Source organism: Rhizobium sp. NLR22b (assembly GCF_019685295.1).
In the GTDB taxonomy this organism is placed as follows: domain Bacteria; phylum Pseudomonadota; class Alphaproteobacteria; order Rhizobiales; family Rhizobiaceae; genus Rhizobium.
This window is the reverse complement of sequence record NZ_JABDWM010000003.1, coordinates 1-114,145: the sequence shown is the minus strand read 5'-3', so window position 1 is coordinate 114,145 and position 114,145 is coordinate 1. Positions and strand designations below refer to the sequence as shown.

The 114,145-nt window shown below is 61.4% G+C and carries 106 protein-coding genes and 1 pseudogene (1 of these 107 cut by a window edge); 43 read left to right on the top strand and 64 right to left on the bottom strand.

What is annotated here, in order from left to right; genetic code table 11:
• Positions 1 to 459: the 3' portion of a DUF992 domain-containing protein gene (locus tag HJC00_RS06695; protein WP_210629819.1), read on the top strand. The gene continues 24 nt to the left of window position 1, outside the view; the window shows 459 of its 483 coding nt (coding positions 25-483); its start codon lies off the left edge, out of view; it ends in the stop codon at positions 457 to 459.
• Between the two features lie 31 nt (positions 460 to 490).
• Here the strand turns inward: HJC00_RS06695 and HJC00_RS06690 are convergent, their stop codons facing one another.
• From HJC00_RS06690 to HJC00_RS06665, 6 genes are all read right to left on the bottom strand, one after another.
• Positions 491 to 1,885: an NAD(P)(+) transhydrogenase (Re/Si-specific) subunit beta gene (locus tag HJC00_RS06690; protein WP_210629818.1), complete on the bottom strand. Its 1,395-nt coding sequence runs from the start codon at positions 1,883 to 1,885 to the stop codon at positions 491 to 493.
• Positions 1,886 to 1,892: 7 nt separating this feature from the next.
• Positions 1,893 to 2,291 carry a proton-translocating transhydrogenase family protein gene (locus tag HJC00_RS06685; protein WP_003582338.1) on the bottom strand — a complete coding sequence of 133 codons (399 nt, stop codon included), beginning with the start codon at positions 2,289 to 2,291 and terminating at the stop codon, positions 1,893 to 1,895.
• On the bottom strand, positions 2,291 to 3,439 hold the full coding sequence (locus HJC00_RS06680; RefSeq protein WP_221163791.1) for a Re/Si-specific NAD(P)(+) transhydrogenase subunit alpha: 1,149 nt from the start codon (positions 3,437 to 3,439) through the stop codon (positions 2,291 to 2,293). Before HJC00_RS06680 ends, HJC00_RS06685 begins: the two co-directional genes overlap by 1 nt.
• Before the next feature lie 309 nt (positions 3,440 to 3,748).
• A complete protein-coding gene (locus HJC00_RS06675; protein ID WP_011426827.1) occupies positions 3,749 to 3,973 on the bottom strand; it encodes an aa3-type cytochrome c oxidase subunit IV in 225 nt (74 codons plus the stop codon).
• A 224-nt stretch (positions 3,974 to 4,197) separates the two neighbouring features.
• Positions 4,198 to 4,950, bottom strand: a complete 753-nt coding sequence (locus HJC00_RS06670; protein ID WP_210629816.1) for an N-acyl amino acid synthase FeeM domain-containing protein — start codon at positions 4,948 to 4,950, stop codon at positions 4,198 to 4,200.
• A 141-nt stretch (positions 4,951 to 5,091) separates the two neighbouring features.
• Positions 5,092 to 7,395 carry a bifunctional diguanylate cyclase/phosphodiesterase gene (locus tag HJC00_RS06665; RefSeq protein WP_221163790.1) on the bottom strand — a complete coding sequence of 768 codons (2,304 nt, stop codon included), beginning with the start codon at positions 7,393 to 7,395 and terminating at the stop codon, positions 5,092 to 5,094.
• Positions 7,396 to 7,722: 327 nt separating this feature from the next.
• Between HJC00_RS06665 and HJC00_RS06660 the strand changes: the two genes are divergently transcribed.
• Both HJC00_RS06660 and HJC00_RS06655 read left to right on the top strand, forming a co-directional pair.
• On the top strand, positions 7,723 to 8,262 hold the full coding sequence (locus HJC00_RS06660) for a TRAP transporter small permease subunit (RefSeq protein WP_221163789.1): 540 nt from the start codon (positions 7,723 to 7,725) through the stop codon (positions 8,260 to 8,262).
• Positions 8,263 to 8,282: 20 nt separating this feature from the next.
• Positions 8,283 to 9,776 (top strand): TRAP transporter large permease subunit, encoded by a 1,494-nt coding sequence (locus HJC00_RS06655; protein ID WP_221146390.1) that lies wholly within the window; start codon positions 8,283 to 8,285, stop codon positions 9,774 to 9,776.
• Between the two features lie 81 nt (positions 9,777 to 9,857).
• Here HJC00_RS06655 and HJC00_RS06650 read toward each other — a convergent pair whose 3' ends face one another.
• Positions 9,858 to 10,964, bottom strand: coding sequence for a TRAP transporter substrate-binding protein (locus HJC00_RS06650; RefSeq protein WP_210629812.1), 1,107 nt, complete (start codon positions 10,962 to 10,964; stop codon positions 9,858 to 9,860).
• 289 nt (positions 10,965 to 11,253) lie between these two features.
• On the opposite strand from HJC00_RS06650, the gene HJC00_RS06645 reads away from it, so the two are divergent.
• On the top strand, positions 11,254 to 12,033 hold the full coding sequence (locus HJC00_RS06645) for a gamma-glutamyl-gamma-aminobutyrate hydrolase family protein (protein ID WP_221163788.1): 780 nt from the start codon (positions 11,254 to 11,256) through the stop codon (positions 12,031 to 12,033).
• A gap of 92 nt (positions 12,034 to 12,125) precedes the next feature.
• Here HJC00_RS06645 and HJC00_RS06640 read toward each other — a convergent pair whose 3' ends face one another.
• From HJC00_RS06640 to HJC00_RS06630, 3 genes are all read right to left on the bottom strand, one after another.
• Positions 12,126 to 13,091 (bottom strand): 2-hydroxyacid dehydrogenase, encoded by a 966-nt coding sequence (locus HJC00_RS06640; protein ID WP_221163787.1) that lies wholly within the window; start codon positions 13,089 to 13,091, stop codon positions 12,126 to 12,128.
• Between the two features lie 27 nt (positions 13,092 to 13,118).
• Positions 13,119 to 14,141 carry a LacI family DNA-binding transcriptional regulator gene (locus HJC00_RS06635; RefSeq protein ID WP_020922290.1) on the bottom strand — a complete coding sequence of 341 codons (1,023 nt, stop codon included), beginning with the start codon at positions 14,139 to 14,141 and terminating at the stop codon, positions 13,119 to 13,121.
• Positions 14,142 to 14,260: 119 nt separating this feature from the next.
• Positions 14,261 to 14,773, bottom strand: a complete 513-nt coding sequence (locus HJC00_RS06630) for a MarR family winged helix-turn-helix transcriptional regulator (RefSeq protein WP_210629809.1) — start codon at positions 14,771 to 14,773, stop codon at positions 14,261 to 14,263.
• Between the two features lie 85 nt (positions 14,774 to 14,858).
• On the opposite strand from HJC00_RS06630, the gene HJC00_RS06625 reads away from it, so the two are divergent.
• The 4 genes from HJC00_RS06625 (at position 14,859) to cysE (ending at position 19,002) form a co-directional block, all read left to right on the top strand.
• Entirely contained in the window at positions 14,859 to 15,647 is a 789-nt protein-coding gene (locus HJC00_RS06625; protein ID WP_210629808.1) for a creatininase family protein, read from the top strand.
• 145 nt (positions 15,648 to 15,792) lie between these two features.
• Entirely contained in the window at positions 15,793 to 16,872 is a 1,080-nt protein-coding gene (locus tag HJC00_RS06620; protein ID WP_221146387.1) for a GTP-binding protein, read from the top strand.
• Positions 16,872 to 17,861, top strand: coding sequence for a WD40 repeat domain-containing protein (locus HJC00_RS06615; protein WP_221163786.1), 990 nt, complete (start codon positions 16,872 to 16,874; stop codon positions 17,859 to 17,861). Before HJC00_RS06620 ends, HJC00_RS06615 begins: the two co-directional genes overlap by 1 nt.
• 319 nt (positions 17,862 to 18,180) lie before the next feature.
• Positions 18,181 to 19,002: a serine O-acetyltransferase gene (cysE, locus tag HJC00_RS06610; RefSeq protein WP_221154516.1), complete on the top strand. Its 822-nt coding sequence runs from the start codon at positions 18,181 to 18,183 to the stop codon at positions 19,000 to 19,002.
• Positions 19,003 to 19,099: 97 nt separating this feature from the next.
• On the opposite strand, the gene HJC00_RS06605 is transcribed toward cysE, so the two are convergent.
• The 6 genes from HJC00_RS06605 to HJC00_RS06580 form a co-directional block, all read right to left on the bottom strand.
• Complete coding sequence (locus HJC00_RS06605) at positions 19,100 to 20,077, bottom strand: phosphodiester glycosidase family protein (RefSeq protein ID WP_210629804.1); 978 nt, start codon at positions 20,075 to 20,077, stop codon at positions 19,100 to 19,102.
• 141 nt (positions 20,078 to 20,218) lie between these two features.
• A complete protein-coding gene (locus tag HJC00_RS06600) occupies positions 20,219 to 21,373 on the bottom strand; it encodes a GGDEF domain-containing protein (protein WP_210629803.1) in 1,155 nt (384 codons plus the stop codon).
• Between the two features lie 110 nt (positions 21,374 to 21,483).
• Complete coding sequence (locus HJC00_RS06595) at positions 21,484 to 22,509, bottom strand: serine hydrolase (RefSeq protein ID WP_210629802.1); 1,026 nt, start codon at positions 22,507 to 22,509, stop codon at positions 21,484 to 21,486.
• A 221-nt stretch (positions 22,510 to 22,730) separates the two neighbouring features.
• On the bottom strand, positions 22,731 to 23,321 hold the full coding sequence (locus HJC00_RS06590) for a GNAT family N-acetyltransferase (protein ID WP_210629801.1): 591 nt from the start codon (positions 23,319 to 23,321) through the stop codon (positions 22,731 to 22,733).
• 96 nt (positions 23,322 to 23,417) lie between these two features.
• Positions 23,418 to 24,551, bottom strand: a complete 1,134-nt coding sequence (gene odc2 / locus HJC00_RS06585) for a type III PLP-dependent enzyme (RefSeq protein ID WP_210629800.1) — start codon at positions 24,549 to 24,551, stop codon at positions 23,418 to 23,420.
• A complete protein-coding gene (locus tag HJC00_RS06580; protein WP_210629799.1) occupies positions 24,548 to 25,057 on the bottom strand; it encodes a hypothetical protein in 510 nt (169 codons plus the stop codon). Before HJC00_RS06580 ends, odc2 begins: the two co-directional genes overlap by 4 nt.
• Positions 25,058 to 25,080: 23 nt before the next feature.
• Here HJC00_RS06580 and HJC00_RS06575 point away from each other — a divergent pair, with 23 nt between their 5' ends.
• From HJC00_RS06575 to HJC00_RS06565, 3 genes are all read left to right on the top strand, one after another.
• On the top strand, positions 25,081 to 25,974 hold the full coding sequence (locus HJC00_RS06575) for a LysR family transcriptional regulator (protein ID WP_210629798.1): 894 nt from the start codon (positions 25,081 to 25,083) through the stop codon (positions 25,972 to 25,974).
• A 130-nt stretch (positions 25,975 to 26,104) separates the two neighbouring features.
• Complete coding sequence (locus tag HJC00_RS06570) at positions 26,105 to 26,746, top strand: DUF1007 family protein (RefSeq protein ID WP_210629797.1); 642 nt, start codon at positions 26,105 to 26,107, stop codon at positions 26,744 to 26,746.
• Entirely contained in the window at positions 26,740 to 27,816 is a 1,077-nt protein-coding gene (locus HJC00_RS06565; protein WP_221154508.1) for a nickel/cobalt transporter, read from the top strand. Before HJC00_RS06570 ends, HJC00_RS06565 begins: the two co-directional genes overlap by 7 nt.
• Positions 27,817 to 27,852: 36 nt before the next feature.
• Here the strand turns inward: HJC00_RS06565 and HJC00_RS06560 are convergent, their stop codons facing one another.
• The 4 genes from HJC00_RS06560 to HJC00_RS06545 form a co-directional block, all read right to left on the bottom strand.
• Positions 27,853 to 28,062 (bottom strand): hypothetical protein, encoded by a 210-nt coding sequence (locus HJC00_RS06560; RefSeq protein WP_210629795.1) that lies wholly within the window; start codon positions 28,060 to 28,062, stop codon positions 27,853 to 27,855.
• Positions 28,059 to 28,754, bottom strand: a complete 696-nt coding sequence (locus tag HJC00_RS06555) for a GNAT family N-acetyltransferase (RefSeq protein ID WP_210629794.1) — start codon at positions 28,752 to 28,754, stop codon at positions 28,059 to 28,061. The genes HJC00_RS06560 and HJC00_RS06555 overlap by 4 nt, the downstream gene beginning before the upstream one ends.
• 117 nt (positions 28,755 to 28,871) lie before the next feature.
• Positions 28,872 to 29,591, bottom strand: coding sequence for a tellurite resistance TerB family protein (locus HJC00_RS06550; protein ID WP_221163785.1), 720 nt, complete (start codon positions 29,589 to 29,591; stop codon positions 28,872 to 28,874).
• Between the two features lie 111 nt (positions 29,592 to 29,702).
• Positions 29,703 to 30,341, bottom strand: coding sequence for a 2-dehydro-3-deoxy-phosphogluconate aldolase (locus HJC00_RS06545; protein ID WP_221154505.1), 639 nt, complete (start codon positions 30,339 to 30,341; stop codon positions 29,703 to 29,705).
• A gap of 154 nt (positions 30,342 to 30,495) precedes the next feature.
• Here HJC00_RS06545 and HJC00_RS06540 point away from each other — a divergent pair, with 154 nt between their 5' ends.
• The 3 genes from HJC00_RS06540 (at position 30,496) to HJC00_RS06530 (ending at position 32,886) form a co-directional block, all read left to right on the top strand.
• Positions 30,496 to 30,984, top strand: a complete 489-nt coding sequence (locus HJC00_RS06540; RefSeq protein ID WP_210629791.1) for a CYTH domain-containing protein — start codon at positions 30,496 to 30,498, stop codon at positions 30,982 to 30,984.
• Complete coding sequence (locus tag HJC00_RS06535; protein WP_210629790.1) at positions 30,962 to 31,870, top strand: CHAD domain-containing protein; 909 nt, start codon at positions 30,962 to 30,964, stop codon at positions 31,868 to 31,870. Before HJC00_RS06540 ends, HJC00_RS06535 begins: the two co-directional genes overlap by 23 nt.
• An 86-nt stretch (positions 31,871 to 31,956) precedes the next feature.
• A complete protein-coding gene (locus HJC00_RS06530; protein WP_221163829.1) occupies positions 31,957 to 32,886 on the top strand; it encodes a rhodanese-related sulfurtransferase in 930 nt (309 codons plus the stop codon).
• A gap of 42 nt (positions 32,887 to 32,928) precedes the next feature.
• On the opposite strand, the gene HJC00_RS06525 is transcribed toward HJC00_RS06530, so the two are convergent.
• The gene (locus tag HJC00_RS06525; RefSeq protein WP_221146372.1) at positions 32,929 to 35,142 is read right to left on the bottom strand and encodes a bifunctional diguanylate cyclase/phosphodiesterase; all 2,214 of its coding nucleotides are present in this window, start codon (positions 35,140 to 35,142) and stop codon (positions 32,929 to 32,931) included.
• A gap of 81 nt (positions 35,143 to 35,223) precedes the next feature.
• On the bottom strand, positions 35,224 to 36,618 hold the full coding sequence (locus HJC00_RS06520) for a GH1 family beta-glucosidase (RefSeq protein ID WP_221163784.1): 1,395 nt from the start codon (positions 36,616 to 36,618) through the stop codon (positions 35,224 to 35,226).
• Between the two features lie 252 nt (positions 36,619 to 36,870).
• Between HJC00_RS06520 and HJC00_RS06515 the strand changes: the two genes are divergently transcribed.
• Entirely contained in the window at positions 36,871 to 37,272 is a 402-nt protein-coding gene (locus tag HJC00_RS06515) for a DoxX family protein (RefSeq protein ID WP_221163783.1), read from the top strand.
• Between the two features lie 85 nt (positions 37,273 to 37,357).
• Here the strand turns inward: HJC00_RS06515 and HJC00_RS06510 are convergent, their stop codons facing one another.
• From HJC00_RS06510 to HJC00_RS06490, 5 genes are all read right to left on the bottom strand, one after another.
• The gene (locus tag HJC00_RS06510; RefSeq protein WP_221163782.1) at positions 37,358 to 38,545 is read right to left on the bottom strand and encodes a Gfo/Idh/MocA family protein; all 1,188 of its coding nucleotides are present in this window, start codon (positions 38,543 to 38,545) and stop codon (positions 37,358 to 37,360) included.
• Positions 38,546 to 38,735: 190 nt separating this feature from the next.
• Positions 38,736 to 39,791, bottom strand: coding sequence for a sugar phosphate isomerase/epimerase (locus tag HJC00_RS06505; protein ID WP_210629784.1), 1,056 nt, complete (start codon positions 39,789 to 39,791; stop codon positions 38,736 to 38,738).
• Positions 39,792 to 40,039: 248 nt separating this feature from the next.
• A complete protein-coding gene (locus HJC00_RS06500; protein WP_011426857.1) occupies positions 40,040 to 40,987 on the bottom strand; it encodes a substrate-binding domain-containing protein in 948 nt (315 codons plus the stop codon).
• 87 nt (positions 40,988 to 41,074) lie between these two features.
• Complete coding sequence (locus tag HJC00_RS06495; RefSeq protein WP_221146366.1) at positions 41,075 to 42,079, bottom strand: ABC transporter permease; 1,005 nt, start codon at positions 42,077 to 42,079, stop codon at positions 41,075 to 41,077.
• Positions 42,080 to 42,156: 77 nt separating this feature from the next.
• Positions 42,157 to 43,683 carry a sugar ABC transporter ATP-binding protein gene (locus tag HJC00_RS06490; RefSeq protein WP_221163781.1) on the bottom strand — a complete coding sequence of 509 codons (1,527 nt, stop codon included), beginning with the start codon at positions 43,681 to 43,683 and terminating at the stop codon, positions 42,157 to 42,159.
• A 256-nt stretch (positions 43,684 to 43,939) separates the two neighbouring features.
• On the opposite strand from HJC00_RS06490, the gene HJC00_RS06485 reads away from it, so the two are divergent.
• Positions 43,940 to 44,971: a LacI family DNA-binding transcriptional regulator gene (locus HJC00_RS06485; protein WP_097597195.1), complete on the top strand. Its 1,032-nt coding sequence runs from the start codon at positions 43,940 to 43,942 to the stop codon at positions 44,969 to 44,971.
• A gap of 61 nt (positions 44,972 to 45,032) precedes the next feature.
• Here the strand turns inward: HJC00_RS06485 and xylA are convergent, their stop codons facing one another.
• The 5 genes from xylA to HJC00_RS06460 form a co-directional block, all read right to left on the bottom strand.
• Positions 45,033 to 46,343 (bottom strand): xylose isomerase, encoded by a 1,311-nt coding sequence (xylA, locus tag HJC00_RS06480; RefSeq protein WP_210629781.1) that lies wholly within the window; start codon positions 46,341 to 46,343, stop codon positions 45,033 to 45,035.
• Between the two features lie 202 nt (positions 46,344 to 46,545).
• Complete coding sequence (xylB, locus tag HJC00_RS06475; RefSeq protein WP_221124204.1) at positions 46,546 to 48,000, bottom strand: xylulokinase; 1,455 nt, start codon at positions 47,998 to 48,000, stop codon at positions 46,546 to 46,548.
• A 20-nt stretch (positions 48,001 to 48,020) separates the two neighbouring features.
• Complete coding sequence (locus HJC00_RS06470; protein ID WP_210629779.1) at positions 48,021 to 49,043, bottom strand: LacI family DNA-binding transcriptional regulator; 1,023 nt, start codon at positions 49,041 to 49,043, stop codon at positions 48,021 to 48,023.
• Positions 49,044 to 49,244: 201 nt separating this feature from the next.
• On the bottom strand, positions 49,245 to 50,846 hold the full coding sequence (locus tag HJC00_RS06465) for a DHA2 family efflux MFS transporter permease subunit (RefSeq protein ID WP_210629778.1): 1,602 nt from the start codon (positions 50,844 to 50,846) through the stop codon (positions 49,245 to 49,247).
• Positions 50,847 to 50,890: 44 nt separating this feature from the next.
• Positions 50,891 to 52,099: an HlyD family secretion protein gene (locus HJC00_RS06460; RefSeq protein ID WP_221163780.1), complete on the bottom strand. Its 1,209-nt coding sequence runs from the start codon at positions 52,097 to 52,099 to the stop codon at positions 50,891 to 50,893.
• A gap of 152 nt (positions 52,100 to 52,251) precedes the next feature.
• On the opposite strand from HJC00_RS06460, the gene HJC00_RS06455 reads away from it, so the two are divergent.
• From HJC00_RS06455 to lysS, 5 genes are all read left to right on the top strand, one after another.
• The gene (locus HJC00_RS06455) at positions 52,252 to 52,932 is read left to right on the top strand and encodes a TetR/AcrR family transcriptional regulator (RefSeq protein WP_221124201.1); all 681 of its coding nucleotides are present in this window, start codon (positions 52,252 to 52,254) and stop codon (positions 52,930 to 52,932) included.
• Between the two features lie 107 nt (positions 52,933 to 53,039).
• Complete coding sequence (locus HJC00_RS06450) at positions 53,040 to 53,879, top strand: AraC family transcriptional regulator (RefSeq protein ID WP_221146362.1); 840 nt, start codon at positions 53,040 to 53,042, stop codon at positions 53,877 to 53,879.
• Between the two features lie 99 nt (positions 53,880 to 53,978).
• Entirely contained in the window at positions 53,979 to 54,728 is a 750-nt protein-coding gene (locus HJC00_RS06445) for a TerC family protein (RefSeq protein WP_210629774.1), read from the top strand.
• A gap of 242 nt (positions 54,729 to 54,970) precedes the next feature.
• Positions 54,971 to 56,437, top strand: a complete 1,467-nt coding sequence (gene gltX, locus HJC00_RS06440; RefSeq protein WP_221163779.1) for a glutamate--tRNA ligase — start codon at positions 54,971 to 54,973, stop codon at positions 56,435 to 56,437.
• A gap of 22 nt (positions 56,438 to 56,459) precedes the next feature.
• Positions 56,460 to 57,956 carry a lysine--tRNA ligase gene (gene lysS / locus HJC00_RS06435; RefSeq protein ID WP_210629772.1) on the top strand — a complete coding sequence of 499 codons (1,497 nt, stop codon included), beginning with the start codon at positions 56,460 to 56,462 and terminating at the stop codon, positions 57,954 to 57,956.
• Positions 57,957 to 58,023: 67 nt separating this feature from the next.
• On the opposite strand, the gene HJC00_RS06430 is transcribed toward lysS, so the two are convergent.
• The gene (locus HJC00_RS06430; protein WP_210629771.1) at positions 58,024 to 58,785 is read right to left on the bottom strand and encodes a hypothetical protein; all 762 of its coding nucleotides are present in this window, start codon (positions 58,783 to 58,785) and stop codon (positions 58,024 to 58,026) included.
• A 179-nt stretch (positions 58,786 to 58,964) separates the two neighbouring features.
• Here HJC00_RS06430 and HJC00_RS06425 point away from each other — a divergent pair, with 179 nt between their 5' ends.
• The 7 genes from HJC00_RS06425 to HJC00_RS06395 all read left to right on the top strand — a co-directional run bounded on the left by HJC00_RS06425 (position 58,965) and on the right by HJC00_RS06395 (position 65,846).
• A complete protein-coding gene (locus HJC00_RS06425; protein ID WP_210629770.1) occupies positions 58,965 to 59,873 on the top strand; it encodes a LysR family transcriptional regulator in 909 nt (302 codons plus the stop codon).
• A 118-nt stretch (positions 59,874 to 59,991) separates the two neighbouring features.
• Complete coding sequence (locus HJC00_RS06420) at positions 59,992 to 61,152, top strand: ABC transporter substrate-binding protein (protein WP_210629769.1); 1,161 nt, start codon at positions 59,992 to 59,994, stop codon at positions 61,150 to 61,152.
• A gap of 213 nt (positions 61,153 to 61,365) precedes the next feature.
• The gene (locus HJC00_RS06415) at positions 61,366 to 62,352 is read left to right on the top strand and encodes an ABC transporter ATP-binding protein (RefSeq protein WP_210629768.1); all 987 of its coding nucleotides are present in this window, start codon (positions 61,366 to 61,368) and stop codon (positions 62,350 to 62,352) included.
• Positions 62,349 to 63,311, top strand: a complete 963-nt coding sequence (locus HJC00_RS06410) for an ABC transporter permease (RefSeq protein WP_221146356.1) — start codon at positions 62,349 to 62,351, stop codon at positions 63,309 to 63,311. Before HJC00_RS06415 ends, HJC00_RS06410 begins: the two co-directional genes overlap by 4 nt.
• The gene (locus tag HJC00_RS06405; protein ID WP_221154493.1) at positions 63,301 to 64,113 is read left to right on the top strand and encodes an ABC transporter permease; all 813 of its coding nucleotides are present in this window, start codon (positions 63,301 to 63,303) and stop codon (positions 64,111 to 64,113) included. The genes HJC00_RS06410 and HJC00_RS06405 overlap by 11 nt, the downstream gene beginning before the upstream one ends.
• A gap of 13 nt (positions 64,114 to 64,126) precedes the next feature.
• On the top strand, positions 64,127 to 65,554 hold the full coding sequence (locus HJC00_RS06400) for a gamma-aminobutyraldehyde dehydrogenase (RefSeq protein ID WP_210629765.1): 1,428 nt from the start codon (positions 64,127 to 64,129) through the stop codon (positions 65,552 to 65,554).
• Between the two features lie 118 nt (positions 65,555 to 65,672).
• Positions 65,673 to 65,846: a DUF1328 domain-containing protein gene (locus HJC00_RS06395; protein ID WP_004678026.1), complete on the top strand. Its 174-nt coding sequence runs from the start codon at positions 65,673 to 65,675 to the stop codon at positions 65,844 to 65,846.
• A gap of 82 nt (positions 65,847 to 65,928) precedes the next feature.
• On the opposite strand, the gene HJC00_RS06390 is transcribed toward HJC00_RS06395, so the two are convergent.
• The 3 genes from HJC00_RS06390 to HJC00_RS06380 all read right to left on the bottom strand — a co-directional run bounded on the left by HJC00_RS06390 (position 65,929) and on the right by HJC00_RS06380 (position 67,894).
• Positions 65,929 to 66,372 (bottom strand): DoxX family protein, encoded by a 444-nt coding sequence (locus tag HJC00_RS06390; protein WP_221154488.1) that lies wholly within the window; start codon positions 66,370 to 66,372, stop codon positions 65,929 to 65,931.
• A 62-nt stretch (positions 66,373 to 66,434) separates the two neighbouring features.
• The gene (locus HJC00_RS06385) at positions 66,435 to 66,899 is read right to left on the bottom strand and encodes a tetratricopeptide repeat protein (protein WP_221146352.1); all 465 of its coding nucleotides are present in this window, start codon (positions 66,897 to 66,899) and stop codon (positions 66,435 to 66,437) included.
• A gap of 20 nt (positions 66,900 to 66,919) precedes the next feature.
• Positions 66,920 to 67,894 carry an MBL fold metallo-hydrolase gene (locus HJC00_RS06380; RefSeq protein WP_221122967.1) on the bottom strand — a complete coding sequence of 325 codons (975 nt, stop codon included), beginning with the start codon at positions 67,892 to 67,894 and terminating at the stop codon, positions 66,920 to 66,922.
• 300 nt (positions 67,895 to 68,194) lie between these two features.
• On the opposite strand from HJC00_RS06380, the gene HJC00_RS06375 reads away from it, so the two are divergent.
• Positions 68,195 to 68,938: a sigma-70 family RNA polymerase sigma factor gene (locus HJC00_RS06375; protein WP_221124197.1), complete on the top strand. Its 744-nt coding sequence runs from the start codon at positions 68,195 to 68,197 to the stop codon at positions 68,936 to 68,938.
• Positions 68,935 to 69,732, top strand: coding sequence for an anti-sigma factor (locus tag HJC00_RS06370; protein ID WP_221163778.1), 798 nt, complete (start codon positions 68,935 to 68,937; stop codon positions 69,730 to 69,732). The genes HJC00_RS06375 and HJC00_RS06370 overlap by 4 nt, the downstream gene beginning before the upstream one ends.
• Here the strand turns inward: HJC00_RS06370 and HJC00_RS06365 are convergent.
• Together HJC00_RS06365 and tal are read right to left on the bottom strand one after the other, a co-directional pair.
• Positions 69,729 to 70,403: a DUF1345 domain-containing protein gene (locus tag HJC00_RS06365; protein WP_221163777.1), complete on the bottom strand. Its 675-nt coding sequence runs from the start codon at positions 70,401 to 70,403 to the stop codon at positions 69,729 to 69,731. The two genes, HJC00_RS06370 and HJC00_RS06365, sit on opposite strands and share 4 nt — an antisense overlap.
• A gap of 92 nt (positions 70,404 to 70,495) precedes the next feature.
• Positions 70,496 to 71,461 carry a transaldolase gene (gene tal / locus HJC00_RS06360; protein ID WP_210629759.1) on the bottom strand — a complete coding sequence of 322 codons (966 nt, stop codon included), beginning with the start codon at positions 71,459 to 71,461 and terminating at the stop codon, positions 70,496 to 70,498.
• 426 nt (positions 71,462 to 71,887) lie between these two features.
• Here tal and HJC00_RS06355 point away from each other — a divergent pair, with 426 nt between their 5' ends.
• Positions 71,888 to 72,871 carry a sugar-binding transcriptional regulator gene (locus tag HJC00_RS06355; RefSeq protein ID WP_210629758.1) on the top strand — a complete coding sequence of 328 codons (984 nt, stop codon included), beginning with the start codon at positions 71,888 to 71,890 and terminating at the stop codon, positions 72,869 to 72,871.
• A gap of 65 nt (positions 72,872 to 72,936) precedes the next feature.
• Here HJC00_RS06355 and HJC00_RS06350 read toward each other — a convergent pair whose 3' ends face one another.
• Positions 72,937 to 73,809, bottom strand: coding sequence for a bifunctional helix-turn-helix domain-containing protein/methylated-DNA--[protein]-cysteine S-methyltransferase (locus HJC00_RS06350; protein WP_210629757.1), 873 nt, complete (start codon positions 73,807 to 73,809; stop codon positions 72,937 to 72,939).
• Positions 73,810 to 73,887: 78 nt separating this feature from the next.
• The gene (locus HJC00_RS06345; RefSeq protein WP_210629756.1) at positions 73,888 to 74,385 is read right to left on the bottom strand and encodes a DUF2244 domain-containing protein; all 498 of its coding nucleotides are present in this window, start codon (positions 74,383 to 74,385) and stop codon (positions 73,888 to 73,890) included.
• Between HJC00_RS06345 and nth the strand changes: the two genes are divergently transcribed.
• Complete coding sequence (nth, locus tag HJC00_RS06340; protein WP_221163776.1) at positions 74,384 to 75,181, top strand: endonuclease III; 798 nt, start codon at positions 74,384 to 74,386, stop codon at positions 75,179 to 75,181. The genes HJC00_RS06345 and nth overlap by 2 nt on opposite strands.
• On the opposite strand, the gene HJC00_RS06335 is transcribed toward nth, so the two are convergent.
• The gene (locus HJC00_RS06335; protein WP_210629754.1) at positions 75,146 to 75,724 is read right to left on the bottom strand and encodes a TetR family transcriptional regulator; all 579 of its coding nucleotides are present in this window, start codon (positions 75,722 to 75,724) and stop codon (positions 75,146 to 75,148) included. The two genes, nth and HJC00_RS06335, sit on opposite strands and share 36 nt — an antisense overlap.
• Positions 75,725 to 75,802: 78 nt before the next feature.
• On the opposite strand from HJC00_RS06335, the gene HJC00_RS06330 reads away from it, so the two are divergent.
• The gene (locus HJC00_RS06330; RefSeq protein WP_210629753.1) at positions 75,803 to 76,228 is read left to right on the top strand and encodes a VOC family protein; all 426 of its coding nucleotides are present in this window, start codon (positions 75,803 to 75,805) and stop codon (positions 76,226 to 76,228) included.
• Positions 76,229 to 76,231: 3 nt separating this feature from the next.
• Here HJC00_RS06330 and HJC00_RS06325 read toward each other — a convergent pair whose 3' ends face one another.
• Positions 76,232 to 76,945 (bottom strand): sulfate transporter family protein, encoded by a 714-nt coding sequence (locus HJC00_RS06325; protein ID WP_210629752.1) that lies wholly within the window; start codon positions 76,943 to 76,945, stop codon positions 76,232 to 76,234.
• Positions 76,946 to 77,175: 230 nt separating this feature from the next.
• Between HJC00_RS06325 and HJC00_RS06320 the strand changes: the two genes are divergently transcribed.
• Positions 77,176 to 78,030, top strand: a complete 855-nt coding sequence (locus HJC00_RS06320; protein ID WP_011426888.1) for a MurR/RpiR family transcriptional regulator — start codon at positions 77,176 to 77,178, stop codon at positions 78,028 to 78,030.
• A gap of 10 nt (positions 78,031 to 78,040) precedes the next feature.
• Here HJC00_RS06320 and HJC00_RS06315 read toward each other — a convergent pair whose 3' ends face one another.
• From HJC00_RS06315 to HJC00_RS06275, 9 genes are all read right to left on the bottom strand, one after another.
• Positions 78,041 to 79,624: an FGGY-family carbohydrate kinase gene (locus tag HJC00_RS06315; RefSeq protein WP_221146346.1), complete on the bottom strand. Its 1,584-nt coding sequence runs from the start codon at positions 79,622 to 79,624 to the stop codon at positions 78,041 to 78,043.
• Entirely contained in the window at positions 79,624 to 80,313 is a 690-nt protein-coding gene (locus tag HJC00_RS06310) for an HAD family phosphatase (protein WP_210629750.1), read from the bottom strand. Before HJC00_RS06310 ends, HJC00_RS06315 begins: the two co-directional genes overlap by 1 nt.
• A 98-nt stretch (positions 80,314 to 80,411) precedes the next feature.
• Positions 80,412 to 81,893: a mannitol dehydrogenase family protein gene (locus HJC00_RS06305; RefSeq protein ID WP_210629749.1), complete on the bottom strand. Its 1,482-nt coding sequence runs from the start codon at positions 81,891 to 81,893 to the stop codon at positions 80,412 to 80,414.
• An 82-nt stretch (positions 81,894 to 81,975) separates the two neighbouring features.
• Complete coding sequence (locus tag HJC00_RS06300; RefSeq protein ID WP_210629748.1) at positions 81,976 to 82,974, bottom strand: ABC transporter ATP-binding protein; 999 nt, start codon at positions 82,972 to 82,974, stop codon at positions 81,976 to 81,978.
• 16 nt (positions 82,975 to 82,990) lie between these two features.
• Complete coding sequence (locus HJC00_RS06295) at positions 82,991 to 83,821, bottom strand: carbohydrate ABC transporter permease (RefSeq protein ID WP_085860523.1); 831 nt, start codon at positions 83,819 to 83,821, stop codon at positions 82,991 to 82,993.
• A gap of 1 nt (position 83,822) precedes the next feature.
• Entirely contained in the window at positions 83,823 to 84,695 is an 873-nt protein-coding gene (locus HJC00_RS06290; RefSeq protein ID WP_085780200.1) for a carbohydrate ABC transporter permease, read from the bottom strand.
• 136 nt (positions 84,696 to 84,831) lie between these two features.
• Positions 84,832 to 86,142, bottom strand: coding sequence for a sugar ABC transporter substrate-binding protein (locus HJC00_RS06285; RefSeq protein WP_210629747.1), 1,311 nt, complete (start codon positions 86,140 to 86,142; stop codon positions 84,832 to 84,834).
• A gap of 145 nt (positions 86,143 to 86,287) precedes the next feature.
• Positions 86,288 to 87,241: a sugar-binding transcriptional regulator gene (locus HJC00_RS06280; protein WP_064805109.1), complete on the bottom strand. Its 954-nt coding sequence runs from the start codon at positions 87,239 to 87,241 to the stop codon at positions 86,288 to 86,290.
• A gap of 113 nt (positions 87,242 to 87,354) precedes the next feature.
• Positions 87,355 to 87,933: an exopolysaccharide biosynthesis protein gene (locus tag HJC00_RS06275; protein WP_221123019.1), complete on the bottom strand. Its 579-nt coding sequence runs from the start codon at positions 87,931 to 87,933 to the stop codon at positions 87,355 to 87,357.
• 306 nt (positions 87,934 to 88,239) lie between these two features.
• On the opposite strand from HJC00_RS06275, the gene HJC00_RS06270 reads away from it, so the two are divergent.
• The gene (locus tag HJC00_RS06270; RefSeq protein ID WP_221163775.1) at positions 88,240 to 89,157 is read left to right on the top strand and encodes an ROK family protein; all 918 of its coding nucleotides are present in this window, start codon (positions 88,240 to 88,242) and stop codon (positions 89,155 to 89,157) included.
• Here HJC00_RS06270 and HJC00_RS06265 read toward each other — a convergent pair.
• The 10 genes from HJC00_RS06265 to HJC00_RS06220 all read right to left on the bottom strand — a co-directional run bounded on the left by HJC00_RS06265 (position 89,154) and on the right by HJC00_RS06220 (position 102,243).
• Positions 89,154 to 91,064: a beta-N-acetylhexosaminidase gene (locus HJC00_RS06265; protein WP_221163774.1), complete on the bottom strand. Its 1,911-nt coding sequence runs from the start codon at positions 91,062 to 91,064 to the stop codon at positions 89,154 to 89,156. The genes HJC00_RS06270 and HJC00_RS06265 overlap by 4 nt on opposite strands.
• 181 nt (positions 91,065 to 91,245) lie before the next feature.
• Entirely contained in the window at positions 91,246 to 94,389 is a 3,144-nt protein-coding gene (locus HJC00_RS06260) for an efflux RND transporter permease subunit (RefSeq protein ID WP_210629744.1), read from the bottom strand.
• A gap of 83 nt (positions 94,390 to 94,472) precedes the next feature.
• Positions 94,473 to 95,612, bottom strand: a complete 1,140-nt coding sequence (locus HJC00_RS06255; RefSeq protein ID WP_210629743.1) for an efflux RND transporter periplasmic adaptor subunit — start codon at positions 95,610 to 95,612, stop codon at positions 94,473 to 94,475.
• 49 nt (positions 95,613 to 95,661) lie between these two features.
• A complete protein-coding gene (locus tag HJC00_RS06250) occupies positions 95,662 to 96,270 on the bottom strand; it encodes a TetR family transcriptional regulator (RefSeq protein WP_085860528.1) in 609 nt (202 codons plus the stop codon).
• A gap of 202 nt (positions 96,271 to 96,472) precedes the next feature.
• Positions 96,473 to 96,904, bottom strand: a complete 432-nt coding sequence (locus HJC00_RS06245) for an OsmC family protein (RefSeq protein ID WP_011426902.1) — start codon at positions 96,902 to 96,904, stop codon at positions 96,473 to 96,475.
• Between the two features lie 145 nt (positions 96,905 to 97,049).
• Positions 97,050 to 97,829 (bottom strand): SDR family oxidoreductase, encoded by a 780-nt coding sequence (locus tag HJC00_RS06240; protein ID WP_210629742.1) that lies wholly within the window; start codon positions 97,827 to 97,829, stop codon positions 97,050 to 97,052.
• Positions 97,830 to 98,720, bottom strand: coding sequence for an aldose 1-epimerase (locus HJC00_RS06235; protein ID WP_221163773.1), 891 nt, complete (start codon positions 98,718 to 98,720; stop codon positions 97,830 to 97,832). It lies immediately after the preceding gene.
• Entirely contained in the window at positions 98,717 to 99,667 is a 951-nt protein-coding gene (araH, locus tag HJC00_RS06230) for an L-arabinose ABC transporter permease AraH (protein WP_221122960.1), read from the bottom strand. Before araH ends, HJC00_RS06235 begins: the two co-directional genes overlap by 4 nt.
• A gap of 17 nt (positions 99,668 to 99,684) precedes the next feature.
• Positions 99,685 to 101,190 (bottom strand): L-arabinose ABC transporter ATP-binding protein AraG, encoded by a 1,506-nt coding sequence (araG, locus tag HJC00_RS06225; protein WP_221154474.1) that lies wholly within the window; start codon positions 101,188 to 101,190, stop codon positions 99,685 to 99,687.
• 69 nt (positions 101,191 to 101,259) lie between these two features.
• Complete coding sequence (locus tag HJC00_RS06220; protein ID WP_221146339.1) at positions 101,260 to 102,243, bottom strand: arabinose ABC transporter substrate-binding protein; 984 nt, start codon at positions 102,241 to 102,243, stop codon at positions 101,260 to 101,262.
• Between the two features lie 207 nt (positions 102,244 to 102,450).
• Between HJC00_RS06220 and HJC00_RS06215 the strand changes: the two genes are divergently transcribed.
• The 4 genes from HJC00_RS06215 (at position 102,451) to HJC00_RS06200 (ending at position 105,761) form a co-directional block, all read left to right on the top strand.
• A complete protein-coding gene (locus HJC00_RS06215; RefSeq protein WP_259669862.1) occupies positions 102,451 to 103,206 on the top strand; it encodes a FadR/GntR family transcriptional regulator in 756 nt (251 codons plus the stop codon).
• 64 nt (positions 103,207 to 103,270) lie between these two features.
• A complete protein-coding gene (gene dgoD, locus HJC00_RS06210) occupies positions 103,271 to 104,419 on the top strand; it encodes a galactonate dehydratase (RefSeq protein WP_210629736.1) in 1,149 nt (382 codons plus the stop codon).
• Between the two features lie 96 nt (positions 104,420 to 104,515).
• Positions 104,516 to 104,911, top strand: coding sequence for a DoxX family protein (locus HJC00_RS06205; protein ID WP_210629735.1), 396 nt, complete (start codon positions 104,516 to 104,518; stop codon positions 104,909 to 104,911).
• Between the two features lie 70 nt (positions 104,912 to 104,981).
• Positions 104,982 to 105,761, top strand: a complete 780-nt coding sequence (locus HJC00_RS06200; protein ID WP_221154468.1) for an SDR family NAD(P)-dependent oxidoreductase — start codon at positions 104,982 to 104,984, stop codon at positions 105,759 to 105,761.
• A gap of 23 nt (positions 105,762 to 105,784) precedes the next feature.
• On the opposite strand, the gene HJC00_RS06195 is transcribed toward HJC00_RS06200, so the two are convergent.
• Together HJC00_RS06195 and HJC00_RS06190 are read right to left on the bottom strand one after the other, a co-directional pair.
• Complete coding sequence (locus HJC00_RS06195; protein ID WP_221122956.1) at positions 105,785 to 107,002, bottom strand: adenylate/guanylate cyclase domain-containing protein; 1,218 nt, start codon at positions 107,000 to 107,002, stop codon at positions 105,785 to 105,787.
• 65 nt (positions 107,003 to 107,067) lie between these two features.
• Positions 107,068 to 108,093: a LacI family DNA-binding transcriptional regulator gene (locus HJC00_RS06190; protein WP_221154466.1), complete on the bottom strand. Its 1,026-nt coding sequence runs from the start codon at positions 108,091 to 108,093 to the stop codon at positions 107,068 to 107,070.
• 95 nt (positions 108,094 to 108,188) lie between these two features.
• On the opposite strand from HJC00_RS06190, the gene HJC00_RS06185 reads away from it, so the two are divergent.
• From HJC00_RS06185 to HJC00_RS06170, 4 genes are all read left to right on the top strand, one after another.
• Positions 108,189 to 109,376, top strand: a complete 1,188-nt coding sequence (locus HJC00_RS06185; protein ID WP_221163772.1) for a phytanoyl-CoA dioxygenase family protein — start codon at positions 108,189 to 108,191, stop codon at positions 109,374 to 109,376.
• Between the two features lie 199 nt (positions 109,377 to 109,575).
• On the top strand, positions 109,576 to 110,397 hold the full coding sequence (locus tag HJC00_RS06180) for an SDR family oxidoreductase (protein WP_221154455.1): 822 nt from the start codon (positions 109,576 to 109,578) through the stop codon (positions 110,395 to 110,397).
• A gap of 95 nt (positions 110,398 to 110,492) precedes the next feature.
• The gene (locus tag HJC00_RS06175) at positions 110,493 to 111,404 is read left to right on the top strand and encodes an SMP-30/gluconolactonase/LRE family protein (RefSeq protein WP_221146334.1); all 912 of its coding nucleotides are present in this window, start codon (positions 110,493 to 110,495) and stop codon (positions 111,402 to 111,404) included.
• A gap of 278 nt (positions 111,405 to 111,682) precedes the next feature.
• Positions 111,683 to 113,929, top strand: coding sequence for a glycoside hydrolase family 2 TIM barrel-domain containing protein (locus HJC00_RS06170; protein ID WP_221163771.1), 2,247 nt, complete (start codon positions 111,683 to 111,685; stop codon positions 113,927 to 113,929).
• Positions 113,930 to 113,996: 67 nt separating this feature from the next.
• Here the strand turns inward: HJC00_RS06170 and HJC00_RS06165 are convergent.
• Positions 113,997 to 114,145, bottom strand: a pseudogene (locus HJC00_RS06165) (sugar ABC transporter ATP-binding protein); the annotation flags it as partial.

The window sequence follows — 114,145 nt, the reverse complement described above, 5'->3', positions numbered from 1 at the left end:
GCCGTGGCTCTGACGGCGGCCGCCTGGGCAAGCCCGGCGAGCGCGGAAAATTATGTGACGCTTGGCCGCCTGGTCTGCGGATCGGATGGCGGTCAGGGTCTGATCGTCACCTCACAGAAGAACCTCATCTGCACCTATACGCCGGCAGCCGGCGGCGCCAAGGCAGTCTATGCCGGTAAAATCGAGAAGTTCGGCCTCGATATCGGCCAGACGGGCAAGAGCGTGATGATCTGGCAGGTCCTGGCAAAGACCGGCACCGACATGCCACAATTCGCCCTTGCCGGCGAATATTACGGTGTCGGCGCTGATGCGAGCATTGGCGCCGGCGCCGGCGCCAAAGTGATCGCCGGCGGCACCAACAAAGCTTTCATGCTGCAGCCGCTGAATGTCCAGGCCCAGGAAGGGCTGAACCTGGCGATCGGCGTAGAGAAGATGACGCTGGTGCCGGGCGAGATATGAGAAAGCCGCCCCAAAAGGGCGGTTCATCAGCTCAATGCGCGATCGCCTTGTTGATATCCTCGGTCATTTTCTTGGCGTCGCCGAGCAGCATCATCGTGCCGTCCTTGTAGAACAGGGTGTTGTCGATGCCGGCATAACCCGAACCGAGCGAGCGCTTGACGAACAGGCAGGTCTTGGCCCGATCGACGTCGAGGATCGGCATGCCGTAGATCGGCGAGGTCTTGTCGTCACGCGCTGCCGGATTGGTGACGTCATTGGCGCCGATGACATAGGCGACGTCGGCCTGGGCAAATTCCGAATTGATATCCTCGAGCTCGAAGACCTCGTCATAGGGAACATTGGCTTCGGCCAGCAGCACGTTCATATGGCCGGGCATGCGGCCGGCGACCGGGTGGATAGCATATTTCACCTCGACGCCGTTCTTCTTCAGATTGTCGGCAAGTTCGCGCAGCGCATGCTGGGCCTGGGCGACCGCCATGCCGTATCCCGGCACGATGATGACCTTCGAGGCATTCGCCATCAGATAGGCTGCATCCTCAGCCGAGCCGAGCTTGACGGTCTTGTCTGACGTATCGGCCCCACTCGACGCCGTCTCGCCACCGAAGCCGCCGAGAATGACGGAAATGAAGGAGCGGTTCATCCCTTTGCACATGATGTAGGACAGGATGGCGCCTGAGGAACCGACGAGCGCGCCGGTGATGATCAGCGCCAGATTGCCGAGCGTGAAGCCGATGCCGGCCGCAGCCCAGCCTGAATAGGAATTGAGCATCGAGACGACGACGGGCATGTCGGCCCCGCCGATCGGCACGATCAGCAGGACACCGAGCGCCAGCGACAGTGCCACGACCGCCCAGAAGTCGAAGTGGCTTTCGGTCGCGGCAAGGCCGATGATGAAGAGCACGATCAGCGCCAGCAGGGTTGCATTGATCAGGTGCCGGTAGGGCAGCAGGATCGGCTTACCGGACATGCGCCCGTCGAGCTTCAGGAAGGCGATGATCGAGCCGGTGAAAGTCAGCGCCCCAATCGCGACGCCCAGCGCCATCTCGATGCGCGCCTCGGTGTGGATATGGCCGATATCGCCGATGCCGAAGGAGGCGGGCGTATAAAGCGCGGAGGCGGCGACCAGCACGGCGGCAAGGCCGACCAGCGAATGGAAACCGGCAACGAGCTGCGGCATCGAGGTCATGGCGATGGTGCGGGCGACATAGGCGCCGACGCTGCCGCCGATGGCAAGGCCGAGGACGATCAGCACGAAGCCGGCGAAATTGGGCATCGCCAACACCAGCGTCGTCAGGATGGCGATCCCCATGCCGATCATGCCGTAGAGATTGCCCTTGCGGCTGGTGGCGGGGTGCGACAGGCCGCGCAGCGCCAGAATGAAGAGGACGCCGGAAACGAGGTAGAGGAAGGCTGCGATATTGGTCATCGGTCCCTCACCTGTCTTTCTTGCGGTACATCGAAAGCATGCGCTGCGTGACCAGGAAGCCGCCGAAGATGTTGACCGAAACCAGCACCAGGGCGACGAAGCCGAAGCCGGTCGCAAGCCCGCTTGTGGAGATGCCGACCGCCAGCAGCGCGCCGACGACGATGACCGAGGAGATCGCGTTAGTCACCGCCATCAGCGGCGTATGCAGCGCCGGCGTCACCGACCAGACGACGTAATAGCCGACGAAAATCGACAAGACGAAGATCGCCAGCTGAAAGACGAAGGGATCAATTGCCCCGCCCGTTGCCGCACTTGCCGCTTCCGGGGCATGCGCGGCTGCAGTGGCGACGGCCGTCACGGCGTCGTTCAACTGCTGCAGCGCTCTGTCCATCGCTTCGCTGGCCATCATATGTCTCCCTTCTTCGCGCCGCCGAAGGCGGGATGAACCACGTCGCCGGCATAGGTCAGCATCGTTGCCTTGACGAGCTCGTCGTCGAGGTTGACGACGACCGCCTTCATTTCCTTGTTGACCATCGTCTCGAGGAAGGTGACGAGGTTCTTGGCGTAAAGCGCCGAGGCGCTGGCCGCGACCCGGCCCGGCATATTCGCAAAGCCGATCACGCTGACGCCGTCGACGTCGGCGACCTCGCCGGCGACGACACCCTCGATATTGCCGCCGCGCTCGACCGCGAGGTCGACGGCGACCGCACCTGGCTTCATAGAGGAAAGCATGGCGCGCGAGACGAGCCGCGGCGCCGGCCGGCCGGGAATGAGAGCCGTGGTGATGACGATATCCTGCTTGGCGATATGTTCGGCGACGAGCGCCGCCTGCTTCGCCTGATAGTCTGCCGACATTTCCTTGGCATAACCGCCGGCCGTTTCCGCTGCCTTGAACTCCTCGTCCTCGACAGCGATGAATTTGGCGCCGAGCGAGGCAACCTGCTCCTTGGCCGCCGGGCGCACGTCGGTGGCCGAGACCGCAGCACCGAGGCGGCGCGCCGTCGCAATCGCCTGGAGGCCGGCAACGCCGGCGCCCATGACGAAGACCTTGGCGGCCGGCACCGTGCCTGCCGCCGTCATCATCATCGGCATGGCGCGATCATAGACCGCCGCGGCCTCGATGACGGCCTGGTAGCCGGCGAGATTGGCCTGAGAGGAGAGCACGTCCATCGACTGGGCGCGGGTGATGCGCGGCATCAGCTCCATGGCGAAAGCCGAAAGCCCGGCACTTGCGAGTGCGGCAATCGCCTCCTCATTGCCGTAGGGGTCCATGATCGCGATGACGACGGCGCCGCTCTTATAACCCCCGATTTCCGATGGGCTCGGGCGGCGCACCTTCAGCACCACGTCGGCCGAGGCGGCATCGGCAAAACTGCCGATTCTCGCGCCGACGGCCTCGAACTCGGCGTCCGGAATGCGCGACGCCGTACCGGCGCCGGCTTCGACGACGACATCGAAGCCGAAACTTTTCATCTTCTTCACGGTCTCGGCGGAAGCCGCGACTCGCGTCTCTCCGTCCGTGACTTCCTTTGCAACGAAAACAATATTGCCCAACTGCCCCCTCCTCCGGGTCAGCCAGACCGCCGCAGGCTCGCCTGCGCAGGCCAAGCACCTAGAGCAATTCCAGGAAAGTGCGAATCGGTTTTCCGTCCGGAATTGCGTAAATCCAAAATGTTAGAGCGGTTCTGCGCTTCGGTGAAAAGCTGAACCGCTCTAATTCACAAAGCTTCGGAGAAGCCTCCCCTCCCCTTAGAGCGCCGTGCGTCCCCCTCCGGACGCACAAAGACGCTCCAACTCCCTCAGTCGACACGTCGTGTTTGCTGAAAGTCAATTGCGATTTTCAGGCCGATGCGCCAGCCGCGATCAGCGGAACAGGAAGATGCCGGCGGCGAGAAGAACGATGAAGACGAAGAGGCCACCGAGAAGGCCGGCGCCGCCGAAGAAACCGGCGGTCATCGCCAGCAGGAGAACGACGAGAAGCATCGTGCCGTATTTCGTGCCGGCAATGAACATGTTGTAGGTCTGCTCATGTTCCTTGTAATCCATCGGCGCGCCGGTCTCGACCGGTCCGGTATGATGTTCGGCCATAAATATCGTCTCCCTGAAATGCTTTTGCGCTGCCTGATTCCCTCTTACGCCGAGGGAAGTCCCTGCCTGCAGGAATTACACAATGACAGGCGAAAGCGCAATGCATGAGAATGCCGCAGCCGCGGTTCCAAACCACCTTCTTCCGCAAGGAAAAAACGTGAGGGCGTCGGCTGCGGATTTTGTTACCGCTATATGACTTCTCCTCATTCGCAGAGCAGGAGAAATTACAGCGGCAGGTCGGTGCCGAATTCACCTTGCGGCACGAAGCGCGCCGTCGGGATGATGGTAAGCGGCGGCAGCGTATCGTGGGGTGTGCGCGAAAACATCATGCGCTGTTCGCTGGCGCTGGAGATGAAGAAAGGATAGCGCGTCAACAACTTGCGCCCCACCTCCACCACATTCGTCGCCATCAGCGTGACATCAACCCCGTAACTCTCCGCCAGTCGGCCGGGCACGATGGTATCGGCATAGAAGACCCGCTTGTAGAAGGCGGCATGCGGGGGCCGGACGGACTGAATAACGCGGTCAGCCCGGAAATACGCTGCCGCGACGATGGCAGGTCTCAGCGTCAGATAGGGAACCCATGGCATGTTGGCGGTGAGCTCCGGATCGGCTGCGAAACGCGCCGGGTCGATCAAGGTCAGCCCCGCGTCCAAAAGCTCATCCATCGCCTCGGGAAAGGCCTCTCCGGATCGGCTGATACGATGCTCCGGCGTCACATAATGAATTCGGATCGTACTGACCAGTTCGCCATAATAGTAGAGACCGAAGATATAAGCATGGCTGTCGAAATCGACATCGTCCAATAGGCCTTCCGGGGCAAGCGACAGCGCGCCGTGGGCCTTGTAGGCCTTGTAGCGCAGCCGCTCCACCTCCTCCATGTCTTCGCTGCTTTCGACACGGCGATATTCGACGTGATCGAGAATTTCCAAAATTTTCGTACTGAAATCACTACGCGTGAACAGTGTGTCTGACATATTTTGATCCACTCGTTAACGGATCATTAATCATATGCCCGCGAGATTTAGGCAAGGAAATCCGATAATTCGGACCATTTATAAAGTATTAAGGTTAACGGCGGGGGAGTGTGACAAGGAAAATAGGCGGCTGCCGAGTGCTCAGGCGACCTTGTTGCGGCGACGTTGGACGACGCGGCGGCCGACGCCCTGTTGCAGAAGCGGGATGTTCTGGGAAGGCACCGGCTGCGAGAAAACATAGCCCTGCACCAGATCGGTGCTGCGGTGTTTGTTGAGCAATGCGAGCTGCTCTTCGGTCTCAACCCCCTCGATGACGATCTTGAGGCCGAGTTCCCTAGCGAGGTTGACCGTGCCGCGCAAGAGCTTGAGGCGACGGGTATCCTCGACGATATTACGCACGAAAGAGCGGTCGATCTTGACGATATCGAGCGGCAGCGTGTCGAGATAGCTGAGGCTGGAGAAGCCGGTGCCGAAATCGTCGATCGCGATGGTGATGCCGCGGGCTCTGAGTTCCGCCAGGATGGCGCGCACAGCCTGCGGCTCGTCGATCAGGCAGCTTTCGGTGACTTCGAGATGCAGCCGCGCCGCGTCGAGCCCGGAATTGGCAAGCGCGTCGGCGACCACCGACAGAATGTCGGCATCGCGCAAATCCCGTGCCGAGAGGTTGACCGAGACGGCGATGTGCTCCGGCCAGGTCATGCATTCGCTGCAGGCCTTGAACAGCACGAAACGGGTGATGTCGGAGATGATGCCCATATCCTCGGCGAGCCGGATGAAGACATCAGGCGGAATTGAACCCTTCTCCGGATGCACCCAGCGCGCCAGCGCCTCGGCGCATTCGATGCGCGAGCCGTCAGACCGGAACATTGGCTGAAAGACGAGATGCAGCGCCTGCGCCGTGACCGCCTCGCGAAGGTCTGCTTTCAGCTTCTGCTGCTCGATATAGCGCCCGTCCATCTCGCGTTCGAAGCCCGATATACCGCCCCTGAAGCGCGACTTGCTCTCGAACAGCGCAAGATCCGCCTTGACGCTCCATTCGTCCATCGCAAAAGCGGAACTTTCGAGAATGGCGTAACCAGCACTGAGCGAAATGAGGAAGGTCAGTTCATCGACCTCAAAATGGCCTTGGATCGCAGCGTGCACGCGACGGATCTCGAGGTCGAGTGAGGCTGGCTCCTTCGCATGCGGGAAGAACAGGATGAACTGGTCGCCCATCAGCCGGCCGAGGATGGCGTTGCCACAGACCTGTTTGATGCGGGCGGCGATGGCGCAAAGCAGATGGTCGCCGGTGACGTGACCGCGCATGTCGTTGACATGTTTGAACTCGTCGATATCGAGCACCATAAAGCCAAGCGGCCCCGATTTCCTCGGATGTTTGGCGAGATACTCCTGCACCAGCTGGCCGAAATATTCGCGGTTCGGCAGGCCGGTCAGCGCATCGAAGCGGACCATGTGCATGATCTTCTGCTCGGCTTTCACACGGCTGGATACGTCTTCGAAGATCAGCACTGCGCCGCCGTCAGCCCTGCGGCTGGCGGAGAATTCGAGCGACAGGCTCTCGGGAAAATGAATGAGCGTGCGCGACAGGTTGCCTTCGGCCACCTGGGTGAGCTGGCGCAGAATGAGCTCCGGCTGTGAGGCGTCCATGAAGCTGTAGCGTGCGCCATAGCGCAGCACGGCGCCAAGATCGCGGTCCTTCAACCGCTCCGGCGCGCCGATTTTCAACAGTTCGCAGGCCTTGCGGTTGACGACCTGGATGCGGTTTTCGGCATCGACCATCACGAGGCCATGCGGCATGTTGTTGAGCGCCGTGTCGAAACGGTCGGCGATGATGGTGATTTCCCGGCGCGCGATAACATTCTCATACAGAAACTCGCGCACGCCGTTCGCCATCGCCCGCGTCGTCAGCCAGAACGGGATGAGAAAGATCGACAGCACGCCGCGATAGAAGTCCAGCGCCAGCAGGCTGCCGACGATCATCGGCAGGCAGCAGAAGGCCGTCTGGAGGTCGACCGCGAAACGCGAGCCGTAGTTGCGCCCGACAACGGAAACCATGGTCGCCATGGTGACGGAAATGCAGGCAAGCTCCGCAAAGGAATCGTGCACGACGAAGATAGCGTAGCCGCTGGCGATGCCGAGGAGTGCGGTGGTGCAGGATCCGGAGGCAACAAGAATCCTCTCCCAACGTTCGATCCCGGCGCGCGACAGGCTCTGCTTGTCGACACGATCGAACTGTCGGAAGATGGCCATGCGAGCGCTGAAGACCAGAAGGAAGGCGACCGACAGCAGGATGTAGATGGAGTACTGTGTCTTGGCAGCCACTGCAAGGCACGTGGCGACATGGACGATCACGCCGACAAGAAGCGTCATGCGGTTCCCGGAAAGGGAGCTCACAAACGACAAATACACATCAATAGGGACCCTGTTCGGGTTATCTGGCTTCATCCACACTTTCCCTGTGCGCGGGGATTCTAAGCCCAACCCTTTAAAAATTGATTTCAATCGAATCAAACATTTGGTCAAATTTTCTAAAACCAACGGATGAACACCACAGCTTACGCGAGATAATGCATCCTCCTGGCGAGAACTGGAAAATAATTTATCCACGCCTGGGTTGTTAAAACATCGGCGAACCATACAGACCGCCCGTTGCGACTTAGACTATGCTCTAACGCGAAGCATTTATCCTTCCAATTTCAAAAGCCGTGGTCTACACCGATTCCAAAGAGGGAAAGCTGCCGAAAAATGGCAGGACAAGAACAAGGGAAACGAATGTCGAGACTTCTGGCGGCAAGCCGGCTGATTGATTCGGTCAGTCGGATCATGGGCAAACTTTCCGAATATATGGTCCTGTTCTGCTGTCTCATCAGCGCCGGTAATGCCATCGTCCGCTACACCTTCAACTACAGTTCGAACGGTTGGCTTGAGATCCAGTGGTACCTCTTCGCCTTCGTCGTCATGCTCGGCGCCTCGCATGCGCTGCGCAACAATGAGCACGTTCGTGTTGACCTGATTTATGGCGCAGTGTCCGACAAGGCGAAGATCTGGATCGACATCGTCGGCCTCATCCTGTTCCTCATTCCCGTCTGCGTGTTCCTCACCTGGCTCTGCTGGCCTTTCTTCGCGCTTTCCTATCGGCATGGAGAAATATCGGGCAATGCCGGTGGGCTGATCCGCTGGCCCGTCAAGCTGATCCTCGTCGCCGGCTTCGCGCTGCTTTCCCTCCAGGGCGTTTCCGAGCTGATCAAACGGATCGCGGCGCTGAGCGGCCACATCAGCATCGACACCAAATACGAAAAGCCGCTGCAGTAGCGCTCCCGGGAGGAACGGATTTGTTTGATTTCGGCATCATTCCGCCGGCCATGTTCCTGGGCATGGTCATCTTCATGCTCTATGGCTTTCCGGTCGCCTTTTCACTCGCCGCCGTCGGCCTGTTCTTCGGCATCATCGGCATCGTCACCGGTCATTTCAGCGAAGCCTTTCTGCAAGCGCTGCCGCTGCGCTTTTTCGGCATCGTCTCCAACGACCTCTTGCTCGCCATTCCCTTCTTCACCTTCATGGGGGCGATATTAGAACGCTGCGGCCTTGCCGAGGATCTGCTCGAAGGCACCGGCAAGCTCTTCGGCGGCGTTCCTGGCGGCCTCGCCTATGCGGTCATCCTCGTCGGCGCCGTGCTCGGCGCCATCACCGGCACGGTAGCCGCCTCCGTCATTACCATGGGGGTGATCTCGCTGCCGATCATGCTGCGTTATGGCTACAGCCCGCGCCTTGCCACCGGCGTCATTGCCGCTTCGGGTACAATCACCCAGGTGATCCCGCCCTCGCTCGTGCTCGTCGTCCTCGCCGACCAGCTCGGCAGATCGGTCGGCGACATGTATCTCGGCGCCATCGGCCCCTCGATCCTGCAGGTGACGATTTTCGTGCTCTTCATCCTGGTGATGTCGATCATCCAGCCGAAATCGATGCCGCCGCTGCCGAAAGAGGTGCGCGGTGACTTCAACTGGGCGCTTTTAGCGAGGGTGCTGATGGGCATGGTGCCCTCGATCGTGCTGATCTTTCTCGTGCTCGGTACGATCTTCATGGGTCTTGCGACGCCGACGGAAGCCGGCGCGCTCGGCGTCGTCGGCGCCATGGCCCTGGCAGCCATGAACCGCCGTCTTACCTGGCCGCTGATCCGCGAAGCAATGACATCGACCACCCATATTACGTCGATGGTGGTGATGATCCTGATCGGCTCCACCTGCTTCAGCCTGGTCTTCCAGGGCATGGATGGTTCGCGCTGGATCGAGCACATGCTGTCGGGGATTCCCGGCGGCCCGGTCGGTTTCCTGATCTTCGTCAACATCTTCATCTTCGTGCTCGCCTTCTTTCTCGATTTCTTCGAGATTGCCTTCATCGTCATCCCGATGCTCGCCCCCGTAGCCTCCAGTCTTGGGATCGACCTGATCTGGTTCGGCGTGCTGATCTGCGTCAACATGCAGACCAGCTTCATGCATCCGCCCTTCGGCTTTGCGCTCTTCTACCTCCGCTCGATCGCCAGCAAGGACGTCAAGACCTCGGATATCTACATGGGCGCCCTTCCCTGGGTCGGCATGCAGATCATCCTCGTGGCGATCGTGATTTTCTGGCCGCAGTCGGTCACCTACTGGCTGGATCATGGCCCCAAGGTCGATCCGAACTCGATCAAGATCGAAGTCCCCGGCTTCGGCGGCCAGCTCGGCCTGCCCCCGGTGGGCGGCGGGGGCAACGGCTCGCCGCAGATTCCGGGCCTGACCCTGCCGCCGCTGAACGGCCTGCCGGGCGCCCCGCCGGCGCCAGCCAAATAGCCAAACAAAAACAAACCCCGGATCAATGATCCGGGGTTTTTCTTGCATTCGCCTAAAGCGTCGATGTCGGTCGTGGAAAGCCTAAAGCTTCCCGGCCCGCTGCTGGATCATCATGAATGTATCGAAGGTGTATTCCGAAAGCTGCATCCAGAGATAGGCGTCGCGCTTGAAGGCGGTCTGGTCCTCGTAGATCTTCTTGAAATACTGGTTGTTGGCCGAAATTTCGCCGTAGATGCCCATTGCCGCCTGGAAGCAGGCTTCCATGATCTCCTGGCTGAAGGGGCGCAACGTCGCACCCTCCGCAACGAGCTGTTTCAGCGCCGTCGGATTCTTCATGTCGTATTTCGCCAGCATGTTGGTGTTGGCGAAGGCGCAGGCGTCGGCGAGCGCTGCCTGATAGTGCTTCGGCAGGTTGCTCCACTTTTCCAGGTTGAAGAAGGCGTGCACCGTCGGGCCACCTTCCCACCAGCCCGGGTAATAGTAGTATTTCGCCACCTTGTGGAAGCCGAGCTTCAGGTCGTCATAGGGACCGACGAACTCGGCCGCATCGATCGTGCCCTTTTCGAGCGCCGGGTAGATGTCGCCGCCGGCGATCTGCTGCGGGACGACGCCGACTTTCTCCATGATGCGTCCGGCAAGGCCGGCAATGCGCATCTTCACACCCTTCAGATCGTCAAGCGTATTGATCTCCTTGCGGAACCAGCCGCCCATCTGCGCGCCGGTATTGCCGGCCGGCAGGGCATACATGCCCTGTGTGGCGTAGAACTCGTTCATCAGCGTATTGCCATTGCCCTCGTAGAACCAGGCATTGGTCAGGCGGCTGTTCAATCCAAACGGGATGGCTGTTCCGAAGGCATAGGCCGGATCCTTGCCGACGAAATAATAGGAGGTGGTGTGTGCTGCCTCGACGGTCCCTGCGGCCACCGCATCGACAGCCTGCAGGCCCGGCACGACTTCACCGGCCGCGAAAGGCTGGATCGTGAAATTACCGTCGGTGGCGGCGGCAACATGCTTGGCGATGTCTTCCGCACCGCCATAGATCGTGTCCAGGCTCTTCGGAAAGGATGACGTCATACGCCATGCGATCTTCGGATTCTCCTGCGCGATCGCAGGCGCTGCCAGCGCCGTTGCGGCAACCGCTCCGGCGCCGGCGGTTCCCGCCTTCTTGAAAAACGAACGACGATCCATCAAAAAACCTCCCGTATAGATGGCACTGCGCGGCCAATCCATCCCTACCCGCAGCGAGGGCAGAGCTAAGCATGGAGGGGGCCGCGATTCAAGCTTTAGTCTATTAGCCTTTGGCATCAGGATAGCAATAGGGAGCGCGCGCGGCGCCCATCAAAATCAGCAGCTTAGCGCGGGCGCCGGAACCGCGACGCCGTTTGCGGCGCAATTGGTCGTCGGACAAAGCCAGGCGTTGACTTCACGACCGTTCTGGCGGCAAAAACGACGAGCAGAAGATTTTACCGGTGCAAAGATGACGAAACCGATCATTGCCATTCCTGCCGATATCCGCAGCTTCGACGGCGCGACCTGGCATGCCGTACAGCATCAATATCTCAGTGCCGCATTGAATGCGGCCGGCGTCATGGCCTTCGTGATCCCCGCCTTCGAGGCAGGCTATGATCCCGACGTGGTGCTCGACCGCGTCGATGGTCTGCTGGTATCAGGCTCGGCCAGCAATGTGCATCCCTCGCTTTACGGCGCCGAGGCGACCGACCGGGACGGCCCCTTCGACCCGGCGCGCGACGCCACCAGCCTGCCGCTCATTCGCCGCGCCATCGACCGCGCCATCCCACTGCTTGCCATCTGCCGCGGCATTCAGGAACTGAACGTCGCTCTCGGCGGCTCGCTGGCAAGCGAGATCCATGAGCAGCCCGGCATCTGGGACCATCGCCGGCCGGAGGGCGTCGACCGTGACGGCATGTATGCCATCCGCCAGACCGTCCATGTCAAGGAAGGCTCCTGCATATCAGGCATTCTCGGCCCGGGCGATATCCGCGTGAATTCGCTGCATCGCCAGGCGATCGCCAGAACCGCACCGCGCCTGCAGGTGGAAGCCACCGCCGAAGACGGCACGGTGGAGGCAGTATCCGTTATCGATGCCCGGGCCTTCGCCGTCGGCGTACAATGGCATCCGGAATATTGGGCCGAAACCGACAAGGCGTCGAACAAGCTGTTTGCCGCCTTCGGCGACGCCGTCCGCAGCTACGCCGCCAGAAAACTGGCGGTTGTCGCCGCGCAGGCGATCGCCTAGCGCATCGGCCAACCGTCGGTGCCGATTTCCGGAAAGCACGAGCGTCCTTTGTGCGTCCTCAAGCACGCATGGTATCTCTGAGGCAGCCGAACTCAGTCTCGCTTCGCCTTTTGCGGTGTCTCCGGCACCGGCGTCAGCGCCGCCCCCTCCTCGAACCAGGCGACGAGATTGTCGGCGACCAGATCGGCCATTGCCATGCGCGTGGGCGCGGAGGCCGAAGCAACGTGCGGCAGCAGCACGGCATTGGCCGCTTCCAGCAGGCCGGATGGGACGCTCGGCTCTTCGTAAAAGACGTCGAGGCCGGCCGCACCGAGCGCGCCTGATGCGAGGGCGGCACTCAGCGCCTCTTCGTCAACCGTCCAGCCGCGGCCGACATTGACGAGAATTCCGTTCGGACCGAGAGCGGCCAGGATATCGGCATCGATCGTCTTATGCGTCTGCGGCGTTTTCGGAACGATGGCGATCAGCGTGTCCACCGCCTCCGCCAATCCCTTCAACGTCGGGTGATAATCATACGGTGCATCCGGATGGCGCGAACGCGTGTGATAACTGATCTTCACCTTGAACGGCTCCAGCCGTTTAGCGATCTCGACGCCGATGCGGCCAAGGCCGTAGAGCCCGACATGACGGCCCTTGAGCGAAAAGCGTGACAGCGGATAAGCCGTGCCCGGCTTCCAATTGCCCTGACGCAGCCAGGCTTCGGCCCGCGGCAGCTCGCGAATGGTGTTCAGGAGCAGGCCGATCGCCGTATCAGCAACCTCGTCGTTCAGAACGTCTGGCGTATTGGTGACGACGATACCCTTTTCCGCCGCACGCTTCACATCGATGCCGTCATAACCGACGCCGAAACTGGCGATCACCTCGACGTCAGGCAACTGGTCCATCCAGGCGCCGGGAAAAGCGCCGGAGACGGCGACGCCGCGGATGCGGCCGGCGGTGTCGCTGTCGAGCGCTAGCTTTTCCTCGCGGGTGACAGCGATGATCTCAAAACGATCCTTCAGCCTTTCGAGAACACGCTCGTGTATCTTCCCAGGAACGAGAATGGCGATGCGGGACATGGCTTTTCCTCTTGGACGGGGGCTGGTTCAGGCGCGGGGCCGATGGGGACTGGTCGACTGGCGGATGCGCATTTCCGGCTTGATGAGATGCATGCCATCCGGTTCGTGGCTGCCGGCAAGACGATCGAGAAGCGCGCGCGCAGCCAGGCGGCCGACTTCGGTCTGGCCGTTCCAGACGGTTGTCAGCGCCGGCGTGGCGATCGAGGCCTCCTCGAGATCGTCATAACCGGTAACGGAAATATCCCGGCCCGGCACCAGGCCGGCGCGGGCAATGCCGTTCATCAGACCAATCGCGACGAGGTCGTTCCAGCAGACGGCCGCCGTCGGTTTCTGCGGCAGCGAGAGGAAATGTACCGCCGCCTCGAAACCGCCCTGCTTCGAGCGGGGCCCGGGAATGCGCAGGTTCGGATCGACTTCGATGCCCGCCTTGCGCAGGGCATTGACATAGCCCTGGTAGCGGTCGCGGCCGGTGGATGTCTGGTCCGTACCGCCGATCATGGCGATTGAGCGGTGACCGAGACCGATCAGGTGGTTGGTGGCGAGCGAGATGCCATAGCTGTCGTCACCGCGATAGGTCGGCAGCTCCAGACCGTCCATCGAGCGGGCGACCAGGATCGCCGGCATGCCGTTCTCTTCCGCCAGTTGCAGATCTTCCGGCGGCGTACCGATTGCTGGAGACATGATGACGCCGTCGCCGCCGAGCTGCAGCAGCGTCTCGATGAAGGTGCGCTGCTTTTCGACATTGTCGTAATGGTTGGAAAGAATGAAGGTGTGACGGCTGCGATCGAGCTCGCTTTCGATCGCCTTCAGAATCTCCCCGTAAAATGGGTTCATGATATCGTGGACGACGACGCCGATGATGCCCGAGCGCGAGGTGCGCAGGCTGGCGGCGCGGCGATTGTAGATATAGCCGAGCGCGCGCGCCTGCTCCTTGATCTTCTCCCGCGTATTGCCGGCGACGAGCGGACTGTCGCGCAAGGCGAGCGACACGGTCGCCGTTGAGATGCCGAGCGTCTCGGCGATTGTCGAAAGCTTGATCTTCTGGACCACGTGTCCTCCTCCAGGCAGCACGCAAGGCAGCAAGAGACCACGCCGGAAACGGCGCCGCCCTTAAAATGTTTAATTAAAAGATTTAACCGGCGGAGGCAATTCGTCTTTCAGGGGAAATTTCAGTCTTCGTCCGGCTCTTCGATGGCCTGCGCTTCGGCCTGCAGATTGGCGTCGATCGCCTTCAGCAGACGAACCAGATTGCGGATTTCCTTTTCTGAAAATTCCTGCGTCGCCAGCCTGTCGCAGGCCGAGGCCGCCATCTCGATCGCCCGCACGCTGTCACGGCCCAGCGCAGTGAGATAGACCTTGGTGAGGCGTGCATCCTCGGCATCGGGCTTGCGCTCGAGAAACCCCTGCGCCTCCATGCGACCGATTGTGCGCGTCATCGTCGGCGCTTTCACGCCGAGCTTTTGCGCAAGACCGCCCGCTGTCATGCCGTCGCTCTCGGCAAGCGAGAGAATGACGCCGTCCTGGCCGGCATAGAGACCGCTTTCGAACAGGTTGCGCGAGAGCACCGTGCGCATGGAACGGGCCGCCTGGGTGAGCGCCGGAGAAAGATCGACGAGCGTGTACTCCGTCTGGTCCTTCTTCTTGGACTTGCTCTTCTTGCCGTCCTTATGCTTCTTTCCCATAGCCATCCCTTTGATCTTTAAGCCCCGACGCCACTGCGCTATGACATTGCCCATGATCTCGTCATAAACAAGAGGCAACGACCGGATGATGACGCCTTCGCCCCGTTTCGAGGACAGCGGCTCGGTCTGCGCCCCTGCCGGGCGCCATCCGATCGCCGTACTGCCGCTTGGCGCCCACGAGCAGCACGGCCCTCACTTGCCCTTCGAAACGGACACGCTGATTGCCGAAGGCATCGCCGGACGATTGAAGATGGCCCTGCCCGCCGGCCTACCCGTTACCTTCCTGCCCGCCGAATCGGTCGGATATTCCATAGAGCATATGGATGTTGAAGGAACGAAGACGCTCGCCTTCGAAGAAGCGGTCAACCGCTGGCTCGGCATTGCCGAAGGGTTGGCGAAGAGAGACATTCGCAAATTCGTGATGCTGAACGCCCATGGCGGCAATTCGCCTCTGATATCAGTCGTCGCGACCGAGGCGCGGGTCCGCTTTGCCATGCTGGCGGTAGCGACGAGCTGGACCCGCTTCGGCCTGCCGGATGGCGTGATCCCACTGGCAGAAAAGGCGATCGGCATCCATGGCGGCGATATCGAGACCTCGGTGATGCTGGCGCTTCACCCCGACAAGGTAGACATGGCAAAGGCTGAGGATTTTCCCTCGCGGCAGACGGAATTCGCCACCCGCTTCAAGCACCTGCGCGCCTACGGCCCGCATGCCTTCGGCTGGAAGATGTCGGATATCAATGAACAAGGCGTGGCGGGCAATGCCGCGGCTGCGACGGCTGAAAAGGGCGAGGCGCTGATTGCCCATGCGGTGAAGGGGTTGGTGGAATTGTTGGAGGATGTCGATGCCTTCGACGTCAGCGCACTGAGTTGAAGAGGGATCATCCGCATCGGCCGGCAACGTGATCTTATAACATATAAAATCCTTTGAACTGCCGTGCCCATGCCATTATATGAGACCAACCGTTCAAGCGGCCGATCCCTAGCCGCTCGGCCGTACGCCTAATTTAGAGGTTCTCATGACCGACGCGATCTCCACCCAGAAGCCTATTCCCGTCACTGTGCTCACCGGTTATCTCGGTGCGGGAAAGACGACCTTGCTCAACCGCATCCTCTCCGAAAACCACGGCAAGAAATACGCGGTCATCGTCAACGAGTTCGGCGAAATCGGCATCGACAACGACCTGATCGTCGAGTCGGATGAAGAAATCTACGAGATGAACAACGGCTGCGTCTGTTGCACGGTGCGCGGCGACCTGATCCGTGTCGTCGAGGGCCTGATGCGCCGCCCCGGCCGTTTCGACGGCATCATCGTCGAGACGACAGGTCTCGCCGATCCGGTACCGGTCGCCCAGACCTTCTTCATGGACGACGACGTTCGCGCCAAGACCGAGCTCGACGCCGTCATCGCCCTCGTCGACGCCAAGCACCTGCCGCTGCGCCTGAAGGACAGCCGTGAGGCCGAAGACCAGATCGCCTTCGCCGACGTCGTCGTCATCAACAAGAGCGACCTCGTTACCCCGGAAGAGCTCGATGTGATCGAAGACATCGTCCGCGCCATCAACCCGGCCGCCCGCGTCTACAAGACCAGCCGCTCCGGCGTCGATCTCGCCCGCGTGCTCGATCAGGGCGCCTTCAACCTGGAGCGCGCGCTCGAAAACGATCCGCATTTCCTGGAACACGGCCATGACGACCACGTCTGCGGCCCGGATTGCGATCATGATCACGACCACCACCATCACGATCATGGCCATGATCACGACCATCACCATCATGGTGCGATGTCGGCGATCCATGATGTGACGGTGCAGTCGGTGTCGCTGCGCGGCGGCGAGATGAATCCGGAGCGCTTCTTCCCGTGGATTCAGAAAGTCACCCAGGTGCAAGGCCCGAACATTCTTCGCCTCAAGGGCATCATCGCATTCAAGGACGATCCCCAGCGTTACGTCGTCCAGGGCGTACACATGATCATCGAGGGTGATCACCAGCGTCCGTGGAAGGATGGCGAGAAGCATGAAAGCCGTCTCGTCTTCATCGGCCGCGATCTCGACCGCGAAAAACTCGAGGCTTCCTTCAAGGCCTGCGAGGCAGCCGCCTGATGCCGACAGTTGCGCCGCTTGATCTCGACGGCCACGTTCTGGCCGTCGAATTTTTGGGTGATGTCCCCTTCTTCGCAAGCGCAAACGGTACGTTTCACCGGCTGGATGGCGGCGAGAAGGTTTCAGAGGCCCATCAGGGCATGCTCACCGCGATCCGCGATCCCTACAGCGAAAGCCTGATCTCCGGCGGCGAGGATGGCAAGGTCCTGCGCATCGCCGCCGACGGCAGCGTCAGCGAGCTCGCGACCGCGCCGCGCAAGTGGATTTCTCAGGTCGCGGCCGGCCCGCAAGGCGCCATCGCCTATTCCTACGGCAAGAGTTCGCTCGTGCGTCTTGCCGACGGCACGACCAAGGAATTCGCTGAGGAGCGCACCGTCGAAGGAATCGCCTTCGCGCCGAAGGGTCTGCGCATCGCCGCCGCCCGTTACAATGGCGTGTCGCTCCACTGGGTCGGCATGAACGCCAAACCGGTCGATCTCGAATGGAAGGGTGCGCATACCGGCGTGACCTTCTCGCCTGACGGCAATTTCCTCGTCACCTCGATGCAGGAAAACGCCTTGCATGGCTGGAAGCTCGACAGCAAACCCGGCGCGGAAGCCCGGCACATGCGCATGACCGGCTACCCCTCCAAGGTGAAATCCCTCTCCTGGTCGGTCAAGGGCAAATGGCTCGCCTCCTCGGGCGCGCCGGCGGCCATCGTCTGGCCGTTCCAGGGCAAGGACGGGCCGATGGGAAAGGCGCCGCTGGAGCTCGGCACTCGCGCCAACATCATGGCGACGTCGGTGAAGTTCCATCCGCTGGAGGATATCCTTGCCATCGGCTTCGTCGATGGGATGATCCTGGCTGTGCGCATCGCCGACAGCAAGGAAGCGCTGCTTCGCCGCCCCGGCAAGGGCGCGATCACGGCGATGAGCTGGAGCAGGGACGGCAAGCTGCTTGCGTTCGCCTCGGAAGCCGGCGATTGCGGTGTCGTCGACATTTCGGCATGAGGCTGCGTTACCCGCAATGGCCGATGCCTTGACGGAACCTAAAATCGTCGCACTTGGCGCCGACCAACTACGAGCGGCGGTAAGGATTCGGCCTGTCACTCTGTGGGAGCCGCTGCCCGCTGCAGACGCCTGGGAAAGAAGAGCCTGACGTGCTCTTTCATTCGCGCGCCGGCTTCCGAAGCCGACGCCTGCCTGAACGAACTGGCTAGAAGATCGGATGCCAAGGCTTTAGAATATCGGGCTTGCCACTGTCTTGGCCAGAGGAAACATAAAAATCCGCGCAGCGATCACCTGGGCGTGACGGACGGAGGAAACGCCAATGCCGGAGTCGACCGGCCTCGGTTTGGCCGAGCCACAGGCTCAGTCCCTCGATAGCGTATCCGCCGTCTGGGCCGTGATCCGCGCCGAGGCGAACGAGCTTGCGACGCGCGAGCCGATATTGCGGCGGCTGCTTGCCGAGCAGGTGACGGACGCTGCCGGCAGCCATGAGATCCTCGCCCGCGTGCTAGCCGCGCGGCTCGCGGTGGCGCAAGTTGAAACAGGCGATCTGTTCGATCTCATCCTGTCTGCGCTTGATGACGACATCATGCGGAAAGTCGAGGCCGATCTCGCCGCCGTACGCGAGCGCGACCCGGCCTGCACGACGTTTCTGCACGCGCTTCTGAACCTCAAAGGCTTCCATGCGCTGCAGACCCATCGCATCGCCCATGCGCTCTGGAACGGCGGCCGCCCGGAGATTGCCACCTGGCTCGCCAATCTGGCCTCGCTGGTCTTCGGCCCCGATATCCATCCGGCAGCACGGATCGGCGCCGCCATCATGCTCGACCATGGCTCGGGCATCGTCATCGGTGAAACGGCTGTCATCGAGGACGAAGTGTCGATCCTCCAGAACGTCACGCTAGGCGGCACCGGCAAAGAGACGGGCGACCGTCATCCGAAGATCCGCCACGGCGTGATGATCGGCGCCGGCGCCAAGATACTCGGCAATATCGAAATCGGCGCCTTCAGCAAAATCGCCGCCGGCAGCGTCGTGCTGAAGCCGGTTCCCGAACATTGCACGGTCGCCGGCGTGCCGGCCGCTGTCGTTCGTATCCATCGCGGCGATGAGATCCCGGCCGAGACGATGGATCAGAATATTTAGCGCAAATCCTCCGATCGATGAATCGATTGCGATGTGACGACGGAGCTCGAATGCCGGCGGAGACGACAGGTATTGTTCTTGCGGCTTTGCCCTCAAACTATCTCCGCTCGACCGTCAAAACCATCGGCATGGCCCAAGTGGCCTGAAGAATCGGCCAACGTAGCAATTTGACGTTGTCATCCTCGACCTGCGCCTCCCATCGCGCATAAAATTTCTGGCTATACCCGTTCAGCCGAACGCTGCGGTGCGCGAGGGGTCCGCCGTCAAGGTTAAGGGCGACCTTGAGATCAAGTGGCGACGCCTTGAGAAATTCCGCCAACCGATCGAGAGAAAAGAACGCCTCCTTCGTCGTGCCGATCACGATGCGATCTGAGCCATCCTTGGCGACAAAGGTTCGATTGGCCAGCCAGCGGCTTTTCACATTCACATGAGTCTGACCATCGTCGCCGATCAGGAGCGGATAAGAAACCATCGCATTCGTCGCCCCGGCGAAGGCGCTTCCCCAATCTTGATGGGTCAGGTCACGGATGTCGGCGGAGGCAGCGTCCGCGATGAAGGCGCCTGCCTTCGCATCATACTGCTGGGGACCCATCGCTACACCCTCACTGATGAAGGGCGTGTCGGGCCGGCCATGCATGTCGTAGTAGCTGCCATTGACGATCAGCACGGCCTTGGGCAAGGCATGTTCCCATTCGTCAATGCCCTTAACACCCTGTGACGCATTGTGGACGACGAAGCGGAAGCGCGCCGGATCAATTCTGCTGAGGAAAATGCGATCGACTTCACGACCATTGGCAAGCACCGGCAGCTCCGCCACCTCGAAGCCAATTTCAGGTTCTTGCCAGGCCAGCGATCCCGGCTGCACGGCCGGAACCGGGCTCTTCAACGCCAATTGCATCGAGGCCGATAGCCGCTCATCGTCAGGCTTAACGGTGATCCAGTAGGTTCCGCCACGGCGCAATATCGTGTTGAACCCATAAACGCCGGCGACCTGCCAGAGCCAACCGGCGCCGACAACAATCATAACGACAAAAGCTGCCGTCAGCCCGAATAGGAGCTTGCGAATTACTGACATCAAATTCTCTATGAGCAAATAGTCGGGTTCAGTATGCGACGCGATGGTTCGCCCTGCGCAAATGCGATTTCAAGTGAGGCTTTTCTACGACGTCCAAATACATCAAAGGCGGCACCTAGGCTTCGCCGATAAGTACGGCCCTTAGGCAGCCTGCTGATTTTCTCCGAAGGCTTCGACGCGGTTGCGACCTTCACGCTTCGAGCGATAGAGCGCCTCGTCGGCCTTGTGTACGAGCCGTTCGAATTCTCCGCCGCCTTCCCGCGTGGCGACGCCGATGCTCAGCGTCGGAAAGACGGCGAGATCCTGCCGCTGCGTGACGGCGGCGGCGAAGTCGAGACGGATGCGCTCGGCAATCGCCACCGCATCTTCCTGGGAGAGGTTTTTCAGCACCGCCAGGAACTCGTCTCCGCCTTGCCGGGAGAGCAGATCGTTTGAGCGCATGATGCCTTTACAAATGCTGGCGAAAAGCCGCAGGATCTCGTCGCCGGCGGCGTGGCCATGCCTGTCGTTCAGCTGCTTGAAATGGTCGATATCGATGATCAGCAGCGATATCGGCCGGGAAGCGAGAGCGGGCAAATGCTGGGCAAGGCCGCCCCGATTGAGTGCGCCGGTCAGTGGATCGTGATGGGCGAGTTCGGTCAGCTGATTGCGGCTGCGCTCGGCTGCCATCAGCACCATGGCCATGCTGCGCAGCATGATGAAAGCCACCGCCGATACCCCCATCCAGCTATGGACCACGCTGCCGCCGAATGGATCCGGCCCGCCGATCTCGCCGGTCGCAGCAAGGATGCTGCGGACCGCAAAGATCATGGCGGTGCAGACATAGAGGCCGATGAGCAGACCGGCGGAATAGAGCTTCTCGCGGCGGACAATGCTGATCGCCTCCCCTGCGACCGCAAGATCGCATAGGCTGCAGATGACTGAGACGTAAAGAAGCCTTGCCGAGACCGCTGCGGGATCGCTGACGATCAGCACGACGGGAACGCTGACGAGAGAGATGGCAAGCCAGAAGGTGCGCTGGTCGAGAACCCGTCCCGAAAAGACGCGCACGGCAAAAAACATCAGCATATAACCCGCGACGGTGACGATATTGCCGCCGTCGACCGAGACCGCGTAGGGAACGAAATTGCGCAGCGCCACGAGGAAGGAACCGACGCCGACGAAGAGGTTGCTCAAGCCCCACCAAAGCGGCCACCTCTCGAAGCGGCCTGTTGCATAGGCTGCAAGCTGGAGAATCCCCAGCACGAAGCAGCTTACGGCAACGATGAAATAGATCGTCCTGAGATCCAGTAGCATGGCGCTTTTCCGAAGTTCTGGTGGCGGAACCTACAGCAAGGATTTTGCGGTTTGATTGGAGCCTTCGTTAAAACTTGAACGATCGGTGGTTTTCCCTGCCGCCGCCGTGGTCAAGCGGCCCGCACCGTGCCGATGATATCGGCCAGCAGATCGTGCAGCAAATCCCGGTAGCCGTTTCGGGCCGAGGGACCGCTCTCTTCCGAGGTCATGACGACGGTCAGATCGAGCGACGGCACGATGTAGAGCATCTGGCCGCCATAACCCCAGGCGAAATGCACCTGCTCGCTGCCGATCTCACGCGTGAACCAGCCATAGCCATATTCGTCGCCGGAGAAGCGTGAATTGGTACGGCGCTGCCAGGATTGCACGATCCAGTCGGCAGGCACCACCTGCACTCCCTCCGTCGTACGCCCGCCATTGCGATAGAGCTCGCCGAAGGCAAGCAGGGACCGGGCGCTCATCGCCATCTGATTGCCGCCGAGATAGATCCCCTGCGGGTCGCGCTCCCATGCGCCGATGCGGAAACCCTCGATTGGGCCGAGCCATTCGCGCGCCAGCGCCATGGTCGACCGGCCGCTGACCTTGGTCAGAATGGCCGAAAGCAGATGCGTGGATGCGGTGGAATAGAGCATCTCCCCACCGGGCTGGTCGACGAAAGGCTGCGAAAGGGCAAAGCGCACCCAGTTGCGCGAGGAGACCCAGCGGCCATAATTCGGCCCGGACATACGGTCGAGCCCCGCCTGCATGGAGAGAAGATTGCCGATAGTGATGTCGTTGAGGCGCGGATCAGCCGATGAAGGAAGATCGGCCTTCAGGATCGGCGCGATCTTCTGGTCCGGCCCATCAAGCAGTCCTTTGCCGATCGCGATACCGACAAGCGCCGAAATGATCGATTTCGAAGCGGATTTGATATTGGTCGATTCCGACGGCGAATGACCACGGAAGGCGCGTTCGGCGAGCACGCGTCCCTCACGAGCGACGACCACCGTCTTGAGCGGTCGCAGCGCCGGATCGGTCGCCGCTTGGTCGAGACGCGGACCAAGCCCGGCGGCGGATGCCGTGCCCTGGGCAGACGCCGGGCCTGTTGCGCCAAACGGCAGGCAGAGAAAAAGGAGAAGGGAAAAAATACGGATCATGCGGCACATGATAGGATATCGCAGCGGCATCTTCGCATGCCCTATGGCACTTTTCACGCGATCGTGTCTGCTGGTGAGCCCATTATTCGCACTCCTCACCGCTCTGTCACTGAAAGACAATCCGCGCCGCAACCATCGCAGGCCCGCCTGCCTACATGGCCAAGCGGCGCGGACGTCGCCGACCAGGGAAGAGATCCCCACCTGCCCGGCGGGCGCGCAGCTCAAGCTGCGCGGCGAACCGGCGCCCTGGCCAGCATGCGTCCCGAGGGGACGATCATTCCGGCCGCGCCGTCAAGCCAGCCGTCGGTGAGCTCAAGGGCGAGAAAGCGCGAACGTTCGAACGGACCGGGCATGACAAGATGGCGAGCCTTTTCGGCGAAGAAGCCGAAACGCTCGTAATAGGCGGCATCGCCGACGAGCAGGACCGCGCCATGCCCGCGGTTCTTTGCCTCGAGGATCGCCGCGCGCATCAGGGCCGAGCCGACGCCCTTGCCGCCGTGACGGCAATCGACGGCCAGCGGACCGAGCAGCAGCGCATTGATCGGCGTGCCTTCAGCGTTGACGCCGGCCTCGACGTTCCAGAGCCGCACTGTGCCGATCAGATGGCCGTCGCGATCACGAGCGACCAGCGCAAGTCCTTCGGCCGCAATGCGGTTGCGGCGGATCTTCTCCGACGACTTCTTGCGACGGTCAATGCCCATGACGCGATCGAGCAGGTTTTCACGCGCGACGACATCCGACGGATTTTCGGCGTCGATGGTGAAAATGGAAGGCGCAAAGAATGCGCGGACAGAATCAAGAACAGCGGCCATCGTGGCCTCCCGCACTCAAAACCGCTTCAGACGGTGACTTCGGAGAATTGTGGATTTGCCGCCCCGGCTGGTGACGGGACTAGCAGAAACAAGACCTTAGATGACGTAGGCCTTCAGCGGCTCGAAGCCGTTGAAAGCGACTGCCGAGTAGGTCGTCGTATAGGCGCCGGTGCCTTCGATCAGGACCTCGTCACCGATCGTCAGGGACAGCGGCAGCGGGTAGAGGTTCTTTTCATACAGCACGTCAGCCGAGTCGCAGGTCGGGCCGGCGATCACGCAGGGCTCCATCTCGTCGCCGTCGCGTTCGGTGCGGATCGGGTAACGAATAGCCTCGTCCATGGTTTCGGCGAGACCGCCGAACTTGCCGATGTCGAGGAAGACCCAGCGCGCGTCGTCATTGTCCGACTTCTTGGAGATCAGCACGACCTCAGCCTTGATGACGCCGGCATTGCCGACCATGCCGCGGCCCGGCTCGATGATCGTCTGCGGGATCTGGTTGCCGAAATGCGTGCGCAGCGCCTGGTAGATCGACTTTCCGTAAGCTTCCGCGGACGGAACGTCACGCAGATACTTGGTCGGGAAGCCGCCGCCCATGTTGACCATCTGCAGGTGGATGCCCTGCTTGGCCAGCTGGACGAAGACACGCTTGGCATCGGCAAGAGCCGAATCCCAGGCATCGACCTTGGTCATCTGCGACCCGACATGGAAGGAGACGCCGTAGGACTGCAGGCCGAGCTGATGAGCGTAGACGAGAACGTCGACGGCCATCTGCGGAACGCAGCCGAACTTGCGCGACAGCGGCCATTCGGCGCCTTCGCCATCGGTCAGCACGCGGCAGAAGACACGGGCGCCGGGCGCGGCGCGCGCGATCTTCTCGACTTCCTCGTGGCTGTCGACAGCAAAGAGGCTGACGCCGAGCGTATGCGCGCGGGCGACATCACGTTCCTTCTTGATCGTGTTGCCATAGGAGATGCGGGCGGCGGTCGCACCGGCTTCGAGCGCCATTTCGATTTCGGCAACGGATGCGCAATCGAAATTGGAGCCGAGGCTGGCGAGCAGCTTCAGCACTTCCGGAGCCGGGTTGGCCTTGACGGCGTAGTAGATGGCGCTATCCGGCATGGCGTGGCGGAAAGCGTGGAAATTGTCGCTGATGACATCGAGGTCAACCACGAGGCAGGGACCGTCGGGACGTCGGGTTGCGAGAAAGTCGCGGATGCGCTGGGTGGTCATATCAGTTCCCTCTTCCAGTTCCAGAGCTCCGGCATGATCCGGAGGACAAAGGGCATACGAGAACTCGCATTGGAACCAGCCGGTGGAGACCCCGGAACCACAGCAAGCGCTCGATGCGCGGATAATGAACCAACGCCGCAAACGCGGTGTAAGTTCGGCTTTGTCTGCCATGGATTGGAGGGAGAGTCCCAACCGCACTTCCGGCAATGATGGTGTGCCTCTTCAGTAACCCCCGCTGATGGAAAGCAGGGAGAGAACAAAAAGGCCCGCACCGTCGTTGCTTCAGGCGTCCTCGCATTTTCCGGTTGGCCGGAATAGCGACTGGAGGGGTTAATTCCAGGTACCTTACCGATTTCCTCACCAATTCGAGGGTTCGGCGGACACCCATGGGCACGTGCGACTTTGGGCTGACTGGTGAGATAAGAATATTCGCCTTCATAATCAAGCGATTTTTTGATCTTGAGGTCAAAAAATAATTGAACAAACCGGCGCGATTTGTTCAACATTCCAAAACACCTGTGGGGATTTCATGGACACCTTGACCCGCATACGCGCCTTCATTGAAGTCGTCGAGGCCGAAGGCTTTTCCGCCGCCGCGCGGCGCACCGGCCGCTCGAAGGCGCTGCTGTCCAAATATGTGCGCGAACTGGAAGACGAACTCGGCGCGTTGCTGCTCAACCGCACGACCCGGCAGTTCTCTATGACGGAGGCCGGCCACACCTATTATCGCAGCGCCTCCGACATTTTGAAGGAGATCGACAACCTTGCCGATCTAGTGCGCGAAAACAATGCACAGCTGAAGGGACGGTTGCGCGTCTCCGTCCCCCGCACCTTCGTCGATGCCGACGTCGGCCAGTCGCTGATCGATTTCGCCGGCGAGAACCCGGACCTTTCGCTGGAGATCGCCGCCGATGACCGATTCGTCGATCTGATCGAGGAAGGCTTTGACGTGGCGATCCGGATCAGCAAGCTCGAAGATTCCGGCATGATTGCTCGCAAGATCTCCGATTTCCGCGTCCATCTCTGCGCCACCCCGGATTTTCTCGAGCGCCATCCGGATCTGGAGCATCCAAGCGACATGTCCAATCTTCCCTTCATCGTCGATACCAATTCACGCACCCAGGGGAGCATCCGCTTCCACAATCCTGACAACACAACCTTCGCCGTCGCCGTCTCCGGGCCGATCGAGGTCAACAGCCCGCACGCGACACTCCGCGCCGCCCTCGCCGGCATCGGCATCGCCCTCATTCCCGATTTCATCGCCCGCAAGCCGATCGAAAGCGGCGAACTGGTGACGCTATTCAACGATTACATACCAACCGACCGCGGCATTTATGCCGTCTACCCGCACCGGCGCTACCTGCCGGCCAAGGTGAGGATCTTTGTCGATTACCTGCACAACTGGTTCAAGAAGCATCCGTGAGATCTGCACGGCAAGACCGGTCGGGCCGGACGATGGAGCGGTGCCGATCGGGACTCACCGACAAGCCGGTCCCAATTCCGTCCCAATTTCTGGCAAGAACTCGGGTCGAGCGAACAAGGCAGCGGGACGCATGAACAAATCCATACCATTGATCACCGCGCTTCTTTCGCTGGCGCCGGCCGCCGCCTTCGCGCATCCGCACATCTTCGTGGAGGCGCGGCTCGAAGTCGTGGCCGGCGCTGACGGCAGTATCGAGGAACTGCGCAATGTCTGGCGCTTTGACGAGGTCTTCTCCTCCTCGGTCGTCATGGATTTCGACAAGAACACCGATCTGAAGCTGGAGCCGAACGAACTCGCGCAGGTCGGCAAAACGGTGAAGCAATCGCTTGCCGATTACGATTATTACATGAACCTGACGATCAACGGGAAGAGCATCACCGTCCAGCAGCCCGACATCATCCATGTCGACTATAAGAACGGCCAGCTCCTGATGTTCTTTGCGGTCAAGCCGGTGGAGAAGATGCCGCTCAAGGGCAGGCTTACCTTCGGCGTCTACGATCCGACGCTCTATACGTCGATCGATTTCCCCACAGACAACGAGCTGGCAACGGTGGGCGACGGCTTCAAGGCCTGCAAGCACCAGGTGATAAGGCCGGATGCCGACGAGGTGATCTCGCAAAACAAGCAGTCGCTGACAGACGCCTTTTTCAACGATCCCACCGGCACCAACATGTCCAAACTCTTCGCCACCCGGCTGGAGCTCACATGCTGATAAAACGCCCGTCCCTGATCCTTTCCGCGGCGCTCCTTGCGCTCCTGACCGCGGCAAGCCTCGCCCACGCGCAATCGCCGCTCGGCATCGGCACGGCCGAACCCAGTTTCCAACCGACCGGCGGGCCGCTTGCGCCACTTTTGCTCTACGTGAACTATGAACAGCAGGCTTTCTATCGGGCGCTGACCGGTGCGTTGAAGGGCATGCGCGAGGATCCGTGGCAGCTGACATCGCTGGTCGGCCTTTCCTTCGCCTACGGCGTCTTCCATGCCGCCGGCCCCGGCCATGGCAAGGCGGTCATCTCCTCCTACATGATCGCCAACGAGGTCGAGTTGAAGCGCGGCGTGGTTATTTCCTTCATTTCGGCTTTCATCCAGGGCGTCGTCGCTGTGGCGCTAGTCGGCGGCGCCTGGCTGGTGCTGCGCGGCACCGGCATTACACTGACGACAGCCACTCATGCCATGGAAATTATAAGTTTCGTCATGGTTATCCTCTTCGGCGGCTGGCTGCTGTTCCGCAAACTGCGTTTGATGGCTCGCAATCTGCCGCGCCGCCGGCTGGTGGCGACGTCGGCCGGTCCGGTGTCCATGATGCTGGATTGGAAGGATAACGCAGCCGAACGCCAGGCCTATGCCTTCAACGGCAAGGCGCAGGCCGTGAACGCCGGCCACAGCTTCGTTCCCGGCATGGCCTGCGAGACCTGCGGCAATACGCACGTGCCGGACCCGGCCCTGCTCGCCGGCGACAGGTTCAGCGCTCGAGAGGCTTGGTCGGCGATCGTAGCCGTCGGCCTTCGACCCTGCTCAGGGGCTTTGCTTGTCATGACTTTCTCGTTGCTGAACGGCCTCTATCTCGGCGGCGCGCTTTCGGTCGGCGCCATGTCGCTCGGCACGGCGATCACGGTTTCCGTGCTCGCGACGCTTGCCGTCACCGCCAAAGGTGCGGCGGTCCGTCTCTCCGGACGCGGCTCGACGGCTTCGGTCTGGGTCGGCAACGCCATCGAAATCCTCGGCGCCCTGCTCGTCATCCTGATGGGCGCCGTCCTGCTCGGAGCTTCGCTGCAAGGCTAGACACCCTCAGGGCTCCGTGCCCCGGACGCCCCTGGATTACTGTCTATCTCTGCGACGCTGGTAGCGCGCCCGCAGCCAGAAGATCGCAAAGAACGCCATGATCAGGCAGAAGCCGACGGCGATCCCCAGCGTTGGCGAGAAATTGCCGATCCATAGAACGATGGTCGGCAGAAAGTAGACGACGAGGCCGGCGCCGAGCAAGATGACAGCGGCGGCGATCGCCTGCGAGCGGCTTTCCGGGCTCACGCGAGCCTTTCCTTCTCCAGATCCGCACGAATATCCTGCAGGCGGCGGATCTGATTGCCGGCCGCGTCGAAATTTGCAGGCGAAAGCCAGGCCTCGAAAGCATCGTTGATCAGCGGCCATTCGGCGTCGATCATCGAGAACCAGGCGGTGTCGCGGTTGCGATGCTTGGAGATCATGTGCTGACGGAACACCCCTTCGAAGCTGAAACCGTAGCGCAGTGCCGTCGTCTTGCTCGCCTCGTTCTTATTATCGCATTTCCATTCGTAGCGACGATAGCCGAGATCTTCGAAAACATGTTTGGCCATCAGATAGTGCGCTTCGGTGGACAGCGGCGAACGGCTCATAGCGCGACCATGAGCCACGCCGCCGATTTCCACGACGCCGTTTGCCGGGTCGGCGCGCATGTAGTTCGCCATGCCGACAACCTTGCCGGTGGCGTTGTCGCGGAAGATATGGGTGAGCCAACCGGACTTGGTGTGGACGTTTTCCAGCCAGCTGGCGAAGTCCTCGATGCCCGAGAAATCATCCTGCGAAAAATAGAGCAGCAGCGGGTTGATGCCCATGCCGCCGAGCCCTTCCCACAGCGCTTCGAGATGCTCCTCGCGGCGATAGGGCTCGACGGTGACGAAACGGCCTTTCAGCGTAACCGGCTTTGGCGCCGGGCAGCCCTTGAAATTTGCAAGATCGCGCATGTTCACTCCCCTATTCCAGAGCCTTCCCCGATTAAATTGACGAAAGCGTCAATTTAACCGGGGAAGGCTCCGGGAGTGGATAGGCCAGTCGCCCGATAAAGGCAATCGGCCGGCATGTCACTGTGACAAGGTCGTCTTGGCGGATGACACCGTCGCCTCGATATGGTCGACCAGCTGATCAGCAAGGCCGAGCCGGCCGGCGAGCAGATCGAGATAACCGCGCTCGGCGCGCGAATCCGGATCGATGGTCAGCCGCGAGGCGGTGTAGAGCTCGACGCGCTGTTCTTCCGTGAGCGCCGCAGCAACGAGCGCGTCGATATCCGTCGGAGACGCAAGTTCTCCCTCGATGAAAGCCGCAGCCTCGCCGCTGACGTCAGCAGCCTTGATCTTGTCCATGATCAGGACGCGTTCGGCGTCGTCGATATGACCATCGGCCTTGGCGGCGGCGATCATCGCCCGGATCAGCACCAGCACGAATTCGTTGCTGCCGGCAGGCGATGCTGGTCCGAAACCGGAGTCGACGGGCGGCGGCAGGAGCACCGGATTGTTTGCCGACGGCGCATCCGAGGGGGCCGCGGGCGCTTGCCCAACCTGATAGTTCTTGTAAGCCTGATAGCCAAGGCCGGCGATAGCAGCAAGACCGCCGATCGCCAATGCATTGCCGGCAATACTGCGGCCGGTCTTGGTGCCGAGAAGCACGGCTGCGATCGCGCCGCTCTTCATCGGATTGTTCTTTGCCGTCTGTATGGCCTCGCCCGCCCTGTCGCGGACTGAACCGCCGAGACCCGGCACCTGCGAACCCAAGAACTGGTCGAGAAGCTTCTTTGCGTCGAACATTCCTCGTCGTCTCCCTGTTTGAGGCCGGAGGAGAACATAGGTTTGCGACGGCTGAAATACAAATATTGGGCGTGGGGCTGTGCCTGGCGCTCATACCCCGCTCATGCAACCTCAGGCCTTCAGAGCGGCGGCCTCAGCCGCAAGCTTGGTAACGCCGGCCCAGTCGCCGGCTGCGACCAGTTCCTTCGGCGCAACCCACGAACCGCCGACACAGACGACGTTCGGCAGCGAAAGATAATCCCTGGCGTTCTTCAGCGAAATGCTGCCGGTCGGGCAGAACAGCGTGCCGGCGAGCGGCGAAGAAAGCGCTTTAAGATAAGCGGCGCCCCCAGCCTGCTCAGCCGGAAAGAACTTCAGCACCTGATAACCTTCCTCACGCAACGCCATGACTTCGCTGGCGGTCGCAGCTCCCGGAAGCAGCGGCACGTCGGAATCGGCAGCGGCATCAAGCAGCTCCTGCGTCGTGCCCGGGCTGACGATGAACTTCGAGCCGGCCTCGACAGCCGCTTCCCAATGGGCGGCATTCAGGATGGTGCCGGCGCCGACTTCGGCGCCCTCGACCTCGGCGGCGACGGCGCGCACGGCTTCAAGTGCCGCCGGCGTGCGCATGGTGATCTCGATTGCTTTCAGGCCGCCTGCGACAAGCGCGCGGGCCAGCGGCACCGCCGACCTGGCATCGTCAACGATCAGGACCGGAACGACCGGCTGGAGTTTCAGGATGGAAAGGAGCTTCTCTGTTTTCTCGCCCATGGTCGCACGACCTCCTTGAAACGATTGAAATTTGCATCCCGAATAACGCCCTCGCCGAACCTTGTCGAGATAAAACCCGGCTGCGTGAGAAGAAGGTATGAAATGCTTGGAAATTGGTCTACCGTGCGGCATTCGTCACAAAAGGTTCACTGACATGGCGAAAGAGATCGAGCGGAAGTTTCTTGTACGCGGCGATGGATGGCGTTCCGCCGTCGAGAGCAAGTCTGTCCTGAGGCAGGGTTACATCGCCTCGATGGACGACCGTTCCGTCCGCGTTCGCACCCTCGACGGCAGGAAAGCGAAGCTGACGATCAAGATTGGCCGCAGTGCCATCACCCGTGACGAATTCGAATATGACATCCCGATTGCCGATGCCGAGGAGCTGTTGCAGAGCGCGATCGGCGTCGTCATCGAGAAGACGCGCTACCGCGTCCCGCATCAGGGCTTCGTCTGGGAAGTCGACGTCTTTGCCGGCGAGCATCTCGGGCTGGTGATTGCCGAGGTGGAGATGACGGCAGAAACCGACAAACCCGTCCTGCCTGCCTGGCTTGGTCGCGAAGTGACCGGCGATTTCCGCTATTCCAACCAGGCCCTTGCCACAGAATACGAGCACGACAGGCATGGCCTATCGCATTCGGCCTGACGCCGATTTCACCGAGGCATTCCGGAGCATCGCGACCGAGCAGCTGGAAGGTGCCATTACCTTTCTCGAAGAACGGCCGGAAGGTGCGCACGAGGCGATCCATTCCTTCCGAAAAAACCTGAAGAGATTGCGCTCGCTCTACCGGCTCGTCGCACGCGAGGTGCCTGATTTCCAGGAGCAGGAAAATGCAAGGTTGCGCGACGCCGCGCGCTCGCTTTCGGCAATCCGCGACGCTGCCGCGCTCATCGGCACCGCGCAATATCTGCAGCATTCAGCCCGCGGGAAAGAGGAAAGCGAGGCGCTCGGCCGGATCGTCATCATTCTCGAGGGGCGCCGCGACTGGATGGCGGAGGCCGAAAGCGGTCTTGAACGGCAGCTGATGGAAACCTCGGACGTGCTCAGAGAGGCGATTTCCGCTCTGGATGGAATCTCCTTCGATGGCAGCCACCGCAAGAATGCCCGCATGCTGGCGAAGAGCTGGCGCCGCACGGCGCGCAAGGCTGAGGCCGCGCTTGCCAACTGCCACGGTGATGCATCGGCCGGCGATTTCCATGATCTGCGCAAACGCACCTACGACTACCGGCTTTACCACGCTCTTCTGCGCGACGTCTGGCCGGGTGCGATGAAGGCCAAGCAGGATGCGGCCAAGGAGCTCGTCGAGGATCTCGGCCGCATCCATGACCTTGCCGTACTCTGCGAACTGGTCGAAGCCGAGCCGCAGCTCTTCACCCGCAACGACGACCTGGCGCATCTTCTTGAGGCAATCATCGTCCGCCAGCAGGAAGACCGGCGGCAGGCCCTCCTCAAGGCCGAAGCCGTCTTCGCCGATGATCCCGACGAGGAATCGGAGCGTATCGAGCTTCTCTGGCTGACGGCTGCAAGTTGAGCGATGGCAGGCGCGATCCTGGAGGCGGTCGGCCGCCTGTGCGGAAGGCAATTGCGCGACCGGTCAATTTTCTGTATTTCCGGCGCATGACCGACAGCCTGACACACACCGGCCCGTTCCTCGTAGCGGCGCTCTACCATTTCGTATCCGTGCCGCGCTTTGCCAGCTTGCAGGCCCCGCTGCAGGCGCTGTGCGAGGAAAACGGCGTCAAGGGAACGCTGCTTCTGGCGCATGAGGGCATCAACGGTACGATCGCGGGACCGGATGCCGGCATTCACGCCGTGCTCGCCTTCCTGCGCGTCCAGCCGGAATTTGCGGACCTGGAGCACAAGGAAAGCCGCGCCTCGAAAATGCCCTTCCTGCGCATGAAAGTGAAGCTGAAGAAGGAAATCGTCACCATGGGCGTCGAGGACATCGACCCCAACAAGGTGGTCGGCACCTATGTCGCGCCCAAGGACTGGAATGCGCTGATCTCCGATCCCGATACGATCGTCATCGACACCCGCAACGACTATGAGACGGCGATCGGTGCTTTTCGCGGCGCGCTCGACCCCAAGACCAAGACATTCCGCGAATTTCCGGATTGGGTGCGCCGGAATACGGGACTGCACAACAAGCCGAAAGTCGCCATGTATTGCACCGGCGGCATACGCTGCGAAAAGGCCACTGCCTTCATGAAGGCCGAGGGTTTCGACGAGGTCTATCATCTGAAGGGCGGCATCCTGAAATATCTGGAGGAAGTGCCGCAGGAAGAAAGCCTCTGGGAGGGCGCCTGCTTCGTGTTTGATGAGCGTGTATCCGTCGAACACGGGCTGAAGGAGGGTGAGCACCGGCTGTGCCACGCCTGCCGCAACCCGATCACATCAGAGGAAATTGCCTCGCCGCTTTATGAGGAAGGCGTTTCCTGCAGCCACTGCTATCCAAGACGCACAGAAGAAGACCGGCTGCGCTACCGTCAACGGCAGCATCAGATCGCGCTGGCAAAAAAACGCGGCCAACGGCATATCGGCAGCTGAGCTTGTTGCTGTTGAATGAGCTTTGCGCCCAGAATTTCGCCGTCAGGCCGCGCCGAGACGGCACGGGGTTGACTGTTCCGCAGTACGAAGCTCGTTGAGCATCTCGGTAATTCGCTCGGCCGCCGCAGGCTTTCCGAACAAATAGCCCTGCAGACAGTCGCAGCCGAACAGGCGCATGGCGACCGCCTGCCCCTCGGTTTCGATGCCTTCCGCCGTCACCGGGATATCGAGCGAGCGGGCGAGCGCCACCGTCGCCTGCAGCATTTCGCGCTGGCGCTTGTCCTCGTTGACGCCCATCACCAACGAGCGGTCGATCTTGATGCGGTCGAAGCCGAACTGCCGGAGATAGCCGATCGATGAGAAGCCGGAACCGAAGTCGTCGAGCGCCACCTTGACCCCCAGACCTTTCAGCCGCTCGATCGACTGGCGGGTACGCTGCGGATTCTGGATCATATACCCTTCGGTGATCTCGAGAGTGATGCGGCTGGCCTCGATCTCCGTCTGCTTCAACACGTAGCGCACATAGTCGGTGAAGGCTGGATTGCGGAACTGGCCGGGCGAGACATTGACAGATACGTTCAGCTCCGGCCACTGCTTGGCCGTCTCGCAGGCCTTGCGCAGCACGAACAGGCCGAGTGATTCAATGAGGCCGCTGGTCTCGGCGATCGGAATGAACACCTCTGGCGAAACCGGGCCGTGGCCCGGACGGTTCCAGCGCACCAGCGCCTCGACGCCGGTCAGCGCATGCGTGGCCGCATCGACCAGCGGCTGATAGGCAAGGGTCAGATCACCGCTTTCAATGGCGATTCTGAGATCGAGTTCCAGAGCATTGCGCTGCTGCCGGTCCGCATCCATCGACGGGTCGTAAAGCGTCATGCGCGCACGGCCCGCCTCCTTCGCCTTATACATGGCAAGGTCGGAACGGCGCACCAGTTCCTCGCGATCGATTGCGCCGGCAGGCGACATGGCGATGCCGATGCTGGCGCCGACGACGACGACACGGCGACCGATCTCCAGCGGCTCGACGAGAAAATCGAGGATCTGCTCGGCGAGCTGCAGGGCGGCGGCGTTCTCGCCATCGGAGAGAAAGGCGATCGCAAATTCATCGCCGCCGATGCGGGCTAGAACTGCGCCTTGCGGGATCAATACCTTGAGGCCGGCCGCGACCGCGCGGATCAATTGGTCACCGGTGCCGTGTCCATAGCTGTCATTGACTTCCTTGAAACCGTCGAGATCGAGATAGAGGAGCAGCACGTTGCGTTTGCTCTGGCGCGCTTCGAGGACACAACGATCGACGGCGAGCCCGAGGCCGTCGCGATTGGAAAGGCCGCTCAGCCTGTCGCGCAGCGCCTCTTCGCGCGCGCTGTTTTCCTCCGCCTTCAGGCGTCGGCCGACCAGCCAGCCGATGGCCAGAAGCACCCCGAAGAAAAGCCCAACGAGACCGAGTGCCTCGATGACCATCGGTCGTACCTGCGCGTAGGCAATATTGCCGGGTGAGCGCGAATTCCAGACGAGCTTGCCGATCGTTGCCCCCGACGGATCGGCGATAGGTACAAAATATTCTGCCTCGAAACTCGGCGGCGCCAGCCTCAGTCCGCCGATCACATAGGTCTGGCCGAGTCCGGCCACCCTGTCGTCATCGAGATGGCGTGCGAAAATGAGATACCGGTGCTGCCCGGCGGGCGCATCAAGCGCGCCGGATTTCTTCCGCACCAATGCCACGCCGACAGCGGCAATGCCGCGTTTGGTGGTGATGAATCCGACCGCCTGGGGCGAATCGGCCGGACCGGCCGCCTTGACCACGTCGAACAGCTTCCACAGCGAAGGCGCGAAGAAATCCGCGGGCGGCTCCTCCATCGGTTTGCCGTCGCGATACGCCATGATCGAGTTCTTCGCATCATCGACAACGATTGCCATGTCGAAAAGTGAGCTGTTGACCGACATCTCGCCGTAGTTGCTGACCGTCCACGCCATGCCATCCGACGCATAGACGTTGGCGGCGGCATCGTCCCAGGCGGCATAATCGTCGAGCGTCGCACCGAGCTGATCCTCGAAGGTCTTCAACGCGCCAATTGTCGTTTCGCGCGAGCGCTCGTCATCAAGGACATTGGCGTTCTCAGCCACGCGTTCGAGTGCCGTCAGCACCATGATGGTGGCGACCGCGACGATGACGGCGAAGGAGAGCAGCACGCCCGTGACGGTGACGTCACGGCCTATTCCCGATCCCCTGCCCTGCAATTTTCCGAGTATCTGCATTCCTGCTCCCTGACCAGCGGAGTTTGCCAGTCAAGGGTTCAGAAACGTTTAAGCAACCGCCTGTTGCAGCTTTCCGCTGGTCTATTTTTTCAGTTTGCTATGCTGAGCCGGCGTGTGATTGCCTTTCGGAAATTCAGCCGCGAGTGCGCGATACCATTTACCGCTCTTCTTCACCGTGCGCCGCTGCGTCTCATAATCGACATGAACGAGACCGAAGCGCATGCGATAGCCTTCCGCCCATTCAAAATTATCCATCAGGCTCCAGGCAAAATAGCCGCGCATGGGGTAGCCGTCTTTGATGAGGTCGGCCACGACATCGAGGTGACCGCCGAGATAGTCGAGGCGCATCGTATCGTCGACCTCGTCCCCGACGACACCGGTATTGTCACAGGCGCCGTTCTCGGTGATGTAGCATTCCGGCAGGTCGTAGCGGCGGTAGAGGTCCTCGACCAGGAGCTTCAATCCGGGCGCATAGATTTCCCAGCCGATATCGGTCTTGACGTCGCTTGCAGGCGGCGCTTTCACCGTCCAGGGGAAGTCGCCTTTTCGTTCGGCATCGTCGGTGACGCGCTCGGGCGTGTAATAATTCAGACCCCACCAGTCGAGCTTCTGACTGATGAGCTTCAGGTCCCCGTCATCGATCACGGGCATGCGGTCCCCGAGCGCCTCGACGAATTCGTTCGGATATTCGCCCTTGAAGACGGGATCGAAGAAGGCGCCGTTGTGGAACTGATGCGCCCGTTCGGCGGCTGCCAGATCGGCCGGGCTGTCGGAGCCCGGGATGACCGAGGCGGCGTTGAGCACGAGCCCGACCGGCACATTGGGAGCTTCCGAACGGATTGCCTCGACACCGAGGCCATGGGCGAGATTCATGTAATGCATGGCGTGAAGGGCAGCCTGCATGTTGCGCTCACCCGGAGCATGGATGCCGTAAAGGTGGCTCAGCCAGACGATGCACCAGGGCTCATTGAATGTCGCGACGGCGTCGAGACGATCGCCGAGGCGGTTCATCACAGTCTTGGCGTAGCGCTGATAGGCATAGGCGGTCGAGCGCGCCGTCCAGCCGCCGTCGCCGGCGAGCATCAGAGGCAGGTCCCAATGGTAGAGCGTCGCGAAGGTCCTGATCCCGCGCGCCTTGCAGCCATCGACCAGCCGATCGTAGAAATCGAGGCCCGCCTCGTTCACCGGGCCCGTGCCCTCCGGGACGATCCGCGGCCAGGCAATGGAAAAACGGTAGGCCTCAACGCTCATGTCCTTGATGAGATCGAGGTCTCGCTCCAGGCGGTTATAGTGGTCGCAGGCAATGTCGCCGTTGTCGCGGTTATAGACGCGGCCGGGCATGTTGCAGAAGGCGTCCCAGATCGACGGCTTGCGGCCATCGGCCTTGCTGGCGCCTTCGATCTGGAAGGCGGCGGTGGCAACGCCGAAGGTGAAATCACCGGGAAAGCGGCTTGCAAGCGTCTTGGCGTCGATCATCTGTATTCCCCGGCTCTCAGCAATGTGGGTTGCCCGTGGGCCGGATTTAGCCAAGCCGGCAAGCAAAGTACAGGTGCTGGGGAAGAAAAACTGCAACGTTGCAGGACTAGTGACAGAACGGCATCGTTCCGTCGCCTCGGTCGCCATACTTTCGGCCCCCACGCTCTCATAACGCGAATGTCAGCAGTCGTGACTTGCTGCCGAGCCCATGATCACTACACAGCGAAGACATCACAACGTGAAAGGAATCCCATGCTGTCTTCGATCCATCTGCTGCAGCCGCATCTGCTGAGCCTGCTGCGCATCGTCTCGTCGCTCGTGCTTTTCAGCTACGGAACGCAGAAGATTTTGCACTTTCCGGCCGCGGCAAGCGTGCCGCCGATGGGCTCGCTCTCCTGGATCGCCGGGCTGATCGAACTCACCCTCGGCTTCGTCGTGGTGATAGGATTCCAGACACGCATTGCAGCCTTCGTACTCTCCGGCCTGATGGCCTTCGCCTATTTCATCGGCCATGCGGGAAAGAGCTTTTATCCCGCGCAGAACGGTGGCGTCGCCGCGATCCTGTTCTGCTTCGTGTTTCTCTATTTGGTGGCGGCAGGCGCCGGCCCGCTCAGCATTGACGGCCTCATGAAGCGCGACCGCGCTGCGGCCTGAGGCCTGACGGACAAGCCGAGGCGGCCCAAGACCGCCGCGGCATTTCCTGCGACTCCGCGCCATCCGACGCACGGATCGCCAAAGATCAGAGCTTGACCCAGGCGCCGTTTTTCTTGGACGAGGCAACACAGGCCTCGACGAAGGCGACACCCTTCACGCCGTCGTCGACTGTGGGATAGACCACCGCCTTATCGACTTCCTTGCCCCTCTTGCGGGCGTTGATCGCATGCGCGGCTTCCGTATAGATCGTCGCAAAGGCTTCGAGATACCCTTCCGGATGCCCTGACGGCACGCGTGACACGCGCCCGGCAGCCGCTCCGGCGCCGGCGCCGCCGCGGGTGATCAGCCGCTTCGGCTCGCCGAAAGGCGTGTACCAGAGGTAATTCGGGTCCTTCTGGGTCCATTCCAGCCCGCCCTTGCTGCCATAGACGCGCACCATCAGGCCGTTTTCATGGCCCGGCGCCACCTGGCTGCACCAGAGCATACCCTTAGCCGGCTTCTCCACGCCCTTCGCCTTGAAGCGCAGCATGACATGGGCGTTATCGTCCAGCCGGCGGCCGGGAACGAAGCTGTCGAGGTCGGCGGCCAGGCTGTCGAGTTCCAGTCCGGTAATGAAGGAGGCAAGATTATAGGCATGTGTGCCGATATCGCCTGTAGACCCGCCGACGCCGGACTGGGCCGGATCGGTGCGCCAGGCAGCCTGCTTCTGCCCGGTCTGCTCGACCGCTTCCGTCAGCCAATCCTGCGGATATTCGGCCTGGACCACTCTTATATCGCCGAGTTCGCCGTTCGCGATCATCTCCCGCGCCTGGCGGACCATCGGATAGCCGGTGTAATTATGCGTCAGCACGAAGAGCGCGCCGCTCTCGTCGGCCACCTTCTTCAGCTTCTTCGCATCGGCGAGGTTCGATGTCAGCGGCTTGTCGCAGATGACATGAATGCCGCGTTTCAGGAATTCCTTGGCCGCGTCATAGTGCACATGGTTCGGCGTGACGATCGCCACCGCCTCGATGCCGTTCTTCAGCTTCGCCTCGCGGATCGCCATCTCGCGGTAGCTGGAATAGGTCCGCGACGGGTCGAGGCCAAGGTCGCGGCCGGACTGAACCGCCTTCTCAGGCGTCGACGACAGCGCGCCGGCGATGAGATCGTACTGATCGTCGATGCGGGCTGCGATGCGGTGCACTGCACCGATGAACGCGCCCGCGCCGCCGCCCACCATGCCAAGCCGGATGCGCGGCTCGCGGGTCTGTTCGGATGATGCTTCGATTGCCATTCTTGTCCTCCTGAAATTGAATCTGGTGCGGGTGCGCCCCTCATCCGGCTGCTGCCCCCTTCGCCCCGCAAGCGGGGCGGAGGCGATATGCCGCAGCGGCTTTTCCGCTCTCAACGTTTGGTCGGGCAAGTCCCCTCTCCCCGTTTACGGGGAGAGGGTTAGGGTGAGGGGCACCCACCAGATGCCCTGTTTAGGAAAGCCCCAGCATCCGCCGATTGGCCGCTTGGTCCGTGCCGCCGGCGGCAAAATCGTCGAAGGCCTTTTCCGTGACGCGGATGATATGGGCGGCGACGAATTCGGCCCCCTCGCGGGCGCCATCCTCCGGATGCTTCAGCGCGCATTCCCATTCGACCACGGCCCAGCCGTCGAAATTATTGGCCGTCATCTTCGAGAAGACCGCGCCGAAATCGACCTGGCCGTCGCCGAGCGAGCGGAAGCGGCCGGCGCGTTCCACCCAGCCCTGGTAACCGCCGTAAACGCCCTGGCGCCCGGTCGGATTGAACTCGGCATCCTTGACGTGAAACATCTTGATGCGGTCCTTGTAGATGTCGATGTTCTCGAGATAATCGAGGCACTGCAGGACATAATGCGAGGGATCATAGAGCATGTTGGCGCGGGAATGGTTCTTCACCCGCTCCAGGAACATCTCGAAGGTGATGCCGTCATGCAGGTCTTCACCCGGATGGATCTCGTAGCAGACGTCGATGCCGTTTTCATCCGCATGGTTGAGGATCGGCGTCCAGCGGCGGGCAAGTTCGTCGAACGCGGTCTCAACCAGGCCGGCGGGACGCTGCGGCCAGGGATAGATGAAGGGCCAGGCAAGCGCCCCGGAGAAGGTCGCATGCGCCTTGAGGCCGAGGTTTTTCGATGCGGTCAGCGCCAGCTTGACCTGCTCGACCGCCCATTCCTGGCGCGCCTTCGGGTTGCCGCGCACCTCGGGGGCCGCGAAGCCGTCGAAGGCTTCGTCATAGGCCGGGTGAACGGCGACGAGCTGGCCCTGCAGATGGGTCGAAAGTTCGGTGATTTCGATGCCGTTTTCGCGGGCCTTGCCGGCGAATTCGTCGCAATAATCCTTCGACGTCGCGGCCTTCTTCAGATCGATCAGCTGGCTTGTCCAGGTCGGCACCTGGACGCCCTTGTAACCGATGTCGGCCGCCCATTTGGTGATCGCGTCCCAGGAATTGAAAGGCGCGGTATCGCCCGCGAACTGGCCAAGAAAAAGGCCGGGGCCCTTGATCGTCTTCATGTCAGATTCCTCCCTGAACATCGACCGTAAACGTTTCTGAAAACTTGTAGCACGCATTTTGACGGGTGCAAGGCGCTTCCTTGTCCTGCCTCGCGGATTTGGCGCGAGGCCAGATGCGATATGGTTGCGAGCTAATCATGATGGGCGTTGGCGGGCAAGAGGTACGTGCAGCATTTTCAGCGCCGCGCCGCATGCGCGCATAAAAATGCGCCCGTCCTTTCGAACGGGCGCGTCTTTCGGTCGTCGGATCAGAACGGAGAATCCGGGAAGTAGAAGTTCTTGGCATTCTCCTTGGTGACGAGCGTTGCGTCGAGGATGTAATTGCCGTGAACCGGGACCTGATCGTAGAGCGCCGCCGCCGTCAGCTCCATTGCCGTGCCGACCATTGCCGGCGGATAGAGAACGTCGACCGGGATCAGCTTGTCGCCGTCCATGACCTTCTTGACCATGTCCTTGGAGCCGGCGCCGGCGACGACATATTGAATGTCGGTGCGCTTGGCCTGCTCGATCGCCTGCAGTACGCCGACGGCCATATCGTCGTCCTGGCACCAGACGACATCGATTTTCGGGTACTTCGTCAGGTAGTCCTGCATCACTTTGAAGGCGTCGTCGCGGTTCCAGTTGCCATACTGGCGGTCGAGAACCTTGACCTTGGAGCCGGCGATACCCTTGTCGAAGCCATCCTGGCGCTGCTGGTCGATCGGGATCGGCAGTCCGCGGATAACGACGACCTCGGCTTCCGGCGTCTTTTCGGCAATGTACTTGCCGGCGACTTCGCCGAGTGCCGGGTTGTTGCCGGCGACGTAAAGATCACGCACGGAATTATCGTTGTTCGACGGCGCGCGGTCGACAAGTGCTACGAACTTACCCTTGTCCTTGACTTCCTTGATGGCGTTGACGAGCGGATCCGGGTCCGACGGCAGGATGACCAGCGCGTCGATGCCCTGTGTATCGAGGTCCTGCACGGCGTTTGCCTGCGTCGCGGCATCCGGTGAAGTCTTGACGATGACGTTCAGGCCCGGATGTTCGGCCATCAGTTTCTTGGCGATACGCTCGGCATGGAACACGACGCCAGAGGTCCAGCCGTGGTCGGCGGCCGGAATGGACACACCGATCGTGTAGTTCTTGTCCTGGGCGTAGGCTGCGCCGGCAAAAGCCACCCCCGCAACAGCCAGACCCAACATGAGCTTGCGCATGCTTATCTCCTCCCAAAAATATCAGGGACTTGTCCAATTCGAGCCGGGTGCCCCGTGAAGCCCGGCCAATCCGAGAAGCTCTTTGCCTTAGGATTTGCGAACCAGCGACCGCTGCACCAGCATGGCGATGATGATGATTGCACCCTGGATCGCGCCGATGAGATACTCGCTGATGAAGTTCGAAAGCAGCATGATGTTGCCGACGAGTTCGAGAATGAAGGCGCCGCAGATGGTCCCCCAGACCCGGCCGGCGCCGCCCTTGAGCGCCGTGCCGCCGACGACGACGGCGGTGATGGCCTGCAACTCCCACAGGATACCGGTCGTTGCCGAGGTGGAACCGAGACGCGGTACATAGAGCAGCACAGCGATCGCCACGCAGAGACCCTGGATAACGAAGGCAATCGTGCGCACGCGGTTGACTGCAATGCCCGAATAGCGCGCGACGTCGCTGTTCGAACCGACAGCCACGACATGGCGGCCGTAACGGGTGCGATAGAGGATAAAGGCTGCAATCGCGGTGACGACGAGGATTACCACGATCGGCACGGGAACGCCGAGAATATTGCCGAAATAGGCTGGGCGGTAGAGCGTCTGGATTTCACTCGAGCGCAACGTGATCGCGCCGCCCTGCGACAGCCAGGTGGTCAGGCCGCGATAAATGCCCATTGTGCCGAGCGTGGCAATGAAAGGCTCGATCTTGCCGACGGTGGTGATGAGGCCGTTTGCGAGGCCGCAAAGAGCCCCCGCCATCACCGTAAAGACGACCGCTGCCGTCAGCATCAGCACCGGATCGGCAATGACGCCTGAATTAATGAGCAGGATCATCAGACTGGCGACGAAGGCGACCATCGAGCCGACGGAAAGGTCGAGGTCTCCGGACGAGATCACGAAAGTGGCGCCGACCGCGATGATGGCGATGAAAGCGCAGCGCGTCGCGACGTTGGCAAGATTGGTGATGCCGATGAAGTTCGGATTGACCAGTGCGCCGACGACGAGAAGCAAGGCCAAGGCGGCAAACGGTGCAACCGCGCGCAGATCAACGTCACGCCAGGACCTGCGCCGGATCGCCCTGGTCTCCTCGTTAATGCTCATGTCCAAAACCAACCTCCCGTCCCAGATCGTCTGGGTATCCTACTTATTGTCCGCGTCGGCGAAGTCTTGCTCCGCCCTCACGCAGCCACCTTCTTTTTGAGCCCGGCGGCGTAACGCATGATCTCCTGCTCGGAAATCTCGTCGCCCTCGAGCACGCCGACGATCCGCCCCTCGCGCATGACGGCCACTCTCGTGCAGAGGCCGATGACTTCAGGCATTTCCGACGAAACGACCATGATCGACCGGCCGTCCCGGGCGAGCGCCGAAATGAAATGATAGATCTGCTGCTTGGTGCCGACATCGATGCCGCGCGTCGGCTCGTCGATGATGATGATGTCGGGATCGGTCTCCATGACTTTGGCGAGCAGCAGCTTCTGCTGGTTTCCGCCCGACATGCGGCCCGCGACGATAGCGCTGTCGCGAACCCTGATGTCGAAACGACGTTTGGCTTTCGCCAGTGCGGCCGCCTCGCTGCTCGGGCTGAGATAGCCGTGGCGCGAATGCCGTCCGAGCGATTGCAGCGTCAGATTGGTCGCCATGCCGGAGCGCAGCAGCAGACCCTTCGACTTGCGGTCTTTGGTCATATAGGCGAGGCCGCAGCGATTGGCCGCGTGCACGTCGCCGGAGGGAACCGTTTGCCCTTTGATGACCACCTCGCCCTCGAGGCGGGGCCGCAGTCCCGCAATCGCCTCCATCAGCTCGGTACGGCCGGAGCCGATCAGGCCGGAAAACCCGATGATCTCGCCCTTGCGCACTTCGAAGCTCGCATCCCTGACATATCCCGTCGACACCGAAGAGACGCTGAGGACGATCTCCTCGTCGACATTGGGCTCGACCTTGGCCGGATAGAGGCTGGAAAGCTCGCGGCCGACCATCAGCTGCGCGATCGATTCGCCATCCAAAATGGCGGTCGGCGACGTCTTGATCCACTGGCCGTCGCGCAGCACCGTCACCCGGTCGGTCAGCTCCATCACCTCGTCGAGCTTATGGGACACGAAGACGAAGCTCGTGCCCTGGTCGCGAAGCTTGCGGACCTGCTTGAACAGCATATTGGTCTCTTCCCGCGACAACACGGCGGTTGGCTCGTCCATAAAGACGACACGGGCATCGCGACTGATCGCCTTGGCAATCTCGACCATTTGCTTGTCGGCGATGGAAAGCGTGCTGATCAAGGCATTCTCATCGACATGCGAACCGAGCACGTCGAGGACCTTGCGCGTTTCAGCCCGCATATGCCTACGGTCGAGCACGCCGAGACGCGTAACCTCGCGACCGAGGAATAGGCTCTCGGTCACGGTCAGATGGTCGGCGAGGTTGAATTCCTGATGAATGATGACGATGCCGAGCGCTTCCGCAGCGCCATTCGGCGGCAGCACCAAAGGCTTGCCGTCGAGCAGGATTTCGCCGGAACTCGGCTGTTCGAAACCCGAGAGCACCTTGACGAGGGTGGATTTGCCGGCGCCGTTTTCGCCCATGAGCGCATGGATTTCGCCGGCGCGGAGATCGAAGTTGACGCTGAAGAGGACCTGCACGCCGCTGAAGGATTTACATATGCGCCTGGCGGACAGCACCACGGGTGCGGTGTCGGCGATCTCCACGGTCATTATGCCCTCCCCTAGAGCGCCGCACCCGGCAACGCTCCGCTTTGAACTAGCGCACATTTTCCTTGTGAAAACCGCCTTGGGCTCTCAAACAGGCACGCGCATGCGGCTCCCGACCGCTTCGAGCCTTATGTAAACCTTTACATAAAGCATGTAAAGGTTTACATCGTGGATTAATACAGATGAGTTGACGCTTACCTTTGACCTCTCGACAAGTCTGTGTAGTGTCGCGGCGAAGACAGCCTTAAGGCAGAGCCCAGTGTCGAATTCCACGCCCGCAACAATCGAAGACGTCGCCCGGATCGCCGAGGTCTCTATCGCGACGGTTTCCCGGGCGATCCACACGCCGGAGAAGGTCGCCAACTCGACGCGGCTCAAGGTCAACCAGGCGATCGCCATCACCGGTTATACGACTAATGCCATGGCGCGCAGCCTGAGGCTCGGCCGCTCCAACATGATCCTCGTGGTGGCGCCCGACATCGGCGATCCCAATTTCTCCAACATTCTCGTCGGACTGGAGAACGAGGCTCGCGCCCACGGCTACGGCGTCCTGATCGGCCACACCCAGAACGATGCCCAGCGCGGCTTGGAATATCTGAAATTCTTCAACTCCAACCAGGCGGCTGGGCTCATCCTCTTCACCGGCATCCTGCCCTTCGGTCACCAGACCATGACGGCGCGCCTACCGCCGAGTGTCGGGGTCTTCGAACCGGTCTTCAACGGCGGCATTCCCTATGTCGGCGTCGACGATACCGAGGGCGCGAGAAAGGCCGTGGATCTGCTGCTGGCCGAAGGCCATCGCAAGATCGCCTTCATTGGCGATTCCCGCACTCGGCTCGCCTATACCAGGCGCCGCATGGGTTATGATGCCGGTCTCGACGCTGCCGGCGTCCCGCCCGATTTGCGGATCGTGCTCGAAGGCGACGGCACGATCGAAAGCGGACGGCATGCGGTCGAGCAGCTTTTCATGCGCGACACGCTTCCGACCGCCTTTATGTGCGTGAACGACCAGACGGCGATCGGCGTCATGATCGGACTCGGCGCGCGAGGCTATGATATTCCGCGGGATTTCTCGGTGACCGGCTTCGACGATGTGCCGCAGGCCGTCTTCATATCCCCATCGCTGACGACGATCCGTCAGCCGAGAACGGCGATCGGCAAACAGGCGATGGCGCTGCTGCTGGAGCTCCTGTCCGACGGACAGCCAGCCGAGACGGAAATCCTGCTTAGGCCGGATCTGGTGGTGCGAAACTCCGTCTCAGCGCCGTCGCGCAACTGGTTGAAGCGCTGAACGGAGATGGCATAGCCGGCTAACAAATGCGCCGGCGACCGATGGCCGCCGGCGCCTGTCATCAGACGTAACGGTTGACGACGTTTTCGAGCAGTTCCTGCTTGCCGGATTTCGGCTGCGGGTTGACGTCCTTGCTCTCGACCCAGTTCGTGATCTCATCGAGCGAATACTCGCCGCGGAAGAGCTTCTGCGCCTCGGCCGTTTCCCAACCGGCATAACGGTCGGCAAGCGGCTGCGACAGAGCCTTGTCCTCGATCATCTTGGCAGCCGCCTTCAGGCCGCGGGCGCAGCAATCCATGCCGCCGATATGACCGATCAAGAGGTCTGCCGGATCGAGCGACTGGCGGCGCAGCTTCGCATCAAAGTTGGTGCCGCCGGTCTTGAAGCCGCCGCCCGCCAGAACGTGGTAGTAGGCGAGCGCCATTTCCGGAACGTTGTTCGGGAACTGGTCGGTGTCCCAGCCGGACTGGTAGTCGTTGCGGTTCATGTCGATCGAGCCGAAGATGCCAAGCGCATTGGCAAGCGCCAGCTCGTGCTCGAATGAGTGGCCGGCAAGGATCGCATGGCCCTGCTCGATATTGACCTTCACTTCGTTTTCGAGACCGTGCTTCTTGAGGAATCCGTAGACAGTCGCAACGTCGTAATCATACTGGTGCTTGGTCGGCTCCTGCGGCTTCGGCTCGATCAGGATCGTGCCCTTGAAGCCGATCTTGTGCTTGTATTCGACGACGAGGTTGAGGAAGCGGCCGAGCTGGTCGAGCTCGCGCTTGAGATCGGTGTTGAGCAGCGTCTCGTAACCTTCGCGGCCGCCCCAGAGCACGTAGTTCTCGCCGCCGAGCTTCTGCGTAGCGTCGATGCAGGTCTTGACCGTCGCAGCTGCGAAAGCAAAGACGTCCGGATCGGGGTTGGTCGCCGCACCCGACATGTAGCGGCGGTTGGAGAAGAGGTTCGCTGTGCCCCAGAGCAGCTTGGTGCCGGTGGCTGCCTGCTTCTCGGCGAAATAATCGACGATCTCGTTGAGGTTCTTGGTGTTCTCGGCAAAGTTCTTGCCTTCAGGGCGCACGTCGGCGTCGTGGAAGCAGTAATAGGGCGCACCGAGCAGCGAGAAGAATTCGAAAGCGACGTCGGCCTTGAGCTTGGCGGCCTTCATCGTGTCTTCGAACCAGGGACGCAGGAAGGTCTGGCCGCCGAAGGGGTCGCCGCCGGGCCAGGTGAAGGTGTGCCAATAGGCCACCGCAAAACGCAGATGGTCTTCCATGCGCTTGCCGAGAACAATCTCGTCCGGCTGGTAATAGCGGAAGGCCAGCGGATTGGTGCTGTCAGGGCCTTCATATTTGATCTTCTGGATATCGCCGAAAAATCCGGTGCTCATATTGGGGTCTCCTTTGGGTTCGTATCTCTTGGCAGTTCTGAATTCTTGTCTGCGGAGGCAGCCCCTCATCCGCCTACCGGCACCTTCTCCCCGAGGGCAGAAGGGACTTGCCGCTACGTTGCAGCTCTTTCAAAGCCATTGCTGCGAACTCCCCCTCTCCCCCGGGGAGAGGGTAGGGTGAGGGGGCCGCCGGCTCGAGTTCTCAATGCGCCAGCGACTTGATCGCCGGATAGAGCGCCCGATAGCGCTTGTAAGCGTCCTCGTAAGCGCCCTTAAGCGCCGCGACCGGTTCGATCGTGCCTGCCGTCATCGGCGGCGTGCAGACGGCGATCGGATCCGCACCCGTCGCCGCGATTAGGCCGAGACGGGCCGCACCGAAAGCTGCGCCGAAATCGCCGTCGGCCGGTAGATCGACCGGAACGCCGAGCGCCGTCGCGATCGACGCCAGCCAATAATGCGAGCGCGAACCGCCGCCGATTGCCGTCACGCGGGAGATGCCGGTGCCGGCCGAACGCAGCGCTTCGAGATTGTCGCGAATGGCGAAAGCCACGCCTTCGAGCACGGCCTGGGTCAGCGCCGCGCGGCTGCTTTCATGCCCGAGCCCGATAAAGGCCCCGCGGATGACGGCATCATTGTGTGGCGTACGCTCACCGGAGAGATAGGGCAGGAAGGTGACGCCGCTCGGCGCCTTCAGTGTCTCGCCGAGTTCGCCTGTGAGATCAGCGGCCGATTTGCCGGTCACACCGGAATGCCAGTTGAGCGCATCGGTGGCCGAGAGGATGACGCCCATCTGATGCCAGGTGTTGGGCAGCGCATGGCAGAAGGCATGCACGGCGCTTTCCGGCTTCGGCAGATAGGAGCCGTTGGCGGCAAAAAGCACGCCCGAGGTGCCGAGTGAGACGAAGGCCGCGCCATCGCTGACCGTGCCCATGCCGCAGGCCGAGGCTGCATTGTCGCCCGCGCCGCCGGCAACGACGACCGAGCCTGATATGCCCCACTGGGCCGCGAGTTCGGACCGCAGTCTGCCGGCCTGATCGGTCCCTTCGACAAGCGCCGGCATCTGCTCCCTCGAAAGGCCGGTGGCGGCAAGCAGTTCCGACGACCAGCCGCGCTTGCCGGTATCGAGCCAGGAGGTGCCTGCCGAATCCGACATTTCGGAGATATATTCGCCGGTCAGCCAGAGACGCAGATAATCCTTCGGCAACAATACCTTGGCGACCTTCGCGAAAGTCTCAGGCTCATGCTTCCTGATCCAGGCGAGCTTGGGCGCCGTAAAGCCGGGAAACACGATATTGCCGGTCAGCGCCCGGAAACGCGGGTCGGCGTCGAGTGCGGCGGCTTCGACGTGACTGCGTGTATCGTTCCAGAGAATGCAGGGCCGCAATACCTTGTCGCTCGCGTCGATCAGCGTGGCGCCGTGCATCTGGCCCGAAAGGCCGATGCCCGTGACTGCGGCGAACTCCTTTGGATGTTTCGCCTTGAGGCCGGCCACGGCCTCCTCGGTCGCGCGCACCCAGTGAGCCGGTTCCTGTTCCGACCAGCCGGAATGCGGGCGCGAGACGTCGAGCGCACCGTTGGCCGAACCGACGATCTTCTGGTCGCCGTCGATCAGCATCGCCTTGACGCCGGAGGTTCCGAGATCGAGACCGAGATACATGTGGCATTCTCCCTTTGCCGTTACGGCAGATTGTCCTTCAGGAATATGTCGAGGCGGATACGCTCCTGCGCTTCGATGACGGCGAGCCCGTCCGCCTTGGCCTTCAGCACGCGAATGGCGCTGCGCACCTCATGACCGGCATTCTGATTCAGGATCGCATCAATCGTGTTGTCGATGAGCGCCGTCCGCGTGTGGGCGGTCAGCTCGTGGGCAATGACCGTCAGCGTCCGATCGACGGCCTTCTCCTTCAGCGCCCGGATAAGGCCGCGATTGCCTGCCCCGAGACTATAGACGCCGATAATGTCGGCATTCCCAAGTGCCTCGGCGACGAGCATATGGGCGATCTCAGGATCGTCACGCCCTTCCAGAACCGGAAGGATCGCAAGATTGGGAAACTCCTCCGCCACGACCGAGGTGAATCCTTCCAGCCGCTCGCGATGGTCGCGCACCAGCATGGAGCCGGCGAGCACGGCGATCTCGCCCTTTCGCGGCCCGAGGAATCGGCCGAGCAGGCGGGCCGCCGTGCGGCCTGCCGCGATATTGTCGACGCCGGCGTAGTGATGGCGCAGCGATCCGGTAAGATCGGACACCAGCGTGACGATGGGAAAGCCCGCATGCACCAGCCTGTCGACGACGGCATGCACTTCAGGCGCATCGGTCGCAACCATTGCGATGCCGCAAGGTTTTTCGCGGGAAAGCCCGTCAAGCACGGCGACAAGAGCGGCCGGATCGAAGGCAGGCACCTCGATGGTGCGAATATCGGTGCGTTCGGCCGGCGAGCGAAGGATCGCCTGCCGGATTTCGGCATTGAGCCCGTGCATGAAGGAATTGTCGCTGGCCGGCAGGATGAAGACCAGCGGATAGGTGCGACCCTTGGCGAGATTGGCGGCGGCGACGTCCCTGACATAACCGAGTTCGCGGATTGCGGTCTCGACCTTCTCCCGCGTGACATGGCGCACACCAGGACGCTGGTTGAGCACCCGGTCGACAGTCGCGAGACTGACGCCCGCCGCAGCGGCGATATCGTGAACAGTTGGCCTCATCATTCCTCCTGACGAGACCATTAGCGCCAAATTTGATGTACGTAAATCAAAAAATCCAGCGGCGCGATTTCCGCATTATTTTACCGGCATTACCGCCCGTTGGCATCGATTCGATCAGCGCCCCCCTGATGACACAGAGGCCTGAAAACCGCAACAAAAAGGCCCTCCGAAGAGGGCCTTTTCAAGGGACGGGGCCGGAGGTCAGTGGCCGCCGCCACCTCCTCCGCCGCCTTGCGGCGCGGGTTTCTTGATCATGGCGACACCTAGGATCATCGCAACGAACAGCGCAGTCAGGATGAGGAACACATCGCTGAAGGAAAGGATGACCGCCTGCTTGGTGGCGAGGCCGACCATCTGCTTGATCGCGACTGAAGTGCCGTCCATGCCGTAACTGCTGAAATTGGCAGTCATGTTGTTCATCTGATCGATCGCCGCCGGATTGCCCCAGTCCATATTCTCCCGCAGCCGCTCGTAGTGCACATCCTGCCGGCTGGTGAGCACGGTATTGATGACCGCGAGACCAACGGCGCCGCCGAGGTTTCTAGTCAGGTTGAACAGGCCGGACGCGCCGCGGATGCGCGACGGCGGCATCGTGCCGAGCGCGATGTTGTTGATCGGCACCATGCACATCATCAGGCCGAACCCGCGCAGGATCTGCGGAATGAACAGTTCATAGAAATCCCAATCCGCCGTCAGGTGGATCATGATGTATGTGCCGGCGGCGAAGCTGATGAAACCGATCACCATCATCAGGCGCAGGTCCATCTTGGTCGACAGCCGCCCGGCGATCGGCGCGGTGAAGAACATCGCAAGGCCAGAGACGAACATCGTCTCGCCGATCATCAGCGAATCATAGCCGCGGATACGCCCGAGATAGACCGGGTAGATATAGGTAAGGCCGTAAAGGCCGATGCCCATGACGAAGGAAAACACCGAGCCGAAGGAGAAATTCCTGTTCGCAAAGGCCTTGAGATCGACTACGGGAAACTCCACCGTGAAGGCGCGATAGAAGAAGACGATGGCCGCGACGCCGGAAGCGACGGCAGCCAGCGCAATGGAATTGTCGTTGAACCAATCGTTCGAGTTGCCCTCTTCGAGCACATATTCCAGCGCGCCGAGGAAGACGCCCATCGAGATCAGCCCCCACCAGTCGAACTTCTTGAAGAGCGACAGTTCCGGCTTGTCGAAGTCGATGAAGTTCCAGGTAACCAGCGTGACGATGATGCCCGGAACGATATTGACGAGGAACAACCAGTGCCAGGAGAAGGCGTGGCTGAGATAGCCGCCGACGGTCGGGCCGATGGTCGGCGCCAGCGTCGCGATCAGGCCGATGATCGGCGAGACGATGCTGCGCTTCGACGGCGGAAAGATGGTGAAGGCGGCCGCGAAAACCGACGGGATCATGCCGCCGCCGATGAAGCCCTGGATGGCGCGGTAGACGATCATCTGGTCGATATTCGTCGCCGTCGCCGCAAGCGCACTCGCCATGGTGAAGCCGGCGGCCGAGATCGCGAAGAGGTAGCGCGTCGAGATGATGCGCGCCAGCGTTCCCGAAAGCGGGATCATGATCACTTCCGCGATCAGATAGGCCGTCTGCACCCAGCCGATTTCGTCGGAACCGGCCGACAGGCCGGCCTGAATTTCGGCAAGCGAAGCAGAGACGATCTGAATGTCGAGGATCGACATGAACATGCCGAGCACCATCGCGAAGAAGGCGATGAGCTTCCTCGGATCCATGCGATCTCCGGCGTGGGCAGGCACCGCCGGCATCGTTCCCGCTGTTGCTGTCGCGCTCCCGGCCATCGGACCACCTCCGCCTTTCCTTTTGCTGGAATTGCTCCGAAGGTTTACTTGTTCGGTGCCGTGCGGGTATCGACGTCGACGACGACGCTGAGGCCCGCGCGCAAACGCCCGCTGTCGAGCGCATCCTGCGGCAGCGCAATGCGCACCGGCACACGCTGAATTACCTTGGTGAAGTTGCCCGTGGCGTTTTCCGGTGGCAGCAGCGAAAAGACCGAACCGGAGGCCGGCGAGATCGATTCGACGGTACCGACGATCGGATGGTCGTCATAGGCATCAACATGGACGTTGACCTTCGAGCCTGGAACGAGATGCTGGATCTGCGTTTCCTTGAAATTGGCGTCGATATAAAGCTGGCGCACCGGAACGAGCGCCATCAGGCGCTGGCCGGGCGAGACCAGATCGCCTTCCTGGATGGAACGATTGCCGACGATGCCGTCATAGGGCGCCTTGAGCACAGTGAAGGAGAGGTCGCGGGCGGCCTTGTCGCGCTGGATTTCCAGCGTGCGGACGGAACCTTCGGCTTCCCTGCGTTGGGCTTCGAGGATGGCGATATTGGCCTGTGCCGCCACGATATTGGCGTCGCCGCCGGCAAGATTGGCCTTGGCCTGATCGAGGGCCGTATTAGCATCATCGAGATCCGCGGTGGTGCCGACCGACTTCGCCTGCAGGTCGCTCTGGCGCTTCTGCTTGATTTCCGCGCCGCGAACCGTCGCTTCGAGGGCAGTCTTCTGGGCCTGAGCCTGCACGAGGCTCGCCTTGGCGCCTTCAATCTGCGCATCAATACGGCTCAGCGAAAGCTGCTCGGTCGCGATCTGGGCATTCGCCTGATCGAGGGCATTTTGGTAGTCGCCGTTATCAAGGGTAGCGAGAACGTCGCCTGCCTTGACTTCCTGGTTGGCGACAACATTCACCTTCGCGACATAGCCGGTAACCTTCGGCGAGATGGTCGCGATATCGCCTTCGATATAGGCGTCGTCGGTCGACACCATGAACCGGCCGTTCATCCACCATTCGTATCCATACCAGCCGCCGCCCGCAAGCAGGGCAAGCACGACGATCGGCAGCACCGGGCTGCGGCGCTTCTTTGCCGAAGCAGCAACCGGGGCCTCGGTCGGCGCCGATTGCGCGGGAGCAGCCGGCTTTTCCAGGGCTTCCGCCGTCGGAGCCTCTGCAACCACCGCGACCTTTGCCTCTTCGGCCTCGGCGTTTTCGCTGACGATACGCGCGACGTTGCTTTTCTGGTTGCTCGACATGGCCACTTTACCGATCTTTGGAGTAATAATCGAACTGAACGGTTCGGTTCAGTTGACATAAACCTGTTTTATCGTCATATCAAGATGTATAGAACCAATCGGTTCGATTTCTTTTAAGGAAAATGCGAAACCGTAAACACGGTTAAGGAGACATGACGTTAAAACCCGACCACGCCGCCGTATTCAGCCCTCCCGCTGCCGGAGGCCGATTTGCTGCGGGCGAAGATCCGGCCAAGCGCCAGCAAATTCTTGCCGGCGCCAAGCGCGTGTTCATGAAAATGGGCTTCGACGCCGCCAGCATGAACGACGTGACGCGCGAGGCCGGAGTCTCCAAGGGAACGCTCTACGTCTATTTCACCAATAAGGAAGAACTGTTTTCGGCGATGATCGAGACCGAGCGCGCCGCTTTCGTGGCGGCCGTGCGCACGGCGCTTGCCGAGCATGACGACCCCGAAGCCGGCCTGTACGAGTTCGGGATAAGCTTCGTCACCCACATGACCGATGAAAAGGTCATCAGCGCGATGCGCACTGTTCTCGGCGTTCGCGACCGCATGCCCGTGCTCTGTCAACGCTTCTTCAAAGGACCGGTAAACCTGCGCACCATCATGCGCGACTTTTTGGAACAGCATGTCGCCGAAGGCCGGCTCGAGATCGACGACATCGATCTGGCCGCGGGCCAGTTTCTCGATCTTGCCAGCGGCAGCTTCTTCAAGCTCCGTCTGTTCGGCAGCATGGAAGAACCGCCGACTCGTGAGGAAATCGACCGCGTCATCCGCGGTGCGATCAAGGTCTTCATGGCAGCCTACGGCGTGCGCCGGCACGAGACTGCCTAACCCCGCACCGTTGACTGCCGCTCTCCTTCGGCCAAAACTCCGCAAGAACGATCAAACCCGGCTGCCGGCTTTTCTCTAAGGAAGAAGCCGCAACCAAGGGAGTGAGGATGAGCGCCGTCGCAAGGGCGATCTGGTTTATAGAGAGCCATTTCGAGAGCGATATATCGCTGGAAGAGATATCGGAAGCCGCCGGATTGTCACGCTATCATCTGTCACGCGTCTTCGGGCTCGTCACCGGCCACTCGATCAGCAGCTATATCAGGGGGCGGCGCCTCAGCCGCGCCGTGCCCGCGCTGGTCGGCGGCTCATCCACCATTCTCGAGGTTGCGCTTTGCGCGGGCTACGGCTCGCACGAGGCTTTCACCCGTGCCTTCCGCGACCAGTTCGGCATGACGCCGGATGCGGTGCGCAGACAGGGGCACGCCCGCAATCTTGTCTTGCTGGAGCCGATCAGAATGGACCCCGCCCACCTCAACGACCTCGAACCGCCCCGCTTCGAAAAGCGTCAACCGATGCTCCTTGCCGGCCTGCAGGAGACCTATCCCTATGGCGGTAACGCCGCCATCCCCTCTCTCTGGCAGAAATTCAACGCCCATTTCGGTCATGTTGCAGGCCAAAAAGGCAATGTCGCCTACGGCGTCTGCACCCATATCGATGGCGAAGCGGAGAAGTATCGCTATATGGCCGGCGTCGAGATCTCCGATGCCAGCGACCTTCCGCCGGATTTTACGACGCTCAGGCTTCCGGGCCAACGCTACGCTGTCTTCACCCATCGCGGCCATGTCTCCGGCATTTCCTCGACCATGAACCGAATTTTCGGCGCATGGTGGCCAACGTCTGGCCTGGAACACGGCGAGACGCCCGACATGTTCGAACGTTACGACGAACGCTTCGATCCCTATACCGGGATGGGCGTCACTGAAATCTGGCTACCTGTCAGGGAATAAAAGTCACATCGATTTCGTATATCCCCTTGCGGCGCTTGTGCAGCAGGCCGCGGACACTACATTGCGGGCGTCATCGGTGACGCAAGGGGATATAAGCTAATGCAGGAAATCATGACGCTCATTCAGGACCCGGCCGCCTGGGTGGCGCTCATCACACTGGTGGTGATGGAAGTCGTTCTCGGTATCGACAACCTGATCTTCATTTCCATTCTCACCAACAAACTGCCGTCCGAGCATCGCGAGAAAGCCCGCCGGATCGGCATCGGCCTTGCCCTGGTCATGCGCCTGGCGCTGCTCGGCACCGTAGCCTGGATCGTACAGCTGACCGAACCGCTGTTTACGGCCTTCGGGCACGGCTTCTCCTGGAAGGATCTGATCCTGATCGCCGGCGGCCTGTTCCTCGTCTGGAAAGCCACCAAGGAAATTCACCACACGGTCGACCCGGTGGATCATCAGGAGGATTTCATCGCGAAGTCCGCCACCACGGGTTTTGCATCGGCCATCGGCCAGATCCTGCTGCTTGACCTGGTCTTCTCCGTCGATAGCATCATCACCGCCGTCGGCATGACGCCGCATCTGCCGATCATGGTGATCGCCGTCATCGCCGCCGTCACCGTCATGCTGGTTGCCGCGACCCCGCTCGCCAACTTCATCGAGAAGAATCCAACGATCGTCATGCTGGCGCTCGCCTTCCTGCTGATGATCGGTACGACGCTGATCGCCGAAGGCATGGGTTTCCATGTGCCGAAGGGTTACGTCTACGCCGCCATGGCCTTCTCCGCACTGGTCGAGGTGCTGAACATGTTCGCACGCAACGCCCGCAAGCGGAAACGCGAAGGCGCGCATTGAGGCTGATACGGGAGAGCGCGCCGCAACCGGTGCACTCTCTCAGCGCCGGCAAGCCGTTGCGGACGCGGTTTTTCTTGACGCGCCCGGTTGAATATGGCCTAAGGCCAGCCGAACGGACGATCGGCGAATGGTGCGGGCGAATGCCCTTTATCGGCCGGTTTGCCGATGAAGATATCTGCATCCTTCCGGCCGAACCTTGCTTTCCCGTGAAAGCAGTCCGGCTTCATTGACGGGCACATACAATGACAAAATCCGGGACAGCTTCCGGCGTCCGCGTCCGCATCGCTCCCTCGCCGACCGGCGAGCCGCATGTCGGCACCGCTTACATCGCTCTCTTCAACTACCTCTTCGCCAAGAAGCACGGTGGCGAGTTCATCCTGCGCATCGAAGATACCGATGCGACGCGCTCGACCCCGGAATTCGAGACGAAGGTGCTCGACGCGCTGAAATGGTGCGGGCTGGACTGGAAGGAAGGCCCCGATATCGGCGGCCCCTACGGCCCCTATCGCCAGTCCGACCGCAAGCCGATGTATCAGCCCTATGCACAGGAACTGCTGGACAATGGCCATGCCTTCCGCTGTTTCTGCACGCCCGCGCGGCTGGAGCAGATGCGCGAGGCGCAGCGCGCCGCCGGAAAGCCGCCGAAATATGATGGCCACTGCCTCAATCTGACGGCGGAAGAGGTGACGTCACGCATGGCGGCGGGCGAAGCCGCGGTCATCCGCATGAAGATCCCGGCGGAGGGCTCCTGCGACTTTACCGACGGCGTCTATGGCGACGTGTCCATTCCGTGGGATTCCGTCGACATGCAGGTCCTGATCAAGGCCGACGGCATGCCGACCTATCACATGGCCAACGTCATCGACGACCATCTGATGAAGATCACCCATGTGGCGCGTGGCGAGGAATGGCTGGCTTCGGTGCCGAAGCACATCCTGCTCTATCGCTATTTCGGCTGGGAGCAGCCGGTCTTCATGCATCTGTCGCTGATGCGCAATGCCGACAAGTCGAAGCTGTCGAAGCGCAAGAACCCGACCTCGATCTCCTATTACTCCGCGCTCGGCTATATCCCCGAGGCGCTGATGAACTTCCTCGGCCTGTTCTTCATGCAGATCGCTGAAGGTGAAGAGCTGTTGACGATGGATGAGCTCTCCGAGAAGTTCGACCCCGAAAACCTTTCCAAGGCCGGCGCGATCTTCGACATCCAGAAGCTCGACTGGCTGAACGGCCGCTGGATCCGCGAGAAGCTCTCCGAAGAGGAATTCCAGGCGCGCGTGCTGACCTGGGCGATGGAGAACGACCGCCTGAAGGCTGGCCTGCGCCTGTCGCAGACCCGCATTTCCAAGCTCGGCGAGCTGCCCGATCTCGCCAGCTTCCTGCTGAAGTCCGATCTCGGCCTGCAGCCGTCCGACTTCGCCAAGATCAAGTCGCCGCCGGAGGAGATCCTCGAGATCCTCAACACCGTTCAGCCGGATCTCGAAAAGATCCTGGAATGGAATGTGGAGACGATCGAAGCGGAATTGCGCGCCATCTCCGATCGCATGGGCAAGAAGCTGAAGGTCGTGGTCTCGCCGCTCTTCGTCGCCGTCTCCGGCTCGTCGCGTTCCCTGCCGCTCTTCGATTCCATGGCCATCCTCGGCCGCTCCGTCGTGCGCCAGCGCCTCAAACTCGCCGCCCAGGCAGTCGCCGCCCTCGTCGGCTCGAAGTAAGAATAGTCAGAGGATTTCGACAGTGGCTGACAACAAGACCGAAAACACCCTCTCCTCCGACGCGACCGAAGTGCGCGCCCAGAAGCTGAAGCTGCTGCGCGAGCAGATCGGCGAGGTCTATCCGGCGCATTTCCACCGGACGCTGACCAATGCCGAGCTTGGCGCCAAGTATGAATCTCTGGAACCGGACGTCGAGACGCAGGATGTCGTCACCGTCGCCGGCCGCGTCTATTCCTCGCGCAACTCCGGCATGTTCATGGATATCCGCGACGCTTCCGGCAAGATCCAGATCTTCAGCCACAAGGACACGACGCCGGAAGAGGCCCGCGACCTGCTGCCGATGATCGACATCGGCGACATCATCGGCGTCACCGGCATCGTGCGCCGCACCAAGCGCGGCGAACTGACGATCAACGCCCAGAAGATCGAAATGCTGACCAAGTCGCTGCTGCCGATGCCCGAGAAGTGGCACGGCCTCTCCGACATCGAGCTGCGCTATCGCAAGCGCCATCTCGACATCATGACCAATGAGGATTCGAAGCTGCGCTTCCAGCAGCGCTCGAAGATCGTCTCCGGCATCCGCCGTTTCATGGAAAATGACGGCTTCATGGAAGTCGAGACGCCGATGCTGCATTCCGTCTATGGCGGCGCCACCGCCGAGCCGTTCAAGACGCATCACAACACGCTGAAGCTCGACATGTACCTGCGCATCGCGCCGGAATTGTTTCTGAAGCGCACTCTGGTTTCAGGCCTCACCGACAAGGTCTTCGAGATCAACCGCAACTTCCGCAACGAAGGCGTTTCCACTCGGCACAATCCCGAATTCACCATGATGGAGTGTTATTGGGCCTATGCCGATTACGAGGACATGATGGATCTCGTCGAGCGGCTGTTCGAGACCCTGGCGCTCTCGATCCACGGCACCACGGAATTCGACTTCGTCGACAAGCGCCTCTCCTTCAAGGGACCGTTCAAGCGCGTGCCGATGCCGGATGCCGTCAAGAAAGCGACCGGCATCGATTTCCTCGCCATCAAGACCGATGAGGAAGCCCGCGCCGCCGCCAAGGCTGCCGGCTTTGCGGTCGAGAAGGACTGGACCTGGGGCGAATGCCTCGCCTTCATCTTCGAGGAAAAGGTGGAAGCGACACTGATTCAGCCGGCTCACGTCACGCATTTCCCAAAGGACATCTCGCCTTTCGCCAAGGAAGTGCCGGGCGAGCCGCGGCTTGTCGAACGCTTCGAGACCTATTGCAACGCCTGGGAACTCGGCAACGCCTTCTCCGAGCTCAACGATCCCGAAGAGCAGCGCCGCCGCATGGTCGAGCAACTGGAACAGGCGCTCGCTCGCGGCGAGAAGGAAAAACAGCTGGACGACGAATTCCTCGACGCGATCGACCAGGGCATGCCACCTGCCGGCGGCCTCGGCATCGGCGTCGACCGGCTGATCATGCTTCTGACCAACGCTCCGTCGATCCGCGACGTCATTCTCTTCCCGGCCCGCCGCAACAAGGCCGACTGACAGGAAAAAAATCGGAAAATGCAAAGCGGGGTGCCGGCCGGCGCTCCGCTTTTTACATGCCGCCCGTTCAGTGGGCCTTGGGGGCTTGCGCCGGCGGCTCTTCGGCCGGCGCCTCGGCCACCGCATCGGCGCCGTGACTCTCTGCAGTTGGCGGCGCTTCGCTTTCGGCAGCCGGTGCCGCGCCGTGTCCGCCGCCCTCGGCCTTGTTGTCCTTATCCTCAGTCTTCTTGCCCGTCGCCTCGCCCTTGGTCGATGCAACGGCGACCGGATCGACACAATCCTCGGGATCCTTGAACGAAGCGCTGATCATCGCGATCTCGTCGGCCGGCAGTTCGATGCGCTCGCCGAAGAACAGCCCGTTTTCGCTGGCCTTGCCGTCATAGTAGCGTGCGGTATAGCGCTTGTCGTCGAGGCCGGGAACGGTCTTGTCCGGATGCGGGATGAAGACGACATCAGCTCCGATCGCCCGACCGCGAATATCGGCACGCAGCGTCGGGCCGTTCTCATCAAGCACCACCACCTGTACCAGATCCGGTTTCTGCGCGGCATAGACGGCCTGGGCAACACGAAGTGCAGTCCTGACCCGCGTCATGCCATCGGTCGGTTCGGTCTTGATGTATTTGCGGACCCAGACATGATCCTGCTTCCTGATCGTCACGAGGTTGACGTCGCTGCATTCGAGCCCATGACCGCCACCAGAGACGCCGACCAGCCTGTCCTTGCCGACATAAAGCGCCGCGCCGCCGGAAACGCCCGCCAGAAGCGCGACTCCGCCGATGATGATTGCCAATTTCCGGGAAGGCCGGAATATGCGCAGTAAGGCCTTCACGCCAACTGCTCCGCCATCTCAAACTCCAACGCAGGACAGGTGCTGAGAATGCTAGGGAAATGACGTTTCGGAAAGTTTAAGTGGCTGCGCCGAGCTCGCTCCATTTCAGGAAAATCCCAAAAAAGGTCCGAATTTATCGGCTGCTTGCCATGGCACATTCCGCCATGCTCTAAACGCCCATGGCCTTCACGCTTCGCCAGATCCAATACTTCGTGGCCGTCGCCGAACAGGGTTCGGTGACGCGAGCCGCGCAGAACCTTTCGATCTCCCAATCCTCGGTGACGGAAGCGCTGAAGGAGCTCGAAACTGATCTCGGCGTCGAACTCTTCGAGCGCCATCCGCGCGGCCTGACGATCACCCACAACGGACATCAGTTCCTCCGTCACGCGACCAAGATTCTCGCCTCCGTCTCCGATGCGCGAACCAGCTTCTCCGGCCAGCAGAGTGCTCTCTCCGGCACGTTGAACATCGGCGTCACCTCGCTTGTCGCCGGCTATGTGCTCTCCGATCTGCTGGCGCGATACCGGCGCGCCTGCCCGGGCATCGAAGTCAGCGCCATCGAGGACAATGGCGGCTACCTCGAACATCTCCTGGTCGGCGGCGAACTCGACGTGGCGGTGATGGTGATATCCAATCTGCGCGACCGCATGGCGCTGCAGGCGGAAATCCTCGAAACCTCGCCCTATCGCCTCTGGCTGCCGATGGGCCATCCGCTGGTGTCGGCCGATATCATCTCCGTCGCCGATATCGCCCGCGAACCGCTGATCATGCTGACGGTCGACGAGATTGAGGAGAATACCGGCAAACTGCTCTCCGCACTCGGCGCCCGCCCGCATGTCGCCTTCCGCACCCGTTCGGTGGAAGCGGTGCGCAGCCTGGTGGCCACGGGCGCCGGCGTGGCGCTGCTTCCCGATCTCGTCTACCGCCCGTGGTCGCTCGAAGGTGACCGCATCGAGAGCCGCGACGTCTCCGGCTCGCTGCCGGTGGTCCAGGTCGGCATGGTCTGGCGCAAGGGCTCCAGCCTGCCGCAGGCGGCGCGCGATTTCGTCGGCATCGCCGAAACTCTGCGTTCCGGTCGAATCCGCTGATATCGGAATTCCCGATATCGTCTTTCTGATAAATGAATTTGCGAAACCGGGCTTTTCGCGTCACTTTTTCAGCCGGGAACAAATTGCCACAAAGTGGCACCAAACCGGGAGACGAACGATGACGAATCTGTTGAAATCCTGCACGGCAGCGCTCGCCTGCCTGAGCTTCGCGACACAGGTGGTCGCCGCCGAACCGCTGAAGGCCTTGGGCAAGGGGGAAGGCGCGGTCAGCATCGTCGCTTGGGCCGGCTACATCGAACGCGGCGAAACCGACAAGAATTACGACTGGGTCACCGGCTTCGAAAAGGAGACCGGCTGCAAAGTGTCCGTCAAGACGGCCGCCACGTCCGATGAAATGGTGTCGCTGATGAACGAGGGCGGTTTCGATCTCGTCACCGCATCTGGTGACGCGTCGCTCCGCCTCATTGCCGGCAAGCGTGTCCAGCCGATCAATACCGATCTGATTTCGAGCTTCAAAAATGTCGACAAGCGCCTGCAGGAGGGCCCGTGGTATACGGTCGGCGGCGTACATTACGGCGTGCCCTATCTCTGGGGACCGAACGTGCTGATGTACAATACCGATGCCTTCAAGGACAAGGCGCCGACCAGTTGGGGCGTCGTCTTCGAGGAGCAGACCCTGCCGGACGGCAAGTCGAACAAGGGCCGCGTGCAGGCCTATGACGGCGCGATCTATATCGCCGATGCGGCCATGTATCTGATGGCCCACAAGCCGGATCTCGGCATCAAGGACCCGTATGAACTCACCGAAGACCAGTACAAGGCCGCTCTCGACCTTTTGCGCGGCCAGCGCAAGCTCGTCTCGCGCTACTGGCACGACGCGATGATCCAGATCGACGACTTCAAGAATGAAGGTGTCGTCGCCTCCGGCTCCTGGCCCTTCCAGGTCAACCTGCTGCAGGCCGACAAGCAGAAGATCGCCTCCACCTTCCCGGATGAAGGCGTCACCGGCTGGGCCGACACGACAATGCTGCACGCCGACAGCGAACATCCGAACTGCGCCTACATGTGGATGGAACATTCCCTTCAGGCCAAGGTCCAGGGCGACGCCGCCGCCTGGTTCGGCGCCGTGCCCTCCGTTCCCGCCGCCTGCAAGGGCAACGAGCTGATGGGCGAAACCGGCTGCGCCACCAACGGCTTCGATCACTTTGACAAGATCAAGTTCTGGAAGACCCCGGTCGCCAAATGCGCAACGCAGAACGAATGCGTGCCCTATCACCGCTGGGTGTCGGATTACATCGGCGTGATCGGCGGACGGTGAGCCGATCCGATCGTATGCGTAAGAATCCCTCCCCAACCCCTCCCCACAAGGGGGAGCGGCTAAGAGTGGCACCGCCAAATCTGCCGAAACACCAAGGTATTTGCGAAGGGGTACGGCGGGTTAAGCCCCTCCCCCTTGGGGAGGGGCTTGGGGCGGGGTCTATATTGGCCAGGACCAAGCCCTCTTTAAACAGACAAGACCCGGAGTCCTCTCATGACGTCAGCCGTCCGTTTCCAGCAGGTATCGCGCCATTTCGGCCAGGTCCGCGCCGTCGACGGTGTCGATCTCGAGATCGCGCCGGGCGAGTTCTTCGCCATGCTCGGGCCGTCCGGTTCCGGCAAGACGACGTGCCTCAGATTGATCGCCGGCTTCGAACAGCCGACATCAGGCCACATCCAGATTTTCGGAGAGACGGCCGACGGCATTCCGCCCTACCGCCGCAACGTCAACACCGTCTTCCAGGATTACGCGCTCTTCCCGCATCTCAACATTCTCGACAATGTCGCCTACGGGCTGATGGTCAAGGGCGTCGGCAAGGCGGAGCGGAAGAAGGCGGCGAGCGATGCCCTCGAACTTGTCAAGCTGCCAGGCTACGGCGCTCGCCGCCCCGGCCAGCTCTCCGGCGGCCAGCGGCAGCGCGTGGCGCTCGCCCGCGCGCTGGTCAATAAGCCGAAGGTGCTGCTGCTCGACGAGCCGCTCGGTGCGCTGGACCTGAAGCTGCGCGAGCAGATGCAGGAGGAATTGAAGAGCCTGCAGCGCGCGCTCGGCATCACCTTTGTCTTCGTCACCCATGATCAAGGCGAGGCGCTGTCGATGGCCGATCGCGTCGCTGTCTTCAACAATGGCAATATCGTCCAGCACGGCACGCCGCAAGATATCTACCGCTGCCCGAAGACCCGCTTCGTCGCCGATTTCGTCGGCTCGTCAAATGTGATCGCGCCTGATCTGATGGCCGCGCTCGGCGGCGAGAAACGCTGGGCGAGCCTGCGCCCCGAGGCGATCCGGCTGGCAAGCGATGGCATCGAGGCGAAGGTCAAGCATGCGAGCTTCCTCGGCGCCGCCACCCGTCTCAGCGTCGATCTGAGCGGCAGCCGGCTGCATGTCACGCTGCCGGCAGGCACGCCTGTGCCGGATGTCGGCGCCGGCATCCGGCTCACCTGGCAGCCCGCCGATATCCACTACATGGACGATGTGGCATGACGGCACTCATCATCTCCGACGGCAAGACATCGATCCTTCCGGCACGCCGCGGCGTCTTCGGCCGAATGTCGGATGCCTTCTGGCGACACCCGAAACTGCTGCTCTTCCTGATGCTGACGCCACCGCTGCTTTGGCTCGGCATCATCTATATCGGCTCGCTGATCGCCCTGCTTCTGCAGAGTTTCTTCTCGATCGACGATTTCTCCGGACTGGTGAATTACGAATTCACCCTTGCGACCTACGCCCAGCTTCTGAGCCCGACGAACTTCGACATCATCATCCGCACCGTCATGATGGCCGCGTTCGTCACCATCGCTTCTGCATTGATCGCCTTCCCGATCGCCTACTACGCGGCGCGTTATGCGCAGGGCAAATGGAAGGTGCTGTTCTATCTCGGCGTCATGCTGCCGCTCTGGTCGAGCTATCTCGTCAAGATCTACGCCTGGAAGCTGATCCTCGCCAAGGAAGGCATCCTGACCTGGATCTTCGAACAGCTCCATCTCTCCTGGCTTCTCCAGGGCGTCTTGAACCTGCCCGTCGTCGGCGGCAATTCGCTTTCGGTCAGCTACCTCGGCACCTTCATCGTCTTTGTCTATATCTGGCTGCCCTACATGATCCTGCCAACGCAGGCCGCGCTCGAGCGTGTGCCCGGCAACCTGATCGAGGCCTCGGCGGATCTCGGCGCGACACCGCGCCAGACCTTCCGCACCGTGCTGTTGCCCTTGGCGCTGCCGGGCATCGTCGCCGGTTCGATTTTCACCTTTTCGCTGACCCTCGGCGATTACATCATCCCACAGATCATCGGCTCGTCCAGGCTGTTCATCGGCCAGGCCGTTTATGCGCAGCAGGGAACCGCCGGCAACGTGCCGCTGGCGGCCGCCTTCTCGGTCGTGCCAATCGTCATCATGGCGCTTTATCTGTCGCTCGCCAAAAGACTGGGGGCCTTCGATGCGCTCTGACCTCAAGACATCGCCGCTGCCCCTGAAGATCGCCGCCGCAGGCGGGCTGCTCTTCCTGCACCTGCCGATCCTGCTGATCTTCGTCTATGCCTTCACGACGGAGGAGAAGAGCTATCAGTGGCCGCCACCCGCGTTGACGCTGCAATGGTTCGCCGTTGCCTGGAATCGGCCAGACGTCTGGTCGGCGCTCGGCCTTTCCGTGCAGGTCGCCGTCATCGCCACCGCGATCGCGCTCATCCTCGGCACGCTCTGTGCCGCGGCCGTCAGCCAGACGAAGTTCTTCGGCCGCGAGGCGATCTCGCTGCTGGTCATCCTGCCGATCGCGCTTCCCGGCATCATCACCGGCATAGCGCTGCGCTCCGCCTTCAGCCTCTTCGACGTCCCGTTCTCGGTCTGGACCATCGTGCTCGGCCACGCCACTTTCTGCGTGGTGGTCGTCTACAACAACGCCGTCGCCCGCTTCCGCCGCACCTCCGGCTCGCTGATCGAAGCCTCGATGGATCTCGGCGCCGACGGCTTCCAGACCTTCCGCCATGTCATCCTGCCGAATATCGGCACCGCCTTGCTTGCCGGCGGCATGCTCGCTTTTGCCCTGTCCTTCGATGAGGTCATCGTCACCACCTTCACCGGCGGTCAGCAATCGACCCTGCCGATCTGGATGCTCGAAGAACTCATCCGCCCGCGCCAGCGCCCCGTCACCAATGTGGTCGCCATGGTCGTGGTGCTCGTCACCTTCCTGCCGATCCTGGCAGCCTATTACCTCACCCGCGACGGCGACCAGATCGCCGGCGCCGGCAAATAACAGGGAGAACATCATGGATACGCAAATGTTGATCGGTTCCCGCTTCGAAAAAGGCACGGAGACGGAAGAGCACATCCTGAACCCGAAAACTGGCGAGACGGTCACCGACCTTCCCGAAGCCTCGCTCTCCCAGGTCGATGCCGCCGTCGATGCCGCCGAAAAAGCCTTCAAGAGCTGGTCGCAGACGACGCCTTCCGAACGCTCGAGTTACCTGCTGAAGATCGCCGACGCTATCGAGAAGGATGCCGCCGGTTTCGCCGCGCTGGAAGCGCTGAACTGCGGCAAGCCGATCAATTCAGTGCTGAACGATGAAATCCCGGCGATCGTCGATTGTTACCGCTTCTTCGCGGGGGCAGTGCGCAACCTGCACGGACCGGCCGCGGGCGAATACCTGCCCGGCCACACCTCGATGATCCGCCGTGATCCAATCGGCATCGTCGGCTCGATCGCGCCGTGGAACTATCCGTTGATGATGATGGCCTGGAAGCTGGCGCCGGCAATCGCCGGCGGCAATACCGTCGTCTTCAAGCCGTCGGAGCAGACGCCGCTGACCGCGCTGAAGATGGCGAAGCTGCTTTCCGACATCCTGCCCGAAGGCGTCGTCAATGTCATCCTCGGCCGCGGCGAAAGCGTCGGCAATGCGCTGATCAACCATGCCAAGGTCAACATGGTCTCGATAACAGGCGATGTCGCCACCGGCAAGAAGGTGCTGCAGGCCGCCGCCAAGACCGTGAAGCGTACTCATCTGGAACTCGGCGGCAAGGCCCCGGTTATCATCTTCGACGACGCCGACATCGATGCCGTCGTCGCCGGCATCCGCACCTTCGGCTATTACAATGCCGGTCAGGACTGCACCGCGGCCTGCCGCATCTATGCTGACGCCAAGGTCTACGACAATTTCGTCGCAGATCTCTCTTCGGCCGTCTCAAGCATCCGCTTCAACCAGGCCGACGATACCGAAAACGAGATCGGTCCGCTGATCTCCAGGCGCCAGCGTGACCGCGTCGAAAGCTTCGTCGCCCGCGCTTCCGAGCACAAGCACATGGAAATCACCACCGGCGGCAAGGTCTCCGGCGACAAGGGCTTCTTCTTCACCCCGACCGTCATATCAGGCGCCCTGCAGGACGACGAGATCGTCCGTCGTGAGGTCTTCGGCCCGGTCGTCTCGGTCACCCGCTTCTCCGACGCCGATGATGCCATCGCCTGGGCGAACGACAGCGATTACGGCCTCGCCTCCTCGGTCTGGACCAGGGATATCGGCCGCGGCATGAAGACCGCCGCCCGCCTGCAATATGGCTGCACCTGGATCAACACCCATTTCATGCTGGTCAACGAGATGCCGCATGGCGGCCTCAAACAGTCGGGCTACGGCAAGGACATGTCGGTCTATGCGCTGGAGGATTATACCGCCGTGCGTCACGTGATGATCAATCATGGCTGACGGTGAAACCGGCAGGATTATAGAGGCCAATGGCAGAGAACATCATCCGATTTCGCGCGTAGTGGAACAATTTCCCGGTTGCCGCGTCTTCTCAGGCAAACGCAAAGGATGATGTGTCATGCTGAAATGGGCTCTGATATTCTTCGTTATTTCGATCATCGCCGGCTTCTTTGGCTTCTCCGGCGTTTCCGCCGCCACAGCGACCATCGCCCGCGTGCTCTTCGGTATCGCGCTGGTGATTTTCCTGATCTTCCTGGTTCTGGCGTTGATGGCCGGCCAGGCGGTCTTGTAACCGAGCACCGCACAACCCGGAGCAATTCCGCGGCTCGGAGCCGCGGAATGTTCATGGCGCGCAAAAGCTTGCAGCCAATTGGCTACATCATCGCCCTCAGCCAGGGATGAAGGCTGCTACCCCGCTTTCTCAGCAGGTTGTCGATCGATATCGACCCCGCCCCCGAAGCCACCAGGACGAACACGCCGCCGGCAATCGCCAGATCCTTCTCGAAATGCAGGAGCTCGTTCTGGCTGTCAAAATTCGTGTGAAACATCAAGGCGGTCGCCAGGCAGAAGAAGGCCAGCGCTAACGCGCCAAGCCGACTGAGGAAACCCGCGGCAATGGAAAGGCCGGCGCCGAGCTGAAGTGCTATGACAGCAAATGCAACCGGCGTGGCAAGCCCCAGTTTTGCGAAAGTGTCGACGGTCGCGCTGATATCTGATGCGAGCACCGAACCTTCATGCAGGAAGATCAGCGACAGGAGCAGCCTGCCCAGGAGAAGAATGAAATCGGCCAGTTGAGACCGGCTTGCGGCGCTATCCATTACACCCTCCGATTTGCAGAGAACAGGCGGCTTGGCCGCCCGTTCTCACGTTCATGGACTCGTCAGTTGCCACCCTTGGCAGCGATGGCCTTTTGCAGGTCTTCGAGTTCTTCGCAGCCGCTTGGGCAAAGTTGCTTCAGCGATGATAGCTGCTCCTCCGCCTTCGCCATCTCGCCCGTTTCGGCAAAGAGCTCGCCGAGATATTCACGCGCAGCCTTGTGATCGGGTTGAAGCTCAAGTGCTTTGGTGTAGTAGGTCAGCGACGTTCTGTAGTCGCCGGTCTTGCGCAGCGTATACCCCATAAGATTATAGACATCTGCCTGTTGATTGTCTTCGGCAAGACCGCGAAGCTCCGCCAGGGCGCCGGCATAATCCTTGGCATCGATCTTGGCGCGTACCGACGTCAAATCGGGAGCGTCCGTCGATTCCATATTATCGACAGCAAAAGCGGGAAGCGCCGTCACCGCGGAGAAGCCCGCGGATATGGCGCAGAGCCAGATGAATCCGAGAATGAGATATTTCATCATGATGATCTCCATTCGGCCTTTCAGGCCTGGACTGTCGGCGTAAAGCCATAGGCGCTTCCGTCCTTGACGAAGGTGCCCGAGCCGGGGAAGGGGAAATGCGAGCCGCAAATGGCGATATTGTCGGCAATGATGCGGTCGATCAGACGGCGGCGGGTGTCGATGGCCGCCGGCCCATCCTGATCATAACTGCCCTGCCAGTCGGGGTGCGGCGCAAGCAGCGCCGGCACGTACATGATATCGGCCGAGACAAGCAGTTGCTTGCTGCCGGAGGCGACAAGATAGGTCGAATGACCCGGTGTATGGCCTGGCGCAGCAAGAAGCCGAACGCCGGGCGCAACCTCGGCACCCTCGTCCACCAGTTTCCAGTTCTTCCATTTCGGAAAGACCTCGGCGATGCGCTTGCCGGCCGGCCTGCGGCCTTCGGCAAGCTTCTCGACCCGGCCGGGCTCCGTCCACCAGTTATATTCGATGGCATTGACGATGAGTTCGGCGTTCGGAAAGACGGGATCGTTCGTTCCCTTTTCCATCAATCCCCAGACGTGATCCGGGTGGAAATGCGAGAGCATGATCGTGTCGATCCTCTTATAATCGATGCCGGCGGCTGCCATATTCGCCGGCAGATGTGTGGCATTTGCCTGCCATTGACCGACGCCCGAGCCGGCGTCCATCATGATCAGCCGGTTGCCGAGTTTCAGGACGACCACCGTCAGCGGGATCGGCATGAATTCGGTCGTAAGCCCTGCCTTGAAAAGCGCTTCCTTGGTATCCTCGATCGAGGCATTCTTGATGAAGGTCGGGTCATGCGGTTTTTTCCAGATTCCGTCGTAGACCGCCGTGACCTCGACATCGCCGACCTGATATTTGTAGAAGCCGACGGTCGGCTCCAGCGTTGTTGCGGCGAGCGCCGGCCCGACGAATTCGAGCTTCGACGACAGCCCGAATGCAGCTGCCGCGGCAGCCGATCCAAGGACGGCGCGACGTGACATGTTAAACATGGATATGCCTCCTCTTGTCGATGAGATTTCAGCTGGCGAAGACCGCAATTATTCGGATTCCCTCGCTGATGAACTAGATCGCCAGCCGGACGCGCTTATTCCCGATCTCGAGCGTCGTTTGTTCAAGCGCTTGAAAAGACATCGTCATTTCTATCGCCCCGGCCGGCTGTCCGGCCACGTGCCAATAAATTGGCTTCGGTTGGAATAAAACCGCGTGCCGGTCGGTCTAGACGGCAAGGGACCGCACTCCATGCCTGAGGATCTCGCTTTTAAATTCGGCTACTATTGAGGCAGGGGAGGATGATGACAGACGCTCAGATCACCAATCCCATCGGATCAAACGAGTGGTTGCCGTTGGCGTGGCGACATTGGAAGGACCGTCTTCGACCATCGCCGCTGGCCTTGCTTCTCGACAGCGCAGCGCGGTTGTTCCACCCTATGGTCTCGGAAAAGTCGAGCGGCGAGCAGGTTGCTTCGGCGGCCGATGTGAGCGCGCAGCGTGAACTCATGCAGCGCTTTCAGAACTTGATCGTTCCGCACCTTGACGCTGCCTATAATTTTGCCCGCTTCCTCAGCCGCGACGCGGATGCGGCGCAAGATATCGTCCAGGATGCATTCCTGCGTGCCTTCCGCAACTTCGATAGCTATCGCGGTGGCGATCCGCGCGCCTGGCTCTTTGCCATCGTGAGAAACTGTTGCCATGCCTGGCGCCAGCAGGATCGCCGCAAGGCGCGGTTCGAGCGGCATCTGAGTGATGGCGACGACGATGAAACAGGTGAGAACGAGATCGCCTCGGAGGAGGATTCGCCAGAGGCGGCGACGATCCGGCGAAGTGAACAGCAGCGCGTGCGCGCTGTCATTAGTCGGCTCCCCGAGGCAATGCGGGAAATCCTCGTCTTGCGGGAGCTTGAGGATCTCTCCTACCGGCAGATCGCCGAAATCATCGACGCGCCGATCGGCACTGTCATGTCGAGGCTTGCAAGGGCGCGGCATGAATTTGGTGAAGCCTGGCACGCATGCGACAAAGGCGAGATTGCAGGATGAGCGACACGCACCAAAAAGGCTGCCCGGAATGGCGTGTCATGCTGCATGGCTTTGTCGATGGCGAACTCGATTCAGACCACGCGGCACAATTCGAGGATCATCTTGCTGCCTGTACGGATTGCAGAGCGGAGGTGGAAAGGGTTCAGGCCGTGAGAGAGATCATCGATCAAGATGGCGTCAAATGGCGGCCGCCCAAAGCGCTGCGTTCACATGTCCTGTCGATGCTGTCGTTTGAACAGGCGACAACATCCGGCCTGCCGTTGCCACGCCGGGTGGCCGGATGGCGCCGCGCCCTGGTTTTCTTCCGGCAATGGAGCTTCGTTCCTTCACTCGCGGCATTGGCGGTCGGCGCCTTCCTGTTCGTTAACGCACCGTCTCAGACCGCGCTTCTGCAGGAACAGATCCTTTCAAGCCATATCAGGTCGATGATGGCAGACCATCTGACCGACGTGCTGACCTCGGATCAGCATACGGTAAAACCGTGGTTCAACGGCAAGCTCGATTTTTCACCGCCGGTCAGCGACCTATCCAAGGACGGCTTTCCACTGATCGGCGGGCGGGTCGACTATCTCGGTGGTCGCGCCGTTGCGGCCCTCGTCTATCGGCGCCACGGCCATGTCATCAACCTGTTCGTTTGGCCCGCAGGATCGGCCGCAGAGACGACAGCCGTGCATGACGGCTACAATATGGAGCAATGGTCGGATGGCGGGCTCGTTTTCTCAGCGATTTCAGATGTCGCCGCCGGCGATCTGGCCGAGTTCGAGGCGCTCTTCAGGAAGGCGGCAAGGGGTTAAAGCAGGCTTGCGCCGACATTGATCGCCAGCGCCAGGATCGTCGTGTTGAACAGGAACGACAGCACGGCATGCAGCAATGTTAGCTTGCGCATGCTGGTCGAACTGACCCCGACATCCGCGGTCTGCGCGGCAACGCCGATGGTGAAGGAGAAATAGAGGAAGTCCCAATAGCCGGGCTCTTCGATTCCGTCGGGAAATTTGAGGCCGCTCTCTTCGTCCGCCCCGCCATAAAAGTAATGGGCATAGTGGATGGTGAAAAGCGTATGCAGAAAAATCCAGGAGATCAGGATCGTCAGCACCGCGGCACCCGCCCGCGTCAGCGCGACGTCAGGTGGCGCCTCCTTGATCGAATGAAGCTCGGTGCCGATGCCGGCGATGCTCGCAAGCGCAGCGCCGATCGAAAGGGACAGCAAAACGGTATCCGAAAAATCGAGATCGGCGGAGCGTTTCCGGATCGTTTCGACCGTCGCCCGCAGCATCTTGCGCCAGCTGAGCGCGACAAAAACAATGGCGCTGATATTCCAGCCGAACAGGATATTGCCGGCGCTGACCTCCCGCGAGGTGACAGCCAAGAAGACCACCAGTCCAGCAACAGCGGCGATGATGAAGCTTGCGTGCTTGCGGGCAAGTGCAAGTGCCACAGGCGAACTTTCCGGTTCCTCCTCCGCCATATCGGTCTCCGACAGCATATGTCATTGATAAGAGCATGAAAAAGGCGCGGTTGCCAGCCGGCATCCGCGCCTTCGATCCTTGAGGTGCTCTATCACGCGGCGGCGAGCTGCAGTTCCTTCTGCACCATGGTGCGCAGCGTCGTCAGGTCTTTGGCGAAGGCGCGGATGCCTTCGGCGAGCTTTTCCGTCGCCATCGCGTCCTCGTTCATCATCCAGCGGAAGGTCTTTTCGTCGACCGAGACCTTGGCATCGGGTTTGCGGCTTTCCGGCGAGAGCTTGCGCTCCAGTTTGCCGTCATCCTTGGAAAGTTCGTCGAGCAGCGCCGGGCTGATGGTCAGCCGGTCGCAGCCGGCAAGGGCTTCGATCTCGCCGGCGTTGCGGAAGGAGGCACCCATGACGATCGTCTTGATATCGTTCGCCTTGTAGTAATTGTAGATCTCGCGAACGGAGATGACGCCCGGATCTTCCTCGGCGGTGTAGTCCTTGCCGGTCGACTTCTTGTACCAGTCGAGGATGCGGCCGACGAAGGGGGAGATCAGGAACACCTTGGCATCGGCGCAAGCAATCGCCTGGGCCTTGCTGAACAGAAGCGTCAGATTGCAGTCGATGCCTTCCTTCTGCAGCACTTCCGCGGCACGAATGCCTTCCCAGGTGGAAGCGAGCTTGATGAGGATGCGGTCCCGATCGATGCCGCGGTCCTTGTAGGCGGCGATGATCGAACGTGCCTTGGCAAGCGAAGCCTCGGTATCGAAGGAGAGATCGGCGTCGACCTCGGTCGAGACGCGGCCCGGGACGAGCTTCACCAGCGCGGCGCCGACGGATATCGCGAGGCGATCGGCGACGGCCGAGGAGACCGCTTCCGGATTGCCGCCCTGCTTCTTGCCCCAGGCGACGGCTTCCTTGATGGCGTCGGCAAACATCGGCGTACCCAATGCCTTCAGCACGATGCTCGGATTGGTCGTGCAATCCACAGGCTTCAGGCGCGCGACAGCCTCGATGTCGCCGGTATCCGCGACGACGGTGGTAATCTCGCGAAGTTGGTCAAGCTTGGATGTCATGGTCAATAATCCTTGTTGAACTTGGGCTGCGGGGCCGGCGCGTTCCGCCCGGCAAAGGTGATCTGGGGACAAACGGCCTGCATCCAGCGGTGAAGGACAGGCGCAACCGTCACGGATGATTCATAAACGTGAAGCACACTGGCCATGTTCCTGATGCAGTCGAACGGCTCCTCGAACACAAGCGGGGTCGCCTGCGGCTCGGAGACCGATCGTGACTTTCGGCATGCCCGCACTATGTCCTCCTCGAACGGGACAGGGACGACTTCGTGTCGCGAGGACTATCGCCGTTCGCGCAAGGAAAAGTCAAGGACATTTGTGCATTCCGATTGACATAAGTGTCACACCCGTCATTATCCCGGCGACAAACGCACAGGCGCAGCCTTTCGTCCCACAAGGGACTTAGGCGAAAATCCTGCGGGAGGAGACGTGGTCAAGCTCAAACGCGGCACCCATACCGCCTATTCGGAAGCGTCCTCGCTGCGGCTGAGGGCCGCATGGCTCTATTACAATGAAGGCCTGACCCAGAAAGACGTCGCCGAACAGCTCGGCATCAGCCGGACAACGGTGATCCGCCTGCTCGACGAGTCGATGAAACGCAGCGAAGTCCAGATCTGGATCAACGATTCGATCGGCGAATGCGTCGAGCTGTCCGTCAAGCTGGAGCGCGCCTATGGCCTTGACGAGGCGATCGTCGTGCCTGCGCCGGTTCATTGCGATGTCGATTCGCTGGCAAAGAATGTCGGCTTGGCGCTTGGCCAGTTCCTCTCCGAAGCCATCCCCGACGACTATACAATCGGCGTCGGCTGGGGCCGCACCATGACCGCTTCGCTGGCGAGCTTCCGGCCGCCACGCCGCGCCAATTGCAAGGTCGTTTCGCTGCTCGGCGGCATCGTTGCCGTGCACCAGACGAACCCGATCGATTACACCTGGCGGCTGGCCAATCAGCTCGGCGCCGAATGTTACATGTTCCTGGCGCCGCTTCTCGTCGATTCCATCGAAACCAAACGCAATCTGATCGACAAATGCGGGTTGGACACGATTTACCGTCTCGCCGAGAACCTCGATCTCGCGATCGTCAGCTGCGGTGATATCGGGCCGCACTCGACCTCGCTATCGGAAGGCTGGATATCGAAGGCCGAGTTGCGCGAGCTGATCAATGCCGGCTGCGTCTGCGACACCATGTTCAACTTCCTCGACAGGGACGGCAATTCGGTCGACCACTCGATCAACCAGCGCGTGATGTCCGTCGACCTCGATATGTTGAAAGAGGCCAAGCACATCGTGCTTTCCTCCGGCGGCGCCCACCGGGCCACCGCCATCCGCGCCACGATCAAGCGCATCGGCTGCAATACGCTGATCACCGATGAAGGTGCGGCGCGAGCATTGCTTGATCTGGCCGAACAGGCCTGAAGCGCGCCGTGATCTTTCAGGTCGGCTTGCCGCGCCTCATGCCGTGCTTTTTAGCAAGGCATGCTTTACGCATGCGCCGATTCCCAGCCGAGCATCGCCCGTTTGCGTGTGAGGCCCCAGTGGTAACCCGTCAACGCCCCGTTCTTGCCGAGCGCCCGGTGGCAAGGCACCACGAAGGAGATCGGATTTGCGCCCACCGCCGCGCCGACAGCGCGCTGCGCCGTCGGCCGGCCGATATCGTTGGCGATGTCGGAATAGGTGACCGCCTTGCCGAACGGTATCTTCATGAGGCTCTGCCAGACGCGCACCTGGAAGTCCGTGCCGATCAGTACGACGCGGAGCGGCTGCTCGGAAGACCATTTTCCGGGTTGGAAGATGCGGGCGGCATAGGGCATCGTCGCCTGCAGGTCTTCGATGTATTCGGCATTCGGCCAGCGGCCGGTCATGTCCTCGAGGCAAGCCCTTTCACCGCCGGAATCGCTGAAGGCAAGGCCGGCAAGACCGCGATCGGTCACCATGATCAGCGCCACGCCGAAGGGGCAGATGTGGAAGCCGTAGCGGATGGAGAGGCCGCCGCCTTTTGCCTTCCATTCGCCAGGTGACATCGCCTCATGGGTCACGAAAAGGTCGTGCAGGCGGCTTGGCCCGGAGAGGCCGACTTCGATCGACGTCTCGAGCAACGGCATGTCTTCCTTGCGCAGCAGCCGCTTGGCGTGGTCGAGCGTCACCGCCTGCAGGAAACCTTTCGGCGAGAGGCCAGCCCAGCGGGTGAAGGTCTTCTGCAATTGCGTCGGCGACTGGTTGAGCCTAGCGGCGATCGCCTCCAGCGACGGCTGATCGCGATAATCCTCGGTGATGAGTTCGATGACCCGACGGACGATATCATAATCAGGGCCGTCAGGCGTGATGTCGGTCTGCAGGTTCGCAATCATATCCATAGTCTTTCTCCTTGTAACAAGGAGATAATCAATAGGCGGAGCGTAAACCACCCGATTCTTGCGCGCTCGCCTATAGGCTCAGATACGCTGTTTGACCGTGGCGAGCGCGCCTTTGAAGGCCTTGGCGAAACTTTCGCGGTCGTCAGGATTGAGGAAGGAGCCGATATCCGTGCGCCGGCCCTCGCCGAAAATATGCATGGAGAGGATGCCGATCTCCTGGTGCCTTCGGACGAGGAACCGCGCCCAGAACGGGTTGAAATGATGCTCCACGATCCGCCCCGATGGGGCAACCTTGCGCACCGATACGTCCGTGCGCGACACGGTGACTTGTTCGCGCACCCGTCCGGAGCGGTAATTCAGCCAGAAGGCGCCGTAAAGAAGCGCGAAATCCAATCCGAAGAAGAAGCCGATCGGCCAGGCGCCGCTGGCGATGAAGAACATCCCGTAGAGGAAGCATACGGCGCCGGACAGAATGAGCAGCACCTTGAAGCCCCGGCGGCCGAGCGACCGGTGGGGGAAGAGCTCGGCGGCGAAAACAGGCTGCTCGTTGGAGCTGTTGGCGTTGCTTTCCATCATGACCGCTGAGTATAGAGTTTCTATGGCGAATCCGAAACTCAAATCCCTGCCGCAAGGCACGAACATGATCACCCGCCGCAATCCGGCGGCGGCGGTCAAAACCGCCTATTCGCCGGCTGAACGCGAGGAAATCTTCCGTCGCTTTTCGGTGCAGCGGCCCGAGCCGCGGGGCGAGCTGGAGCACACCAACCCTTTCACCCTTGTCGTGGCGGTGGCTCTCTCCGCCCAGGCCACCGATGCCGGTGTCAACAAGGCGACGCGGGCGCTCTTCAAGGTGGCCGATACGCCGCAGAAAATGCTCGATCTCGGCGAGGACAAGCTTCGCAATTACATCAAGACGATCGGCCTTTACCGCAACAAGGCGAAAAACGTCATCGCGCTCTCGCAAATGCTGGTCGACGACTTCGCCGGCAAGGTGCCGGAAACGCGTGAGGAACTGGTTCGCCTGCCTGGCGTCGGCCGCAAAACTGCCAATGTCGTGCTGTCCATGGCCTTTGGCCAGTCCACCATGGCCGTCGACACGCACATCTTCCGGATCGCCAATCGCATCAGGCTTGCTCCCGGCAAGACACCGGATGAAGTCGAAGCGCGATTGATGAAAGTGGTGCCGAAACACTACCTCTATCACGCCCATCACTGGCTGATCCTCCACGGGCGTTACACCTGCAAGGCACGCCGACCCGAATGCGAGTGCTGCGTCATCGCCGACATTTGCAAATCGTCGGAGAAGAGCTCGGACGTGCCGGCCCCACTCGTCGAGCTACCGCCGCAGGTGATTGGCGAGGCCGTCGAGTAAAGCAGCGATTGCCTGCTCGTAACTCCGCCGTTCGGCACCCGCTTCGATCGCCAGCGCAGCGCGGTCGAAGGCCGCCGATAGCAGCAATGCCAGAGGCTCGAGCGCAGCGCCGGCTCTCGGAAACATGGCTGCAAGTCCTGCCCGCAAGGTCGTTTCGGCATTGTCAGCATCGATCGCCTGAGTCGCCGCCAGACCAAGAACGGCGGGCGCTTCGATCAGCAGCAGCCGCGTGCGGCCCTCTGCCATCATCGCATTGAAATAGGCCGCAGCGCCCGCAGTCAGCGCGTCGCGCGGCGTATCATCGGGTGTCGAAGATGCCGCGATCGCTTCGGCAACTGCGCGCGCCTCGGCTTCGACGACCGCGCGAAACAGCGCCTTCTTATCCTCGAAATGATGATAGAGCGCTCCGCGCGTCATACCCGCCGCCGCTGCGATCTCCGGCGTCGCCGTTTCGGCATACCCCTTTTCGACGAAGAGGCGTCGTCCGGCATCGATCAGCGCCTTTTTTGTCTGTTCCGTTCTTTGGCGATTGCTGCGGCTCATTTCTCCCATTTACATACAAACAGCCTGTATGTTAAGAACAAAAAACATACAGGCTGTATGCATCCAAGGAGGAAAGGGATGAAATCGACGAGCTATTACCCTGTCATCATGACCGACGACGTCGCCGGTTCCGCCCGCTTCTATTGCGCGCATTTCGGCTTCAGGGCAGTGTTCGAGAGCAACTGGTACGTACATCTGCAGTCGGAAGAGGAGAAGCATGTCGCTCTCGCCGTTCTCGATGGCAACCACGAAACCATTCCGGCTGCGGCTCGGGGCAAAGTGTCCGGACTGCTCCTCAATTTCGAGGTTGCCGATGTCGATGCGGTCTACGCTGCTTGCCGTAGCGCAAACCTTCCGATCCTGCAGGAGATCCGCGACGAGGATTTCGGCCAGCGGCATTTTATCACCGCCGATCCGAACGGCGTGCTGATCGACATCATCAAGCCGATCCCGCCGAGCGCCGAATTCGCGGCAATGTACGAGACATCTGAATTACCTGGCTGAGCCTCAGGCGCGGAAACCGGCGTCCTTTGCGGAAATCAGCTTGTGCAGATGCACCATCATACCCGCCGCGAAGAGGGGCGTCAGCAGGTTGACCACCGGGATCGCCAGAAAGAGGGCGATCACCAGCCCGCCGAGAAAGACCGTCGGCGCATGTTTGGTGCGGAAGAGCCGTGCCTCATGAGGCGGACGGAAGCGCATGGCGGCGAATTCGAAGAATTCCCGTCCGAGCAGGTAGCCGTTCACCAGAAAGAACGCGACCAGATTGACGCCGGGAACGAACAGTAGCAACAACGCCACGATATTGCCAAGGATCACAACCCCGAGAAATTTGATCGAGCTCGCCATCGCCGGGCCGAGCGGCATTGCGGCACCCGGCGCGTCGCCGGGATAGTCACGTTTTTCGATAACGTCGGCGACATCGTCGAGGAAAAGGCCTGCGATCAGCGCCGTCACAGGCGAAAGCAGCAGCGCCAGCACGAGCGCAAGGCCGATCCCGGCGAAGATCGCGAAAACCAGCGCGAACCACCCCGCCCAGTCCGGCATCTCGGGAAAGAAGCTGGTGAGCCAGGGAAAGAGAAAGGCCATGAAGGCCCCGCGTAGCGCGAACCAGAGGCCGACGAGGACGAGAAGCGTCAGGCCGAGCACTTTCCAGAAGACCGAGCGTGTCTCCGGCGCGAACAGATTGGCGAGCGAAAGGCGTGCGGCATCAAGAATCATTTCTTCAGCGTCTCCGGTTACGCAGAAGATGTAGGAAAGGCGAATGCTACCGACAAGAGAGAATAAAATTGCATGCTTTAATAGAAACTTGTCGCAATATTAGAACGAATATAATATTATCGGACGCAGAAATACGAGCCTGAGAAGCAGCTTCCGAAAATAGTTGCAAAGACAAAGGGTCGCGTTAGCGCATCCACGGAACGCCTCTGAGGAAATACGGGGAGGCTGATGTGGAAGACTTTGTGCACAAACTCAGGCAATACGTAAAAAGCGGCACACCGGCCGAGCGTCGCATCGCGAAATATTTCTCCGAGCACCTCAACGACCTGCCGTTTGAGACGGCAGCATCTGTCGCCGACAGGCTGGACCTCTCGCCGATGACCGTTGGGCGCTTCCTGCGCGCGCTCGGCTACCAGGGTTTGGACAGCGTCAAAGTGGAAATTCGCGAGACCGTGACGACATCGCCGGCGCAATTGCAGAGCGCCATGAGCGAGCTGCATGCGGACGCCGCGGAGGGCAAGCCGCTTGCCGTGCTGGTTGCCGAGCAGATCCAGGCCCTGCATCACATCTATCATCTGACGGCGCAGCCGCTTTGGGCCGAAGCCGTCCGCCTGATCAGCACGGCCCGCGAAGTATCGATCGCCACCCATGCGCGGCTCGCAAGCCTTGCCAATCACTTCTGCCAGCGGCTGACGCAGGCCCGCGATGGCGTCCGCACGCTCGATGCCACCGACAACCGTTTTGCCGAACTCTTCGCCCGGCAGGCCGTGGACGACGCTTTGCTCGTCATCATCGATTGCCGCCGTTTCGCCAAGGCGCGGCTGCTTGCCAGAACCGCGCGGCGCTACGGCTACAAGGTCGTGCTAATTTCGCCGCAGCAAGCAGACTGGATGGCGGATCAGTCAAACGTCATGCTGTCCTTGCCGCCGGCACGCGCCCCTGATCTCGACAATCTTCCGCCGCTGATTGCGCTGCTCGATTGCCTGTCCGAATCCGTCATTCTCGAAGTCGGAGAGGAGGCAGCCCTCCGCCGCCGCCGCATGCTGGAATTTGCGACCGTCCTCGGTGAAACCGCGAACCACTAGATGTGAGCTTTCAGAACATCGCTTCCAGTTCGGCGCGGTGCCGGTGCATGGCCAGAAGACGGCGATAGTCGCGGTCGTAAAGCGCCTGTTTTGCCTTGTCTGGAAGCCGTTCGTCGCCACCCGGATACATCGCTTCGCCGGCTGCCGCCAAATTCTCGTGCAGGCCGCAGGCGACGGATGCCGCAATCGCCGTGCCGAGCAGCACCGCCTCGTTCATCTTCGGCACCACGACCTTGCAGCCGGTGGCGTCGCTATAAAGCTCCATCAGCACCGGGTTCTTCACGTGTCCGCCCGCGATATGCAGCGTATCGGGCACCTGGCCATATTCCTTCATCGTCTCCAGGATATGGCGGATCCCGAGAGCGATCGCGACTGCAGACCGCCAGTAGAGCGCGCAGAGCCCGTCGAAGGAGGTGTCGAGCGTCAGCCCGCTGATCACACCGACGGCATGCGGATCGGCAAGCGGCGAGCGATTGCCGTGAAAGTCTGGCAGCACAAAAATGCGCTCGCCGAAAGCGTTGCCCTCCTCTGCCCGCAATTCGGCGATGCGCGCGACGATCTTCTGGTGCAGCGCCGCCGTCGGCTCGCCGCCGGCCGCATGCATGCGCACGATATGGTCGAGCAGCGCACCGGTCGCAGATTGCCCCGCCTCCACCAGCCAGGACTGCGGGAAGACAACCTCATAATAAGGCCCCCACATGCCGTGGCTCGGCTTACACTCCTGCGAGAAGGCGACGATGCAGCTCGACGTGCCGGCGATCAGTGCCAGCTTAAGCTCACGTGTTACAGGATCGGCGGCATAACCGCCGAGCGCCCCGAGCGCGCCGGCATAGGCGTCGATCATTCCCGCCGAGACATGGCACTCCGTGGTCAGCCCCAGCGCCTCGGCCGCATCAGCCGTCAGCCGGCCTATACTGCCGCCGACCGGCACAGTCTCATCCGGTAGCCCGCCGCGGGCCTGAAGATCGTCGAGCCCGATCCGCTGCAGAAAATCCTGCTGCCATCCCTTTTCGAGATGGGCGAGATAGTTCCATTTTGCCGTCAGCGTGCAGCGAGAACGGGCAGTCGATCCCGTCGATTTCCAGGTCATGAAATCGGCAAGATCGAAGAAATAGCCCGTCTTTTCCCATGTCGCCGGCAGCTTCTTCTTCAACCACATCAGCTTCGGCATTTCCATTTCCGGCGACATGACGTGCCCGGAATGTTCGAGCACCCTGTGCTCCGTCGCCGTGCAGAAGTCGGCTTCCTTCAGCGCCCGATGATCGAGCCACACGATGGTGTCGAAACGCTGCTCGCCGCTGGTGGATACACTGATCTGCCGGCCTTCGACATCGCGGACGACGAGCGAACAAGTCGCGTCGAAGCCGATTGCTCCGACCGAGGCGGCGGCGATACCGGATTGGTCCATCGCCCTGCGCACCGCGGTGCAGGCGGCCGACCAGATATCTTCGGAATCGTGCTCGGCGTGGTTTTCACGCGGCCGGTTCATGACGATGGGATGTTCCGCCTTGGCCAGCAGACGGCCGCTGGCATCGAAGACGCCGGCGCGCGCGCTGCCGGTGCCGACATCCACCGCAACCACATGATCACGCATCAAATCTCGGTCCCGTCCAGCTTATGGTTGCGGACAAGGTGTATCAAATCCGGCATGGCGTCAAACACCACATCAGGCGAAAGCCGGTCGAGTTCGGCCCGGTATCCGGCGAAATTCGCATGCGATCCGCCGGTGAAGGCAAAGACCGTCATGCCCGCCGCCTTGGCGGCGGCAATTCCGGCCGGACTGTCCTCGATGACAAGGCAGGATCCCGGCTCGACATGCATCTGTCGCGCCGCGTGGAGGAAGAGATCGGGCGCCGGTTTGCCGCGCTTGACCATCGTCGCGCTGAAAATGTCGGGGAGCCTGTCGAGAAGTCCGGTGACGGACAGCGACAGCCGGATTCGCTCCATCTGGCTTGATGAAGCGACACAGCAGGGAATGCCGAGCCCGTCGATCGTCGCCGCGATGCCGTCCATCGGCTTCAGCTCGGTGCGGAACCGCGCGTAGAGATCGGTGCGGATGCGCTCGAGGAATTCTTCGCCGGCGTGAATATTGAACTCGGTTTCAAGCGTATCGATGAGGGTTGCCAGGCTGCGACCGAGAAAACGCTCATAGGCCTGGTCTTCGGTGATCGAAACGCCGAGATCGCTCATCGCCCGGACGAGTACGCTGATCGAGATCGGCTCGCTGTCGACGAGCACCCCGTCGCAATCGAAAATGACCAGCCGTGGTTCAGCATCAGCCATGAAAGACCCAACCTGACTTCAATTCAGACGCGTGATCGTGCCGCTTCGCCCGCAAAGCGGGATGGATGGCGCCAGCCGATGCCGCCATCCGCATTCCCTTACATTGCGAGCTTGTCGTCGAGATAGAGCTGCAGCGTTTCCCGCGTACCCTTTTCCCACAAGGTTTTAAGAGCATGAGCGAACCGTCTTCGGAAAAGGTCCGATTTCGCCACCTCGCCGAAAATATCATCAAAGGCAAGGAAGGCCGACGGATCGTCCTTTGCCTTCAGGGCCGCCGCGTGCAGGCGCTCGGCGCTGGCGTCGTTGAAGACGATATCCTTGCCGCTGTCGGTCTTGCCGGCGAAATAACGGCACCAGAGCGCCGAGACCAGCGCCAGGCCGATGACGTCCCTGCTCTGGCGCAGATTGTCGAGCGTCGACGGCAGGATGAACTTCGGCTGGCGGTTCGAGCCGTCCTGCGCCAGACGCGGGATGGTGTCCGCGATCTTCGGATTGAGAAGCCGATGCTCGATGAGAGCAAAATAATCCGTCAGCGAGGTATTCGGCACCGGCGGTACGATCGGAATGATCTCGTCCTTCTCAAGCTTGGCCAGGAAAGCCCGGATCAGCGGATCTTCCATCGCATCATGCACGAAATAAATGTCCATCAGCGCCGCTGGATAGGCGATCGCGGCATGTCCGCCATTCAGGATGCGGATCTTCATATGCTCGTAAGGCGTGACATCGGGAACGAAGGTGACGCCAACCTTTTCCAGGGCCGGGCGGCCAGCCGTGAACTTGTCTTCGAGCACCCACTGCTTGAATTCTTCGCAATAAACCGGCCAGTTATCCTCGATGCCGAAATTGTCCCTGAGGAAATCGATCTCCCGCTGGCCGGTCGCCGGCGTAATGCGATCGACCATCGCGTTTGGGAAGGCGACGTTAGCCCTGATCCAGTCGGCAAGGGCGGCATCCGAAAGGGCGGCTGTGCCGATCACGGCATTGGCGGTGACGACGCCGTTATGAGGAATGTTGTCGCAGGACATCACGGTGAAGGGCCCGATGCCCTTGTCCTTGCGCGCCTTCAGGCCGGCAACGATCAGACCGAAGACCGTCTTCGGAGCACCGGGATTTTGTCCGTCGGCGGCGATAGCAGGATGGGCCGGATTGAACGTGCCTGACGCATCGATGAAATAACCGCCCTCGGTGATCGTCAGCGAGACGATGCGGATCTCAGGATCGGCAAGCCTGGCGATGATGGCGGCGGGATCGCCCACCGGCAGAATATCGATCATCGGGGCGGTCACTCGCGCCGCCGTTTTGTTGTTGTCCTGCTCCACCACCGTCGTCAGGAAATCCTGCGCCGCAAGCTTCTCGCGCATGGCGGCATCCGATGGCAGAACGCCGGCACCGACAATTGCCCAGTCGTGATCGACGCCGTGGTTGAAGAGATCGTCGAGATAGATCGCCTGATGGGCGCGGTGGAAATTGCCGACGCCGAAGTGCATGATGCCGGCATTCAGCGACGCCCTCTCATAGGAAGGGATGGCGGCAGTGCGCGCCGCGTCCGAAAGCGTTGCCAGCGATAGTTTGCACGTCATGTTTCAGTCCTCTTGAAGGTCTTGCCGAGACGGCCGGGCGCCATCGCCCGGCTCGCATGCCTGCCCCCACCCGGCCGCCTGCTCAGATGGCAAGGCCGCCCTCGTTGAATTTATGAATGCGCGAACGATCCGGCGTCAGATAGACCATATCGCCCGCCTTGGCGGCGAAATCGCCGCTGCCGCGCGCCGTCACCATGCCGATCCCCTCGACATCGATATGCAGGAACGTATCGGAGCCGAGATGCTCGGCGACCACGACCCTGCCCTTCCAGTCGCCGCTCTCCATCGACAGCAGCATGTGTTCGGGGCGGATGCCGATCGTATGCGCGCCAAGCACGGCAGCATTCTGACCCTTGATGAAATTCATCTTCGGCGAACCGATGAAGCCGGCGACGAAAAGGTTGCGCGGGCGGCTGTACAGTTCGAGCGGCGAGCCGACCTGCTCGATATTGCCCCTATTGAGCACGACGATTTTGTCGGCCATGGTCATGGCCTCGACCTGGTCATGGGTGACATAGATCATCGTCGTCTTCAGCTGCTGATGCAGTTCGCTGATTTCGAGGCGCATGTTGACGCGCAGAGCGGCGTCAAGGTTCGACAGCGGCTCGTCGAACAGGAAGGCCGAAGGCTGGCGCACGATGGCGCGGCCGATCGCGACGCGCTGGCGCTGACCGCCGGAAAGCTGGCGCGGCTTTCGCTCCAGATAGTCCGTGAGATTGAGCACCCGCGCGGCATCCGTCACCTTGCGGTCGATCTCCGCCTTGTCGACGCCTGCCATCTTCAGCGGGAAGGCGATGTTGTTGCGCACGCTCATATGCGGATAGAGCGCATAGGATTGGAACACCATGGCAAGGCCACGCTCGGACGGCGCTTTTTCGGTGGCGTCCTTGCCGTCGATGACGATCTTGCCTCCGGAGACGTCCTCGAGGCCGGCGATCAGCCTGAGCAGGGTGGACTTGCCGCAGCCGGACGGACCGACGAAGACGACGAATTCGCCGTCGTTGATATCGAGATCGATCGAAGGGATGACCTTGGCTTCGCCGAAGACCTTGGAAACCTTCTGAAGGGTAATGCTGCCCATGTTTGTCTCCCTTTTCTTATTTCACTGCGCCGAAGGTCAGGCCGCGGACGAGTTGCTTCTGGCTGAACCAGCCGAGGATCAGGATCGGCGCGATCGCCATAGTCGAGGCCGCCGAAAGCTTGGCGTAGAACAGGCCTTCCGGGCTGGAATAGGAGGCGATGAAGGCCGTCAAGGGCGCTGCCTTTGAGGCGGTGAGGTTGAGCGTCCAGAACGCCTCGTTCCAGGCAAGGATGATGTTCAGAAGCAGCGTCGAGGCAATGCCGGGCACCGCCATCGGCGTCAGCACGTAGACGATCTCCTTCATCAGCGACGCTCCGTCCATGCGGGCTGCTTCCAGGATCTCGCCGGGGATTTCCTTGAAGTAGGTGTAGAGCATCCAGACGATGATTGGCAGGTTGATCAGCGTCAGCACGATCACCAGCCCGGTGCGCGTGTCGAGCAGACCAGAATTGCGGAACATCAGATAGATGGGGATGAGCGCGCCGACGGGCGGCATCATCTTGGTCGAGAGCATCCACATCAGCACGTCCTTGGTCCGCTTGGTGGGCGCGAAAGCCATCGCCCAGGCGGCCGGAATGGCGATGACCAGCCCGATCAGCGTCGAGCCGAAGGAAATGACCACCGAGTTCATGAAGTGGCTGAGATAGTTCGACCGGCTCTGCACTTCCGCATAGTTTTCCGTCGTCCAGTGGAAGAACAGGAACTGCGGCGGCGAGGCAATGGCATCGGCTTCCGATTTGAAGCTGGTCAGGAACGTCCAGAGGATTGGAAAGAAGATCAGGATGCCGAGCGTCCAGGCAATCGCGGTCATGATGACCTTGCGCTGAGTTGTGACTTTTCTGGCCATCTCAAGCCTCCAGATTCTTGCCGACGAGGCGGACGAGGAAGATCGCGACGATGTTGGCAAGCACGACCGCGACAATGCCGCCTGCCGAAGCGCCGCCGATATCGAACTGCAGGAGTGCCTGCGCATAGACGAGATAGGTGAGATTGGTGCTGTCGGTGCCCGGCCCGCCATTGGTGGTGACGAGGATTTCGGCGAAGACCGAAAGCAGGAAGATCGTCTGGATCAGGATCACCACGGTGATGGCGCGCGCCATGTGCGGCAGGATGATATAGATGAATTTCGAGATTGCTCCGGCGCCGTCCATTTCGGCGGCCTCCTTCTGCTCTTCGTCGAGCGACTGCAGCGCCGTCAACAGAATGAGGGTGGCAAAGGGCAGCCACTGCCAGGCGACGATGAGGATGACGGACAACAGAGGCGCATTCGCCAGCCAGTCGATCGGCTGCAGGCCGAGCGCCTTCGCCAGATGCGCAAACAGACCGTTGACCGGGTTCATGAACATGTTCTTCCAGACGAGTGCCGCCACTGTCGGCATAACGAAGAACGGCGCGATGACGAGGATGCGCACGATGCCCTGGCCGTACATCGGCTGGTCGAGCAACAGCGCAAAGGCAATTCCGCCGACGACGGTAACGACGAGAACGCCGGCGACAAGCAGCAGCGTATTGATCAGCGCGGCGATGAAGGCCGGATCGGACAGGAAATATTCGTAGTTCAGCAGGCCGACAAAGCTCTCCATGCCGGGGCTGAGCAGATTGTAGTTCAGCAGCGAGAAGTAGATCGTCATCGCGAGCGGAACGATCATCCACGCAAAGAGGAACAGCACGGAGGGCGCAATCATCAGGCGCGCCGCGGAGCGAGTATGTGTTGTTGCCATGGCAATCACCGATCTGATCTGAAGCAGGGAGCGGCCGCAAGGCAGCTTTAATCTGGAAAGAGGCCGCCGATGCGGTTCGGGCAATCGGCGGCCCAGAGGGGCGGATTGTCAAGGATCCGCCTCTTCTCAGGAGGTTTTATTTAATGTAGCCGGCTTTGGTCATTTCGCGGGTTGCCAGCTGCTGTGCGCTCTTCAACGCCTGATCGACCGAAATCTGGCCGGCAAGGGCTGCCGAGAACTGCTGGCCCACCGCCGTGCCGATGCCCTGGAATTCCGGGATCGCCACGAACTGGACGCCGACATAGGGGACCGGCTTGACGGTCGGCTTGGTCGGGTCGGCCGAGTTGATCGAATCGAGCGTCATCTTGGCGAAGGGGGCAGCCTTCTGATACTCCGCATTCGCATAAAGCGAGGTGCGGGTGCCGGGAGGTGCATTCAGCCAGCCTTCCTTCTCGGCAACAAGGTTGGTGTAGTCCTTGCTCGTTGCCCAGGCGACGAATTTCTCGGCGGCTTCGACCTTCTGCGAGCCTGCCGGAATAGCGAGGTTCCAGGCCCAGAGCCAGTTGCCGCGCTTGCCGAGGCCCTTGTCCGGAGCGAGCGCGAAGCTGACCTTGTCGGCGACCTGCGACTGCTTCGGATCGGAGACGAAGGACGCGGCGACCGTTGCATCGATCCACATCCCGCACTTGCCGGTCTGGAACAGCGCCAGGTTCTCGTTGAAACCGTTGGAGGAGGCGCCCGGAGGGCCGGCTTCCTTCATCAGGTTGACGTAGAAGGTCAGCGTGTCCTTCCACTCGGGCTGATCGAACTGCGGCTTCCACTTCTCATCGAACCAGCGCGCCCCGAAGGAGTTCGACATCGCCGTCAGGAAGGCCATGTTTTCGCCCCAACCGGCTTTGCCGCGCAGGCAGATGCCGTAGATTTCCTTGTCCTTGTTGGTGATCTTCTTCGCAGCGTCTGCGATGAAGTCCCAGGTCGGCGCATCGGGCATCTTCAGACCGGCGGCGTCGAAAAGATCCTTGCGGTACATGACCATCGAGCTTTCGCCATAGAACGGCGCTGCATAGAGCTTGCCGTCCATGCTGATGCCGCTGCGGATGGCCGGCAGCAGGTCGTTGACGTCATAGGCGTCGCCGAGGTTGTCGAGCGGCAGCAGCCAGCCCTGCTTCGCCCAGATCGGAACTTCATAGGTGCCGATCGTCAGAACGTCGTACTGGCCGCCCTTGGTCGCGATGTCGGTCGTGACCTTCTGGCGCAGCACGTTTTCTTCGAGGGTGACCCATTCAAGGTCGATGCCGGGATTCTTCGCCTTGAAATCATCCGTCAGCTTCTGCATCCGGATCATGTCGCCGTTGTTCACGGTCGCGATTGTCAGCGTTTCGGCCGAAGCCATGCTGGCAAACGCCAATGCTGAGCAGGCGCCCAGCAGGAAAGTTCTCAATGTCATATCTTCCTCCCAGAAGACGAGATGTGAGCATTCGCTTTGCTCATGAGCAATTACTCACCACTCGACGAAAAATGTCAATCGGCAATCGTTGCTGCGATGCCGAAGACAAAGGTCTTCCCTTTGATTTGATTGAGATATTTTTTGCTCAGCTTTTGAGCAAAAATTCGGCCGTCTCTTCGTCGGTGATCAGAGCGTTAATCTGATGGCCGACAACGGCCGCTCTGATCGCCTTGAATTTGCGCTTGCCTTTGGCGAGCCCGATGACCATCGATGCCTCGCGGGATGGGATCGGCGCCGAGGCGACGCGCTCGTTGATCGGGTTGTCGAGCAGCTTGCCGTCGACATCGAAGATCCAGCCGCAGATTTCACCGACGGCGCCCCCGCGCATCAGTTCCATCATCTCGTCCTTTTCCAGAAAGCCGTCGACGCAGAGCGGCCCGTCGATGCCGAGCTCGCCGATGCCGACGAAGGTGACGTCGGCCTGCGCGCTCATGTCGAGCGTCGAGCGCACCAGTTGCTGGCCATGCAGCAGCTCCCGTTCTTCGGCCGAGGTGACGAGCACCGGCAGCGGCATCGGATAGTGCCGCGCCTTCACCGCATCCGCCATGCTGAAGATGACGTTGTAATAGGCGGCCGAACCGTCCGGCGCGATATTGCCGGTCAACGAGACGATCCGGTGATTGGGACATTCGATCGCCGGAAGCTGGTCGACCGCCGCCTTCAGCGTGCGGCCGGTGCCGACCGCCAGCACGATCGGTTCCGGCCGCTTCAGCCAGCGCTCGATCTCGGCCGCACCCGCCTCGGCGATGCCGACGGTGGTCGATGAGGAACCCGCGTCGCTCGGCACCACCTCCACATGTTTCAGCCCGAATTTTCGCCGCAGCTGGTTGGCAAGCTCGAGGCAGGCGGCGATCGGATGGTCGAGCCGCACTTTGATCAGACGCTCGGCGACCGCAAGCGAGACCAGCCGCTGCGCCGATTGCCGTGAAATGCCCATCGCGGCGGCGATTTCATCCTGCGTGCGTCCGGCGACGTAATAAAGCCAGCCGGCACGGGCTGCATCGTCGAGCCGTGCAGGGGTCTCTGATCTTTTTGCCATCTACTGCCTACCGCGCAAAATGAGCCGGCTTGCCGCCGCCGGCTTGATGTGAGTCTCTATGCGCCAGATCAAAACAAAATTCCCGAAAATGTCGAGCCTGTTGACGCCACCGCTCAGGCAAACCATTGCATGACGAAATAAATCGACGCCTTTGCGAGACCGTAGATCACGCTGCCGGCAATGACGAGCGACACAGTCGTCATGATAAAGCCGATGAGCGCGAAGAGCCCGTCACGCCCCATGATGCCGAAAGCGAAGACCGAGATGGTGATCGCCGGCAGGATGTTGCCGAGCGGAACCGGCAGAACCAGCACGATCGAAAGCAGCAGACAGGCAGGGCCGGCGAAATATTCCGCCGGCGGCTCGGCGAAGATCGCAAGCCGCGGCTTCAGCATGCGCTCCGCCCAGGCGAGCCAGCGGTGGATGCGGCCGACGATGGTCTCGAAGTCTTCCCGCCGCATCGACCGGTTTGCGATCGCCTTCGGCAGCCAGGGCTTCAGCCCGAAGGTCAATTGCACCGCCAGGAGAACCAGCGGCGCGCCCAGCACTGCCGAGGTGCCGGGCGGGGTGGGAAAGGCGTTCGGCAGCGCGAAGATCAGCATCAGAGCACTGATCGCCCTGTCACCCATCGTCTCGAACAGATCGCCGATCGAGATCCACTGCCGGCTTCGGTCGCCTGCCAGCTGCCGCAGGACCGCTGAGAGGCGGCGGCCTTTGGGACGTGGCGGACGGGGTCTTCTGCGTCTATTGGAATCGGCGTTTTCGATGGTCATGATACCGGTAGATGATGGAGGTGCGGATTGCGATTTTGGCCGCGCAATATGCCAATTGAATGACTTAAGGGACAGGAAATCAATGAAAGACCTGTCGGCGGCGATTCACGTTCGACCGTCGCTCCTTTGCGCCGCAAGCGCATGGCAGGCAGATGCATGAAGGCTTGAAATTCCCGGCCAACAGTGCGAGCAGACGCTGAAGGCCAGAGAAACGGCAGGCAGGCAATGATTATTTCATTCGACATCGGCGGCTCCGCCATCAAGGGCGGCATCGCCCGCTCCGAGACAGACGTCGTCCCCCTCGGCCGCCGTCCGACGCCGAAGGAGGATTTTGCCGCTTTCGTCGAGACCCTGTGCAGCATTATCGCCGAGACCGGCGAACAGCCGAGCCGCATTGCCCTGTCGATCGCTGGCGTCGTCGATCCCGATACCCAGCGCCTGACCTGCGCCAACATTCCCTGCATCCACGACCGCACGCTCGCAGCCGACCTAGAAGCCGAACTCGCCCTGCCTGTTTTGATCGCCAATGACGCCGACTGTTTCGCCATGGCTGAAGCCGGTCTCGGAGCCGGCCGCGGCCACCGTATCGTCTTCGGCGCCATTCTCGGCACCGGTGTCGGTGGCGGCCTGGTCGCCGATGGGCGCCTCGTCAACGAGGCCGGAGGTTTTGCCGGCGAATGGGGTCATGGACCGATCATCGCATCGGCGGCCGGCCATCCTCCCGTCGCCATTCCCGCCTATGCCTGCGGCTGCGGCCAGAAGGGCTGTGTCGACACCGTTGGCGGCGCGCGCGGCCTGGAGCGCCTGCACAAGACGCTGCATGATCTCGACCTTGCGAGCGAAGAAATCATCGATCAGTGGCGGCGCGGCGAGGAGAAGGCAACCCGCACCATCGACGTCTATGTCGATCTCGTCGCCTCGCCGCTCGCCCTGACGATCAACATCACCGGCGCGACCATCGTGCCGGTCGGCGGCGGGCTTTCCAATGTCGAGCCGCTGCTGGCCAAGCTCGACCGGGCGGTGCGCACCCGCACCCTGCGCAAGTTCGACCGTCCGCTGGTGGTGCCGAGCGAATGCCGCATCGAGCCAGGCCTGATCGGCGCAGCGCTGCTGGGACTGAAAGCCGATGCCGCTGCATCCTAAAGCACCGGCCACATCCGTACGATCGCTGCGAACCGGTCCCAGTCCTTGCGTTCCAGGGGCGTCCAGGCGGCTTCGGCGACGGCCGAAAGGCGCGGGAAGACCAGCCGGTTGAAATAGGCGCCAGAGAGGAAGTTTTCAGTCCAGATGCAGGCTTGGACGCCGCGCATCTTCTCGCGTAGCGTATCCGGCAACTCGCCCTCGGCCTCGTAAGCATAGCTATGTTCCGGTGGCGCATGGCCCGCCCAGCTCGCACCGGGCTCGGACCAGGCTTCCGCCTGCGCCATGTCGAGATAATAGGCTTGGCCCGGCGTCATCACCACATCGTAGCCTTGCTGCGCCAGCTCGATGCCGACAGCGTGCTTTTCCCAGGCCATCAGCAAAGTACCGTCGCGATCGACGCCGCCGCCATGTGAGACTTCGTTCCAGCCAGCGAGCTTCCTGCCGCGCTCCGACAACATGGCCTTAATCCGTTTCAGGAAATAGGATTGCAGCTCCGCGGTGCCGGCAATTTTCTCCCGTTCCATCAGCGCCTTGCAAAGCGGCGAGGAAAGCCAGGCGCCGCTTGCGACCTCGTCGCCGCCGATATGAATATGTTCGCCGGGAAACAGCGTGACCATCTCGTCGAACACCTTGCCGAGAAATTCATAGGTGAATTCGATCGCCGGGTTGAGGGCATTGTTGGAATAACCCTGCACGGCGCGGTAGCTGTCCGGCGCCTCCTGCCCGTCGACGAGGCCGGGCAATGACAACAGCGTCGCGGTGCTATGGCCGGGAACATCGATTTCCGGCACCACCTCGACATGCAGAGAGGCGGCATGCGCGACGATCCGCCTGACATCCTCCTGCGAGTAATGGCCGTAGCGCGGTTTCGCCCCGTCACCAAGCTGCGGCACGAGCACCTCGTCCGGGCCATGCCGCGCGCCGATCTCCGTAAGCTGGGGATAGGCCTTGATCTCCAGCCGCCAGGCTTCGTCGTCGGTCAGGTGCCAATGGAAGACGTTGAGCTTGTTCCAGGCGAGGATATCGATTAGCCGCATGACGTCAGCCACCGGATAGAACTGTCTGGCCACGTCGAGATGGCAGCCGCGCCAGTCATAACGCGGCTGGTCGGCGATCGTGCCGAAATTCGGAAATCTGAAGCTCTCCCGATCGGCACGCGCGCCGTGCATGAGTTGCGCCAGACTGATCAGGCCACTGTGTCGACCCGTCGCATCCGCGCTGGAGAGCACGACCTCATGCGTGGTAAATCGTATTTCATAGGCGAACGCAGCGATCGATGATTCGGTAACGAAACGAATAGCGCGCCCGCCCTTTACGCCGCAGAGCGAGAACGGCACGTTTTTGGCCGGATAGAGCCGCTGGTAAAGCGAAAGAACCAGGGACAACGCCTTGACCGCGTCGGGTCGCGTGCTCTCGGCCGGATAAAGGACGACCGGCAGTTCCCCCGCCTTCAGCGCGAGCGCCAGCGGCCAGGGCAGCAGCGAATACGGTTCCTCCACCCGGCCCGGCGGCAGAAGCGGCGGCGCAATGCCGCCATCCCGGCCTTCGAGAAGGAGATCGCCGAAACCGACAGGAACATGGCGCCCGTCGCCAAGTGTCAGATAGGCCGATTTGACCCCTGATGTCACATGTTTCGGTTCTCGGGTCAGCCCCTCGACGGTGAACCGCCAGTGGCCGCCCGGCGGCACGCTCAGTCCCTCGGGCGGGCTGAATTCATGGAAATGCGCGAGCTGTCGCTCCAGGCTGCCGCCATCGCAGACATATTTGTCGGCAACCCGCGTCTCCGACGTATAGGCGAGCGAGAAGCCGGAGAGAGGCTCGGCTGAAAGATTGAAGAGAGTGAAGATCAAGCGCCCGAAACTGCCTTCGACCGGGTGCCAGCTTGTTTCCAGACGATAATCGGCCATGGTCGCGCCTCCCCTGTCAATGGACGGCCGGGATTACGGCTCGCGCCCCGGCATGCTTTCAAAAGCTTAGCTTTTTCGAGACGGCAATGGAATCGGCGCGAGTCGAGACGAAGCGGGCAGTGATGAGAACCGTGAGAGTGTGACCTGCAAGGAAAACGGCGCGGCTTTCGCCGCGCCGTCCTCACTCGGCTGCCAACGCCGGCGGATGTCTGTCATCCGCCTCTTCCTGGATGGCGTCGGCATCCCGGCCTGGCTCGTCCTTTGCCTTCGGCTCGCGGCCGAAGAAAAGAGCGTAACCGGCCGGCAGAACCAGAATGGTGAGCACTGTCGCGACCAGGATGCCGCCCATCATGGCGAAGGCGAGCGGACCCCAGAAGACGCCGCGCGAGATCGGGATCAGCGCCAGCACAGCCGTCAGCGCCGTCAGCATGATCGGCCGGAAACGACGCACGGCAGCCCCGACGATCGCCTCCTGCCGGTGCATGCCGGCCTTGATATCCTGGTCGATCTGGTCGACCAGGATGATCGAGTTGCGCATGATGATGCCGAGCAGCGCAATGACGCCCAGGATCGCCACGAAGCCGAAGGGCGCGCCGCTGATCAGCAGGGCGGCCGCAGCCCCGATGATGCCGAGCGGACCGGTGGCAAGCACCAGCATCGCCTTGCCGAAATGCTGCAGCTGCACCATCAGCAGCACGATGATGACGGCAAGCATGATCGGCGCCTTTGCGGCGATCGACATCTGGCTTTCCGCCGCATCCTCGGCGCCGCCCTGGATCTCGACGTTGTAACCGGCCGGCAGGCTGTCGCGCAGGTCCTTCATGTCGGCATACATCTTCATGACGACGTCGTTCGGCTGCACGCCATCCGGCAGCGTCGCGCGCACCGTGATCGTCGGCAGCCGGTCGCGCCGCCATTCGATGCCCTGCTCCATGACGGGCACGACCTTGGCGACCTGCGAGACTGGCACGAAGCCACCGAAATCGGTCGGGACATAGACGGAATTCACCGCCGACAGCAGCGAGCGGCTGGCGTCCGGCTCGCGGGCGACGATCGAGACCGTCTCCTCGCCATCACGGAAATCATCGAGCGGCGCCCCGGACATGGCGGTCTGCAGCATCTGGCGCACGCGCTGCGAGGTCACGCCCAGCGCCCGGGCACGATCCTGGTCGATCACCAGCTTCATCGCCGGCACCGGTTCCAGCCAGTCGTCGTGAATGGCGCCGAGCATCGGATTGGCCGTAAAGCGCGCCTTCACCTGATCGGCGATCGCTCGCACTTCCTGACGATCAGGCCCCATGATGCGCATCTGCACCGGCCAGCCGGTGGGCGGGCCGAGGAAGAGGCGGTCGACCTTGCCGCGGATCGATGGGAAGTCTTCGGCAAGAATGGTGCGCAGCTTGACGATCAAGCGTTCGCGCGCCGGCTCGTCCTTCGCCATGACCAGCAGCTGGGCGAAATTCGGATTGCGCAACTGCTGATCGAGCGGCAGGAAGAAGCGCGGTGCGCCTTCGCCGATATAGGTGGCGATGAACCGCTTGTCGGGATCATCCATCATCTTCGCTTCGAGCGCCTTTGCCTGCACCTCGACTTCTTTGATGCTGGTGCCCTCGGGCAGCCACAGATCGACGAGAATCTCAGGCCGCGACGACTGCGGGAAGAAATTCTGCGGAATGAACTGGAATGCCCAGAGGCTGGTGACGAAGGTGCCGAGCGTCAACAGCAGCACGATCACCCGATGGCGAACCGCCCAGCCGACCGTGCCGCGCAGTCGGCGGTAGAAGCTCGTGTCGAAAGCATCGCGGTGCTCGCCGGCGTGATGGCGCTGCTTGAGGATCATGTAGCCGAGCCATGGCGTGAAATAGACCGCGACGAACCACGAGGTAACAAGCGCGATGCCGACGACATAAAACAGCGAACGCACATATTCGCCGGCCGTCGATGCGGCGAAACCGACGGGAATGAAGCCGGCCGTCGTGATCAACGTACCGGTCAGCATCGGGAAGGCCGTCGAGGAATAGGCAAAGCTTGCCGCCTCGAGTTTGACCAGCCCCTCCTCCAGCTTTCGCTCCATCATTTCGACGACAATCATCGCATCGTCGACGAGCAGGCCGAGCGCGATGATCAGCGCGCCGAGCGAGATGCGCTGCAGGTCGATGCCGAGTTCGTACATCAGTGCGAAAGTGGCGGCGAGCACCAGCGGAATGGCGATGGCGATGACGAGGCCGGAGCGCCAGCCGATCGACAGGAACGAGACGACGAGCACGATGACAAGCGCTTCGCCGAGCGCATGCATGAATTCGCTGACCGCGTCCGTCACGACGTCGGGCTGGTTGGCGATCTGGTCGACCGCGACGCCGTAAGGCAGAGCTTCCTCGAAGCGCTGATAGGTCGCCTCCACGCCCTTGCCGACATCGGTGACGTTGAAGCCCTTGGCCATGACGACGCCGACCTGAACGCTGTCATGGCCATTGAACCGGTATTTGCGCTGGTAGGGATCCTCGAGCCCGGAACTGACGGTGGCGATATCGCCGAGGCGGGTCACCTGGCCGCCTGCGCGAAGGCGCAGCTCGCGGATATCGGCCACCTTCTTCATGTCGCCTTCGACTGAAATGCGCACCGAGCGCAGACCGGTATCGACCGAGCCTGCCGGATCGACATTGTTCTGGCCCTTGATGGCGTTCTGCAGGTCGAGGACCGTCAGGCCGCGCTCGGCAAGCGCCTTGGACGAAACGTCGATATAGATCTTCTCAGGCTGGTCGCCGATGATGACGGCCTTCTCGACGCCCGGTGTCGTCAGCAGCATGTCGCGCGCCTGGATCGCGAATTTCTTCAGTTCCGGATAGGAATAACCCTCGCCGCTGATCGAATGCAGCGTGATGAAGGTATCGCCGAACTCGTCGTTGAAATAGGGACCGAGCAGGCCCTGCGGCAGTTCGCTGGAAATGTCGCCGACCTTCTTGCGCACCTGGTAGAAGGCATCCGCCACCTCCTGTGAATTGGTGTCGCCCTTGACCTGCAGGGTGATGATCGCACTGCCCGCCCGCGTATAGGACTTGACCCAGTCGATATGCGGCGTCTCCTGCAGCTTGCGTTCGATCTTGTTGACGACCTGATCTTCCATTTCCTGAATGGAAGCGCCCGGCCAGATTGCCTGCACGACCATGACGCGGAAAGTGAATTCCGGATCTTCGCGCTGGCCCATGCGCATCAGGCCGAGCACGCCGGTGATGATGATCAGCCCGAAGAGGAAGCGGGCGATGCTTGGATGCCCGATCGCCCAGCGCGACAGATTGAAGGGCCGCTTTTCGGTGTTGGCGTCCATGGTCATGTTTCCTTTGGAGCATGATGCCGAAAAGTGTCAGCGGTTTTCGGGAACATCATGCTCAAATTGCTTTAATTGCGCGATCAACGCACGGTCTGGTCGGTATCGGCCGAGGCCGATTGCTGCTCCGGCACCTTCACCTTCAGGTTCTCACTCATGAACTGGGTGCCGGCGGCAACGACGAGATCGCCGCTATCGAGGCCCTCGGTCACATGCACGCCATCGCCGGTGAAATCGGCGACCTTGATATCGCGGCCATGTACCGTCGCCGTGTCGCGGTCGACCGTCCAGACCATTTGCTTGCCGTGCTTCTCGGCCAGCGCGGTAAGCGGGATCGAGACATAGCTGTTATCGTTGTTGACGTCGGTTTCGATCGTCGCGGTCATGCCGAGCAACACGCGAGGATCGTTCGGCAGGCTCACGCGAACGGCAAAGGTGCGCGACTGCTGGTCGGCGCTGCCGGAAACCTCCCGCACCTTGCCGTCGAGCACCAGCTTGTCATCCGCCCAGAAGCGGGCCTTGACCGTCTTGCCGGGCTTGAATTCGGCAATGTCGTTTTCCGGAACCGCGATCTGCACTTCCTTCTCGCCTTCGACGGCAACGGTGACGACGGGGCTGCCGGAGCCGACGACCTGGCCGATATCGGCATTGATCGATGTCACGATGCCATTCTGCCCCGCCTTGAGATCGGTATAGCTCACCTGATTCTTCGCCTGGCCCAGCGCCGCGAGCGCTGCATCGCGCTGCGAGATCGCCTGATCATGGCTGAGCGCGGCCTGCTCGAGCTGCGACTTCGGGGCGACGCTCTTGTCGAACAGCTGCTCGGCGCGCTTGTTGGCGAGATCGGCGGTTTCGACGCCCCTTTCGGCCGCGGCGAGATTGGCCTCTGCCGTCTTGACCGCGAGCTGGTAGTCCGTGGCGTCGACGCGGGCGAGAACGTCGCCGGGCGTCACCCGGTCACCAATATCGACGAGACGCTCCGTGATCTTGCCCGCCACCCGGAAGCCGAGGTTCATTTCCGTCCGCGCCTTGACCGACCCCGAATAATCGAGCTTGCGGGTATCGTCGGCCTTGGCGATCTCCACGACCTTCACCGGCCGGATGACTTCCTTGACCTCAGCTTTTTCTTCCGAGCAGGCGGAAACGCCGATCCCGACGGCGCCGACGAGCGCGAGGCTCGCGACGGACGGCATGCGATTGCTGAGGATCTTGAGCGAAAACATCTTCCGCACTCCTGGAATGTTTCGGGGGATCGACGGCGGCTGCCGTCGGTTATTTCTTGAGCGCCCTGATGACGTAGTCGATCAGTTCGTCGACGCTTGCGCGGTTGGTTTTCGCAAGACATTGCGCCACCATCTGCGGATGACAGAGATTGATCGTCGCCGCGCCGAAACACCGTGAGGCGACGACCGGGTCCTGCTCGGCGAACTCGCCGGCTGCGATGCCTTCGGCGATGATCTCGGCGATGAGATCATGGACGCGATCGATATGTTTCTCGATGACATGCCAGTCGCGCTCGATCGCGACCACGATCATCTCATGCACCTTCATCTCGTCGAGCATCGTATCCATAGTCCATTGATACTGGGTCTCGACATAAAGGCGCAGGCGTTCGCTGGCGCTGAGCGGCTGGTGGCGGATGTCGTAGGCGAGCTGATAGCAGGTGGCGAGCATGCGTCCGCAGAGCGCCTGATGGATCTCCACCTTCGAAGCGAAGAAACGATAAATATTGGCCGGCGACATGCCGAGATCGCGAGCGATGTCGGCCACCGTCGTCTTGCTGTAGCCGTAGTGGCGGAACAGCCGCTCGGCCGCGTCGAGAATGCGCGTGACATTCTCCTGCCGCGTGACGTCGAGCGTATTTTCCGCGATGTCGTTCATGAGTTTTGGTACCTCGAGTTACGACTGACGATTTTCGAATTTCGTCAGTCGTAAAATATCATGCGTCATTTGTCAATGCCGCCTGCGTGGCGCGAGCGGCTGAGCGTGATGAATTTCGAAACGATGTGACGATGAGCGTCGGCCACAATTGGAAAGTGCCGCGACGTCAGACGCGCGGCACTTCCTCGGCGGCAGCAAATAATCAGGCGAGCTTGACGTCGAGCGTGATCGGAACGGCGGCGAGCGCCTTGGAAATCGGGCAGCCGGCTTTCGCCTTGTTGGCGAGTTCGGTGAAGGTCGCCTCGTCGGCACCGGGAATGCGGCCGGAAAGTGAGAGATGGATGGCAGTGACGGCGAAGCCACCCTCGACGCTTTCGAGCGTCACCTTGGCCGAGGTTTCCATATGCTCGGCGGTGAAACCGGCTTCGCCGAGGATGAGCGACAGCGCCATGGTGAAGCAGCCGGCATGGGCAGCACCAATCAGCTCTTCCGGGTTGGTGCCGGGAATGCCTTCGAAGCGGCTGGCAAAGCCGTAGGGATAGTCCGTCAGGGCGCCGCTCTGGGTCGAGATCAGGCCCTTGCCGTCCTTGAGGCCGCCGCTCCAATGAGCCGAAGCCGTGCGATTGATCTGCATGCCGTCCTCCTGTTTCGATGGTTTTGAGGAAGCGGCAGGGCGCCGCTCCATGCCTGAGGGAGATGGATAGGCTCCCGCCGGACAATATAACGCTCTATCCTGAGAAGACGACAGGCTCGTAAAAATCGGCGGAATAGAAAGCCTTTCAGGCGGGATGCTGCTGCACGCTGAGACCGCCGTCGATCGTCAGGCAGGTGGCGTTCATGAACGGGCATTCGTCGGAGATCATGAACACTGCCGCCATAGCGATCTCTTCCGGAGTTGCGATCCGCCCGGCCGGATGCAGCTCCATTGTCTCGGCCTTGGCGGCCTCCGGATCGGGGAAGCTGTTCCAGTAGTCGATCACCTTCTGCGTCGAGACATAGCCCGGCGCCAGCGCGTTGACCCGGATATTGCGGGGCGCGTACTCCAGGCCCAGGGATTTCGTCATGCCGAGCAGCGCATGTTTCGCCAGCGGATAGGGAAACGTGTGCGGAATGATCGTGAAGGCGTGCGTGGAGGCGATGTTGAGGATGACGCCGCCGCCGCGCTCGATAAACCCGGGCAGCACCGCCTTGCAGCAATTCCAGGCTCCCTTCAGATTGATATCGAAGCAGCGGCTCCACTCCTCGTCGGTCGTGTGGAGCGGTTCGGCAAAGACATTGACGCCGGCATTGTTGACGAGCCCATTCAATGGGCCGATCTCGTCGTTCGCCTGAGCAACCGCTCTCGTGATCGTTCCGGCATCGGTAATATCGGCCGGCAGATAACCAACCTGGCCGCCTGTGCTTGCAAGCACTCCCGCTACCTGCGCCAGCAGCGCTCCATCGCGATCGACGAGATAAACCGCAGCATTTTCCCTGAGGAAAGCCTTGGCGATCGCAAGGCCGATGCCCTGCGCAGCGCCGGTGATCAGAATATTTTTGCCCTGCAGGCGATCGCCCATCTATCTTCCCTCCGGCTGACCCGGCAGCGCCGACAGATCGATCGTGACCCTGCCTGAAAGAACCTCGCCTGGCTCAAGAGGCTTGAGCCCTCCGAAATCCGGCAGATGATGCCCATTCGGCAGGTGACTCATCGGTTCCAGGCAGAAGAAATCTGTCCGGTCGAGCCGCAGGTACAGCATGAAGCGATTGAGTGCACCATCGGCTTCCAGCGCCGCCTGGATTCCAAGTTCCGGCCAGGTGATGGCTGCCCGTCCATTCCATCCTTCGAAAGCGTTGTTCATCCACTGCTGCGGCAACACCGCACCGGACGTGAAATTGAATTCAGCGGGTACCGGGCCGGGTGCATCAGGGAGATGGTCCGACCGTTCGCTCCAGAAGCGGTCGGCTGCGATGGTCAACCGTGTTTCCGGCGTCCGTGTGAAGAAGGGATGCTGCCCCAGCCCGAAGGGCAGGACCGCCTCTCCCCTGTTCTCCACCGAAAGCGTCAGCGCCAGCCGATTGCCGCTGAGACGGATCTCTTGCCGACTAAGATAGGCATAGGGCGAGACCCGGTCGGCATCACGCGAAAAGCAGAGCTGCGCGTGCTTGGAACTCGATTCTTCCACCTGCCATGGGCTGATCCAGCCATCGCCATGCAGGTAGAGCGGGTCGTGGCAATTTCGCTGGAAGGCATAGTCGCATCCGCCGAAGGACATGGCATTGCCTTCCACGCGATTGCCGAACGGGACCAGAGGAAAACTCGCAAAGGTCCCATCCGGGCCACCTGTCGAAACGAGGAAAGGCTTGCCCCGGAATGTTGCGGCAGTGACGGCCGCGCCCTGGCGGCTGATCCTCACGGAGAGATCGCCGTGGCTCAGATCGATGCTGTCCCCGCCATGCCCTTTGCTCATCCGCGCCGCCCCGTTGCCGAAGACCTGAGATTGTCGAGCAGCACGGCGATCAGCAGGATCAGCCCGCGCACGACATACTGATAGAATGCCTGAATATTCAGGAGGTTCATAACGTTTTCGGCAATGCCCATGATCAGCACCCCGACGATAACACCGCTCATTGTCGCCCGGCCGCCGGCGAGCGAAACGCCGCCGAGGACGCAGGCCGAGATCACCGAGAGCTCGAGCCCCGTCGCCGCGTTCGGCTGGCCGGAAGTGATGCGCGAAGCAAGCAGAATGCCGGCAATTCCGCAGACGAGACCCTGCAGTGCAAAGATCCAGACGCGCATGGTGACGACATTGACGCCGGCAAGCCGCGACGCCTCGGGATTGCCGCCGATCGCCAGCGTGTTCTTTCCGAAAACGGTGCGGTTGAGCACGAAGCCGAAGAGGAGGAAAAGGATCAGCATGATCCAGATCGGCATCGGCACGGTCAGGAATCGCGATAGCGCAAGCTGGTAGAAAGCCGGATCGTTGATGCCGACGGCGCGGCCGTCCGAGGCGATCAGCGCCAGCCCGCGCACGATCTGCATGGTCGCAAGCGTCGTGATCAGCGCATTGATGCGGAACCGGGCGATGACGATGCCGTTGACGAAACCGACGACGGCGCCGCAGAGCAGGGCGGCCAAGAGCCCTACGGGAATGGAGCCCGTCGCGTTCGAGACCATTACTGCGGCCATGCCGGAGAAAGCGACGATCGATCCCACCGAAAGATCGAAATCGCGGGAGGCTAGGCAGAACATCATCGTGCAGGCGACGATGCCGATCGTGACGACCGATTGCAGCAGCCCCAGCATATTTCGCTCGGTCAGGAAATTCGGAACGAAGAGCGAGACGATCACGAAGGCGGCGGCGAAGATCACCACCAGTCCCTGTTCGCCGAGAAGGATTTTTTTCAACGAAGTCATCGTCCGTGTTCCCAGTCTTAAATGATGCCTGCGGCGTTCTTGTCGGGGAGTGCCGCCGTCAGGATGCTGCGCTCGTCGAAATCCGGGCGGGCAACATTGGCCGCCACCCTGCCCTGACACATCACCATGATGCGATCGGAGATGCCCATGACCTCGGGCAGCTCGCTTGAGATCACGACGATCGCCATGCCGCCGGCCGCCAGCTCATAAAGGATTTCATAGATTTCCGACTTCGCCCCGACATCGATGCCGCGCGTCGGTTCGTCGATCACGAGAACCTTGATACCCTGCTCGGAGAGCCAGCGGCCAAGGATGACTTTCTGCTGGTTGCCACCGGACAAGTTGATGATGTCCTGCTTGCGCGACGGCGTGCGCACCCGCAGCCGGGCGATGAACTGATCGGCCAGCGCCGCCTCCTTCTTCGGGTTCAATATGCCGAAGGGCGAGAAATGCCGGCGCGACGAGATCGCGATATTCTCTTCGATCGATCGGCCCTGGACGATGCCGTCGAACTTGCGGTCCTCCGGGCAGAGCACCATGCCGGCCCGGATCGCCGTCGTCGGATCGTTCGGCGAAACGGCAATACCGTCGATCGTTACCTCGCCCCGATGCCTGTGGTCGGCGCCGTAAAGCAGCCGCGCCATCTCGCTGCGGCCGGCGCCGACCAGCCCGAAGAAGCCGAGAATCTCACCCTGGCGGACCGAAAAACTGATTGGATTGCGCAGCCTCGGTCCCGACAGGCCCTTGACCTCAAGCCTGACGCCGCCGAGCGGGCGCTCACGCCATCCCCAGACATTGCTGATCTTGCGCCCGACCATTTCGGCAATGATCTGCTCGCGCGTCGTCTTCGCGATCTGGGCATGATGGGCGGCAAGCCTGCCGTCGCGCAGCACGGTCAGGCTGTCGCAAAGCCGAAAAATCTCGTCGAGGCGATGCGAAACATAGAGAATGACCGTTCCCTTCGCCTTCAACCTGTCGATGAGTGAAAACAGGATTTCGCTTTCACGCGAGGAAAGCGATGAGGTGGGCTCGTCGAGCGCGATGACCCGCGCCTCGAACATGACCGCCTTGGCAATCTCGACCATCTGCCGCGCGCCGATCGAAAGCGAAGCGACCTTGGCCGACGGATCGACATCGATGCCGATCTCTTCGAGTTTCGACCGCACCGTCTCGTTCAGGGTTTTGGCATCAATCACTCCGCCCTTGCCGGGAAAGCGGCCAAGCCAGAGATTTTCGGCCACCGTCAGCTCCGGAACGAGCTGCAGTTCCTGATGGATGACGATGACGCCGGCATGGAGGGCGTCGCGCACCGAGACATATTTCTGTTCTGCGCCATCGATGAGAATGCTGCCGGCATCGGCGGCCTGATCGCCCGACAGCACACGAATCAGCGTCGATTTGCCCGCGCCGTTCTCACCCATTAGGCCGTGGACGGCGCCCTTCTCGACTGAGAAAGAAACGTCCGACAGCGCCTGTACGCCGGGATAGCCCTTTGAGATATGTTTGAATTCGAGAAAAGCCATCATCACCCCACCGGAGGTTCCGGCGGCACGCTCAAGCGGCCGCCGGAGATGCATTATCGCGGGCGATGATTACTCGATGCCGAGTTCCTTGCGGACCTTCTCATAATCGCCGCGCAACGCCAGCGAACCTGCCGTCAAGGTCAGCTTTTCCGGCTCCTTGCCGTTGGCGATCCAGTCGTACATGTTGAGCGCCGTCTCGTAGCCGTGACGCTTCGGCGAGATGATGACCGTGCCGAAGAAGCCCGTCGCTGCCGGCTTCTTGAACTCGTTGATCGCCGATTCCGCGCCGCCGATGCCGACACCGATCACGTTGGTCGCCGGAATACCGACCGATTCCGAAGCGCGGACGGCGCCGAGAACGGCTTCGTCGTTGAGGCCGAAGGCCACCCAGTATTTCACGTCGGCATGCTTGTTGAGGACGGTGGTCGCCGCGTTGAGTGCTGCCTCGGTATCCGTCTTCGCCTGCGGCGCATCATAGATGTTCTCAGCCGGGAACCCGGCGGACTTCAGGACCGAGATCGCACCTTCGACGCGGTCGACGGCGGTCGGCAGCTGATCGTAGGAAACCCGGATCGCGCCGACATTCTTCATGTCCCAGCCGCGCTTCTTGATTTCGTCGACGATGGCCTGTCCGACGGTCTCGCCGATCTTGGTGGCGGAAATGCCCATATGCGGCACGTCTTCCAGCGGCTTGCCGTCGGCACTGACGAGGCGGTCGTCGACCGTCATCAGCTTCAGCTGATTGGCTTCGGCCTTGGCGACGATGCCGGGGCCGAGTTTGACGTCGGGCGTGCAGATGATGAAGCCTTGCGCACCCTGCACGCCGAGATTGTCGATCGCCGACTGAACCTTCTCGCCGTCTTCGGCGCCGATCTTGACGACCGTGAAGCCTTTATCCTTGGCGGCCTGATCGGCGAATTTCCATTCGTCCTGGAACCAGGGCTCCTCCGGCTGCTTGACGATGAAACCGATCTTGACGTCTGCGGAAAATGCCGAGCCGGTGCTCAGAATGGCGAACGTGCCAGCCAGAATAGCTGCTTTGAACAAGCGCATGTCTCTCTCCCTAAACTCTGAAATCGAGCAGCTGCCTCCCAGGCAGCGCCCAATGAATTATGTTAAATCATCATACCAGTCAATTGCTAATGTATGATGATTAGAATAATAGGGTAGTGGCGAGAACGGATGGACCCGTCGCAAACTGGATCGAATTCGGTTAATCAGGTTCGGTTGCTGCCCGGGAGAGAGCGCGGAGAGGTGAAGTTGGAATCGACTGAGGAACAAGGCCGAACGGAAAGCTCCGGCAGCGAACGCCGGCCGCGCGTACGCCGCAACGTGATGGCGGCCATCGCTCAGGACATCTGCGCCGACCGCTATCCCTCGGGCTCGCCGCTGCCGCGCGAGAACGACCTCTGCGAACTCTACGGCGTTAGCCGCACCGTCATTCGCGAATCGCTGAAAGTGTTGGAATCCAAGGGGCTTGTCCGTGGCAAGCCGCGGGTCGGAACGACCGTTTGCGATCGGGATGAATGGAACATCCTGGATGCCGAGGTGCTCGACTGGATGGGGCCTTACATCAAGGACTTCGACCTGCTGGGATGCATTCTCGAAGCCCGCCGCACCATCGAACCGGCGGCCGCCGAATATGCCGCCGAACGCGCCAGCGCCCAGGAGATCGCCGATCTCGACAGGGCCTGGCGGCAGATGCGCGACAGCGCAGGCGATCCGGAACGCTTCACCGACGCCGACGTGATGTTTCATACGGTGCTGCTGACCGCCAGCCACAACCAGGTGTTCCGCCGCCTGTCAAGCGCCATCCATGCTGCGCTGAAATATGCGCTGCATGCCTCCAACATCGCCGTCGAAAACCGGGAGGATGCGGTGCTCGTTCACGGCGAACTCGTCGAGGCCTTGCGCATGCGCGACAAAACAGGCGCGAGGGAATGCGCCAATCGTATGCTCGACCTTGCGGTACGCGACCTTGCCGCCGCAGAGAAGGCAATCGGCAGGGCGAAATGATCAATCACGAAAAGCCGTGGACGCGCTGCCCCATCGCAAATCCGAGAAGAGATTAAGAACCACGATGAAGATCACCAAACTCACCACCTATATCGTTCCGCCGCGATGGCTGTTTCTGAAGGTCGAGACCGACGAAGGCATCGTCGGCTGGGGTGAACCGGTCGTCGAGGGGCGTGCGCTGACCGTCGAGGCCGCCGTCCACGAACTGGAAGACTACCTGATCGGCAAGGATCCTTTCTTGATCGAGGACCATTGGACGGTGATGTATCGCGGTGGTTTCTATCGCGGCGGCGCGGCCCATATGAGCGCCATCTCGGGCATCGACCAGGCGCTCTGGGACATCAAGGGCAAGGCGCTCGGCCAGCCGATCCATTCCCTGCTCGGCGGCCAGCTGCGCGACCGCATCAAAGTCTATTCCTGGATCGGCGGCGACCGCCCCGCCGATGTCGCCAACAATGCCAGAGACGTCGTCGCCCGCGGCTTCAAGGCGATCAAGCTCAACGGCTGCGAGGAAATGCAGATCGTCGACACCAACGAGAAGGTGGAAAGGGCGGTCGAGACCATCGCCGCCATCCGCGAGGCGATCGGCCCGCATATCGGTATCGGCGTCGATTTCCACGGCCGCGTCCACAAGCCGATGGCCAAGGTTCTCGCCAAGGAGCTCGAACCCTACAAGCTGATGTTCATCGAGGAACCGGTGCTTTCGGAAAACAAGGAAGCGCTGCGCGACATCGTCAACCATACCTCGACACCGATCGCGCTTGGTGAGCGGCTCTATTCGCGCTGGGATTTCAAGCAGGTGCTTTCGGACGGCTATGTCGACATTATCCAGCCGGATCTTTCCCACGCCGGCGGCATCACCGAATGCCGCAAGATCGCGGCGATGGCCGAAGCCTATGACGTCGCCCTGGCCCCGCATTGCCCGCTCGGCCCGATCGCGCTCGCTGCCTGCCTTCAGGTCGATGCCGTCAGCTATAATGCCTTCATCCAAGAACAGAGCCTCGGCATCCATTACAACACCGGCAACGATATCCTCGACTACATCTCCAACAAGGAGGTGTTCGAATATGCCGATGGTTTCGTTTCGATCCCGCAGGGGCCGGGCCTCGGCATCGAGGTCGACGAGGCCTATGTCAGCGAGCGCGCCAAGGAGGGACATCGCTGGCGCAACCCAATCTGGCGGCACGCCGACGGCAGCTTTGCCGAGTGGTGAGAGAATGAAGGGTCGCGCAAGCGGCCCTTTTTCATTCGCAGTGTAGGATATCGGCCACCTCCTGCGTCATAATGGCAGCTCAAAAGGAGGTTTCCCATGGCCAGAGCAATCGTAATCATCATCGCCCGCTTCATCTTCAGCCTCATCTTCTTCATGGCCGCCGGCTTCAAGTTTGCCGATATCGGCGCCACGGCGAGCTACATTGCCGCCGCCGGTTTCCCGATGGCGACCTTCCTCACCTGGGTCGCGGCCCTTTTCGAGATCGCGTTGGCCCTTGCCTTCATATCGGGCGCTTTCTTCACCGAGGCGAGCCTACTGGCAGGCATCTACGTGATCTTCCTTGCCTTCGCCTTCCACGGACCGGCCCACTGGCAACAGAACCAGGCCGAGTTCGGCTTCTTCGTCGATCACTTCACCTTCCTCGCCGGCCTGCTCTTTGCCGCCGTCCACGGGCCGGAGAGATGGGCCTTGCGGCAAACGTTCCTCCGTTAGGCTTTTCCCTCCGGAACGAACTGCCGCGCCAAACATTGGCCTATCTGCAGAACGTCACGGAGGGTCGCCCATGGAGCTGAAGGACAAGGTCGCGCTGGTCACTGGTGCCGGTTCCGGCATCGGCAAAGCGGCCGCATTGAAACTCGCCGCCGAAGGTGCAAAGGTCGCAGTCCTGAGCCGGACGGCAGACGAGGTCGAGAAGACCTGCGCCGAGATCAAGGCCGCCGGCGGCCAGTCGATCTCGCTGACCGCCGACACCAGCGACGAAGGCCAAATGCGAGCTGCGGTGCAGAAACTCACAGAGACCTTCAACGGCCTCGACATCGTTGTCGCCAATGCCGGGATCAATGGCGTCTGGGCGCCGATCGACGATCTGAGTCCGGATGAATGGGACAAGACGATCGCCGTTAATCTGCGCGGCACCTATCTGACCCTGCACTTGACGGTTCCGCATCTGAAGCGCCGCGGCGGTTCGATCGTCGTCGTCGCATCGATCAACGGCACCCGCACCTTCACTACGCCGGGTGCCACCGCCTATACCGCAACCAAGGCAGGCCAGGTCGCCATGGTCCAGCAGCTCGCCCTGGAACTCGGCCGCCACGGCATCCGCGTCAATGCCGTCTGCCCGGGCGAGATTGAGACCAATATCAACGCCAATACCGACAGCCGTTATCGCGAGGAGACGGAGGTTCCGGTGATCTGGCCACAGGGCGACATCCCGATTGCCGGCGGGAAGGCAGGCAAGAGCGAGGATGTTGCCGAAACGATCCTCTTCCTTGCCTCCGATCGGGCCCGGCACATCACCGGCACACCGATCTGGATCGACGGCGGCCAGGGCCTGTTGCGGTAGTCCTCGGAGGTTTCGCGAAAAAGTCAGCCGTTCAGCCGGGCGCTGTCGAGTGTATAGAGTTCCTGGGCACGCTGCACCCCGCGCAACGCATAACGTCCGACGCATGCCAGCGCGGCGCGCTCTTCCGCCGGTATGGCCGCGGCGAAATCGGAGGAGATCAGCAGGTTGAGGTCGACCGAACGGCACATGGAGGCGATCCGGCTGACCTCGTTGACGGCAGGGCCGATGACGGTGAAGTCCAGCCGGTCCTGGCTGCCGATATTGCCGTAGAAGACATCGCCAATATGAAGGCCGATATAGACGTCAGTCGTCGCGCGGCCGTCGGTAGCGCGCGCGGCATTCAGCTTGGCGAGCTTTTCCCGGAGCAGCGATTCGGCGCGAAGCGCCGAACGGCAGGTTTCGGCCGGCACCTCGCCCTTGAAGATGGCCAGCACACCATCGCCGATCAGCTTCAGCACATTGCCGCCGGCCTCATGGATCGCCGAGATGGCGACCTCGCTGTAATCGTTGAGCAGCGGAATGATTTCCTCCGGCGGCACACGGTCGGAAATCTTGGTGTAGTTCAACAGATCCGAAAACCACAGCGCCGCCGAGATCCGCTCCGATTTGCCGCGGCTGATCTTGCCTTCCATCACCTGGCGCGCCGCATCCTCGCCGAGATAGACTTCCGCGATGGTCCGCGCGATGCGCCCCAGCGCAATGCACTTGATCGCCAGTCCGAGGACCGGCACGAGCTTGCGCAGAATGGCGAGATCGTGATCCGAGAAACCCTCGGGATGCTTGGTTGCGAAATGCGAAAAGAAGCAATCCATCTCACCAATCGTGCCGGCTTCGCTGAAACGGTGCATCATTGCTACGAAATCGGTGTTGCCTGCTTCGGCGATCTTGTCGAGCATGGTGAAATCGATCGGATCGCCGAAGCCGATGCGTCGGCGGACCTCCCGCTCGTTTCCCGACCAAAGATAATAGAAGGCAGAGCGTTGCCAGGTCGCAGCCGCTTCGCCCGAGCCCGTCGGGCCATACTCGAATTCGGTTTCGATCTCTTCCACACTATCCCAGCGGAAGGCCCGGCCCTCATGCACGGGGTGCAGCGTGTCCATCAGCGCCATGCCGCGGTCGAGCGGCAGGCCGGCATCGCGGCAGGCCGCGCAGAAGCCGGTCATGAGCTCCGCTTCCGAAGCGCCCTTCAGCCCCTGTTCCGTAACCCAGGCTGCGATACTGCTGACGTCGCTGTAATCCATGGCGCTCACCTCTACCTGTTCTGAAGCTTTAGCCCAAATGCGTAATGGACGAAAAGCCGATTGGCTCAATCGCCTGCAGGCAAGTTGTAGGGCGTAACGATTTCGATGGAAGAATGCGAGGTCGAAATCGTCCGAACGGAGGCCGCGGTCCGGCTCATGATCGCCCTGAAGGCCGAACGCGCATCGGTTCGGAGATCGTGATGCAGCACGAAGCCGACGCGGCGCGCGGCAAGCAGGGCGCGATTGTCCGCATCCAGATCGTGAGCGACGAAAATGCGGACGGGACGTTCGGCTGCATCGAAGGCCGTCAGCACCGCCCGATTGCCGCCGCCGATCGAATAAACGGCATTGATGGCAGGATCGGTCGCAAGCGCTGCCGCCACAAGCGTTCCCGTCACGGCATCGGTGCCGTGTCCCTCGCTGATTTCTGTGATGCCGATCCCGGGATAACGGGTGCGAATGATGCGGCGAAAACCGATCTCGCGCTCTTCCTCGCCGCGGAACCGTCCGCTCGACAGCGTCACAAGTACCTGACCGCCGTCAGAGCCGAGGAACTCGCCGATGAGATAGGCCGCCGTCTCCCCCGCCGTCCGGTTGTCGGCGCCGGCATAGGCTATGCGCGCCGAATTCGGCAGATCCGTCACGAGCGTGACCACGGGAATGCCGGCCGAATCCGCCCGTGCGACGGCAGCCACCACCTCGGCGACGTCAGGCGCCTTCAGCACGATGCCGTGCGTGCCGCGCAGCCGGATGCGGTCAAGAAGCTGCACAAGTTCGGCCGGTCTCATCACCTCAGCGAAATGGAAGCGGCAGCGGAAGACACCGGGCAGAAAGGCCGCCATCTCTGCCTCGAAGGCCGCACGCACTGCATCGCTAAACCGCTGGGGCGTCTCCATGACGATATCGATCGCTAGCGTTCGCCCGCTGACCATCGTTCCCGTCTGCTGCTTCTCCAGCTCCGCGATCGCTGCCCTCACCCGCATTTCCGTCTGCCGGCGCACACCTGGCCTGCCGTTCAGCACCCGATCGACTGTCGCGGTGCTGAGCCCCGCCTGAAAGGCGATGTCTTTGATAAGAAAGAGATGCGCCATCGGCTCCGTCTGATGGTTTTTTGATGGATTGCTGATCTATATCAGCTTGCGGCCCGGCGTATAGTGCCTCCATCGGAACCAGGGAGGAGCCGCTATTGAAAACCGATGACCTGCAGAAACTGCGCGCCGACCGCGTCTGGCTCAGCGAAGACGCCTGCAATCTCCACGACTTTCGACGGCTTGCGGAAAAACCGACCGTCCTTGCCGAATATCCAACAGCTTCGGCGGTCGAAAAAAACATCCTGATCTATGACAGCCGCAAGGTGGCGGCAGCGGCCGATACGCCGGAAGGCCGGCGCGCCGTGCTGGCCGAAATCTGCGACGCCTTCGGCGAAGGGCCGGGTGTGGTCGTGTTCAAGCGCGCTTACGAAGACACCGGCATCATCGACCGTGCCAGCGCGCTCTTCGACGCAATCATCGAGGAACAGCACCGCACCTCGACTGGAGGCGGCGATCACTTCGCCAAGCCCGGCGCCAACGACCGCATCTGGAATTCGCTGGAAAAACACTGCCTCACCGATCCGGATAATTTCACCGAATATTACGGCAATGCCATCATCGCGCTCGCAAGCGAAGCCTGGCTCGGCCCGAGCTATCAGATGACAGCACAGGTCAATCGCGTCAATCCAGGCGGCGCGGCGCAGACGGCCCACCGCGACTACCATCTCGGTTTCCAGTCGTCTGCGGTCATCGAGCAATTTCCGGCGCATGTTCACCGTCTCTCGCCGGTTCTGACGCTGCAAGGCGCGGTTGCCCATTGCGACATGCCGCTCGAAAGCGGTCCGACACTCTTCCTGCCGCACAGCCAGACCTATGTGCCGGGTTATCTGGCGCTGAAGCGCCAGGAATTCCGGGATTATTTCGAGGCCAACCACGTCCAACTGCCGCTCGAAAAGGGCGACGTCGTCTTCTTCAACCCCGCCCTCTTCCACGCCGCCGGTACCAACCGCTCGGCCGAAATCAAGCGTGTCGCCAACCTCCTGCAGGTCTCCTCCGCCTTCGGCCGTGCCATGGAAACGGTCAACCGCGAGAGAATGAGCGCCAGACTCTTTCCCGCCCTGAAGGCGTTGCAAGACCGGCTCTCGCCCAAAGAAATCGCCAACGCCGTCGCCGCCTGCGCCGAGGGTTATTCCTTCCCCACCAATCTCGATCGCGACCCGCCGCTCGGCGGGCTGGCGCCGAAGACGCAGGCACAGCTGATGCACGAGGCACTCAGGGAAGGCTGGAGCGACGAAGTTTTTGCGACAGCACTTGCCGAACATGCGCGAAGGAAATTGAGTTGACTTTGGAAATCGACCCCCCTCATCCGCCCTACGGGCACCTTCTCCCGAGGGGAGAAGGGAGAATCGAGGCGCCGCCACCTGTCTCTTCTCCCCACCGGGCAGAAGGTGCCGGCAGGCTGCTGAGAGGGCCACACGGCACCGACATGCGAGCCTCCCGCACGCGCGGGAGGCCATTCGCACATGAAAAGGGAGGAACCACATGAGCACGGATCACGGCCGCTTCGACGGCAAGATCGCCATCGTCACCGGTGGTACGCAGGGCCTGGGCGCAACCATCGCCCGTCTCTTCGCCGAACGCGGCGCGGCAGGCATCGTCATCTGCGGCCGCAATGAAGCCAAGGGCAAGGCGAAGGCCGCGGAGATTTCGGCTGCGACCGCCGCCAGAGCCGTCTACGTCAAAGCTGATCTCGGCAAGGTCGAGGACGTCCGAAATGTGGTGCAGGTCTGCGACCAGACCTTTGGTCGTGTCGACGCCCTGGTCAATGCCGCCGCCATCACCGATCGCGGCACCATTCTCGACACCAGCCCCGAACTGTTCGATGCCATGTTCGCCGTCAATGTACGGGCGCCGTTTTTCTTGATGCAGGAGGCGGTAAAGGTCATGCGCCGCGAAAAGATAGAAGGCACGATCGTCAATATCGGCTCGATGTCGGCTAAAGCCGGCCAGCCCTTTATCGCCGCCTATTGCGCCTCGAAGGGCGCGCTGGAAACGCTGACGAAGAACACCGCCTATGCGCTGCTGCGCAACCGCATTCGCGTCAACGGCCTCAACATCGGCTGGATGGCCTCCGAAGGCGAGGACCGCATCCAGCGCGAATATCACGATGCACCTTCCGACTGGCTGGAGAAGGCGGCGGCGAACCAGCCCTTCGGCCGGCTCGTCGATCCGCACGAGGTGGCGCGCGCCTGCGCCTACCTGTCATCGGCGGAATCCGGCCTGATGACCGGCTCCGTCATCTGTTTCGACCAATCGATCTGGGGTGCCTACGACGACTCGCCGCATCCGGTCGCCGCCCTCTGAGAAGACCCAAGCCTGACATTTCCCATTGCCGGGCTCTGGCACCTCGCAGGATTTATCGCTACGAGAAGGACGACCGCATTCAGGGAGGAACTGGCGTGGCCGACAATTCGCTTTACGACATTCGCGATGAGCGCTTCGCTGCCATGGTCATCGGCAGCGCCGCGCTCGAGGAGCTTTATTCCGGCTGCCGCTGGACGGAGGGCCCGGTCTGGTTCTCCGACCTGAACTGCCTGCTCTGGAGCGATATCCCGAACGAACGCATGATGCGCTGGACGCCGGATGGCACGGTCTCCGTCTTCCGCTCGCCTTCCAATTACGTCAACGGCAATACCCGTGACCGGCAGGGCCGGCTCATCTCCTGCGAACATGGCGGCCGCCGAGTCACCCGCACGGAAATGGACGGGAGCATCACCGTCCTCGCCGACAGCTACAAAGGCAGGAGATTGAACTCGCCGAACGACGTCGTCGTCCACTCAGACGGCGGGATCTGGTTCACCGATCCGACCTACGGCATTCTCTCGGACTATGAGGGTCATAAGGCTGAACCTGAGCAGCCGACCCGCAACGTCTACCGCATCGACCCCGCGAGCGGCGCGACAGAGGCGGTCGTGGAGGATTTCATCCAGCCGAACGGCCTTGCCTTCTCGCCCGATGAAACGAAACTCTACATTGCCGATTCAGGCTCGGGCAAACATGAAGTGCCATGCCATATCCGGGTCTTCGATGTCGTCGACGGCAGAAAGCTTGCCAACAGCCGCTATTTCTGCAGCCTCGATGCCGGCCATCCCGACGGCTTTCGTTTCGATGTCGGCGGCAATCTCTGGACGAGCGCGGGTGATGGTGTGCATTGCTTCTCACCCGATGGAACGCTGCTCGGTAAGGTCAAAGTGCCGCAGACGGTGTCCAATCTCACCTTTGGCGGCCCTAAGAAGAACCGGCTCTTCATCACCGCGACCCGTTCGGTCTATTCGATCTATACCAAGACGAACGGGGCACAATATCCGTAACTTATGGAAGCACGACGGCGTGCGTGCGACAGGCATGCCTGACGATATCGCCGCCGGCGGCGGGGCGGCGTTGCCGCCGGCGCGTCATCTGCAAGGGGCGGCAACGGTTCCGGATGACGACCTGTACGAAAAACGCTAAAGCGCATCACATGAATCAGATTTGCGACGCGCTGGAGCGCTGGCGCCTCGATGCATCAAGGAGGACTACCCGATGATCCGATTTTCACGCGCCAAGGGGAGCCGCACGGCTCCTGGTGCCACGACCGGGAGAGCCTGAGATGCGTTCCGTCGTTTCCTTCAACGAGGGCTGGAGTTTCCACGAGGGCTTCGGCCAGCGCCTGCTCGAAAACTTCGATGCCGCCAAGCCGGTCAGCCTGCCCCACACCGCCGTCGATCTACCCTTCAACTATTTCGATGAGAAGGACTATCAGCGCGCCTTCACCTATCAGAAGGTGCTCCGTTGGCTACCGGAATTCGAGGATCGCGAGGTTTCGCTGATCTTTGACGCCGCCATGGCGGACAGTGTCGTCTATCTCAACGGCGAGCAGATTATCGCTCACAAAGACGGCTACACCCCCGTCGAAGCCCGCCTCACCGGCAAGCTGGTGAAGGGCGAAAACCTGGTGACCGTCAAGATCGACGGCAGTGAAAATCCCGCCATCCCACCTTTCGGCGGTCGCATCGATTACCTGACCTATGCCGGCATCTACCGCGATGTCTGGTTGAAGGTCACCGACCCGGTCTCGATCCGCAACCTCAAGGTCGAAACATCAGACGTTCTTGCCCCTCAGAAATCGGCGACGGTCCGCGTCGACATCGCCAATCCCGAGCGCCGCAGCTTCTCGGCGACCGTCACGGCTACGCTGAAGCAGGCCGACGGCACGGTGATCGCCACTGCAGCGACTGAAACGATCGGCGACCGCACGACGCTTTCCTTCGGCGGCCTCACCGGCATAGCACTCTGGGACATCACCAATCCGACGCTCTATGAGGTCACGGTCGAAGTCAGGACCGAGCACGGCTCCGACCGCCTCTCCACCCGGTTCGGCTTCCGCACCGCCGAATTCACCCCGGAAGGTTTCCTGTTGAACGGCAAGCCGTTGAAACTGCGCGGCCTCAACCGCCACCAGGCCTTCCCTTATGTCGGTTATGCCGCCGGCCGGTCCGCCCAGGAGCGCGACGCCGACATCATGAAGAGAGTGCTGAAGTGCAATATCGTCCGCACCTCGCATTATCCGCAGTCGAAATGGTTTCTCGATCGTTGTGATGCGATCGGCCTGCTGGTCTTCGAGGAAATCCCCGGCTGGCAGCATATCGGCGATGCCGACTGGCAGAAGGAATCGATCGAGAATGTCCGCCGCATGATCGAGCGCGACTGGAACCATCCCTCGATCATCATCTGGGGCGTGCGCATCAACGAGTCGCAGGATAGCCACGACTTCTACGTTGAGACCAACCGCTTGGCCCGTGAACTCGACAGCACCCGCCAGACCGGCGGCGTGCGTTATATCACCGAGAGCGAATTGCTCGAGGACGTCTACACGATGAACGACTTCATCCTCGGCAATGAGGAATTGCCGGGCGCCAACCGTCCGCGCACCGTGCTGCGCGGCCAGCAGGAAAATACCGGGTTATCCCGCAAGGTGCCGTACCTCATCACCGAGTTCAACGGTCACATGCACCCGACGAAGATTTATGATCAGGAACAGCGCCAGGCCGAGCATGTGCGCCGTCATCTCGAGGTGCTGAACGCCGCCTATGGCGATCCGGATATCTCGGGCGCCATTGGCTGGTGCATGTTCGATTACAACACCCACAAGGATTTCGGCTCCGGCGACCGCATCTGCTATCACGGCGTCATGGATATGTTCCGTGAGCCCAAGTTCGCGGCCTATGCCTATATCAGCCAGTGCGACCCTTCCGAGGAAATCGTCATGAAGCCGGTGACCTTCTGGGCGCGCGGCGAGCGCAATATCGGCGGCGTGCTGCCGCTGATCATCCTGACCAATTGCGACGAGGTGGAACTGCAATATGGCGCGCTTTCCAAGCGCATCGGTCCGGATCGCGAGAACTACCCGCACCTGCCGCATCCGCCCGTCGTGCTCGACCACCGGCACTTCACTGCCGATGAGCTCGGCACCTGGGGGCTCGAATGGATCGACGGCACCTTTACCGGTTATATCGGCGGTCAGCCGGTGGCGAGCCTGACGCTGGCTGCGGATCCTTTACCGACGACGCTTGAGATCGTTGCCGACAGCCAGACGCTGAAAGCCCGCGAACGCGACAGCACTCGCGTCATCATCCGCGCCCTCGACCAGTGCGGTCAGCGCCTGCCGTTCATGAACGACTGCATTTCGCTGAAGGTGCATGGCCCGGCAAAGATCGTCGGCCCGACCAATGTGCCGCTGCAGGGCGGCACATCAGGCTTCTGGCTGGAGGCGACCGGGCTGGTGGGAGACATTACCGTCGAGGCTGTCTCCTCACGTTTCGCGCCGGTGACCCTCAGCGTAACAGCCGTCGCCTGACGCATAAGCCGAACTGAAGGTGTTGGAGCGCTCTTGCCACGTCTTATCGGACACGCGGCGCTCCGCCTTACGGAATCCGCGCCTGTGTTTCCGGGTCGAAGAACACAGCCTTGTCGAGATTGAAGGCGAGGCGTGTGTGCTGGCCGGGTGCGATGCCGGCATCGGCGCGCAGTCGGGCGACCACTTCCTTGCCGCCGAGCTTGGTGACGGCGAAGG

Coding starts and splice junctions, on each gene's coding strand:
- HJC00_RS06690 (WP_210629818.1), bottom strand. CDS start 1,885: ATGACCAATATCGCAGCCTTCCTCTACCTCGTTTCCGGCGTCCTCTTC.
- HJC00_RS06685 (WP_003582338.1), bottom strand. CDS start 2,291: ATGGCCAGCGAAGCGATGGACAGAGCGCTGCAGCAGTTGAACGACGCC.
- HJC00_RS06675 (WP_011426827.1), bottom strand. CDS start 3,973: ATGGCCGAACATCATACCGGACCGGTCGAGACCGGCGCGCCGATGGAT.
- HJC00_RS06670 (WP_210629816.1), bottom strand. CDS start 4,950: ATGTCAGACACACTGTTCACGCGTAGTGATTTCAGTACGAAAATTTTG.
- HJC00_RS06665 (WP_221163790.1), bottom strand. CDS start 7,395: ATGAAGCCAGATAACCCGAACAGGGTCCCTATTGATGTGTATTTGTCG.
- HJC00_RS06660 (WP_221163789.1), top strand. CDS start 7,723: ATGTCGAGACTTCTGGCGGCAAGCCGGCTGATTGATTCGGTCAGTCGG.
- HJC00_RS06650 (WP_210629812.1), bottom strand. CDS start 10,964: ATGGATCGTCGTTCGTTTTTCAAGAAGGCGGGAACCGCCGGCGCCGGA.
- HJC00_RS06645 (WP_221163788.1), top strand. CDS start 11,254: ATGACGAAACCGATCATTGCCATTCCTGCCGATATCCGCAGCTTCGAC.
- HJC00_RS06640 (WP_221163787.1), bottom strand. CDS start 13,091: ATGTCCCGCATCGCCATTCTCGTTCCTGGGAAGATACACGAGCGTGTT.
- HJC00_RS06630 (WP_210629809.1), bottom strand. CDS start 14,773: ATGGGAAAGAAGCATAAGGACGGCAAGAAGAGCAAGTCCAAGAAGAAG.
- HJC00_RS06625 (WP_210629808.1), top strand. CDS start 14,859: ATGATGACGCCTTCGCCCCGTTTCGAGGACAGCGGCTCGGTCTGCGCC.
- HJC00_RS06620 (WP_221146387.1), top strand. CDS start 15,793: ATGACCGACGCGATCTCCACCCAGAAGCCTATTCCCGTCACTGTGCTC.
- HJC00_RS06615 (WP_221163786.1), top strand. CDS start 16,872: ATGCCGACAGTTGCGCCGCTTGATCTCGACGGCCACGTTCTGGCCGTC.
- cysE (WP_221154516.1), top strand. CDS start 18,181: ATGCCGGAGTCGACCGGCCTCGGTTTGGCCGAGCCACAGGCTCAGTCC.
- HJC00_RS06605 (WP_210629804.1), bottom strand. CDS start 20,077: ATGTCAGTAATTCGCAAGCTCCTATTCGGGCTGACGGCAGCTTTTGTC.
- HJC00_RS06600 (WP_210629803.1), bottom strand. CDS start 21,373: ATGCTACTGGATCTCAGGACGATCTATTTCATCGTTGCCGTAAGCTGC.
- HJC00_RS06595 (WP_210629802.1), bottom strand. CDS start 22,509: ATGATCCGTATTTTTTCCCTTCTCCTTTTTCTCTGCCTGCCGTTTGGC.
- HJC00_RS06590 (WP_210629801.1), bottom strand. CDS start 23,321: ATGGCCGCTGTTCTTGATTCTGTCCGCGCATTCTTTGCGCCTTCCATT.
- odc2 (WP_210629800.1), bottom strand. CDS start 24,551: ATGACCACCCAGCGCATCCGCGACTTTCTCGCAACCCGACGTCCCGAC.
- HJC00_RS06580 (WP_210629799.1), bottom strand. CDS start 25,057: ATGTTGAACAAATCGCGCCGGTTTGTTCAATTATTTTTTGACCTCAAG.
- HJC00_RS06575 (WP_210629798.1), top strand. CDS start 25,081: ATGGACACCTTGACCCGCATACGCGCCTTCATTGAAGTCGTCGAGGCC.
- HJC00_RS06570 (WP_210629797.1), top strand. CDS start 26,105: ATGAACAAATCCATACCATTGATCACCGCGCTTCTTTCGCTGGCGCCG.
- HJC00_RS06565 (WP_221154508.1), top strand. CDS start 26,740: ATGCTGATAAAACGCCCGTCCCTGATCCTTTCCGCGGCGCTCCTTGCG.
- HJC00_RS06555 (WP_210629794.1), bottom strand. CDS start 28,754: ATGCGCGATCTTGCAAATTTCAAGGGCTGCCCGGCGCCAAAGCCGGTT.
- HJC00_RS06550 (WP_221163785.1), bottom strand. CDS start 29,591: ATGTTCGACGCAAAGAAGCTTCTCGACCAGTTCTTGGGTTCGCAGGTG.
- HJC00_RS06545 (WP_221154505.1), bottom strand. CDS start 30,341: ATGGGCGAGAAAACAGAGAAGCTCCTTTCCATCCTGAAACTCCAGCCG.
- HJC00_RS06540 (WP_210629791.1), top strand. CDS start 30,496: ATGGCGAAAGAGATCGAGCGGAAGTTTCTTGTACGCGGCGATGGATGG.
- HJC00_RS06535 (WP_210629790.1), top strand. CDS start 30,962: ATGGCCTATCGCATTCGGCCTGACGCCGATTTCACCGAGGCATTCCGG.
- HJC00_RS06530 (WP_221163829.1), top strand. CDS start 31,957: ATGACCGACAGCCTGACACACACCGGCCCGTTCCTCGTAGCGGCGCTC.
- HJC00_RS06525 (WP_221146372.1), bottom strand. CDS start 35,142: ATGCAGATACTCGGAAAATTGCAGGGCAGGGGATCGGGAATAGGCCGT.
- HJC00_RS06520 (WP_221163784.1), bottom strand. CDS start 36,618: ATGATCGACGCCAAGACGCTTGCAAGCCGCTTTCCCGGTGATTTCACC.
- HJC00_RS06515 (WP_221163783.1), top strand. CDS start 36,871: ATGCTGTCTTCGATCCATCTGCTGCAGCCGCATCTGCTGAGCCTGCTG.
- HJC00_RS06510 (WP_221163782.1), bottom strand. CDS start 38,545: ATGGCAATCGAAGCATCATCCGAACAGACCCGCGAGCCGCGCATCCGG.
- HJC00_RS06505 (WP_210629784.1), bottom strand. CDS start 39,791: ATGAAGACGATCAAGGGCCCCGGCCTTTTTCTTGGCCAGTTCGCGGGC.
- HJC00_RS06500 (WP_011426857.1), bottom strand. CDS start 40,987: ATGCGCAAGCTCATGTTGGGTCTGGCTGTTGCGGGGGTGGCTTTTGCC.
- HJC00_RS06495 (WP_221146366.1), bottom strand. CDS start 42,079: ATGAGCATTAACGAGGAGACCAGGGCGATCCGGCGCAGGTCCTGGCGT.
- HJC00_RS06490 (WP_221163781.1), bottom strand. CDS start 43,683: ATGACCGTGGAGATCGCCGACACCGCACCCGTGGTGCTGTCCGCCAGG.
- xylA (WP_210629781.1), bottom strand. CDS start 46,343: ATGAGCACCGGATTTTTCGGCGATATCCAGAAGATCAAATATGAAGGC.
- xylB (WP_221124204.1), bottom strand. CDS start 48,000: ATGTATCTCGGTCTCGATCTCGGAACCTCCGGCGTCAAGGCGATGCTG.
- HJC00_RS06470 (WP_210629779.1), bottom strand. CDS start 49,043: ATGAGGCCAACTGTTCACGATATCGCCGCTGCGGCGGGCGTCAGTCTC.
- HJC00_RS06465 (WP_210629778.1), bottom strand. CDS start 50,846: ATGGCCGGGAGCGCGACAGCAACAGCGGGAACGATGCCGGCGGTGCCT.
- HJC00_RS06460 (WP_221163780.1), bottom strand. CDS start 52,099: ATGTCGAGCAACCAGAAAAGCAACGTCGCGCGTATCGTCAGCGAAAAC.
- HJC00_RS06455 (WP_221124201.1), top strand. CDS start 52,252: ATGACGTTAAAACCCGACCACGCCGCCGTATTCAGCCCTCCCGCTGCC.
- HJC00_RS06450 (WP_221146362.1), top strand. CDS start 53,040: ATGAGCGCCGTCGCAAGGGCGATCTGGTTTATAGAGAGCCATTTCGAG.
- HJC00_RS06445 (WP_210629774.1), top strand. CDS start 53,979: ATGCAGGAAATCATGACGCTCATTCAGGACCCGGCCGCCTGGGTGGCG.
- gltX (WP_221163779.1), top strand. CDS start 54,971: ATGACAAAATCCGGGACAGCTTCCGGCGTCCGCGTCCGCATCGCTCCC.
- HJC00_RS06425 (WP_210629770.1), top strand. CDS start 58,965: ATGGCCTTCACGCTTCGCCAGATCCAATACTTCGTGGCCGTCGCCGAA.
- HJC00_RS06420 (WP_210629769.1), top strand. CDS start 59,992: ATGACGAATCTGTTGAAATCCTGCACGGCAGCGCTCGCCTGCCTGAGC.
- HJC00_RS06415 (WP_210629768.1), top strand. CDS start 61,366: ATGACGTCAGCCGTCCGTTTCCAGCAGGTATCGCGCCATTTCGGCCAG.
- HJC00_RS06410 (WP_221146356.1), top strand. CDS start 62,349: ATGACGGCACTCATCATCTCCGACGGCAAGACATCGATCCTTCCGGCA.
- HJC00_RS06405 (WP_221154493.1), top strand. CDS start 63,301: ATGCGCTCTGACCTCAAGACATCGCCGCTGCCCCTGAAGATCGCCGCC.
- HJC00_RS06400 (WP_210629765.1), top strand. CDS start 64,127: ATGGATACGCAAATGTTGATCGGTTCCCGCTTCGAAAAAGGCACGGAG.
- HJC00_RS06395 (WP_004678026.1), top strand. CDS start 65,673: ATGCTGAAATGGGCTCTGATATTCTTCGTTATTTCGATCATCGCCGGC.
- HJC00_RS06390 (WP_221154488.1), bottom strand. CDS start 66,372: ATGGATAGCGCCGCAAGCCGGTCTCAACTGGCCGATTTCATTCTTCTC.
- HJC00_RS06385 (WP_221146352.1), bottom strand. CDS start 66,899: ATGATGAAATATCTCATTCTCGGATTCATCTGGCTCTGCGCCATATCC.
- HJC00_RS06380 (WP_221122967.1), bottom strand. CDS start 67,894: ATGTTTAACATGTCACGTCGCGCCGTCCTTGGATCGGCTGCCGCGGCA.
- HJC00_RS06375 (WP_221124197.1), top strand. CDS start 68,195: ATGATGACAGACGCTCAGATCACCAATCCCATCGGATCAAACGAGTGG.
- HJC00_RS06370 (WP_221163778.1), top strand. CDS start 68,935: ATGAGCGACACGCACCAAAAAGGCTGCCCGGAATGGCGTGTCATGCTG.
- HJC00_RS06365 (WP_221163777.1), bottom strand. CDS start 70,403: ATGGCGGAGGAGGAACCGGAAAGTTCGCCTGTGGCACTTGCACTTGCC.
- tal (WP_210629759.1), bottom strand. CDS start 71,461: ATGACATCCAAGCTTGACCAACTTCGCGAGATTACCACCGTCGTCGCG.
- HJC00_RS06350 (WP_210629757.1), bottom strand. CDS start 73,809: ATGGATATGATTGCGAACCTGCAGACCGACATCACGCCTGACGGCCCT.
- nth (WP_221163776.1), top strand. CDS start 74,384: ATGACCGCTGAGTATAGAGTTTCTATGGCGAATCCGAAACTCAAATCC.
- HJC00_RS06345 (WP_210629756.1), bottom strand. CDS start 74,385: ATGATGGAAAGCAACGCCAACAGCTCCAACGAGCAGCCTGTTTTCGCC.
- HJC00_RS06335 (WP_210629754.1), bottom strand. CDS start 75,724: ATGAGCCGCAGCAATCGCCAAAGAACGGAACAGACAAAAAAGGCGCTG.
- HJC00_RS06330 (WP_210629753.1), top strand. CDS start 75,803: ATGAAATCGACGAGCTATTACCCTGTCATCATGACCGACGACGTCGCC.
- HJC00_RS06325 (WP_210629752.1), bottom strand. CDS start 76,945: ATGATTCTTGATGCCGCACGCCTTTCGCTCGCCAATCTGTTCGCGCCG.
- HJC00_RS06315 (WP_221146346.1), bottom strand. CDS start 79,624: ATGCGTGATCATGTGGTTGCGGTGGATGTCGGCACCGGCAGCGCGCGC.
- HJC00_RS06310 (WP_210629750.1), bottom strand. CDS start 80,313: ATGGCTGATGCTGAACCACGGCTGGTCATTTTCGATTGCGACGGGGTG.
- HJC00_RS06305 (WP_210629749.1), bottom strand. CDS start 81,893: ATGACGTGCAAACTATCGCTGGCAACGCTTTCGGACGCGGCGCGCACT.
- HJC00_RS06300 (WP_210629748.1), bottom strand. CDS start 82,974: ATGGGCAGCATTACCCTTCAGAAGGTTTCCAAGGTCTTCGGCGAAGCC.
- HJC00_RS06295 (WP_085860523.1), bottom strand. CDS start 83,821: ATGGCCAGAAAAGTCACAACTCAGCGCAAGGTCATCATGACCGCGATT.
- HJC00_RS06290 (WP_085780200.1), bottom strand. CDS start 84,695: ATGGCAACAACACATACTCGCTCCGCGGCGCGCCTGATGATTGCGCCC.
- HJC00_RS06285 (WP_210629747.1), bottom strand. CDS start 86,142: ATGACATTGAGAACTTTCCTGCTGGGCGCCTGCTCAGCATTGGCGTTT.
- HJC00_RS06280 (WP_064805109.1), bottom strand. CDS start 87,241: ATGGCAAAAAGATCAGAGACCCCTGCACGGCTCGACGATGCAGCCCGT.
- HJC00_RS06270 (WP_221163775.1), top strand. CDS start 88,240: ATGATTATTTCATTCGACATCGGCGGCTCCGCCATCAAGGGCGGCATC.
- HJC00_RS06265 (WP_221163774.1), bottom strand. CDS start 91,064: ATGGCCGATTATCGTCTGGAAACAAGCTGGCACCCGGTCGAAGGCAGT.
- HJC00_RS06260 (WP_210629744.1), bottom strand. CDS start 94,389: ATGGACGCCAACACCGAAAAGCGGCCCTTCAATCTGTCGCGCTGGGCG.
- HJC00_RS06255 (WP_210629743.1), bottom strand. CDS start 95,612: ATGTTTTCGCTCAAGATCCTCAGCAATCGCATGCCGTCCGTCGCGAGC.
- HJC00_RS06250 (WP_085860528.1), bottom strand. CDS start 96,270: ATGAACGACATCGCGGAAAATACGCTCGACGTCACGCGGCAGGAGAAT.
- HJC00_RS06245 (WP_011426902.1), bottom strand. CDS start 96,904: ATGCAGATCAATCGCACGGCTTCGGCTCATTGGAGCGGCGGCCTCAAG.
- HJC00_RS06240 (WP_210629742.1), bottom strand. CDS start 97,829: ATGGGCGATCGCCTGCAGGGCAAAAATATTCTGATCACCGGCGCTGCG.
- HJC00_RS06235 (WP_221163773.1), bottom strand. CDS start 98,720: ATGAGCAAAGGGCATGGCGGGGACAGCATCGATCTGAGCCACGGCGAT.
- araH (WP_221122960.1), bottom strand. CDS start 99,667: ATGACTTCGTTGAAAAAAATCCTTCTCGGCGAACAGGGACTGGTGGTG.
- araG (WP_221154474.1), bottom strand. CDS start 101,190: ATGGCTTTTCTCGAATTCAAACATATCTCAAAGGGCTATCCCGGCGTA.
- HJC00_RS06220 (WP_221146339.1), bottom strand. CDS start 102,243: ATGCGCTTGTTCAAAGCAGCTATTCTGGCTGGCACGTTCGCCATTCTG.
- dgoD (WP_210629736.1), top strand. CDS start 103,271: ATGAAGATCACCAAACTCACCACCTATATCGTTCCGCCGCGATGGCTG.
- HJC00_RS06205 (WP_210629735.1), top strand. CDS start 104,516: ATGGCCAGAGCAATCGTAATCATCATCGCCCGCTTCATCTTCAGCCTC.
- HJC00_RS06200 (WP_221154468.1), top strand. CDS start 104,982: ATGGAGCTGAAGGACAAGGTCGCGCTGGTCACTGGTGCCGGTTCCGGC.
- HJC00_RS06195 (WP_221122956.1), bottom strand. CDS start 107,002: ATGGATTACAGCGACGTCAGCAGTATCGCAGCCTGGGTTACGGAACAG.
- HJC00_RS06190 (WP_221154466.1), bottom strand. CDS start 108,093: ATGGCGCATCTCTTTCTTATCAAAGACATCGCCTTTCAGGCGGGGCTC.
- HJC00_RS06180 (WP_221154455.1), top strand. CDS start 109,576: ATGAGCACGGATCACGGCCGCTTCGACGGCAAGATCGCCATCGTCACC.
- HJC00_RS06170 (WP_221163771.1), top strand. CDS start 111,683: ATGCGTTCCGTCGTTTCCTTCAACGAGGGCTGGAGTTTCCACGAGGGC.